This is a genomic window from Novosphingobium sp. IK01 (genome assembly GCF_033242265.1).
GTDB lineage: Bacteria > Pseudomonadota > Alphaproteobacteria > Sphingomonadales > Sphingomonadaceae > Novosphingobium > Novosphingobium pituita.
Genome location: NZ_BTFW01000001.1, coordinates 2,373,072 through 2,485,585, shown reverse-complemented (window position 1 = coordinate 2,485,585; position 112,514 = coordinate 2,373,072). Strand labels below are relative to the sequence as shown.

At 66.8% G+C, this 112,514-nt stretch carries 102 protein-coding genes and 1 tRNA gene (1 of these 103 only partly in view); 54 read left to right on the top strand and 49 right to left on the bottom strand.

Annotation, left to right across the window (positions count from 1 at the left end):
• Nucleotides 1-192 precede the first annotated feature (192 nt).
• On the top strand, nucleotides 193-789 hold the full coding sequence (locus SBI20_RS11440; RefSeq protein WP_317975155.1) for a cell wall hydrolase: 597 nt from the start codon (nucleotides 193-195) through the stop codon (nucleotides 787-789).
• Nucleotides 790-1,072: 283 nt separating this feature from the next.
• Here the strand turns inward: SBI20_RS11440 and SBI20_RS11435 are convergent, their stop codons facing one another.
• From SBI20_RS11435 to SBI20_RS11425, 3 genes are all read right to left on the bottom strand, one after another.
• Entirely contained in the window at nucleotides 1,073-3,973 is a 2,901-nt protein-coding gene (locus SBI20_RS11435) for a TonB-dependent receptor domain-containing protein (RefSeq protein WP_317975154.1), read from the bottom strand.
• 507 nt (nucleotides 3,974-4,480) lie between these two features.
• The gene (locus SBI20_RS11430) at nucleotides 4,481-7,330 is read right to left on the bottom strand and encodes a TonB-dependent receptor domain-containing protein (protein ID WP_317975153.1); all 2,850 of its coding nucleotides are present in this window, start codon (nucleotides 7,328-7,330) and stop codon (nucleotides 4,481-4,483) included.
• A 536-nt stretch (nucleotides 7,331-7,866) separates the two neighbouring features.
• A complete protein-coding gene (locus SBI20_RS11425; protein ID WP_317975152.1) occupies nucleotides 7,867-9,534 on the bottom strand; it encodes an NAD+ synthase in 1,668 nt (555 codons plus the stop codon).
• A gap of 206 nt (nucleotides 9,535-9,740) precedes the next feature.
• Here SBI20_RS11425 and SBI20_RS11420 point away from each other — a divergent pair, with 206 nt between their 5' ends.
• Nucleotides 9,741-10,676, top strand: coding sequence for a ribose-phosphate pyrophosphokinase (locus tag SBI20_RS11420; RefSeq protein WP_317975151.1), 936 nt, complete (start codon nucleotides 9,741-9,743; stop codon nucleotides 10,674-10,676).
• A gap of 72 nt (nucleotides 10,677-10,748) precedes the next feature.
• Here the strand turns inward: SBI20_RS11420 and SBI20_RS11415 are convergent, their stop codons facing one another.
• Nucleotides 10,749-11,591 (bottom strand): ATP-binding protein, encoded by an 843-nt coding sequence (locus SBI20_RS11415; protein WP_317975150.1) that lies wholly within the window; start codon nucleotides 11,589-11,591, stop codon nucleotides 10,749-10,751.
• A gap of 91 nt (nucleotides 11,592-11,682) precedes the next feature.
• Here SBI20_RS11415 and SBI20_RS11410 point away from each other — a divergent pair, with 91 nt between their 5' ends.
• Nucleotides 11,683-12,636: an L-threonylcarbamoyladenylate synthase gene (locus SBI20_RS11410; RefSeq protein WP_317975149.1), complete on the top strand. Its 954-nt coding sequence runs from the start codon at nucleotides 11,683-11,685 to the stop codon at nucleotides 12,634-12,636.
• Nucleotides 12,637-12,907: 271 nt separating this feature from the next.
• On the opposite strand, the gene SBI20_RS11405 is transcribed toward SBI20_RS11410, so the two are convergent.
• The 3 genes from SBI20_RS11405 to SBI20_RS11395 are packed head-to-tail and all read right to left on the bottom strand — an operon-like array spanning nucleotide 12,908 to nucleotide 16,398.
• Nucleotides 12,908-14,020 carry an acyltransferase family protein gene (locus SBI20_RS11405; RefSeq protein WP_317975148.1) on the bottom strand — a complete coding sequence of 371 codons (1,113 nt, stop codon included), beginning with the start codon at nucleotides 14,018-14,020 and terminating at the stop codon, nucleotides 12,908-12,910.
• Nucleotides 14,017-15,648: a 2-polyprenylphenol 6-hydroxylase gene (gene ubiB, locus SBI20_RS11400; protein ID WP_317975147.1), complete on the bottom strand. Its 1,632-nt coding sequence runs from the start codon at nucleotides 15,646-15,648 to the stop codon at nucleotides 14,017-14,019. The genes SBI20_RS11405 and ubiB overlap by 4 nt, the downstream gene beginning before the upstream one ends.
• Before the next feature lie 12 nt (nucleotides 15,649-15,660).
• On the bottom strand, nucleotides 15,661-16,398 hold the full coding sequence (locus tag SBI20_RS11395; protein WP_317975146.1) for a class I SAM-dependent methyltransferase: 738 nt from the start codon (nucleotides 16,396-16,398) through the stop codon (nucleotides 15,661-15,663).
• Between the two features lie 71 nt (nucleotides 16,399-16,469).
• Here SBI20_RS11395 and mutM point away from each other — a divergent pair, with 71 nt between their 5' ends.
• Together mutM and SBI20_RS11385 are read left to right on the top strand one after the other, a co-directional pair.
• Nucleotides 16,470-17,285, top strand: a complete 816-nt coding sequence (gene mutM, locus SBI20_RS11390) for a bifunctional DNA-formamidopyrimidine glycosylase/DNA-(apurinic or apyrimidinic site) lyase (RefSeq protein ID WP_317975145.1) — start codon at nucleotides 16,470-16,472, stop codon at nucleotides 17,283-17,285.
• Between the two features lie 109 nt (nucleotides 17,286-17,394).
• Nucleotides 17,395-19,197: a diguanylate cyclase gene (locus tag SBI20_RS11385; protein ID WP_317976117.1), complete on the top strand. Its 1,803-nt coding sequence runs from the start codon at nucleotides 17,395-17,397 to the stop codon at nucleotides 19,195-19,197.
• A gap of 79 nt (nucleotides 19,198-19,276) precedes the next feature.
• Here SBI20_RS11385 and SBI20_RS11380 read toward each other — a convergent pair.
• Nucleotides 19,277-19,353 (bottom strand) — tRNA-Arg (locus SBI20_RS11380).
• 99 nt (nucleotides 19,354-19,452) lie between these two features.
• Here SBI20_RS11380 and SBI20_RS11375 point away from each other — a divergent pair.
• On the top strand, nucleotides 19,453-19,974 hold the full coding sequence (locus SBI20_RS11375; RefSeq protein ID WP_317975144.1) for an MmcB family DNA repair protein: 522 nt from the start codon (nucleotides 19,453-19,455) through the stop codon (nucleotides 19,972-19,974).
• Between the two features lie 14 nt (nucleotides 19,975-19,988).
• On the opposite strand, the gene SBI20_RS11370 is transcribed toward SBI20_RS11375, so the two are convergent.
• Entirely contained in the window at nucleotides 19,989-21,335 is a 1,347-nt protein-coding gene (locus SBI20_RS11370; RefSeq protein WP_317975143.1) for a TldD/PmbA family protein, read from the bottom strand.
• Between the two features lie 99 nt (nucleotides 21,336-21,434).
• Nucleotides 21,435-21,842: a hypothetical protein gene (locus tag SBI20_RS11365; protein ID WP_317975142.1), complete on the bottom strand. Its 408-nt coding sequence runs from the start codon at nucleotides 21,840-21,842 to the stop codon at nucleotides 21,435-21,437.
• A 232-nt stretch (nucleotides 21,843-22,074) separates the two neighbouring features.
• On the opposite strand from SBI20_RS11365, the gene lptB reads away from it, so the two are divergent.
• From lptB to SBI20_RS11335, 6 genes are all read left to right on the top strand, one after another.
• Complete coding sequence (lptB, locus tag SBI20_RS11360; RefSeq protein WP_317975141.1) at nucleotides 22,075-22,860, top strand: LPS export ABC transporter ATP-binding protein; 786 nt, start codon at nucleotides 22,075-22,077, stop codon at nucleotides 22,858-22,860.
• A 50-nt stretch (nucleotides 22,861-22,910) separates the two neighbouring features.
• Nucleotides 22,911-24,557 (top strand): RNA polymerase factor sigma-54, encoded by a 1,647-nt coding sequence (gene rpoN / locus SBI20_RS11355; RefSeq protein ID WP_317975140.1) that lies wholly within the window; start codon nucleotides 22,911-22,913, stop codon nucleotides 24,555-24,557.
• Nucleotides 24,558-24,663: 106 nt separating this feature from the next.
• Complete coding sequence (locus SBI20_RS11350; RefSeq protein ID WP_317975139.1) at nucleotides 24,664-25,851, top strand: tetratricopeptide repeat protein; 1,188 nt, start codon at nucleotides 24,664-24,666, stop codon at nucleotides 25,849-25,851.
• Between the two features lie 391 nt (nucleotides 25,852-26,242).
• Entirely contained in the window at nucleotides 26,243-26,944 is a 702-nt protein-coding gene (ctrA, locus tag SBI20_RS11345) for a response regulator transcription factor CtrA (protein ID WP_317975138.1), read from the top strand.
• 125 nt (nucleotides 26,945-27,069) lie between these two features.
• The gene (gene trmB, locus SBI20_RS11340; protein ID WP_317975137.1) at nucleotides 27,070-27,786 is read left to right on the top strand and encodes a tRNA (guanine(46)-N(7))-methyltransferase TrmB; all 717 of its coding nucleotides are present in this window, start codon (nucleotides 27,070-27,072) and stop codon (nucleotides 27,784-27,786) included.
• A gap of 123 nt (nucleotides 27,787-27,909) precedes the next feature.
• A complete protein-coding gene (locus SBI20_RS11335; RefSeq protein WP_317975136.1) occupies nucleotides 27,910-28,440 on the top strand; it encodes a hypothetical protein in 531 nt (176 codons plus the stop codon).
• A 122-nt stretch (nucleotides 28,441-28,562) separates the two neighbouring features.
• On the opposite strand, the gene hmpA is transcribed toward SBI20_RS11335, so the two are convergent.
• On the bottom strand, nucleotides 28,563-29,714 hold the full coding sequence (gene hmpA, locus SBI20_RS11330) for an NO-inducible flavohemoprotein (protein WP_317975135.1): 1,152 nt from the start codon (nucleotides 29,712-29,714) through the stop codon (nucleotides 28,563-28,565).
• A 170-nt stretch (nucleotides 29,715-29,884) separates the two neighbouring features.
• Here hmpA and SBI20_RS11325 point away from each other — a divergent pair, with 170 nt between their 5' ends.
• Complete coding sequence (locus SBI20_RS11325) at nucleotides 29,885-30,304, top strand: RrF2 family transcriptional regulator (RefSeq protein WP_317975134.1); 420 nt, start codon at nucleotides 29,885-29,887, stop codon at nucleotides 30,302-30,304.
• A gap of 7 nt (nucleotides 30,305-30,311) precedes the next feature.
• Here the strand turns inward: SBI20_RS11325 and SBI20_RS11320 are convergent, their stop codons facing one another.
• Nucleotides 30,312-30,749: a hypothetical protein gene (locus tag SBI20_RS11320; protein ID WP_317975133.1), complete on the bottom strand. Its 438-nt coding sequence runs from the start codon at nucleotides 30,747-30,749 to the stop codon at nucleotides 30,312-30,314.
• A 164-nt stretch (nucleotides 30,750-30,913) separates the two neighbouring features.
• Between SBI20_RS11320 and coaBC the strand changes: the two genes are divergently transcribed.
• From coaBC to SBI20_RS11305, 3 genes are all read left to right on the top strand, one after another.
• Nucleotides 30,914-32,134, top strand: coding sequence for a bifunctional phosphopantothenoylcysteine decarboxylase/phosphopantothenate--cysteine ligase CoaBC (gene coaBC / locus SBI20_RS11315; protein ID WP_317975132.1), 1,221 nt, complete (start codon nucleotides 30,914-30,916; stop codon nucleotides 32,132-32,134).
• Nucleotides 32,131-32,604 carry a dUTP diphosphatase gene (dut, locus tag SBI20_RS11310; protein ID WP_317975131.1) on the top strand — a complete coding sequence of 158 codons (474 nt, stop codon included), beginning with the start codon at nucleotides 32,131-32,133 and terminating at the stop codon, nucleotides 32,602-32,604. The genes coaBC and dut overlap by 4 nt, the downstream gene beginning before the upstream one ends.
• Before the next feature lie 221 nt (nucleotides 32,605-32,825).
• Nucleotides 32,826-34,049 (top strand): MFS transporter, encoded by a 1,224-nt coding sequence (locus SBI20_RS11305; protein WP_317975130.1) that lies wholly within the window; start codon nucleotides 32,826-32,828, stop codon nucleotides 34,047-34,049.
• A gap of 99 nt (nucleotides 34,050-34,148) precedes the next feature.
• Here SBI20_RS11305 and rpsI read toward each other — a convergent pair whose 3' ends face one another.
• The 3 genes from rpsI to SBI20_RS11290 form a co-directional block, all read right to left on the bottom strand.
• Nucleotides 34,149-34,694: a 30S ribosomal protein S9 gene (gene rpsI / locus SBI20_RS11300; RefSeq protein WP_317975129.1), complete on the bottom strand. Its 546-nt coding sequence runs from the start codon at nucleotides 34,692-34,694 to the stop codon at nucleotides 34,149-34,151.
• Nucleotides 34,695-34,696: 2 nt separating this feature from the next.
• Nucleotides 34,697-35,176, bottom strand: coding sequence for a 50S ribosomal protein L13 (rplM, locus tag SBI20_RS11295; RefSeq protein WP_317975128.1), 480 nt, complete (start codon nucleotides 35,174-35,176; stop codon nucleotides 34,697-34,699).
• 179 nt (nucleotides 35,177-35,355) lie between these two features.
• The gene (locus tag SBI20_RS11290; protein ID WP_317975127.1) at nucleotides 35,356-36,420 is read right to left on the bottom strand and encodes a COX15/CtaA family protein; all 1,065 of its coding nucleotides are present in this window, start codon (nucleotides 36,418-36,420) and stop codon (nucleotides 35,356-35,358) included.
• A 137-nt stretch (nucleotides 36,421-36,557) separates the two neighbouring features.
• Between SBI20_RS11290 and SBI20_RS11285 the strand changes: the two genes are divergently transcribed.
• Nucleotides 36,558-36,950, top strand: coding sequence for a MerC domain-containing protein (locus SBI20_RS11285; protein ID WP_317975126.1), 393 nt, complete (start codon nucleotides 36,558-36,560; stop codon nucleotides 36,948-36,950).
• Between the two features lie 40 nt (nucleotides 36,951-36,990).
• A complete protein-coding gene (gene thiS / locus SBI20_RS11280) occupies nucleotides 36,991-38,016 on the top strand; it encodes a sulfur carrier protein ThiS (protein WP_317975125.1) in 1,026 nt (341 codons plus the stop codon).
• Between the two features lie 95 nt (nucleotides 38,017-38,111).
• On the opposite strand, the gene SBI20_RS11275 is transcribed toward thiS, so the two are convergent.
• Entirely contained in the window at nucleotides 38,112-39,749 is a 1,638-nt protein-coding gene (locus SBI20_RS11275) for a hypothetical protein (protein ID WP_317975124.1), read from the bottom strand.
• Nucleotides 39,750-39,901: 152 nt separating this feature from the next.
• Here SBI20_RS11275 and mutS point away from each other — a divergent pair, with 152 nt between their 5' ends.
• Nucleotides 39,902-42,508 carry a DNA mismatch repair protein MutS gene (mutS, locus tag SBI20_RS11270; RefSeq protein WP_459349870.1) on the top strand — a complete coding sequence of 869 codons (2,607 nt, stop codon included), beginning with the start codon at nucleotides 39,902-39,904 and terminating at the stop codon, nucleotides 42,506-42,508.
• 64 nt (nucleotides 42,509-42,572) lie between these two features.
• On the top strand, nucleotides 42,573-44,216 hold the full coding sequence (locus SBI20_RS11265; protein WP_317975123.1) for a M23 family metallopeptidase: 1,644 nt from the start codon (nucleotides 42,573-42,575) through the stop codon (nucleotides 44,214-44,216).
• Between the two features lie 197 nt (nucleotides 44,217-44,413).
• On the opposite strand, the gene SBI20_RS11260 is transcribed toward SBI20_RS11265, so the two are convergent.
• The 6 genes from SBI20_RS11260 to argB all read right to left on the bottom strand — a co-directional run bounded on the left by SBI20_RS11260 (nucleotide 44,414) and on the right by argB (nucleotide 49,076).
• On the bottom strand, nucleotides 44,414-45,034 hold the full coding sequence (locus SBI20_RS11260; RefSeq protein WP_317975122.1) for a MarC family protein: 621 nt from the start codon (nucleotides 45,032-45,034) through the stop codon (nucleotides 44,414-44,416).
• Nucleotides 45,035-45,039: 5 nt separating this feature from the next.
• Entirely contained in the window at nucleotides 45,040-45,867 is an 828-nt protein-coding gene (locus SBI20_RS11255; RefSeq protein WP_317975121.1) for a hypothetical protein, read from the bottom strand.
• Nucleotides 45,868-45,955: 88 nt separating this feature from the next.
• On the bottom strand, nucleotides 45,956-46,846 hold the full coding sequence (gene folD / locus SBI20_RS11250) for a bifunctional methylenetetrahydrofolate dehydrogenase/methenyltetrahydrofolate cyclohydrolase FolD (RefSeq protein ID WP_411911559.1): 891 nt from the start codon (nucleotides 46,844-46,846) through the stop codon (nucleotides 45,956-45,958).
• A gap of 44 nt (nucleotides 46,847-46,890) precedes the next feature.
• A complete protein-coding gene (locus SBI20_RS11245; protein ID WP_317975119.1) occupies nucleotides 46,891-47,190 on the bottom strand; it encodes a YggT family protein in 300 nt (99 codons plus the stop codon).
• Between the two features lie 349 nt (nucleotides 47,191-47,539).
• Nucleotides 47,540-48,133, bottom strand: coding sequence for a hypothetical protein (locus SBI20_RS11240; RefSeq protein WP_317975118.1), 594 nt, complete (start codon nucleotides 48,131-48,133; stop codon nucleotides 47,540-47,542).
• Between the two features lie 28 nt (nucleotides 48,134-48,161).
• Nucleotides 48,162-49,076, bottom strand: coding sequence for an acetylglutamate kinase (gene argB / locus SBI20_RS11235; protein WP_317975117.1), 915 nt, complete (start codon nucleotides 49,074-49,076; stop codon nucleotides 48,162-48,164).
• Between the two features lie 196 nt (nucleotides 49,077-49,272).
• Between argB and SBI20_RS11230 the strand changes: the two genes are divergently transcribed.
• Nucleotides 49,273-50,550, top strand: coding sequence for a NupC/NupG family nucleoside CNT transporter (locus SBI20_RS11230; protein WP_317975116.1), 1,278 nt, complete (start codon nucleotides 49,273-49,275; stop codon nucleotides 50,548-50,550).
• Nucleotides 50,551-50,708: 158 nt separating this feature from the next.
• Here SBI20_RS11230 and SBI20_RS11225 read toward each other — a convergent pair whose 3' ends face one another.
• Nucleotides 50,709-51,443 carry a sterol desaturase family protein gene (locus SBI20_RS11225; protein ID WP_317975115.1) on the bottom strand — a complete coding sequence of 245 codons (735 nt, stop codon included), beginning with the start codon at nucleotides 51,441-51,443 and terminating at the stop codon, nucleotides 50,709-50,711.
• A 192-nt stretch (nucleotides 51,444-51,635) separates the two neighbouring features.
• On the opposite strand from SBI20_RS11225, the gene SBI20_RS11220 reads away from it, so the two are divergent.
• The 13 genes from SBI20_RS11220 (at nucleotide 51,636) to SBI20_RS11160 (ending at nucleotide 64,469) form a co-directional block, all read left to right on the top strand.
• Nucleotides 51,636-52,127: an RrF2 family transcriptional regulator gene (locus SBI20_RS11220; protein WP_317975114.1), complete on the top strand. Its 492-nt coding sequence runs from the start codon at nucleotides 51,636-51,638 to the stop codon at nucleotides 52,125-52,127.
• A complete protein-coding gene (sufB, locus tag SBI20_RS11215) occupies nucleotides 52,124-53,632 on the top strand; it encodes a Fe-S cluster assembly protein SufB (protein WP_317975113.1) in 1,509 nt (502 codons plus the stop codon). Before SBI20_RS11220 ends, sufB begins: the two co-directional genes overlap by 4 nt.
• Nucleotides 53,633-53,728: 96 nt before the next feature.
• On the top strand, nucleotides 53,729-54,469 hold the full coding sequence (sufC, locus tag SBI20_RS11210) for a Fe-S cluster assembly ATPase SufC (protein ID WP_317975112.1): 741 nt from the start codon (nucleotides 53,729-53,731) through the stop codon (nucleotides 54,467-54,469).
• Nucleotides 54,466-55,203 carry a SufD family Fe-S cluster assembly protein gene (locus tag SBI20_RS11205; RefSeq protein WP_317975111.1) on the top strand — a complete coding sequence of 246 codons (738 nt, stop codon included), beginning with the start codon at nucleotides 54,466-54,468 and terminating at the stop codon, nucleotides 55,201-55,203. The genes sufC and SBI20_RS11205 overlap by 4 nt, the downstream gene beginning before the upstream one ends.
• Before the next feature lie 20 nt (nucleotides 55,204-55,223).
• Nucleotides 55,224-56,420, top strand: coding sequence for a cysteine desulfurase (locus SBI20_RS11200; RefSeq protein ID WP_317976115.1), 1,197 nt, complete (start codon nucleotides 55,224-55,226; stop codon nucleotides 56,418-56,420).
• Nucleotides 56,417-56,899 carry an SUF system Fe-S cluster assembly protein gene (locus tag SBI20_RS11195; RefSeq protein WP_317975110.1) on the top strand — a complete coding sequence of 161 codons (483 nt, stop codon included), beginning with the start codon at nucleotides 56,417-56,419 and terminating at the stop codon, nucleotides 56,897-56,899. The genes SBI20_RS11200 and SBI20_RS11195 overlap by 4 nt, the downstream gene beginning before the upstream one ends.
• 3 nt (nucleotides 56,900-56,902) lie before the next feature.
• The gene (locus tag SBI20_RS11190) at nucleotides 56,903-57,265 is read left to right on the top strand and encodes a HesB/IscA family protein (protein ID WP_317975109.1); all 363 of its coding nucleotides are present in this window, start codon (nucleotides 56,903-56,905) and stop codon (nucleotides 57,263-57,265) included.
• A gap of 116 nt (nucleotides 57,266-57,381) precedes the next feature.
• Nucleotides 57,382-58,275: an HpcH/HpaI aldolase/citrate lyase family protein gene (locus SBI20_RS11185; RefSeq protein ID WP_317975108.1), complete on the top strand. Its 894-nt coding sequence runs from the start codon at nucleotides 57,382-57,384 to the stop codon at nucleotides 58,273-58,275.
• A gap of 100 nt (nucleotides 58,276-58,375) precedes the next feature.
• Nucleotides 58,376-59,911, top strand: a complete 1,536-nt coding sequence (locus SBI20_RS11180; protein ID WP_317975107.1) for a PAS domain-containing protein — start codon at nucleotides 58,376-58,378, stop codon at nucleotides 59,909-59,911.
• Between the two features lie 175 nt (nucleotides 59,912-60,086).
• A complete protein-coding gene (locus tag SBI20_RS11175; RefSeq protein ID WP_317975106.1) occupies nucleotides 60,087-61,355 on the top strand; it encodes a DUF459 domain-containing protein in 1,269 nt (422 codons plus the stop codon).
• Entirely contained in the window at nucleotides 61,352-62,689 is a 1,338-nt protein-coding gene (locus SBI20_RS11170; RefSeq protein WP_317975105.1) for a GDSL-type esterase/lipase family protein, read from the top strand. Before SBI20_RS11175 ends, SBI20_RS11170 begins: the two co-directional genes overlap by 4 nt.
• An 11-nt stretch (nucleotides 62,690-62,700) precedes the next feature.
• Complete coding sequence (locus SBI20_RS11165) at nucleotides 62,701-64,134, top strand: MBOAT family O-acyltransferase (RefSeq protein WP_317975104.1); 1,434 nt, start codon at nucleotides 62,701-62,703, stop codon at nucleotides 64,132-64,134.
• Nucleotides 64,135-64,172: 38 nt separating this feature from the next.
• The gene (locus tag SBI20_RS11160) at nucleotides 64,173-64,469 is read left to right on the top strand and encodes a hypothetical protein (protein ID WP_317975103.1); all 297 of its coding nucleotides are present in this window, start codon (nucleotides 64,173-64,175) and stop codon (nucleotides 64,467-64,469) included.
• A gap of 41 nt (nucleotides 64,470-64,510) precedes the next feature.
• Here the strand turns inward: SBI20_RS11160 and SBI20_RS11155 are convergent, their stop codons facing one another.
• From SBI20_RS11155 to SBI20_RS11115, 9 genes are all read right to left on the bottom strand, one after another.
• Nucleotides 64,511-65,191, bottom strand: a complete 681-nt coding sequence (locus SBI20_RS11155) for a cell wall hydrolase (protein ID WP_317975102.1) — start codon at nucleotides 65,189-65,191, stop codon at nucleotides 64,511-64,513.
• Nucleotides 65,192-65,384: 193 nt separating this feature from the next.
• Complete coding sequence (locus tag SBI20_RS11150; protein WP_317976114.1) at nucleotides 65,385-65,744, bottom strand: DUF1491 family protein; 360 nt, start codon at nucleotides 65,742-65,744, stop codon at nucleotides 65,385-65,387.
• A 22-nt stretch (nucleotides 65,745-65,766) separates the two neighbouring features.
• Entirely contained in the window at nucleotides 65,767-66,228 is a 462-nt protein-coding gene (locus SBI20_RS11145; RefSeq protein ID WP_317975101.1) for a PTS sugar transporter subunit IIA, read from the bottom strand.
• Between the two features lie 149 nt (nucleotides 66,229-66,377).
• On the bottom strand, nucleotides 66,378-66,956 hold the full coding sequence (gene hpf / locus SBI20_RS11140; protein ID WP_317975100.1) for a ribosome hibernation-promoting factor, HPF/YfiA family: 579 nt from the start codon (nucleotides 66,954-66,956) through the stop codon (nucleotides 66,378-66,380).
• A gap of 77 nt (nucleotides 66,957-67,033) precedes the next feature.
• Nucleotides 67,034-67,759, bottom strand: a complete 726-nt coding sequence (gene dnaQ / locus SBI20_RS11135; protein ID WP_317975099.1) for a DNA polymerase III subunit epsilon — start codon at nucleotides 67,757-67,759, stop codon at nucleotides 67,034-67,036.
• A gap of 48 nt (nucleotides 67,760-67,807) precedes the next feature.
• The gene (coaE, locus tag SBI20_RS11130) at nucleotides 67,808-68,413 is read right to left on the bottom strand and encodes a dephospho-CoA kinase (RefSeq protein WP_317975098.1); all 606 of its coding nucleotides are present in this window, start codon (nucleotides 68,411-68,413) and stop codon (nucleotides 67,808-67,810) included.
• Between the two features lie 4 nt (nucleotides 68,414-68,417).
• Nucleotides 68,418-69,311 (bottom strand): shikimate dehydrogenase family protein, encoded by an 894-nt coding sequence (locus SBI20_RS11125; RefSeq protein ID WP_317975097.1) that lies wholly within the window; start codon nucleotides 69,309-69,311, stop codon nucleotides 68,418-68,420.
• A complete protein-coding gene (locus SBI20_RS11120; protein ID WP_317975096.1) occupies nucleotides 69,308-69,892 on the bottom strand; it encodes a Maf family protein in 585 nt (194 codons plus the stop codon). The genes SBI20_RS11125 and SBI20_RS11120 overlap by 4 nt, the downstream gene beginning before the upstream one ends.
• Nucleotides 69,889-70,731, bottom strand: a complete 843-nt coding sequence (locus SBI20_RS11115) for a pyruvate, water dikinase regulatory protein (RefSeq protein ID WP_317975095.1) — start codon at nucleotides 70,729-70,731, stop codon at nucleotides 69,889-69,891. The genes SBI20_RS11120 and SBI20_RS11115 overlap by 4 nt, the downstream gene beginning before the upstream one ends.
• 365 nt (nucleotides 70,732-71,096) lie before the next feature.
• Between SBI20_RS11115 and hemE the strand changes: the two genes are divergently transcribed.
• From hemE to rho, 4 genes are all read left to right on the top strand, one after another.
• Entirely contained in the window at nucleotides 71,097-72,125 is a 1,029-nt protein-coding gene (gene hemE / locus SBI20_RS11110) for a uroporphyrinogen decarboxylase (RefSeq protein WP_317975094.1), read from the top strand.
• A 147-nt stretch (nucleotides 72,126-72,272) separates the two neighbouring features.
• The gene (locus SBI20_RS11105) at nucleotides 72,273-74,390 is read left to right on the top strand and encodes an alpha/beta hydrolase family protein (protein WP_317975093.1); all 2,118 of its coding nucleotides are present in this window, start codon (nucleotides 72,273-72,275) and stop codon (nucleotides 74,388-74,390) included.
• Nucleotides 74,391-74,536: 146 nt separating this feature from the next.
• Nucleotides 74,537-74,980: a protoporphyrinogen oxidase HemJ gene (gene hemJ, locus SBI20_RS11100; RefSeq protein ID WP_317975092.1), complete on the top strand. Its 444-nt coding sequence runs from the start codon at nucleotides 74,537-74,539 to the stop codon at nucleotides 74,978-74,980.
• Between the two features lie 305 nt (nucleotides 74,981-75,285).
• Nucleotides 75,286-76,542, top strand: a complete 1,257-nt coding sequence (gene rho / locus SBI20_RS11095) for a transcription termination factor Rho (RefSeq protein WP_317975091.1) — start codon at nucleotides 75,286-75,288, stop codon at nucleotides 76,540-76,542.
• Between the two features lie 110 nt (nucleotides 76,543-76,652).
• Here rho and SBI20_RS11090 read toward each other — a convergent pair whose 3' ends face one another.
• Complete coding sequence (locus SBI20_RS11090) at nucleotides 76,653-77,039, bottom strand: nuclear transport factor 2 family protein (RefSeq protein WP_317975090.1); 387 nt, start codon at nucleotides 77,037-77,039, stop codon at nucleotides 76,653-76,655.
• Between the two features lie 280 nt (nucleotides 77,040-77,319).
• On the opposite strand from SBI20_RS11090, the gene SBI20_RS11085 reads away from it, so the two are divergent.
• The 6 genes from SBI20_RS11085 to SBI20_RS11060 all read left to right on the top strand — a co-directional run bounded on the left by SBI20_RS11085 (nucleotide 77,320) and on the right by SBI20_RS11060 (nucleotide 83,515).
• A complete protein-coding gene (locus SBI20_RS11085) occupies nucleotides 77,320-77,589 on the top strand; it encodes a DUF6489 family protein (protein WP_317975089.1) in 270 nt (89 codons plus the stop codon).
• Between the two features lie 69 nt (nucleotides 77,590-77,658).
• Nucleotides 77,659-78,963 carry a tRNA uridine-5-carboxymethylaminomethyl(34) synthesis GTPase MnmE gene (gene mnmE / locus SBI20_RS11080; RefSeq protein WP_317975088.1) on the top strand — a complete coding sequence of 435 codons (1,305 nt, stop codon included), beginning with the start codon at nucleotides 77,659-77,661 and terminating at the stop codon, nucleotides 78,961-78,963.
• 160 nt (nucleotides 78,964-79,123) lie between these two features.
• On the top strand, nucleotides 79,124-80,974 hold the full coding sequence (mnmG, locus tag SBI20_RS11075; protein WP_317975087.1) for a tRNA uridine-5-carboxymethylaminomethyl(34) synthesis enzyme MnmG: 1,851 nt from the start codon (nucleotides 79,124-79,126) through the stop codon (nucleotides 80,972-80,974).
• A gap of 38 nt (nucleotides 80,975-81,012) precedes the next feature.
• Nucleotides 81,013-81,723: a 16S rRNA (guanine(527)-N(7))-methyltransferase RsmG gene (gene rsmG, locus SBI20_RS11070; RefSeq protein ID WP_317976113.1), complete on the top strand. Its 711-nt coding sequence runs from the start codon at nucleotides 81,013-81,015 to the stop codon at nucleotides 81,721-81,723.
• On the top strand, nucleotides 81,720-82,496 hold the full coding sequence (locus SBI20_RS11065) for a ParA family protein (protein WP_317975086.1): 777 nt from the start codon (nucleotides 81,720-81,722) through the stop codon (nucleotides 82,494-82,496). Before rsmG ends, SBI20_RS11065 begins: the two co-directional genes overlap by 4 nt.
• Nucleotides 82,493-83,515, top strand: coding sequence for a ParB/RepB/Spo0J family partition protein (locus tag SBI20_RS11060; RefSeq protein ID WP_317975085.1), 1,023 nt, complete (start codon nucleotides 82,493-82,495; stop codon nucleotides 83,513-83,515). Before SBI20_RS11065 ends, SBI20_RS11060 begins: the two co-directional genes overlap by 4 nt.
• 61 nt (nucleotides 83,516-83,576) lie before the next feature.
• On the opposite strand, the gene SBI20_RS11055 is transcribed toward SBI20_RS11060, so the two are convergent.
• Nucleotides 83,577-84,056, bottom strand: coding sequence for a GAF domain-containing protein (locus SBI20_RS11055; protein WP_317975084.1), 480 nt, complete (start codon nucleotides 84,054-84,056; stop codon nucleotides 83,577-83,579).
• Nucleotides 84,057-84,395: 339 nt separating this feature from the next.
• Between SBI20_RS11055 and SBI20_RS11050 the strand changes: the two genes are divergently transcribed.
• Nucleotides 84,396-85,859, top strand: coding sequence for a PQQ-dependent sugar dehydrogenase (locus SBI20_RS11050; RefSeq protein ID WP_317975083.1), 1,464 nt, complete (start codon nucleotides 84,396-84,398; stop codon nucleotides 85,857-85,859).
• A gap of 115 nt (nucleotides 85,860-85,974) precedes the next feature.
• Here SBI20_RS11050 and purH read toward each other — a convergent pair whose 3' ends face one another.
• From purH to rpe, 3 genes are all read right to left on the bottom strand, one after another.
• Nucleotides 85,975-87,564, bottom strand: coding sequence for a bifunctional phosphoribosylaminoimidazolecarboxamide formyltransferase/IMP cyclohydrolase (gene purH, locus SBI20_RS11045; RefSeq protein ID WP_317975082.1), 1,590 nt, complete (start codon nucleotides 87,562-87,564; stop codon nucleotides 85,975-85,977).
• A gap of 11 nt (nucleotides 87,565-87,575) precedes the next feature.
• The gene (locus tag SBI20_RS11040; RefSeq protein WP_411911558.1) at nucleotides 87,576-89,417 is read right to left on the bottom strand and encodes a heparinase II/III family protein; all 1,842 of its coding nucleotides are present in this window, start codon (nucleotides 89,415-89,417) and stop codon (nucleotides 87,576-87,578) included.
• A gap of 160 nt (nucleotides 89,418-89,577) precedes the next feature.
• Entirely contained in the window at nucleotides 89,578-90,240 is a 663-nt protein-coding gene (gene rpe / locus SBI20_RS11035) for a ribulose-phosphate 3-epimerase (RefSeq protein ID WP_317975080.1), read from the bottom strand.
• A 368-nt stretch (nucleotides 90,241-90,608) separates the two neighbouring features.
• On the opposite strand from rpe, the gene SBI20_RS11030 reads away from it, so the two are divergent.
• The 3 genes from SBI20_RS11030 (at nucleotide 90,609) to SBI20_RS11020 (ending at nucleotide 93,067) form a co-directional block, all read left to right on the top strand.
• Nucleotides 90,609-91,112: a DUF2141 domain-containing protein gene (locus SBI20_RS11030; RefSeq protein WP_317975079.1), complete on the top strand. Its 504-nt coding sequence runs from the start codon at nucleotides 90,609-90,611 to the stop codon at nucleotides 91,110-91,112.
• Between the two features lie 228 nt (nucleotides 91,113-91,340).
• Nucleotides 91,341-92,291: a 2-hydroxyacid dehydrogenase gene (locus SBI20_RS11025; RefSeq protein ID WP_317975078.1), complete on the top strand. Its 951-nt coding sequence runs from the start codon at nucleotides 91,341-91,343 to the stop codon at nucleotides 92,289-92,291.
• 149 nt (nucleotides 92,292-92,440) lie between these two features.
• Nucleotides 92,441-93,067, top strand: a complete 627-nt coding sequence (locus tag SBI20_RS11020) for a class I SAM-dependent methyltransferase (RefSeq protein WP_317975077.1) — start codon at nucleotides 92,441-92,443, stop codon at nucleotides 93,065-93,067.
• A gap of 80 nt (nucleotides 93,068-93,147) precedes the next feature.
• Here SBI20_RS11020 and SBI20_RS11015 read toward each other — a convergent pair whose 3' ends face one another.
• A complete protein-coding gene (locus tag SBI20_RS11015; protein WP_317975076.1) occupies nucleotides 93,148-93,984 on the bottom strand; it encodes a hypothetical protein in 837 nt (278 codons plus the stop codon).
• A gap of 234 nt (nucleotides 93,985-94,218) precedes the next feature.
• On the opposite strand from SBI20_RS11015, the gene lipB reads away from it, so the two are divergent.
• Complete coding sequence (gene lipB, locus SBI20_RS11010; protein WP_317975075.1) at nucleotides 94,219-94,893, top strand: lipoyl(octanoyl) transferase LipB; 675 nt, start codon at nucleotides 94,219-94,221, stop codon at nucleotides 94,891-94,893.
• A complete protein-coding gene (locus SBI20_RS11005) occupies nucleotides 94,890-95,192 on the top strand; it encodes a hypothetical protein (RefSeq protein ID WP_317975074.1) in 303 nt (100 codons plus the stop codon). Before lipB ends, SBI20_RS11005 begins: the two co-directional genes overlap by 4 nt.
• 62 nt (nucleotides 95,193-95,254) lie before the next feature.
• On the opposite strand, the gene SBI20_RS11000 is transcribed toward SBI20_RS11005, so the two are convergent.
• The 4 genes from SBI20_RS11000 to SBI20_RS10985 all read right to left on the bottom strand — a co-directional run bounded on the left by SBI20_RS11000 (nucleotide 95,255) and on the right by SBI20_RS10985 (nucleotide 102,039).
• Nucleotides 95,255-96,421 carry an adenosine deaminase family protein gene (locus SBI20_RS11000; protein WP_317975073.1) on the bottom strand — a complete coding sequence of 389 codons (1,167 nt, stop codon included), beginning with the start codon at nucleotides 96,419-96,421 and terminating at the stop codon, nucleotides 95,255-95,257.
• 20 nt (nucleotides 96,422-96,441) lie between these two features.
• Nucleotides 96,442-97,815, bottom strand: a complete 1,374-nt coding sequence (locus SBI20_RS10995; protein WP_317975072.1) for an NCS2 family permease — start codon at nucleotides 97,813-97,815, stop codon at nucleotides 96,442-96,444.
• Nucleotides 97,812-98,960: a nucleoside hydrolase gene (locus SBI20_RS10990; RefSeq protein ID WP_317975071.1), complete on the bottom strand. Its 1,149-nt coding sequence runs from the start codon at nucleotides 98,958-98,960 to the stop codon at nucleotides 97,812-97,814. Before SBI20_RS10990 ends, SBI20_RS10995 begins: the two co-directional genes overlap by 4 nt.
• A gap of 91 nt (nucleotides 98,961-99,051) precedes the next feature.
• On the bottom strand, nucleotides 99,052-102,039 hold the full coding sequence (locus SBI20_RS10985; RefSeq protein ID WP_317975070.1) for a TonB-dependent receptor domain-containing protein: 2,988 nt from the start codon (nucleotides 102,037-102,039) through the stop codon (nucleotides 99,052-99,054).
• 251 nt (nucleotides 102,040-102,290) lie between these two features.
• Here SBI20_RS10985 and SBI20_RS10980 point away from each other — a divergent pair, with 251 nt between their 5' ends.
• Nucleotides 102,291-103,280, top strand: coding sequence for a LysR family transcriptional regulator (locus tag SBI20_RS10980; RefSeq protein WP_317975069.1), 990 nt, complete (start codon nucleotides 102,291-102,293; stop codon nucleotides 103,278-103,280).
• Between the two features lie 19 nt (nucleotides 103,281-103,299).
• On the opposite strand, the gene SBI20_RS10975 is transcribed toward SBI20_RS10980, so the two are convergent.
• The 7 genes from SBI20_RS10975 to SBI20_RS10945 form a co-directional block, all read right to left on the bottom strand.
• Nucleotides 103,300-103,692 carry a hypothetical protein gene (locus SBI20_RS10975; RefSeq protein ID WP_317975068.1) on the bottom strand — a complete coding sequence of 131 codons (393 nt, stop codon included), beginning with the start codon at nucleotides 103,690-103,692 and terminating at the stop codon, nucleotides 103,300-103,302.
• Between the two features lie 68 nt (nucleotides 103,693-103,760).
• Nucleotides 103,761-104,873, bottom strand: coding sequence for an alkene reductase (locus tag SBI20_RS10970; RefSeq protein ID WP_317975067.1), 1,113 nt, complete (start codon nucleotides 104,871-104,873; stop codon nucleotides 103,761-103,763).
• 190 nt (nucleotides 104,874-105,063) lie between these two features.
• Nucleotides 105,064-106,050 carry a quinolinate synthase NadA gene (gene nadA / locus SBI20_RS10965; RefSeq protein ID WP_317975066.1) on the bottom strand — a complete coding sequence of 329 codons (987 nt, stop codon included), beginning with the start codon at nucleotides 106,048-106,050 and terminating at the stop codon, nucleotides 105,064-105,066.
• 113 nt (nucleotides 106,051-106,163) lie between these two features.
• Nucleotides 106,164-106,838 carry a DUF4230 domain-containing protein gene (locus tag SBI20_RS10960; RefSeq protein ID WP_317975065.1) on the bottom strand — a complete coding sequence of 225 codons (675 nt, stop codon included), beginning with the start codon at nucleotides 106,836-106,838 and terminating at the stop codon, nucleotides 106,164-106,166.
• On the bottom strand, nucleotides 106,820-107,740 hold the full coding sequence (locus SBI20_RS10955) for an MBL fold metallo-hydrolase (RefSeq protein WP_317975064.1): 921 nt from the start codon (nucleotides 107,738-107,740) through the stop codon (nucleotides 106,820-106,822). The genes SBI20_RS10960 and SBI20_RS10955 overlap by 19 nt, the downstream gene beginning before the upstream one ends.
• A 50-nt stretch (nucleotides 107,741-107,790) precedes the next feature.
• Nucleotides 107,791-108,288, bottom strand: coding sequence for a DUF1465 family protein (locus SBI20_RS10950; RefSeq protein WP_317975063.1), 498 nt, complete (start codon nucleotides 108,286-108,288; stop codon nucleotides 107,791-107,793).
• Between the two features lie 175 nt (nucleotides 108,289-108,463).
• Nucleotides 108,464-108,661: a YdcH family protein gene (locus tag SBI20_RS10945; protein ID WP_317975062.1), complete on the bottom strand. Its 198-nt coding sequence runs from the start codon at nucleotides 108,659-108,661 to the stop codon at nucleotides 108,464-108,466.
• Between the two features lie 384 nt (nucleotides 108,662-109,045).
• On the opposite strand from SBI20_RS10945, the gene SBI20_RS10940 reads away from it, so the two are divergent.
• The 3 genes from SBI20_RS10940 to SBI20_RS10930 form a co-directional block, all read left to right on the top strand.
• On the top strand, nucleotides 109,046-109,234 hold the full coding sequence (locus SBI20_RS10940) for a YdcH family protein (RefSeq protein ID WP_317975061.1): 189 nt from the start codon (nucleotides 109,046-109,048) through the stop codon (nucleotides 109,232-109,234).
• A gap of 230 nt (nucleotides 109,235-109,464) precedes the next feature.
• Nucleotides 109,465-111,738, top strand: coding sequence for a phosphoenolpyruvate--protein phosphotransferase (ptsP, locus tag SBI20_RS10935; protein ID WP_317975060.1), 2,274 nt, complete (start codon nucleotides 109,465-109,467; stop codon nucleotides 111,736-111,738).
• A gap of 205 nt (nucleotides 111,739-111,943) precedes the next feature.
• Nucleotides 111,944-112,514 carry the 5' portion of a helix-turn-helix domain-containing protein gene (locus SBI20_RS10930; protein ID WP_317975059.1) on the top strand. Its footprint extends 467 nt past the window's final position, so the window shows 571 of its 1,038 coding nt (coding positions 1-571); its start codon is at nucleotides 111,944-111,946; its stop codon lies beyond the right edge, outside the window.

The window sequence follows — 112,514 nt, the reverse complement described above, 5'->3', positions numbered from 1 at the left end:
AATACGATTGACACATGGCGCCCCAGCGGCCACGGGAGGCCCTTCGTTTAGCCGTCCGCTCAGGAGGAGGGGCCATTTCGGGTCCGGGGCCTGCTCGGTGGCGAGACGTGGGGAAGCCCGCAGACGCCTTTTCGATTTTGTATTTTTAACGCGCGTCTGCACGGCGACCTTGCGCACTCGTGATGTCAAGGAATGTCCAAAACCACTTTTGGCAAGATTGTTTGTGCCCTTTCCGCAGCCGCCGTTCTGGCAGCGCTGCAATTTGCCGCTCCCGCCAGCGCGGCCATCGAACCCTTTATTGCCGGCCAGCCGGACTCCGTCCAGCAAGTCGCAAGCACCCTGCCCGCTCCCGTCCAACCGGCGGTCGATGCCCAGGCAGATTCGGATGACGCCAATGCCATGGCGCCCGAACCCGACACGTCCACGCCTGCCGCCGATCCGCGTCAGGTCGAATGCATGGCCAAGGTCATCATCCACGAAGCGGCCAACCAGCCCCGCCGTGGCCGCGCCGCCGTCGCGCAAGTGATCCACGCCCGCATGCACGATGCCCGCTTCGCCAAGAACGCCTGCGCGGTGGTCCGCCAGCGCGGCCAGTTCTTCGACGTCGACGCCTACAACCCGCGCCGCGACACCACGCAGTGGCAGGATGCCGTTGCCATCGCCACCCAGACCCTCAACGGTCAGGGCGAGGATCCGGTTCCCGGCGCGCTGTTCTTTCATGCCGTGGGCAGCCCGATGCGTGGCCACACTGCACTCGGCCGCATCGACGGCCACCTCTTCTATCGCTGATCCCCCGGCCCCGCAGGGCTGACGGAAAGGCACACAAAAAGGGCCCGGAGCACATGCTCCGGGCCCTTTTTGTGTGCCTCCGGGAGCCACCACAGGCACGCGGCACCGGGAAGGATGGCCCCGCGCGCGGCGAATGCCCGGCAGCACATGCACGCAGGCCATGCGCCGGGTCCCCGGCCCGGAAGGGATACGGGGATCAGCCAGAGGACACTGCCCTCCAAAAGGAAAGGGCCCGGTCTTGCGACCGGGCCCCGCCTTTGGCCTGGACGGATGTCCGAGCCGATCAGAAGTTCATCGATGCGCTCACGAAGAAGCGGCGACCCAGAACGTCGTAGAGGGTCGGGTAAGTATTGGTCTGTTCGCCGTTGCCCCCGTTCTGGGTGCTGGCCGCCAGCAGCGGCTTCTTGTTGAACAGGTTGGTCACACCCGCGCGGATGGTGAACACGTCCGACGCCTTGACCGAGCCCGAGAGGTCAAAATAGCTCACGCTGGTGAAGTGCTCGGTCGCATAGACAGCCTTGGGTTCATCATCGTCCGTCGGGCCGATGTAGCGCCACATGCCCGAGATCTCGAACTTGCGGGTCGCCAGGGTCGCGCGCAGCGAGTGACGCCATTGCGGGGTGGGAACGCCGCAATTCGCGCCAAAGGCGCCGGCACAATGATAGACCAGGTCAATACCGACCACCGGGGTGTAGTCGTACTTGAGCAGACGGGTGCCATCGAAGCCGAACACCAGCTTGGTGGCCGTGCCCAGGGCATTGCCGAGCGGCACGGTGTAGCTGGCCTTGAAGTCGATACCGGCGGTCTTCAGACCACCGCTGTTGACGTAGCCGTCGCGGAACGAGTCGATTTCACCGATGCCGTTGCGGGTGATCGCGTTGCAGTACTGCTGAACATTGCCCTCGAAGCACAGCTGGCCGATCGCCTGCGTGCCCACACCGCTGGTGATGTAGTTGTCGATCTTGATGTTGTAGTAATCGACCGTCGCCGAGAAGCGCGGCAGGAAGTGCGGCTGGAACACCGCACCGATGGTGTAGGTGTTGGCCGTTTCCTCGCGCAGGTTGGCATTGCCACCCAGACGACGCAGCGGGTTGACGTTGTTGGGATCCTGAATCGCCGGGCTGCCGATATTCGACAGCGGGGCGCCAGCAGCGTTGAACTGCGCGGTACAGATCGCATTGAGCGTGCTGCCCGCAACCGTCGCGGCAGTGGTGCCGCAGCGGTCGGCGTTACCGTCGAAGCTGACGGTGTTGCCCAGGAACAGTTCGTTGACGCTCGGGCCGCGCACGGCCTTCTGGTACTGGCCACGGAACGTGATGCCGGCGACCGGCGACAGCTCGGCGCCAGCGGCCCAGGTGAACACGTTGCCCGGCGCGTTCGAATAGTGCGAGGCACGAGCCGCGCCGTTCAGTTCGAGGCGATGGACAAAGTTGTCTTCGAGCAGCGGAACTCGGACTTCACCGAAGAATTCGCGAACCGAGTAGCTGCCCGAGGTTGCCTGACCGGGGTTGAAGCCGGCCACATTGCCCGAAGCCAGGTAGGTGTCGGGTTCGACCGAACCTTCTTCCTTGCGCCATTCGGCGCCGAAGGCGACACCGACACCGCCCGCACCCAGATCGAACAGCGAGGGGTTGGTGACCGCAAACGAGGCAACCTGCGTGGTGTAGGTTTCCACGTTGGTAGCCGTAACCGAGATGTAGTCCATCGCGGCCTGGCTCAGGTTGTTGACGCCAAAGATGTTGGCTGCAGCGCAACCACCGGCACGGGCCACTTCGCTGGCGCAGACCGTCTGGCCACCGATGGTGGTGGTCTTGGTCGCGTTCAGGAAGCGGTCGATCGCCACGTTGCCCAGCTGGCGCTGGGTGTTCTTGGTGTGGGCGTACATGTAGTAGCCATCGTAGCTGAAGCCAGCCGCGATATCGCCCTTCATGCCGACCACGAGGCGATAGGCGTTACGGTCGTCCTTGTTGATGCGCGGCCCGATCTGGGTCGTGCGGTACGACCAGCTGGGCGCAGTCACATAGCCGTTGCCGTCGGTGTCCAGCGACTGGAGCGCGCTGCGGAAGGCCGGCGTGAAGAACTGGGAGTTCACGTCGAGCTGAAGCGGCCCGGTCGTGCCATCGCCATAGGGCGTGCCCGAGCTGATCGGGGTGGCGGCCAGCTGGTTGTTGACGCGGTTGTTGACGAACTGGCCTTCCAGGTAGGGCTGGAAGTGATCGTTGATGTCGTAGTGCGCCATGGCCGAGACCATGAAGCGTTCCTGCGGCACCTGGAGATAGTTGGTTGGTGCGTAGTTATAGGCGTCAGCGGTGCCATTGTAGCAGGTATTGACCCCGCCCATGAAGTCCTGGTTGTTGCAGCCAAGACCCGTCGCGGCGCCCAGGCCGGGGATGTTCACGCGCCCCTGCGGAACCGAAGGCGAACCACCGAACGTGAAGCCGTCGGCGCCGTTGTCGATCAAAGCATTACGCGCAAAGCTACGCGCCGAGGCGAAGACGGCCTTACGCTTGGTGTAGCCCATGTAAAGGACGACGTTGCCCTTGTCGTCGGCGAAGTTGCCGCCCATGGTACCGTTGACGTCCCAGATGGCGCCATCGCCACGGCCGGTCACGTCATAGCTCGAATTGAGCTGGAAGCCCGAGAAATTCCGCTTGAGACGGAAGTTCACGACGCCAGCAATGGCGTCCGAACCATAGACCGCCGACTGGCCGCCGGTCACCACGTCCACGCTTTCGATCAGGGCGGAAGGGATGGTGTTGAGGTCGACCGTCTGGTTGACGTCGTACGACATGTAGCGACGACCATCGACGAGCACGAGCGTGCGCTGCGAGCCGAGGTTGCGCATGTTGACCGTGGCCACACCGCCGCCCGGATTGTTCGACGCCGAGGTCGCCGTCGGGGTGATCTGCGGAAGGTCGTTCAGCACGTTTTCGATGTTGGCCGAGCCGCCCTTGAGGGCGATGTCATCGGAGGTCACCACATTGAGCGGGCTCGTGCTGGTCAGATCACGACGCGCGATACGCGAGCCGGTGACGATGATCGGCGTGGCCGCTTCAGATGCCTCGGGCCCGGGGGTGGGGGTGGGGGCGGCGTCCTGGGCGAAAGCCGGAGCGGCCATCGAGGCGATCGCAAGCACGAAGCTTGCGGCACCGACGCGATAGGCGGTGGTCTTGGTCTTGGTCACGGTTCAGTCCCTTCTGATGGCAGCCGGCGAAAGCCAGCCCGCCAGGAGCGACAACCCCGACACTCCACTGCCCCCCTCGTGCCTGGCCAAGGTCATGCAAGGGCATGAAACCTGTCGGGCATAGCGATGCAGCGTTCCACGAGCGCCGGGATCGATATTCCCTTTTGTGAGATTTTTCATCGCATTTGAAAGCAGCTTCTGTCGGACATGCTCAAAACGTTTCACCAATGTTGCAGCATGGCAACATATAGAGAAACGACATGCAAACTCCGGGAAATTTTTGGGAAACGAAGCGGCTCGCAAGCCTCATTTCGTTTCATTCGTTTCAAATGTGTCTGAAAGCCGCAACCGACGCATCGTGCCGCAACAATCCCGCTCCCCGCGCAGGAAATAACGGCCCGGGCCACGAAACCGGGATTCCGGGCGCACGAAAAAAGCGGGCCCGGTCATCAGACCGGGCCCGCCCGCAAGGTTCGTCGCATTGCGCGCCGCAGCGCGCAAGGGCGATCAGAAGTCGGCGGTGATCCGCGCGAACAGGGTGCGACCCATCACGTCGTAGACGGTCGAGTAGGTGCTGCCCTGAACCGAGGTCGCCCCGCTGGTGTCACCCACGATCGGCGGCTTGGTGTTGAACATGTTGAGCACGCCGAACGAGAACGTGAACTTGTCGTTCACGCGGATATTCGCCGTTTCGTCGAAGTAGTGGTAGGCCGGGATGTGGCTCTTCTGGATGTCGGTGTATTCGTCTTCCTTCACCCCGCCAATCAGGCGCCAGCGGGTGGTCAGGTCGACGTTCTTGATGCCGAACGCGAAGGTGGCCACATGCTTCCACTTCGGCGTGGGCATGTCGCACTGCGCGCCGAACTTGCCAGCGCATTCGTAGGTCACCCCGTCGATCTGCTGGAAGTTCTTGAACACGTAGGTGCCGGCAAAGCCGAAGCTGTAGTGGAACCCGCTGAGCGAACCGCGGTGGTAGTTCAGACCGAAGTCCAGACCGCGCGTGCGCATCACCGCCACGTTGTCATAGAGCGTGTCCACACCCACCGTGGTGTCGCCCGAGAGCGAACCGTCGAGCGGATTGCGGTGGATCATCTGGCAGTAGGCGTTGGCCGGGTTGTTCGAGCCAAAGCACTGGTCGAGCACCGTGGTGGGCGAGTTGTAGACGATCGCGTTCGAGATCTTGATGTCGTAGTAGTCGACCGTCAGCGACAGACCGCGGATGCGGCGCGGTTCGAGAACCATGCCCACGGTGATCGTGTTCGACTTTTCAGGCTTGAGCGCCGTGTTGCCCCCGGTGAAGATGTTGATCTGGCCAGCGGTCGGCTGCGGCACGAGGCCACGGGCCAGTTCGTTCTGGGTCACGCCCTGGGCAAGGCACATCGTCGCGGTCGAACCCGTCACGCCAGCGCCGGCGCAGGGGTCAGACTGAAGGCTGCCGGTCGCGGCCGTGCGCGGCAGGTAGAGTTCATAGAGGTTGGGCGCACGCACCGAACGCTGGAAGTTGGCGCGGAACTTGAGCCCTTCGACCGGCGCGTAATCGCCGCCGACCTTGAACGCCGAAACGCCACCCGAGGTCGAATAGTGCGAGTAACGATAGCCGGCTTCGATGTCGAGGGCCTGGATCCAGGGCTTGTCCTGGACCAGCGGCATCTTGAATTCGCCGTAGATTTCCTTGACGTCGTAGCTCTTGTTCGGGATGTCGAAGCCCTGACCGTAATAGATCAGGTCGCCCGAGGCATAGTTGCCGCTCACGCGGGTGTCGGCGGTTTCACGGCGATAGTCCACACCGACCGAGAGCGCGGCCGGGGCCGAGGCAAACGGGCTCTGGAGGAACTTGAGGTCGCCCGAGAGGCTGCCTTCGACAACCAGCTGCGAGGTGCGGTTGTCCTGGGTGGCGTTCTGGGCCACATAGGACAGCGCCTGGCGGTTGATGCCATTGTACGCGAACAGGTTGATCGGCACGCAGCCGGCCGCGCGAGCGGTCGCCGAGCGGCACATCACGCCACCGCTGCCGTCCGAAACGGCGTCGAGCGCTTCGCTCAGCGCGTTATAGGAAAGGTCGTTCTGGAGCAGCGTGTGCTTGTGGACCTGCGCATACTGGAACGAGGTGTCGAACTTGAAGCCGGTGTTGAAGAAGTCACCACGGAAGCCGTTCAGAACCTGCCAGGTCGTGCTGGAGTGGTTCTCGATGCGGCCACCGATTTCGGTGATGCGGCGGCGAATGCCGATGGCCGAAGTGCCGTCGGCGTTGATCCGCAGATCGGGGTTGGCGGCCTGATCGAAGAACGCGGTGCGCTCGGAATCGGTCAGGTACGGGTTATCCTGGCTGATGTTGAAGCGGAAACCGGCGGTGGCCGTCGGGGCCAGCGTCTGCACCGTCTTGACGTGCTGGTACGAACCCCAGCCATACATCTCGACGTGGTCGCTGACTTCATAGTTCCACAGCGCCATGCCGCCATAACGCTCCATCGGCGTCTGGGCATAGTTGATGGGGTTGAAGTTGTAGCCCGCGACATTCGAGCTCAGCGTGCCGTCAGCCTGAATCTGCTGGCGACCGGCGCCGGGGATGTCGAAAGCGGTCGGCGTCGTGTTCGACGAGCCGCACATCTGGGTCAGGTCGTCCGAGCACAGCGTGCGGTTGGCGAAGCTGCGCGAGGCATACTTGACGCCTTCACGCTTCGAGTAGTTGCCCGCAACGACCAGGTGGCCACGGTCGCCCAGCTTGATGCCGCCGACCAGGTTGGCGTTGTACATCGCGCCATCGCCATAGCCGGTCACCTGGGTGCCCGCATCGAGCTTGAGGCCGGTGAACTTGTCGTCGAGCACGAAGTTGACCACGCCCGAGATCGCGTCCGAACCATAGACCGCCGACGCACCGCCGGTCAGGACCTGGACGTTCTTGATCAGGGCGGTGGGAACCTGGTTGACGTCGACCGAACCGCTCGCGTCATAGACGGGCAGGCGCTTGCCGTTGAGCAGCACCAGCGTACGCTTCGAACCCAGACCGCGCAGGTCGACCGTGGCCGAACCGTCGCCCGGGTTGTTGCTCGACGCGCCAAGGCCCGACGCGAACTGCGGGTTGACCTGCAAGATCTGCTCGACCGTCACGGTGTTGACGGTCTTCATCGTGTCGGCGCTGATCACCGAGACCGGGCTCGAAGCCGTCAGGTCGGGGCGTTCGATGCGCGAACCGGTCACGATGATCGGCGCGCCGCCATCGGCGCCCAAATCGGCGGAGGGGGCATCGGCCTGGGGAGCGGCTGGGGTCGCGTCCTGGGCGAGGGCCGGGGAGGCCATGCTCGCCAGGGCAAGCGCCATGCCGGCTGCACCCGCGTAGTAGGTGAAAGTCTTGGTCACGGTCGTTCTGTCCCTCATTGGGGGGCGGACGCACACCGTGCGGCCACCAGTAGCGGCAGCCCCGGCACTCCACGTCCGCGCCCGCACAAAGTGCGGGCGACAGGGGCCGTGTTCCACGAGTGCCGGGACCGATGGCGTGTGTTCTTGTGAGAAACCGGGCCGCTTGGAAGCACGTAGTGACGAGTGAAACCAAATCGACTTATTGGTGTGACACTGACACCACAGTATCGGCAAATATCTGAAAAATAGCGTGTTGTTTGCGAAATATTACGGACCTTTCTGCAACTGAAGCTTGCCGCTGAAACCATCCAAAGTTTCATTTGCAATCTCATTCCGGCCGTGCCGCGCAATTCCGCAAGCCATGAGGGCCTGTCGCGACATTTCCGTGCCCAAACAGCCCAAATCCCGGCCGGGCAGAACGTGCGCAGATTTGTGTCAGGGAAACAGCATTCGCGCAGGCCCGCGCAAGGGAGGCTGCGCCGGGCAAGGCACGGCGCAGCAGGACAGACAGAACGGGCCGGAACGGGAAGCGGGGCTCAGGCCGTGCGGAACCCCTGCGTGATCGGATAGCGGCGATCACGGCCAAAGTTGCGCATGCCCAGCTTCACCCCCGGCGGGGCCTGGCGGCGCTTGTATTCGGCCAGATGGAGCAGGCGCTCGATCCGCTCGACGGTGGCCCGCTCGAAGCCCTCGGCGGCGATCTGGTCGACGCTCTTCTCGTGTTCGACGAGGCCCAGCAGGATCGCGTCGAGCACGTCGTAGGGCGGCAGCGAATCCTCGTCCTTCTGGTCGGGGCGCAGTTCCGCGCTGGGCGGCTTGGCAATCACCCGCTCGGGCATGACCGGGCCATCGGGGCCAAGGCCGATCTTCGGGCGGTGTGCATTGCGCCAGCGCGAGATCGCGAAGACGGTGGTCTTGTAGGCGTCTTTCAGCGGGTTGTAGCCGCCGTTCATGTCGCCATAGATCGTGGCGTAGCCCACGCTCATCTCGCTCTTGTTGCCGGTCGTCACCAGCATCGGCCCGAACTTGTTCGACAGCGCCATCAGCGTGGTGCCGCGAATGCGCGACTGGAGGTTCTCCTCGGTCAGGTCTGGCGCGCGGCCCTCGAACAGGGGGGCGAGCATCTGGGTAAAGCCGTCGACCGCCGGGCTGATCGGCACAGTGTCGAGCCGCACGCCCAGCATCTGCGCGCACCCCGCGGCATCGTCGAGGCTTTCCTGACTGGTGTAGCGGCTGGGCAGCATCACGCACCACACCCGCTCCGCGCCCAGCGCATCGACCGCGATGGCCGCGCACAGCGCCGAATCGATCCCGCCCGAAAGCCCGAGCAGGACGCCGGGAAAGCGGTTCTTGTTCACATAGTCGCGCAGCGCCATGACCATGGCGGCGTAAATGTCTTCGGGATGCTCGGCCAGATCGGCGACATCGCCCGCCTCGCAGCGCCAGCGATGACCATGGCCAAACGGCACCTTGTTCCACACCGTGTCGACCACCGCCTCTTCCCAGTCGGGAAGCTGGACCCACAGCGCGCCTTCCGGGCCGACCACGAAGCTCGCGCCGTCGAACACGATTTCGTCCTGCCCGCCCACGCGGTTGACATAGGCGAGCGGAATGCCGGTATCGATCGCGCGGCGCTTGGCCACGCCGTCGATGCGCAGCACGTCCTTGTCGATCTCGTAGGGGCTGCCGTTGACGCACACGAAGATCTCGGCGCCCAGTTGCGCCAGATGGCGGCAGACATCGGGGTGCCAGATGTCCTCGCAGATCGGCAGGCCGAGGATGGCGCCGCGAAACGGCACCGGCTCGGGCAGGGGGCCGGGCAGGAACAGGCGTTTTTCGTCGAAGGTGCCGTAATTGGGCAGTTCATATTTGAAGCGGGTGGCCACGATGCGGCCCTGATCGAGCAGGGCGACGCCATTGTGAAGCGCCCCGTCGCGCACGAAGACCGAGCCGACGAGCATCGCCGGGCCGCCATCGGCGGTGACTTGCGCCATCTTTTCCAGCTCGACCGCCGCGCGCTCGATCAGCGCGGGCTTGAGGATCAGGTCCTCGGGCGGATAGCCGATCAGCTGCATCTCGGGAAAGACGATCAGGTCGCTGTGCATCGCCTTGCTGCGCGTGGCGAGCATGGCGGCGGCATTGGCGGCAAGATCGCCAACCTTCTGGTTGAGCTGTGCCAGCGTGATGATCAATTTATCAGCCATGACACGACTCTAGGCGGCAATGGCGCCTTGCGGCAAGAGCGGCTGTTGCAGGCCATGGGGTGCAAGGCAGCCTGCAAAAGAGCGCAAACAGCCCGAAATACGGCGCAATTGGGGCACAATCGGGGCTGGCGGGCGTTGCAAAATCGTCATCTTTGGCTAAGGGCGGCGCAGGATCAGGACCACCCAAAAGACTCGAGGGATTTCTCATGAAGATCATGTCCGGCAACGGCAACCTGCCGCTGGCCCGCGCCATCGCGGCCTATCTGGAAACGCCGTTGACCGACGCGGCCGTGCGCCGGTTCGCCGACGAGGAAGTCTTCGTGGAAATCCACGAGAACGTGCGCGGCGAAGACGTCTTCCTCGTCCAGTCGACCAGCTTCCCCACCAATGACAACCTGATGGAACTGCTGATCTGCATCGACGCGCTGCGTCGTGCCTCGGCCAAGCGCATCACGGCGGTCGTCCCCTACTTTGGCTATGCCCGTCAGGACCGCAAGCCCGGCCCGCGCACGCCGATCTCGGCCAAGCTGGTCGCCAACCTGATCACCACGGCAGGCGCCGACCGCGTGCTGGCGGTCGACCTCCACGCCGGGCAGATCCAGGGCTTCTTCGACATCCCGACCGACAACCTGTTTGCCGCCCCCGTCATGGCGGCTGACATCCAGACCCGCTACGGCGGCCAGGAACTGATGGTCGTCTCGCCCGACGTGGGCGGCGTGGTGCGCGCCCGCGCGCTGGCCAAGCGCCTCGACAACGCCCCGCTGGCGATCGTCGACAAGCGTCGCGACCGTCCCGGCCAGTCGGAAGTGATGAACATCATCGGCGACGTGCGTGGCCGCATGTGCATCCTGATCGACGACATCATCGATTCGGGCGGCACCCTGTGCAACGCGGCGCAGGCGCTGATGGACGAAGGCGCGGCGGGCGTTGCCGCCTACATTTCGCACGGCGTGCTTTCGGGCGCGGCGGTGGCCCGCGTGGGCAATTCGGCACTCAAGGAACTGGTGATCACCGACACCATCCTGCCCACCGAAGCGACCAAGGCCTGCGACCGCATCCGCATCCTGACCATCGCCCCGCTGATCGGCGAGGCCATGCGCCGCATCGCCGACGAGGCTTCTGTTTCGAGCCTGTTCGACTGATTGTGAAAGCCCTTGCGCGGGGAGCGATCTCCCCGCGCAAGGCTTCAGACAGCCCCAGTCAGACAGCCCCAGTCAGACAGCCTTACCCGCGCGGCCCGCGAGTTCGGCGATATATTGCCAGGCCACACGGCCCGAGCGGCCACCCCGGCGCTTCGACCATTCGAGCGCATCGCCCGCCTCGAACGGCAGGCCCAGCTCCCCGCAATAGCCCTCGATGATCGCCAGATAATCGTCCTGGTTGCAGGCGTGGAAGCCCAGCGAGAGGCCGAAACGGTCGGCCAGCGCCAGACGGTCGTCCACCGCGTCGCGCGGGTTGATCGGATCGTCCTGCTCGCTCATCGTCCGCTCGACGATGGCGCGGCGGTTTGACGTGACCGCCAGACGCACATTGGCCGGGCGCGCCTCGACCCCGCCTTCGAGCCACGAGCGCAAGAGCCGCGCCCCTTCGGTATCGGCGGCATCGAAGCCCAGATCGTCGAGAAAGACCAGAAAGCGCCGGTCCACCCCGCGCAACTGGCCAAACAGCAGCGGCAGCGTGGCATCGGGCATGGCCTGAACCAGCGCGATCTGCCCCGGATGCGCCACATCAGCGGCCTTGACCGCCGCGCGCAGAACGGCCGATTTGCCCATCCCGCGCGAGCCCCACAGCAGCATGTCGTGCGCGGCGGCCCCGCTGGCGAGGCGCTCCACATTGGCGACCACGGCGGCCTTCTGGGCGTCGATCCCGCGCATCAGACCCAGGGCCGGGGCTTCGAGATGATCGACCCCGCGTGCGCTCTGCCCGGTCCAGACATAGGCGGGCGCGGCCAGCCAGTCGACCGGCGGCGGGGCAGGGGGCGCCATCCGTTCGAGCGCATCGGCGATGCGGGCAAGCAAGCTGGTGGCGGTCTCGGAAGACAGGATCGGATCGGTCATCGGGGCAACTTTGCGAAAAGGGGAGACTTAAGAAACACGCTGGGAAATACGCTGGGCAAATGTGCTGCGCGCTGCGATAGCGAGCGGGATCATGACCACCAACCCCTTTTCCGCCCCCACGATCCTTCCTGCCGATGCCGACGGCGTGACCGCCGCCGCCGCCGTTCTCGAACGCGGAGGCACCGTCGCTGTGCCGACCGAGACGGTCTATGGGCTGGCCGCGCGGGCCGACCGGGCCGAGGCGGTGGCGGGGATCTATCGCGCCAAGGGGCGCCCCGATTTCAACCCGCTGATCGTCCATGTGCCCGATCTGGCCGCCGCCGAGAAGCTCGCCACGTTCGACGCGCGCGCCCATGCGCTGGCCGCCGCGTTCTGGCCGGGCGCGCTCACAATGGTCCTGCCCCGCCGGGACGATTGCGGGCTGGCGCAGGCGGTGAGCGCAGGGCTGCCCACGGTGGCGCTGCGATGCCCGGCCCACCCGGTCATGCAGGATGTCCTGCGGGTTTCGGGCCTGCCGCTGGCAGCGCCTTCGGCCAACCGCAGCGGGGCGATCAGCCCGACGCGCGCGGCCCATGTCGCCGCCTCGCTGGGCGCGCGGGTGGACCTGATTCTGGACGGGGGCGAGACGCGGCAGGGCATCGAATCGACCATCGTGGGCCTTCGCGCCAATGGCGGCTGGGCCCTGCTGCGCCCCGGCCCGATCACCCCCGAGGCTATCGCGCAGGTGCTGGGCGAGGGACCGGAGCAGGGCTCCACGCAAGGAATCGAGGCGCCCGGCCAGCTGGCCAGCCACTATGCGCCGGGCAAGCCGGTGCGATTGAATGCCACCGATGCAAAGGCCGATGAATTCCTGATCGGGCTGGGCGCGATTGCCGGTGATGTGAACCTGTCCCCCGGCGGCGATCTGGCCGAGGCGGCGGCCCGGCTCTATGCCTGCCTCCACGCGGGCGCCGATGCCCCCCAGCCCCGCATCGCCGTGGCCCCCGTGCCCGACGAGGGGATCGGCGCGGCCATCAACGACCGATTGCGCCGGGCGGCGGCCTAGACGGCCTGCACAATTCGTTGCACGCCGAGATTGCCAACGACAGTCTGGACGATGTTTGCCCCATCTCTCGTCATTCCCGCGCAGGCGGGAATCCAGATCCTGTGCCTTGTTTGCATGCGCAACCGCCGCAACTGGCGTCACAACTGGATCCCCGCCTGCGCGGGGATGACGAGTGAAGTTCAAGAAAACCCTTCTTTTATTTCAAACGTCAGGCCGCATATCAAAGATCGGATTTTGTCCACGCTGGCCAAGCGGCTTCAGCTCCTGCTTTTCAGGCCTGCTTTTTCGGGCTGGCCAGCCGGAGGATCGCCTTCTGGGCCGGGCGCTCGATCCAGCGGTGCGAGGCGAAGCCCGCGCCGACGCTGAGCACGAGGAAGAACAGCAGGAAGCCGGGCTGGCGCGCAATGTCGCGGCTGCCCAGCGTGGCATCGATCAGCAGCACGAGCGCCACCTGCAACGGAAAGTGCCACAAGTAGATGCCATAGGACGCATCGCCCAGCTTGCGCCCGATCGCCAGAAAATCACGTTTGTCGGCCAGATCGATGGCCAGCATCGCGAACAGCACCGCAAACGTGCCCGCCAGCGCCGTGGCATCGTAGCGATAATGGTGGGCGAGGGTGAACCACACCAGCCAGCCGCAGCCAAGGCTCGCCCCGATCAGCACCGGCTGGCGCAGCCATCCGCGCAGCGCCGCGCCATAGATCGCCGTGCCGAGGAAGAAATAGCCGATGCAGGTAAGCACCGGCCCATCGGGCCAGCCCTTGAAGAACAGCCGCAGCATGATCACGCCCACGGGCAGCGCCACGCTGAGCGGCGCGCGGCGCAGCGCGGGCAGCAGCACCCAGAACACCGCATAGGCCAGAATCTCGGTCGAGAGCGACCACGAGGGGCCATTGTACGACTGGTTGTTCTGCCAGCCCCAATATTGCGCGAGGGGGAGCGAGAGCAGGAAATGCTTCCAGTCCTGCTCGTGATAGATGAAGGCCGTGCCGTTGATGCGGGTATAGGCTGCCTGAAGCCCCGCGACGAGGACCAGCGTGAGCAGGTGCAGCGGCCACAGCCGCGCCACCCGCGCCAGCCAGAAACGCCGCATCGCGCTGCTGTCGGCCAGATAGACATGGGCAAAGACAAAGCCCGAGACCGCCCAGAAATACTGGACCGCGCTGTGTCCATAATCGAACAGCCAGCGCAGCGGGTGATAGAGCGGCAGCACCGCCGGGCGGTCGACCTGAAAGCCATAGTCGACCGGCGGCACGAAGAAATGCTGGTAATGCCAGAACAGCACCGCAAAGGCCGCCACCAGCCGCGAGAGGTCAAGCGCGTTGAAATGGCGCTTGGCTACTCGCAGGCCGGGCAGCAGGGCCGGACGCTGACTCGCGTTCACGGGGCCTGATACGCCATGGCGACGGGGTCATGATGGGGGGCGTCATGATGGGCATCATGATGCGAAAGGGCCTGAAACCCGAACGCGGCCGCAACGCCCAGCGCCGCCGCGAGGATCACGCGCGGCCAGCTGCTGGCGCGGTTCCTTTCCTCGCCCGTGTCGCGCTTGCGGCGGTCCCACATCAGCGGAACGTCGGGCAGGGGCGGGGCTTCGGGGGCAGCGCCCTTGGCCGGGAAGCGTTCCTCGATGCGGCGGATCAGCTCGGGCACGCGCATCAGCGTGGCGGTGTCCTCGCGCAGGCGCTCGGCAATCGCGGCCTCGGGGCCCAGTTCGTCGCGCAGCCAGTTGCGCACGAAGGGGGCGGCGGTGTCCCACATGTTGATGTCGGGATCGAGCTGCTGGGCAATGCCCTCGACCATGACCATCGTCTTTTGCAGTAGCAGCAGGTGCGGCTGGGTCTGCATGTCGAAGTCGCGGGTGATCGCGAACAGCCCGTCGAGCATCTGCCCGACCGACAGGTCCTTGACCGGGCGCCCGCGCATCGGCTCGCCCACCGCGCGCAGCGCCGTGGCGAATTCGTCGACCGAGTGATAGCTGGGCACGTATTGCGCCTCGAAATGGATTTCGGCCACGCGGCGATAGTTGCCGGTGGTCAGCCCATAGAGGATTTCGGCCAGCCAGAGCCGGGCGCGGCGGTCGATCCGGCCCATGATGCCAAAGTCGATGGCCGCAATCGTGCCATCGGGTTCGACGAAGAGGTTGCCCTGGTGCATGTCGGCATGGAAATAGCCGCCGCTGATCGCCTGCGTCAGGAAGGCGAGCACGAGGCGGCTGGCCATTTCCTTGCGGTCGTGCCCGGCAGCGTCAATGGCGGCCAGATCGCTGATCTTGACCCCGTCGATCCAGTCGAGCGTCATCACCTTGCCGTTGGTGCGGTCCCAGTCGATGCCCGGCACGCGATAGCCGGCAAAGGCATGCATCGAATCGGCCAGTTCCGAGGCGCTGGCCGCCTCGCGGCGCAAGTCCAGTTCGCGCAGGGTCCAGCGGCGGAAATTGGCGATGACCAGGCGCGGACGCAGGCGCCCGGCCTCGCCGCCCAGCGCTTCGAGGTGCGCGGCGGCCCATTCATAGGTCTCGATGTCGCGCGCGAACTTCTCGCGCACACCCGGCCTGAGCACCTTGACCGCCACCTTGCGCCCATCGAGCGTCCAGGCCTGATGGACCTGTGCGATCGAGGCGGCGCCCACCGGATCTTCGTCGAAGCGCGAAAACAGGCTTTCGAGCGGGCGCTCGAAGCTCGTCTCGATCTCGCGCCGGATCAGCGCGAAATCGACCGGGGGGAGCTTGTCCTGAAGCGCGAGCAGGTTGCGCGCGGCTTCCTCGCCCACGAGGTCGGGGCGGGTGGCGAGCGTCTGCCCGAGCTTGATCGCAGCCGGGCCGATGGCGCGGAACGCCCCGGCATAGTCGGGCACGACCGGCTGGCTGGTGCCGAAGCGGGCGAGACGGCACAGGCGGCGCACCGGGGCGGGCGTGTGCGGGCTCTCTTCGAGCAGGCGCAGCGCACCATGGCGCGCGAGCGTGCGGCCCCAGCCGAGCAGGCGGCGGATATGGGTGGCAGGACGGGTCAAGATGGGCTGCCCTTAAACCTTCCAGCCGGAATGGATCGCGACCAGCCCGCCCAGGATCGGTTCGACCTTGGTGTGGCGGAACCCTGCGTTTTTGATCATCTGCTCGAACTCACCCATCTTGGGGAAGCGGCGGATGGATTCGATCAGGTAGCGATAGGAATCGGCGTCGCCCGCGATGGCCTGGCCGATCTTGGGCACCAGCTTGTGCGAATAGACGTCGTAGATCTCGGCAAAACCGGGCCATTCCGTCGTCGAGAATTCGAGGCAGTAGAAGCGCCCGCCGAACTTGAGCACGCGATAGGCCTCGGCCAGGGCCTTGTCGATGTGGGTCACGTTGCGGATGCCGAAGGCGATCGTGTAGGCATCGAAGAAACGGTTGCCGAAGCTCAGTTCCTCGGCGTTCTGGCGCGACCAGACGAGGCCGTCGATGCCGCGCTTCATCGCCCGCTCGATGCCCACGTCGAGCATGTCCTGGTTGATGTCCGAAACGGTGATCGAGGCGCCTTGCGCGGCCATGCGAAACGCGATGTCGCCGGTGCCACCAGCCATGTCGAGGATCTGCTCGCCCTCGCGCGGCTTGACGCGCGCGACGAAGCGATCCTTCCACAGCCGGTGCATCCCCACCGACATGGCATCGTTCATCACGTCGTACTTCTTGGCGACGCTGGAAAACACCGCGCCCACACGGGCGACTTTTTCCTCGGGGGTGACGTCCTCGTAGCCGAAGGACACGCTTTCGGAGCTGGTCATGGGAAGGGCCTTTAATGAGGAATTGCCGCGGGCGCAAAGCATGATAACGGGGGAAATGGCTGGAATACACGATGCCCGAACTTCCCGAGGTTGAAACCACCGTTCGCGGTCTGGCGAGCGTTCTGGACGGCCAGACGATCACCCGCCTGACCTTGCGCCGCGAAGGCCTGCGCCGTCCGTTCCCGCAAGACCTCGCCCAGGCGATGATCGGCGCACGGGTCAGCGGCCTGTCGCGCCGGGCCAAATATGGCCTGATCCACACCGACCGGGGCCGCACGATGGTCTTCCATCTGGGCATGTCGGGGCGCTGGCGGATCGATCCCGAGGCGCTGGGCAAGCACGACCACCTGCTGATCGAAACCGGCCATGGCCATACCCTCGCGCTCAACGACGCGCGCCGGTTCGGCTCGGTCGATCTGGTGGAAACCGACGCGCTGGAACAGTGGGGCCCGTTCACCGCGCTGGGCCCCGAGCCGCTGGGCCCCGGCCTGACGCCGCGCCATCTGGCTGATGCCTTCAAGGGGCGCATTGCGGCGGTCAAGCTGCTGCTGCTCGATCAGGCCATCGTGGCCGGCCTTGGCAATATCTATGTCTGCGAGGCGCTCCACCGCGCGCGCATCGCCCCCACCCGCGAGGGGGGCGCGATCAGCCTGCCCGCGCTCAGGCGGCTGGTGCCCGAGATCCGCGCGGTTCTGGAAGAAGCCATCGCGGCGGGCGGCTCGACCTTGCACGACTATGCCCGGCCCGATGGCGAACTGGGCTATTTCGCCAAGGACTGGCGCGTCTATGGCCGCGAGGGGGAGCCTTGCGGATGCGGAACACCGGTCGCGCGGATCGTGCAGGGCGGCCGCTCCACATTCTTTTGTCCCAAATGCCAAAAACAGTGAGGGCCCGTTAAGGAATTTTGCGTATACTTTTCTTATCGCTACAGTCGGCGATCCTGCAAACGCCTGCCTGGAGCCCCCTTTGATCGGGTCGTTGTCCCATCGCATCCTCATGCTGTGTACCCTGCTGGGCATCCTGACGACAGGGCTGGCCGGGGCGCTGGTGGGCGTGACCATGGAAATGCACGACAGCCTGACCTGGGTTGACCATTCCTCGCAAGTCTTGCGCTCGGCCAACCGCGTGGTGAGCACCCTGCGCGAGGCGGAATCGGGCCAGCGCGGTTTCATCCTCACGCAGAACCCCGAATTTGCCGAGTCGGTCGAGCGGGCTCTGGGCTCGGCCCGCCGGGAAGCGGCAACGCTGGCCCGCCTGACCGCCGACAACCCCACGCAGAACACCCGCGCCCGCCAGATAGAGACCCTCGTGGGCGAGCGGATCGCGATTTTGCAAGCCTCGGCCCGGCTGACCGGCAACGGCAGTTTCGTCGCCGCGCGCGATTTCGTGGCGACCGGGCGCGGGCTCATGCTGATGCAGCTGGTCGATGGCAAGATCGGCGATCTCGTGCTCGATGAACGCGATCTGGCCGCCACGCGGATGGACAAGGTCGAACGCCTGCTCCGGGTGATCCTGTGGCTCGCGGCGGTGGGAACCCCGCTCACGCTGCTCTTCCTGGTCATGATGGCCCGCTCGCTGATCCGGCGCATCCGCCAGCCGGCAGGCGCGATGATCGAGGTCATGGGCCAACTGGGCGCGGGCGAGCGCAAGGCGCGCATCACCGGCGACATGGGATCGAGTGAATTCAGCCAGTTGGCCCAGGGCTACAACGCCATGGCCGACGAACTGGAGCTGGCCCTGGCCGATCAGGTCAAGGCGCACGACAACCTCGAAGCGGCCAACGACGCCCTGAGCCACAACGCGCAGACCTTGCGCGAACGCGGCGAAGTGATCGAAATTCTGGGCGGCATGGCCCATCGCATGCAGGCTGCCCGCACCGACGAGGAACTGGCCGCGATCATTCGCGTCTTCGTGCCGCGCGTCCTGCCCCATATTCCCGGCGCGTTGTACGTCCACAACAATTCGCGCAACCTGCTGGTGGCCACGGCCACCTGGGGCGGGCTCGAACTGGCCCAGGGCAATTTCGCGCCCGAGGAATGCTGGGCCCTGCGCCGCGGCCAAAGCCATTTCGTCGACGAACCCGGCTCGGACATCGTCTGTCCGCATGTCGGTTCCCAGACCGACCATTACCACTGCGAACCGCTGCTGGCCGGGGGCGAAGTGATCGGCGTGCTCTATCTCAAGGGCACGATCGACACTGAAAACCGCTTCCGCCTCGCGGTGTTGAGCGAAAACATCGCCTCGGCCCTGGTCAATCACCGGCTTCAGCGGGGCCTGCGCGAACAGACCATCCGCGATCCCCTCACCGGGCTGTTCAACCGCCGCTACCTGGAAGAGACGCTGTCGCTCGAAATCGCGCGCGCCTCGCGCTCGGGCGCGCCGCTCAGTCTGGTCATGTGCGATGTCGACCATTTCAAGCGCTTCAACGACGAATTCGGCCACGACGCAGGCGATCAGGTCTTGCAGACCGTGGCCGCCGAACTGCGCCGCCGCTTCCGCGATGGCGATGTGGTCTGCCGCTTTGGCGGGGAAGAATTCGTGATCATCGCCCCGGCCACGGATGCCACCGTATTGCAGGCGCGCGTGGAGGAAGTGCGCGAAGCGATCAGCCTGGTCACCGTGCGTCAGGGCGGGCGCACGCTGGGCTCGGTCACGATGTCGTTTGGCGTGGCCACCTGGTCCGACGGGATGGACCGCGAGGGCGCGATGCTGGTCAAGACCGCCGACGCGGCGCTCTATGCTGCCAAGCGCAATGGCCGCAACCGCGTGGTGGTGGACGCAACCGCGCTGGCCGCCTGATCTATGGCCGCCTGATTTCGGGATCTGACAGGAAGACTGGTGCCGGCCCGGCACACACAATTGCCAATTCCCTTGGAATTGGCGCACCCGACAGGATTCGAACCTGTGGCCTTTGCCTTCGGAGGGCAACGCTCTATCCAGCTGAGCTACGGGTGCCTGAAATGGCGCCCTAGCAGTGGTGGGCAGGGCTTGCCAGCGGTTTTTGCATGAGGCTGGATGCTTTACGCGTTCGCTCTATGTTCCTATTCTGGCGTCATGGACGATTCGCCGCTTTCTCCGCTCTCTCCTGCCGGGCCTGATTCCGGGCCCGGTGAAGACACCGTTTTCGCGCGCGAGGCGCTGGCCGTGGCGCGGGGGATCGGCAGGCTGTTTGCCCGCAACGGCATCTGGTGCCTGCCCGAAATGCCGTTGCGCAATGGCCGCCGGGCCGACCTGATGGGGGTCGACGCAAAGGGGCGGGTGGTAATCGTGGAGATCAAGGTCAGCCGCGCCGATCTGCTGGGCGACGCCAAGTGGACCGACTATCTCGATCATTGCGACCGGTTCTACTGGGGGCTGGCGCCCCATCTCGACCGCGCGGTGCTCGAAGACGCCGCCTTCCGGCCCGAGGCCTGCGGGATCATCGTGGCCGATGGCTATGACGCGGAAATCCTGCGGCCCGCGCCCAGCCTGCCGCTCGCGGCGGCGCGGCGCAAGGTCGAGGTGGAACGCCTTGCCCGTGCCGCGCTGCGCCGTCTTGTCGTGAACGGGGACCCGGCCTGTTCAGCCTGGGGCTGAAGAAGGCGGGCCGGTCAGTCGCCCGCCACGCTCATCCCGTCGACGCGCAAGGTGGGAACATCGATCCCGCGCTGGATTTCGAGGTCATCGGCGGCAACCATCGCCGCGAACATGTCGATCAGGTTGCCCGCCACGGTGAATTCGGCAATCGGCCCGGCCAGTTCGCCGTTGACGATGCGGAAGCCTGCCGCGCCCCGGCTGTAATCGCCGGTCACGCCATTGACGCCATTGCCGATCAGTTCGGTCACATAGACCCCGTCGACAATGTCGGCGAGCAGGGCCTCGCGGCTGACGCAGCCCGGTTCGAGGACGATATTGCCCGTCGTGACATGCGGCGCACCCGAGCCCCCGCGCGAGGCGTGGCCGGTAGGGGCCAGGCCAAGCTGGCGGGCCGAGGCCGATTCCATCAGCCAGCCGGTCAGCCGTCCACCCTCGACCAGCTTGCGCGGCGCGGTGGGCAGGCCTTCGCCATCGAACGGGCGCGAGCGCAACCCGCGCGGGCGCAGCGGATCATCGGAAATGGTGATCGATGAATCGAACAGTTGCGCGCCGTCGCGGTCGAGCAGGAAGCTCGCGCGGCGGGCAATCGCCGCCCCGGTGATCGCGCCCAGCAGGTGCCCGACCAGCGAACTGCCCACGCGCGGATCGAACACGACCGGCATGGCCCCGCTCTTCACCCGCCCCGGATTGACGCGGGCCACCGTGCGCAGGCCCGCCTCGCGGCCGATCAGGGCCGGATCGGGCAGGTCAGCGGCAAAGCGCGCGCTGCGCCACGCGTGGTCGCGCTGGAGCGCGCCGTCTTCCCCCGCAATCACGCTTGCCGAAATGCTGTGGCTGGTGGCGGCATAGGCCCCCGAAAAGCCATGGCTGGTGGCCAGCGCCACGACCCCGCGCCCGGACCCCGCGCCCGCGCCCTCGCTGTTGGTGACACCGGGCACCGCGCGGGCGGCATCCTCGGCCTCTTGCGCAAGGCGGCGCAGATCCTGCGGGCGCGGCTCGGCCGGATCGTCGAGATCGAGATCGGGGAACGGGGCATGGGCCAGCAGGGCGGCGTCGGCCAGCCCGGCAAAGCGGTCGACCGGCGCGGCACGGGCCATCGCCACGGCCCGCGCGGCCAGTTCGTCAAGCGCGGCATCGCCCATGTCGGTCGATCCGATCGAGGCCGAAGCCCCGCCGACGAAGACGCGCAGCCCGATATGCTCGGCTTCCGAACGCTCGACATCCTCCAGCGCGCCCAGCCGCACGCTCACGCTTTCCGAGGCATTGGCCAGATAGACCACGTCGCCCGCCTCGGCCCCGGCCCGCCGGGCACGGTCGATCAGGGCCTCGCAACGCTCCTGGGCTTGGGCGGGGGTCAACATCGGGGTACTCCACTTCGTCCCCGCCGGGGTGGCCGGGGTGCCACGGCGCTTAGCCGCTGTGTCCGGTTGGGGCAATCAAGTCGGGGCAGGTCGGGGGTATCAGGCAAAAGCGGCGATGGCCTTGATCAGCGCGGTGACCAGCAGCGGCAGGCCGATCGAGACGGTCCAGATTCCCGCAAGCGTGCGGCGCAAGACCGCCTCGAAATGGTCGGGTGTCTCGATCAGCAGGGGCGCGCGCGTTTCCCAGCGCTTTTCGAAACGGCGGTAGAGCGGGATGATCGCGGCCACCAGCACGACCAGCGCGAAGGTCGGCAGCATCGTGTCCTCTTCGGACTCGACCGCGTGCATCGTCATGAAGATCTGGAGCGCGGTATAGACGAGCAGGCCATAGGCCACCGCATCGCTGACACGCTTGTACCCGCGTTCGAGGCGAACATGACGCTCGGCCTCGGCCATGGAGCCATCCTTGTTCATGGCGCTGCTCACGGCCTCGTTCATGGTGCCCATGGCCCGTCTGCCCTTCATCAACCCGTCTCCCGGCCATAAGACCATGCATGCCCGGCAGGCGCAAGGCAAGGACGGCCCGCCCCAGGCGCCAGCATGGAAAGAACTGACGTTGAGAGAACCGGCGCTGAAAGAACCGGCGCTGAAAAGAACCGGCAGGGATCGCGCCAGATTCGCGCATATGGGCACGCACACGGGGTTTGCCCGAAGGCCCGACCGGGCTATGAACGCAGCCATGACTGGCTCTCCCTCCGTTCTTGCCGCCCATCCTGAAACAGGTGCGTCCCCTGCCATCCCCCAGGGCGGGCTGGAGGTGGTTTCCATCGCCAAGTCCTACGACAAGCGCGCGGTGCTGACCGACATCTCGCTTTCGGTCGGCAAGGGCGAGGTGCTTGGCCTGCTCGGCCCCAATGGCGCGGGCAAGACGACGTGCTTCTATTCGATCATGGGCCTGGTTCGTCCGGATTCGGGGCGCATCCTGCTCGATGGCGTCGATATCACCCGCCTGCCGATGTATCGCCGCGCGATCCTCGGGCTGGGCTACCTGCCACAGGAAACCTCGATTTTCCGCGGGATGACGGTCGAACAGAACATCGCCACCGTGCTCGAACTGGTCGAGCCCGACAAGGCCACCCGCGAGGAGGAACTCGACCGCCTGCTCGACGAATTCGGCCTCCAGCGCCTGCGCAACAGCCCGTCGATGGCGCTTTCGGGCGGGGAACGCCGCCGCTGCGAGATCGCCCGCGCGCTGGCCGCGCGGCCCTCGATCATCCTGCTCGACGAACCTTTCGCGGGGATCGACCCGCTCTCGATCAGCGATATCCGCGATCTGGTGAAAGACCTCAAAAAGCGCGGAATCGGCGTCCTGATCACCGACCACAACGTGCGCGAGACGCTCGACATCGTGGACCGCGCCTGCATCATCTATGGCGGGCAGGTGCTGTTCTCGGGCAGCCCCGAGGCGCTCGTGGCCGATCCCAATGTGCGCCGCCTCTATCTGGGTGAGGGTTTCACGCTGTGAGCAGCGCGCGCGCGCGTCCTTTCTTTACCATCGGCGGCTAGTCCCGGTTCATGGCACTGGGCCCCCGCCTCGACATCCGCCAGTCGCAATCGCTGGTGATGACCCCGCAGCTCCAGCAGGCGATCAAGCTGCTGGCGCTGTCCAACCTCGAGGTGGAAACCTTCATCGGCGAGGCGATCGAGGCCAACCCCCTGCTCGAAATCGCCGAGCGTGCGCCGTTCGAGGACACCCACGGCGAGGCCTTCGGGAACGGGGATGAGGGCACGCGCCGCACCCATCTCGAAACCAGCCCCGTCGACCAGCTTGTCGGCGAGGGCATGGCCGCGCAGGACCGCCCGCTCGACATCGACGTGTCGGCGCTCGACACCGACCGCGACACCGGGGATGGCCTGCATGCAGGAGCGCATGCAGCGGCCCATACCGCAACCCTGCCCGGTGATGCCGGCATCGATGGGCCCGGCGAAGAGGGCGCCTTCACCGATCCGGGGATCGGGGCGATGGGCAGCGCATCGGGCGCATCGGGCGAGGGGCCGGGGCTGGCCATCGACGAGCGCGGCGCCGGCAGCCCCAGCCTGGCCGAGCATCTCCACACCCAGATCGGCGCGACGACATCCGATTCCGGCGCGCTGTTCGTGGCACGCTGGCTGATCGACCAGCTCGACGAGGCGGGCTACTTGCGCATGCCGCTGGCCGAAGTGGCCGAGACGCTGGCCCTGCCACTGGCCGACGTGGAGCGGGCACTCGCACTCGTGCAGGCGCTCGATCCCACGGGCGTGGGCGCACGCACGCTGGGCGAGTGCCTCGCGCTTCAGGCGCGCGAGGCGGATCGCTACGACCCGCTGATGGCCCGCCTGCTCGACAATCTGGACCTGCTGGGCCGGGGCGAACTGGCCCGGCTCAAGCGGCTGTGCGGGGCCGACGACGAGGATTTTGCCGGAATGCTGGCCGAACTGCGCGGCTATGATCCCAAGCCCGGCCTGCGGTTTGGCGGCAGCCCGGTCGAAACGGTCACGCCCGACATCCTCGTCTATCCCGCCCCGCAAGAGGCCGACCGCGACGGCAAGGACGAAAGCGGCGAGAACGGGGGCGGCTGGACCATCGCGCTCAACCAGGCCACCTTGCCGCGCCTGCTGGTCAACCGCAGCTATTACACGCAGATGCGCCGCTCGTGCGGGGGCAAGGAGGCACGGGCCTGGCTGGGCGAGAAGCTGGCCGACGCCAACTGGCTGGTCAAGGCGCTCGACCAGCGACAGAAAACCATCCTCAAGGTCGCCGCGCAGATCGTGAAGCATCAGGACGGCTTCTTTCGCCACGGCGTCTCGCACTTGCGCCCGCTGACCTTGCGCACCGTGGCCGAGGCGGTCTCCATGCACGAGAGCACGATCAGCCGCGTCACCTCGAACAAGTACCTGCAATGCCAGCGCGGCACGTTCGAACTCAAATACTTCTTCACCTCGGGCGTGGCTTCGGCCGATGGCGACGGGGCCGTTTCGGCCGAAGCGGTCAAGGCATCGATCCGCCAGTTGATCGATGCCGAAGATCCGCGCGCGATCCTGTCCGACGATGCCCTGGTCGATCTGCTCAAGGCGCGCGGGTTCGATCTGGCGCGGCGCACGGTGGCCAAGTACCGCGAGGCAATCGGGCTGGGCAGTTCGGTCCAGCGGCGGCGGCAAAAGGCCCTGGCGCGGGTGAAATAGCCGAAGTGAACCTATCGGCAGGGTTCCGTTGACCACGTCGGGGCCCGCGCGATAATGCGCGCAGCGACACGCGAGCCTGGCCCCTTGGCCCGGCGCGAGGGAGCACATGATGAGCAAGGCCGACCAGACCCCCCAGAGCGCAACGCCCGCGCCGCAGATCTGGCGCAACGCGGCGATCGGGGTGGTGTCGGTGGCGGCGATCATCGGCGGGGGCATCGGCATCTATCGCGCCCAGCGCCCGGCCGAACTGGCCGCCGCCGTGGCCGAACCGCCGCGCCCGGAAATGACCCCGGTGGTCTTCGACAGCGCCCCTCCCATGGTCGATGCCAGCGCCAGCGCCGCCGCCGTGGTTCCCGCGGCGCCAGCCGGTACCAGTGCCGGGTCCGGGGCTAATGCCGGGGCAGGGGCCGCCCCCGATCCGACCCCCACGCCCGAGCCTTCGCCCGTGGTCGACGACACGATCACCCGCATGGAAGAGCGCCTCGCCGAAAAGAAGGACGACGTGCAGGGCTGGCGCATGCTGGGCTGGGCCTATTTCCAGAACGAGCGCTACAAGGACGCCGCGCGCGCGCTGCGCAAGGCCACCGCGCTCGACCCCGAACATGCCGAGACGTTCTCGTTCCTGGGCGAGGCGCTGGTCCTGGCCAACAACCACGAAGGCCAGATGCCGCGCGCGGCGCGGCTGGCCTTCGACAAGGCCCTTGCGCTCGATCCCAAGAACCCGCGCGCGCGCTATTTCAGGGCGCTCTCGCTCGATCTGGCGGGGCAGCATCGCCGCGCGCTGCGCGCCTGGTTCGCCCAGCTCAGCGAGACGCCGCCCGACGCGCCTTATGCCTCCGACATCCGCGCGGTGATCCGCAGCGTGGGCAAGCGCCATCATATCGAGGTCGAAAAGCGCCTCGCCATCGCCGATGCCGAAGCCCGCAGCCCCAAGGTCGCCAAGGAGGCCGCCCACACCAAGGCCGCCGAGCGCCGGAAAGGCGCGCTGCCCGGCCCGGCCAGCGCCGAACTCAAGACCGCCTCGGGCCCCCGCCAGAGCGGGGTGGCGAGCGCGGCCAGCGGCGCCAAGGATGCCATGGCGCGCGGCATGGTCGATGGCCTTGAAGCCCGCCTCGCGCGCAATCCGGCCAATGTCGATGGCTGGATCCTGCTGATTCGCAGCCGCGTTCACCAGAACGAACCAGCCCGTGCCCGCAAGGCGCTGGCCGAGGGCCTGGCCGCCTTCCGCACCCGCCCCGCCGAAGCCGCCAAGCTGCGCGATGCCGCCGCGCGGCTGGGCGTATCGGAGAACTGACGGACCACGCCGGGTCCATCGAACTGAATTGTAAAGCTTTGATAAAACGATGGGTGGCCCTGTGCGCTCAGGAGCGGGCGGGACACCCCTCGGTCCATGCGGATTTTCCCCATGCCCATGGTGCTCTCTGCATTAACCCTGCCCCCATAAGTTGGCGTCAGGCCATGCTTTCCAGCCAGAACTCTGGCGGATCCACAGGGAGGACAAGCATGCCTGTCGCATGTTCGGATCAGCGCGGCAGCTTGGGGGCTGCGGCTGCCGACACGGGGCCAGTGCTTACGTTAAATTAACCTTTTATGTTCACTGGTCCTATGGTTAATGACGGACAAGATCCTTGCGAAGCATCGTCCGCAGGGAAGAATGCCGGGAAATGGCAAGAAGGGGCAGATCCATGCGCGTGCTGCTGATCGAGGATGAGCCGGCCACGGCCAAGGCTATCGAACTCATGCTGACGGCCGAAGGCTTCAACGTCTATTCCACCGACCTGGGGGAAGAAGGCCTCGATCTCGGCAAGCTCTACGATTACGACATCATCCTTCTCGACCTCAACCTGCCCGACATGCACGGGTACGACGTGCTCAAGAAGCTGCGCGTCGCCAAGGTCCAGACCCCGGTGCTGATCCTCTCGGGCATTTCCGAGATGGACTCCAAGGTCCGCTCGTTCGGCTTCGGCGCCGACGACTACGTGACCAAGCCGTTCCACCGCGAGGAACTGATCGCCCGCATCCACGCCGTGGTGCGCCGTTCCAAGGGTCATTCGCAGTCGGTCATCCGCACCGGCAAGCTTTCGGTCAACCTCGACGCCAAGACGGTCGAGGTCGACAGCGCCCGCGTCCACCTGACGGGCAAGGAATATGCGATGCTCGAGCTGCTCTCGCTGCGCAAGGGCACCACGCTGACCAAGGAAATGTTCCTCAACCACCTCTATGGCGGCATGGACGAGCCCGAACTCAAGATCATCGACGTGTTCATCTGCAAGCTGCGCAAGAAGCTGGCCCATGCCTGCGGCGGCGAAAACTACATCGAGACCGTCTGGGGCCGCGGCTATGTGCTGCGCGATCCCGACGACATGACCGCCATCGAAGCGGCCTGAACCCTTTCTGCCCGGCAATCCCCGGACTGATCCCAAGATGGCCCGTTCCCACGACGGGCCGTTTTGCGTTATTGACCGCGCCCGCCGCCCCTGCCATCGCGCCCGGCGATGAGGGCTTACAGATCATGACTGCTTACAAATCCGGCGATCCGACCACGCTCAACCGTCTCTATGGCCGGGCCAAGGGCAAACCCCTGCGTCAGGGCCAGCAGGCGCTGGTCGACACCCTGCTGCCGCAGATCGCGGTGCCGGCCGAAGGGCCGGTCACGGCCCAGCGCCTGTTCGGGCGCGATTGCCCGCTCCATTTCGAGATCGGCTTTGGCGGGGGCGAGCACATGGCCTTCCGCGCCGACCTGCTGCCCGACCATGGCTATATCGGCGCCGAGCCGTTCCTCAATGGCGTGGCCCAGGCGCTCACCCATCTCGATGGCGACAACGGCGCGCGTCCGCCGATCCCCAATGTGCGGATCCAGCATGGCGATGCGCTCGAAGTGCTGGGTCGCGTACCCGACGGCGCGCTCTCGTTCCTCTACCTGCTCCATCCCGATCCCTGGCCCAAGGCCCGCCATGCCAAGCGCCGGATGATGAACGATGGCCCGCTCGAACTCTTCGCGCGCAAGCTCAAGCCGGGCGGCGAATTCCGCTTCGGGACCGACCATCCGATCTACCTTCGCCATGCGCTGATGGTCATGCGCCGCCATACCGATACCTTCCGCTGGCTGGCCGAAACCCCGCAGGATTTCCAGAAGCGTCCCGGCGGCTGGCCCGAAACGCGCTATGAGGCCAAGGCCCGCGCGCAGGGCCACGAAGTCTGGTATTTCCGTTACCGGCGCCTGGGTTGACCCCTCACCGGGGGCGGTCGCCATGGCCGGTTTAACCCGCTCCTAACTATCCGGGCCTAGCCTTGCTCCACACGGGGACCCACCTTGCCGCAACGGGCAAGGGGCCCCCGTTCGGAGTGCGCCATGACTCACAACCAGACCGCCACCCAACTGCTCAACGAACTGCGCGAGTTCGCGGCCTTTCCCGCCGCCACCCAGCGCTATATCCGACGCAGTCTGGATATTGGCCTGGGACGGCGCGACGCCTGTTCGATCTGGGCGCGCAACCCGGCCGAGGCCGCCGCCATCCGCACCCAGTACGAGGTCTACCAGGCCATCGCCCCGTTGCGCGCCATGCTGCCCGAAGGGCCTGCCGCCGATGGAACCGAATCGTTCATGGGCGCGCTGATCAAAATGAGCGCGTTCGATCTGGGACAGGAACGCCTCGAAGGCTTCTCGGCCTATCGCTTCCTCTACGAGCGCCTGCTGGGCGCAACCGTGCGCCCCTGGCTGCCAGCCGCCTTCTGTGGCGCCGCCGCGCTGCCCCAGATCCGCCCGCCGCGCCGCAAGGACCTGCTCCAGTCGATCAGCGAGGCGGCGGCCACCGCCCCGGCCTGGTCGACCCGCGCGCCCACTTTCTTCCCCGAATTCGTCCCGCTCGAAGAAACCGCCTGAACCGGTTGTCGCCAAACCCAACCTGGCCAGAAACACCGCCCTGTCCAAAGATAATGGGGTGCAGGGGGCCGTGCCCCCTGCATTCTCCCTTGTTCTTCAATGTTTTTTGAAAAAGCCCGGATTCAGCCAAGCGCCTCGAACGGGCCAAAGCATTCAAAATGGCGCCGCTCTACCGGAAGCCCGAGCGCGGCCAGCGCCTGATCAACGACAGCCATGAACGGCTTGGGACCAAGGAAATAGGCGTCGGCATCAGCCGGAACCCATCCGCGCAGCGCTTCGAGACTCGGACGCCCGGCTTCCGCCTCAAGGACGACATGGGCGGTAAAGCGCGGGTGGGCCTGCGCCCAGGCGGCCAGAGTCGGGCCAAAGGCCTGCACGGCGCCATTGCGGGCATAGTGGATGAAGATCACGTCGCGCGTGCCCTGCGCGAGCGCGGCCTCGGCCATGGCCAGCGTGGGGGTGATGCCCACGCCGCCGCTGATCAGGACCAGGGGCGCCGTGCCTTCGCGCAGGACGAACTCACCTGCGGGCGGGAAGACATCGAGCACATCGCCGGTCGCGACATGATCGTGCAGGTGGTTGGAGACCACGCCGCCCGGCTCGCGCTTGACGCTGATGCGCAAGGTCCGGCCATTGGCCGCCTGCGACAGCGAATAGTTGCGGCGGACTTCCTGCCCGTCAACCACCAGCTTCAGGCCCAGATACTGCCCCGGCTGGTGCGCGACGACCGCCCCGCCATCGACCGGTTCGAGGTGGAACGAGACGATCTCGTCGCTTTCCCTGACCTTGTCGGCCACACGGAACGGGCGGGCGCCGCGCCAGCCACCCGGCGCTGCGGCAAGGCGCTCGTATTCCGCCGCCTCGGCGCCGATCAGGATGTTGGCGAGTTGCCAGTACGCCTCGCCCCAGGCTTCGATGACGGCATCGGTGGCGATCTCTTCCCCCAGCACCTCGCGGATCGCGCGCAGCAGGCAGGTGCCGACGATGGGATAGTGTTCGGGCAGGATCTGGAGCGAGACGTGCTTCTGGATGATCTGGGCCGGAAGATCGCCCAGACCGCCCAGATCGTCGATATGCCGGGCATATTTCAGGACCGCATTGGCCAGCGCGCGCGGCTGGGTGCCATGGGCCTGGTGGGCCTGGTTGAACAGCGGGCGGACCTGCGCATATTCACCGAGCATGGTCTTGTAGAAATGCGTGGTCAGCGCCTCGCCTCCGGTTTCCAGCAGGGGAACGGTGGCCTTGATGATGGCGGTTTGATCGGCATTCAACATGCGAAACGTCCTTCAGAATGGCACGCGGGCCGGGATGGCGATGCTTCTGAACCTTGCCTTTTGCGCTGCCCTTGAGCGCTGTTTCCGACTCGAAATCATGCATCTGGAATGCTAGATATGAGGCGAACGATAATGATGCAATTAAAATGCATCTTTAAAGGTCCGGTCCGATGCGTCTCACCCGTTTTTCCGATTATGCCGTCCGCGTGATGCTCTATCTGGCTGCCCGGACCGACCGGCTGTGCTCGATCGGCGAGATCGCAAAAGCCTACGACATTTCGCAGAACCACCTGATGAAGGTGGCCAGCGATCTGGCGGCCAGCGGCTATGTGGAGGCGGTGCGGGGGCGCAACGGGGGCTTGCGGCTGGCCCGTCCGGCTGGCGAAATCAACGTGGGGCGCCTGATCCGCCATACCGAGGGGGCCATCGACCTCGTCGGTTGCGGGGATTGCAAGCTGCGGAGTGCCTGCGGGTTGCCCGATCCGCTGGCCGAGGCGCTGGAAGCCTTTTTCGCGGTGCTCGAACGCTATACGCTGGCCGACGTGCTCGACGACAAGGGCAAGCGCCTGCTCGCCACGCTGGGAAGCTGAGCGGGGATCAGGAGCCGCCGGAAACCGGCGTGGCGGCATCCCTCTGCCAGACCCGGCGCGCGCTGATCAGCAGCGCGATATGCGCGGTATCGAGCGCCATGGGCAGCAGCCATTCGGGGTAAGTCCCGAAGACGACAAAATTGATCAGCCGTTCGGCCAGCGCCCCGATGAAGATGAAAGTCGGTATCCACAGCAGGTCGCCGCTCTTGCGCAGGCCCCCCGCGATCATGAACAGCGCCGCCACGCTGACAAACGAGGTGCAATGCGCGCGGATGATCGACAGGCCATGGGCCGCCCGCGCCAGCCTCGCCCCATCATGCGGGGTGACCAGCCAGGACGCCACGATCACCAGATCGGCCAGCCCGGCCACCAGCACGAGAACCGCCAGCACCGAGCGGGCCGATACGGAATCGATTGCAATGAAACGGGACCGAATCGCATGCATCGATTCTCTCCAGCCATTATGCGTGGTGCGGCGAAAGTCTGACAAACTTTTGCCGGGCGCGCAAAGCATTTGCCCCAACGCCCGAAGCGCCCGGCAGGACGAGTCGCAAGGGCCCGTCGCACGCGCGCTTGCGCCGGGGGCCCCAAGGTTGCACAAGCCGGGCCATGAACGCTCCCCGCATTCTCCTGATCATCGGTGGCGGCATTGCCGCCTACAAGGCCTGCGAACTGATCCGCCTGATCCGCAAGGGCGGGGGCTCGGTCACGTGCGTGCTGACCGAGGGCGGCGCCCATTTCGTCACCGCGATGACACTGGCCGCACTCAGCGAAAATCCGGTCCACACCACGCTGTGGGATCTGAAGAACGAAGTTGAGATGGGCCACATCCAGCTCTCGCGGCAGGCCGACCTCGTGGTGGTCTGCCCGGCCACCGCCGACCTGATGGCGCGCATGGCCGCCGGGATTGCCGACGATCTGGCGACCACGCTGCTGCTGGCGACCGACAAGCCGGTACTGGCCGTCCCGGCGATGAACGTGCGGATGTGGGAACATGCCGCCACGCAGGCCAATGTCGCGCGGCTGCGCGCAAGGGGTGTGCAGGTGCTGGAACCCGATGTCGGCGCGATGGCCTGCGGCGAATTCGGCCCCGGACGCCTGCCCGAGCCGGAAGCGGTCTGGGCTGAAATCGGGCGCTGCCTCGCGCCGGCGGGTCAATGGACAGGTCCTTTGGTGGGGCGCCACGTCCTGATCACGGCGGGCCCCACCCACGAGCCGATCGACCCGGTGCGCTACATCGCCAACCGGTCGAGCGGAAAGCAGGGCTTCGCGCTGGCTGCCGCCGCCGCGAAGGCCGGGGCGCGGGTCACGCTGGTAAGCGGCCCGGTTACCCTGTCCACGCCCGCCGGAGTCGACCGGGTGGACGTGGAAACCGCCCGCGAAATGGCCGCCGCCGTCGAGGCGGCGCTGCCCGCCGACGTGGCGATCATGGTCGCCGCCGTTGCCGACTGGCGCGTGGCCGATGCCGCCGGGCAGAAGCTGAAGAAGGACGGCACCGGCGCCCCGCCGCCGCTGGCTCTGGTCGAAAACCCCGATATTCTGGCGGGCCTGTGCCGCTCGCCGCGCCGCCCCGCACTGGTCGTCGGCTTTGCCGCCGAGACCAACGACGTCATTCCCCACGCCCTTGCCAAGCGCCAGCGCAAGGGAGCCGACTGGATCGTCGCCAACGACGTTTCGGACGGGGTGATGGGGGGCGCGCGCAACACCGTCCACATCATCGACGCGGCCGGGGTCGACAGCCTGCCCGAAATGCCCAAGGAAGCCGTGGCCGAAGCGATCATCGCGCGCATCGCCACCACTCTTGCCCACACAGACGGAACCTCCGCATGACCACGCACCCCGCCCCCGTGCCGATCCTGTTCAAGCGCCTGCCCCACGGCGAAGGCCTGCCGCTGCCCGCTTATGCGACCGAAGGCGCCGCCGGCATGGACGTGGTGGCCGCCGAAGACGTGGACCTCGCCCCGGCCCAGCGCCACGCGGTGGCCACCGGCCTCGCGCTGGCGATCCCCCATGGCTATGAAATCCAGGTGCGCCCGCGTTCGGGCCTCGCGCTCAAGCATGGCATTTCCGCGCCCAATGCCCCCGGCACGATCGACAGCGACTATCGCGGCGAACTCAAGATCATCCTGATCAACCACGGTCAGGAAAGCTTCGCCATCCGCCGTGGCGACCGGATCGCGCAACTGGTGCTGGCCCCGGTCACGCGGGGAACCTGGCTCGAAGTGGACGATCTGGGCGAAACCGCGCGCGGCGAGGGCGGCTTCGGATCGACCGGCGGAGTCGTCGCACTAGGCAACTGAACCGGGGCCGGTTGCCACACCCAACCGAGCCCAAGGCACTGCCCTGTCCAAAGCTCATGGGGTGCAGGGGGCCCTGCCCCCTGCGGTATCCCTTGTTCTTCCTTGCCTTTCAAAATCAGCCCCCGTTTGCGCACCGCGCATTCGATTTCATGCAACTGGTACGCCGGACTTTGCACGGCAGGGCATTTGCCGGACAAAATCGACCGGCCTAGGAGGCGGGCATGTCCCACGCCTCCTCCGCGCCGGCGGCCCCTCATGCCGTCTCCCAAACTGCGACACCCAATCCCAACCGCGAAATCCTGCTCAGCGTCACCTGCACGGCGCTGGCTTATCTGGGTGTCGGCCTGCCGCTGGCGGTCCTGCCCGACTGGGTTCACCGCGACCTCGGCTTCAGCACCGTTCTGGCCGGTCTGGCCATCTCGATCCAGTATGTCGCCACGATCATCAGCCGGGGCCTCGTCGGGCCAATGGCCGATACTGCGGGCCCGCGCCTGTCGATCCTCGTCGGCTTTGCCTGCTGCCTGGCCAGCGGGATTGCCGCGCTGGGGGCCGCGCATCTGGCCTCGGCCAGCCCGTCCCTCGCGCTCGTCCCGCTGTTTCTCAGCCGCATCGCGCTCGGCTTTGGCGAAAGCATGATCGGCACCGGCGCGATTGCCTGGGGCATCGCGCGGACGCAACCGGCGCTGACTGCGCGGGTGATCTCGTGGAACGGCATGGCGACCTATGGCGCCATCGCCGCCGGGGCGCCGCTGGGGGCATGGCTGTTCGGCATCGGGGGCATCGGGGCCATTGGCCTGGCCCTCGCGCTTACCGGCATTGCCGGGTTTGCCTTTGCCTGGCCGCAGCCGACCACGCGCAGCATCGCCAGCCAGCGCATGCCGTTCCACCATGTGCTGCGCCGGGTCACGCCTTACGGGATCGCGCTGGCGCTGGGGGCCATCGGCTTCGGGGCGATCTCGGCCTTCATCGCGCTCGACTACAGCGCGCGCGGCTGGGCCGGGGCGCCGCTGGCGCTGTCGGCCTTCGGGCTTTCGTTCGTGGCCTCGCGCCTGCTGTTCGTGCGCCAGATCGAGCGTCTGGGCGGCCTGCGCGTGGCCCTGATCTTCCTTGCCATCGAAATCGTCGGCCTGCTGCTGGTCTGGCAGGCGCCGGTCGCATCCATCGCCGCGCTGGGTGCGGGGGCGACGGGCTTTGGCTTCGCTCTGATCTTCCCGGCGCTGGGGATGATCGTGGTCGATCTGGTTCCGCCGCAGAATCGCGGCTCGGCCATCGGGGCCTATTCGCTGTTCACCGATGTTGCCCTGTGCGCGACCGGCCCGGCGGCGGGCTATCTGGTGGGAACATCGGGCTATCAGGCGCCGTTCCTGCTGGGGGCCGTGTCCGCGCTGGCCGGGGCGGTGATGGTTGTCATGCTGATGCAGGCGGCGCGGCATCGTCGGACATGAAAAGGCCCAAGCATGAAACAAGGCTGGGCACGAAAAAAGGGCCACGCTTGCGCGTGGCCCTTTTTCTGTTCCGAACGGAAAGCTCCGTCCGAAGCGCGATCAGCGCTTCGAGAACTGGAAGCTGCGGCGAGCCTTGGCGCGACCGTACTTCTTGCGTTCCACCACGCGGCTGTCGCGGGTGAGGAAGCCGGCGGCCTTCACCGCGCCACGCAGGGCGGGTTCGAACTTCGAGAGAGCCTGGGCGATGCCGTGCTTCACGGCGCCAGCCTGGCCCGACAGACCGCCGCCCTTGACGGTGGCGATGATGTCGTACTGGCCTTCGCGACCGGCAACCTGGAACGGCTGGTTGATCACCAGACGCAGGGTCGGACGGGCGAAGTAGACTTCCTGATCGCGGCCATTGACCACGATCTTGCCGCTGCCGGGCTTGAGCCACACGCGGGCCACGGCGTCCTTGCGGCGGCCGGTCGCATACGAACGGCCGAACGCGTCGACTTCGCGGTCGCGCAGGGGAGCGGTGGGGGCGGCGGGCACGACCGGCGCTTCCACGTCGCCTTCGGCGGCGGGTTCAGCGGCGGCGGCGGGAGCGGCAGACGTCAGGTTCTTGAGGTCGGCCAGGCTCGAGACGGTGTCGTTGTCGGCCATGATTATGCGCCCACCTTGTTCTTGCGGTTCATCGAGGCGACGTCGAGCGCCACCGGCTGGGTGCCACCGTGCGGGTGTTCGGTGCCGGCATAGAGGTGCAGGGCACGCATCTGGTCACGACCGAGCGGACCGCGCGGGATCATGCGCTCGACAGCCTTTTCAAGCACGCGCTCGGGGAAACGACCACCCAGGACCTTGTCCGCGGTGACTTCCTTGATGCCGCCGGCATAGCCGGTGTGCTTGTAATAGGTCTTGGCCTTGAGCTTGTTGCCGGTCAGGCGGACCTTGTCGGCGTTGATCACGACAACGTGATCGCCGCAATCGACGTGGGGCGTGTAGCTGGGCTTGTGCTTGCCGCGCAGATGGTTGGCGATGATGACGGCCAGACGGCCGACCACCAGGCCTTCGGCATCGATCAGATGCCACTTCTTTTCCACCTCGGCCGGCTTGATCGACCGGGTGACCTTGCTGAGAGCCTTCATGGCTGGTTCGGTTCCCTGGATAATGGGGTACCCACGTCACGCACCAGAAGAATCCTGACACACACGGGGTGAAGGAGTGCGCCTTTGTTGCAAATGGCCCGGAGAGTCAAGCAAACCGGGGGTTTTGCGTGGAGGTAAAATAATACCTTCGCAATTTTGCCCCGTCTTGCCGGCGCGTTTTATCCGCGCCGGGCAGGGCGTCCCAGCGCATGGGCCGCCCACACCGTGCAGGCCAGCAGCACGGCGCCGCACAGCTGGTGAAGCACCGCCAGTCCGATCGCCACCCCGCTCCACACCGTCGCGATGCCCAGCACGACCTGCATGCCGAACGCGCAATGCAGCGCCACCGAAACCCGCCGCTGGCCGCTCCGCCGCAGCACCCGCGCGACGACCACCAGCACCGCCACGACCGCCCAGGCCCATGTGCGGTGGAAGAAATGGACGAGATAGGGATCGCTGGTCAGCGCATGGAACGCGCCTGCCGCCCAGTCCACGCCATCGGGCCAGATATTGCCCTGCATCAGCGGCCAGGCATCCCAAGAGAACCAGCCCGCCCCGGCCACCACGCCCGCGCGCAGGCCCGCCAGCAGCGCGCCATAGACCAGCTGCAAGGCCAGCATCGCGAGGGCCAGCGTGCCCAGCCCGGTCAGCCGGGACCGCGCCTCGCCCCGCGCCAGCGCCCGCAGGTCGAGCATCGTCCACACGATCCCGCCCAACGTGAACAGGGCTACCGCCAGATGGGTCGCGAGCCGGTAGTGGCTGACTTTCACGTCGTGGACGATCCCCGACTTGACCATCCACCAGCCCACCGCGCCCTGAAGCCCGCCCAGCGCCAGCAGCGCCAGAAGACGCGGCTTGTAGCCCGCCGGAATGCGCCCGCGCAGCCAGAACCACGCCAGCGGCACCGCAAAGACCATGCCGATGGTGCGCGCGAGCAGGCGGTGGACCCATTCCCAGAAGAAGATCGACTTGTAGGTGGCCAGCGTCATCCCCGCCGGGCCGTTGACGAGGATATATTGCGGGGTCTGGCGATAGGCGTCGAATTCGGCCTGCCATTGCGCCTGGGTCAGCGGGGGGAGGGTGCCCGACACGACGTTCCATTCGGTGATCGAGACACCCGACTCGGTCAATCGCGTGATCCCGCCGACGACCACGATGCCCACGATCATGATCGCCACGACCAGAAGCCAGCGCGCGAGTGACAGGGGGGAAAGTGACGAGGGAGAAGGGGAAGCAGAAGTCATGAACCGGCATGTGCGGCCAGCCACCGCGCCTGACAAGTGGACATTTGGAACCGGCCCAAGGAACCGAAATACAGGGAACAGATGGATCGCGCATCCAGCGCCTTGAATGATGATACAACGTTACATATATGGACCCCATGAACCAGGCCCTCCTCGCCTTGCGCAGCCGACTCGATCGCTTCGGGGTGATCCTCTCCGGGCTGTGCATGATCCACTGCCTTGCCGGGCTGTTCCTCGTGGGCGTGCTGGGGCTGGGCGGGGGCGTGCTGCTCAACCCGGAAATCCATCACATCGGCCTGATCCTCGCCATCGTGATCGGGGCGGCCACGATCGGCATGGGCGCGCTGCGCCATGGACACCGGTTGCCACTGGTGCTGGGCCTGTCCGGGCTGGCGCTGATGACGGCGGCGGTTCTGGTCGGCCACGGGAGCGCCGAATCCGTGCTGACCATTGCGGGCGTGCTGCTGGTGGCCTGCGCCCATATCGTCAACATGCGCCGGGGGTCCTGTTCGACGACCTGCGATTGTTGAACGGCTTGCGCCTGTTTTTCCCTGCGTTAAAGCACCAGCCATGGCCACGAACCCCGCACCGTCCGCCCTTTCGATCACCCTGAACGGCGAACCGCGCCGCGCCGCGCCCGGCTCGATCGCCGATCTCGTGCGCAGTCTCGACCTCGATCCCGCCAAAGTGGCGGTCGAACGCAATGGCGCCATCGTGCCCCGTTCGACCCTTGCCGACGTGGCGCTGGGCGAGGGCGACGTGCTCGAAATCGTCCATTTCGTGGGCGGCGGGCAGGACGATGCCCCGGCCAGCGATGACACGGCTTCCGGCGACACATGGACGGTGGCAGGCCGCACGTTCCGCTCGCGCCTGATCGTGGGCACCGGCAAGTACAAGGATTTTGCCCAGAACGCCGCCGCGCTGGCCGCTTCGGGCGCGGAAATCGTCACCGTGGCGGTGCGCCGGGTCAATGTCTCGGACCCCAAGGCGCCGATGCTGACCGACTATATCGACCCCAAAAAGGTCACCTACCTGCCCAACACCGCCGGGTGCTTCACCGCCGAAGACGCCATCCGCACGCTGCGCCTCGCGCGTGAGGCGGGCGGCTGGGATCTGGTCAAGCTGGAAGTCCTGGGCGAGGCGCGCACGCTCTACCCCGACATGCGCGAGACCCTGCGCGCGACCGAGACTTTGGCCAGGGAAGGCTTCCTGCCGATGGTCTATTGCGCCGACGACCCGATTGCCGCGCGCCAGCTCGAAGAAGCCGGTGCCGTCGCGATCATGCCGCTGGGCGCACCGATCGGCTCGGGCCTTGGCATCCAGAACAAGGTGATGATCCGCATGATCGTCGAAGGCGCCAAAGTGCCGGTGCTGGTCGATGCGGGCGTGGGCACGGCGAGCGATGCCGCCGTGGCGATGGAACTGGGCTGCGACGGCGTGCTGATGAACACCGCCATTGCCGAAGCGAAAGACCCGATCCGCATGGCCCGCGCGATGAAGGCCGCCGTCGAGGCCGGGCGCGACGCCTATCTGGCCGGGCGCATGGCCACGCGGCGTTATGCCGATCCCTCCAGCCCGCTGGCCGGGCTCATCTGATTCCAGAGGGTTCATCCCATACGGAAAGGGCGCCGGTGGCCAAAGCCACGGCGCCCTTTTTCATGAGCCCTTTTTTATGAGTCCTCGCCGCGCGATCAGTTATCGCGCGGGCGCCATGTCGGGAAGCCGAGCGGACGCACGGCGAAGAGCAGGCTGCGCCCTTCCTGCCAGACGAGGCGCAGGCGCGGATCGGGGTTGCGCGGCAGCCCGGTGTCGATCAGCCAGACATAGTCCACCCGCTCGATGGGGGCGTACCGCAGCGCCGAATCGACCGAACGCAGCCGCCCGCCCTGACACCCGCGCGACCACACGAATTCGGAAGGATCGGCAACGAAATTGCGCGCCGGGCGGAACCGGGGGACCACCATGTGCAGGCCCGGAATCGCCCAGTTGTCGTTCACCCAGGCCTGACGATAGACGCTCGCAAGGCTGGCGAGATGGTCGCGCCGGGTGTTGCGCCAGGATTCCTCGATGCATGAATGCTCGACAAAAGTGAGCACGCGGCTGCCCGGCTGGATATGTTCGAGCGCCGACAACTGCTGGCGGAAATCGTCGGCATAGTCGGCAAAGCTGGCGGCGGTGACGACCGTGCGCAGGCCCAGCAGGGCCAGCCCCGCCAGCGCAATGGCTTTCGCACGCCGGGCAGGCGCGCCGCTCCAGTCCTGAAGGCCGAGCAGCAGCATCATGGCCGGGGGCAGCAGGCGCACGTCGACAAAGGCGCTGCCGTTGATGTCGCTGGGAATGATCACATAGAGCACCGCGACGGCAAGGCCGGGCAGGCCCCGCTGCCAGTTCCAGCGCCCGCCCAGAAACGGCCCGACCAGCAGCAGCGCAAAAGTGGCAACCGTCGTCACCGCGTCGAGCCAGAACGACTGGTCGCGCAAGGTAAGCCACAGGAACTCGCCCTTCTGGTCCCAGCGCCAGGTGTTGAGGCTGCGCACCGGGGCAGGCGACAGCAGCTTCCACAAAATGATCGTGACCACCGTGGCCAGAAGCGGCCAGCACAGCACGACGAGGCGCCGCAAGGCCGCCTTCCAGTCGTGCGTGGAGAGAACCGTGCGCCACTGGCTGCGCCGCCACCAGCCCGCAGGCAGGCGGTCCATCTCGCGGCCCAAGGCGTTGGAGGCGATCAGAATGGCCAGCAAAAGCCCGCCAATGGCATGGCACAGCATCGCCAGCGGCTGGGCCACGACAAGCACGGCAGCGCGCAGGCGCGGGCGATCCTCAAGCCAGATCGCCGCCGCGAACATCGTGAGCGAAAGCCCGGTACCCAGAATATAGTTGAGGAAGCCGGTGAGCAGCGGGAAGCTGAACACGAACATCATCGCCCAGGGCGCGCCATGGCCGCCGCGCGGGTTGGCCATGCGGATCGTGGCCAGCGCCCCCCCGGCAAACAGCGCCGTGGCCAGAACCGTGCTCCACCAGCCCGCCGCCAGAATGCCGAACTGCGCGCCCAGCACCTTCATCAGCACGTCGCCGCCGATGTTGAGCGTGAAGACCCATTTCCAGCCCAGGTACTTGCCCAGCGGGCTGGCCGGACTGGCCGCCTCGATCGCGGCTGCACCCATGTGGCCCGGCACGTCGACCAGCGGGGGCACTTCGACCAGCACGAACGGCATGCAGATCAGCAAAGTGCCGAGGATCAGACCGGGAATCGACAGCCAGGGCAGCCCCCCGGCGCGCCAATCGAGATGAAACCGCCCGAACCGGGACCGGCCTTGTGGAACCTGCATAAGCCTCTTCGTGATGCCTTGGGTCGCGCCCATAGCACGAATGGCCCGCAAAAGGGAGCGGGCAGGAACGGCGCCAAAACTGCACGGGCGGATTGTTCATATCCGGGACGGATGATTTGAGAAACCGGGGCGTATGGGCTAGCCCCGCCTCCATGTCTGCTACTCCTGCTGCTCCCACGCCGATGATGGCGCAATATCTCGCGCTCAAGGATCAGGCCCCCGATTGCCTGCTGTTCTATCGCATGGGCGATTTCTTCGAACTGTTCTTCGACGATGCCCGGCAGGCCGCGCAGATCCTCGACATCGCGCTGACCAGCCGGGGCGAGCATAGCGGCGCGCCGATCCCGATGTGCGGGGTGCCGGTCCATTCGGCGGAAAGCTATCTGGCCCGCCTGATCCGCGCCGGGTGCCGGGTGGCGATTGCCGAACAGGTCGAAACGCCCGAGGAAGCCAAAAAGCGCGGCGGCTCCAAGGCGCTCGTCGCGCGCGACATCGTGCGCTTCGTGACGGCAGGCACGCTCACCGAGGAAGCCCTGCTCAACCCGCGCGAATCCAACGTGCTGGTGGCAATCTGCCCCTTGCGCGAAAGCCTGGGGCTGGCCGCCTGCGACATTTCGACCGGCACGATGGAACTGGAGGAATGCACCGCGCAGACGCTCGGCGCCGCGCTCGCCCGGCTTTCCCCGCGCGAAGTGGTCTGCCCGCAGGACTGGGACATGGCCCCGCCCGAGGCGGTCACTCGCGAGGGCCGCACCTTCGACAGCGCGGCGGGCGAAACGCGCCTGCGCGACATCCATGGCGTCGCCACGCTCGACGGCTTCGGCGCCTTTTCGCGCGCGATGCTGGCGGCGGCGGGCGGGCTGATCGCCTATCTCGACCATGTCGGGCGCGGGCGCCTGCCGTTCCTGCTGCCCCCGGTGGCGCGCGGGGGCCACGCGCACATGGCGATGGACGAGGCGACGCGGGCCAGCCTCGAAGTGCTGGTTTCAGCCAGCGGCACCCGCGCGGGCAGCCTGACCGACGCGGTCGACCGCTGCGTGACCGGGGCGGGCGCGCGTCTTCTGGCGCAAGACCTGTCGGCGCCGCTGCTCGATGTGGGGATGATCGGCGCGCGGCTGGCGCTGGTGCAATGGCTGGCCGAGGATTCGCTGCTGCGCGACGATTTGCGCGCCGCCTTGCGCGCGGTGCCCGATCTGGGCCGCGCGCTGGGCCGGGTCGTGGCCGGACGGGGTTCGCCGCGCGATCTCGGGCAATTGCGCGATGGCCTTGCCCAGGCGCAGGCGCTCCACGATGTGCTCGCCGCGCGCGACGATCGCCCCGATCTTGCCCGCGCGCTGCTGCCCCGTCTGACCGGGCATCAGGCGTTGGTCGACCTGTTCACCCGCGCGCTCGTGGCCACCCCGCCGACCGAACGCGGGCAGGGCGGCTTCATCGCCGAAGGCTATGACGCCGATCTCGACGCCTTGCGCGCGGCCTCGGGCAATTCGCGCCGCGCGATTGCCGCGCTCGAAGCGAAATACCGCGACGAAACCGGCGTTGCCGCGCTGAAAATCCGCCACAACGGCGTGCTGGGCTATTTCATCGAAGTGCCCGCGCGCCATGCCGACCGGCTGATGCAGCCCGACTCGGGCTTTACCCATCGCCAGACCATGGCCGGGGCCGTGCGCTTCAACGCGCTCGCCCTCCACGAGGAAGCCAGCCGCATCGCCGAGGCGGGCGGCCATGCCCTCGCCGCCGAGGAAGCCCATTTCGAAGACCTGATCGCGCAGGCCAGCGCCGCGCGCGAGGGTATCGCCGCCAGCGCCGCCGCGCTCGCCCGGCTCGATGTGGCCGCCAGCCATGCCCAGCGCGCGATCGAGGGCGGCTGGTGCCTGCCCCATGTCGTCGAGGAACCGGTGCTGGCCATTGCAGGCGGGCGCCATCCGGTGGTCGAGGCGGCGCTCGCCAAGGCGGGCGAACGCTTTGTCGCCAACGACTGCACATTGGCCGCGACCGACCGGCTGTGGCTGGTGGGCGGGCCCAACATGGGCGGCAAATCGACCTTCCTGCGCCAGAACGCGCTGATCGTGCTGCTGGCGCAAGCCGGGGCCTATGTGCCCGCGCAGAGCGCGCGCGTGGGCCTCGTCGACCGCCTGTTCAGCCGCGTGGGCGCGAGCGACAACCTCGCGCGCGGGCGCTCGACCTTCATGGTCGAGATGGTCGAGACCGCCGCCATCCTCCAGCAGGCGGGCGAACGCAGCTTCGTGATCCTCGACGAAGTGGGGCGCGGCACCTCGACCTATGATGGCCTCGCGCTGGCCTGGGCCGTGGCCGAGGCAGTCCACGAGGTGAACCGCTGCCGCTGCCTGTTTGCCACCCATTACCACGAGATGCAGCGTCTGGCCGAAACCTGCCCGGCGCTCTCGCTCCACCATGTCCGCGCGCGCGAGTGGAAGGGCGATCTCGTGCTGCTCCACGAACTGGCGCAGGGGCCTGCCGACAAGTCCTATGGCCTGGCCGTCGCCCGGCTGGCGGGCGTGCCCGATGCGGTGGTCAAGCGCGCGCGCGCCGTGCTCGACAAGCTGGAAAAGGGCCGCGCGGCCACCGGGGGCCTGGCCGCCGGCCTTGGCGACCTGCCGCTGTTCGCCGCCGCCATCGAGGCCGCCGAGGAGAAAGTCGACGCGCTGCGCGACAAGCTCAACGCGCTCGACATCGACGCGCTCTCCCCGCGCGCCGCGCTCGACCTGCTCTACGACCTGAAACGCGAGGCCAACAGTTGACCCCAATCCCGGCCTGATCCGCGATTTTACGGGGTCTTAACCCCCGATCCGGCAGGGACAGGCCATGAGTGCCCCTTTCAACAGGCCCGGTTCGGATTTTGGTACGCTGGCCAGCGGGGCTGGGGGCCCGCGCCCCGTCTTTGGCCGTGCTGTCTCCGGCACGCTTGGCCCCGGCGCACAGCATCGCAGCCGGAGGCTGGCCCCCGCCGCGCGTCCGGTTCACGCGCTCCCCCCGCCGCCAGCGCTATCGGCCCCATGGCGGCAATCGTCCCATCCGCTTGCCCGCCGCTGGCTGGCCCTGTGCCTGCGCATCGAGCGCGCCGCCGCCCGCACCTTGCGCTGCCACGACCTCGGGCAGGACATCGGCAGCCGCCATTGGTTTCATGGCGCGGCCACCTGCACCGTGCTGGCGGGCCTTGCCCTTGCCTTCTGGCCCAGCTTCACCCCGCTGCGCGCCGCGCCGCTGACCGCGCTCGACGAGCAGATCGCCGGTGAATTTGCCGCGCAAGGCATCCGCCCGCTCGCGCAAGGGGCGGTCAACGGGCGCCATTTCGCGGCAGGCCCCCGCGTGGTCCACCTCGCCGCCGCGCCCGAACGGGCCAGCATCACGATGACCGCCACGCTGGGCGAATCCGACAGCATCGCAGGCATGCTGCAACGCGCCGGGCTGACCCAGTCCGACGCGGGACGGACCGCGTCCCTGATCACGCAGGCGCTGCCGGACAGCCAGCCCAACAGTCATCTGGCCCCCGGAGCCCGTTTCCAGATGGTTCTGGGCCCGCACGCCGGGCCGCTCGATCCGCGCCCGCTCGAAAGCCTGAGCCTGCGCGCGCGCTTCGACCTCGCGCTCGACGTGCGCCGCGAAGGCGGCGCGCTGGTCCTCCACAAGCAGCCCATCCCCGTCAGCGTGGCGCCGCTGCGGCTGACCGGGATCGTGGGATCGAGCCTCTACCGCTCGGCCCGCGCCGCCGGGGTCAGCCCGAATATCGTGCAGGACTACTTGCGCACGATCGATTCCGCGCTCCCCTTCGAGGACATCGCCCCGACCGACGAATTCGACATCATCGTCTCCTATCGCCGCGCCGCCGACGGGCAGGGCGAGATGGGCGACCTGCTCTATGCCGGGATCAGCCGCGACGGGCACCCGCGCGCGCAATTGCTGCGCTGGGGCAACGATGGCGCCTTCTTCAGCCCCGAAACGATGAAGGGACAGGCCACCGACAGCAGCGACTCCGGGCTGCTGGTCGCGCCGGTCGCGGGCCATGTCACCTCGGGCTTCGGCTATCGCTTCCACCCGATTCTGGGCTTTACCCGCCTCCACGCCGGGATCGATATCGGCGCGCCCTGGGGCAGCCCGATCCACGCCGTCAGCGATGGCACCGTCAGCTTTGCCGGATGGCACGGCGGGCATGGCGAATATGTCCGCCTCGACCATGGCGGGGGCATCGGCACCGGCTATGGCCACATGAGCCGCATCGCCGTGGCGCCGGGCGCCCATGTCAGCCGGGGGCAGGTGATCGGCTATGTCGGCTCGACCGGCCTCTCGACCGGGCCGCACCTGCACTACGAACTCTATCGCGGCGGGCAGGCCGTCGATCCTTCGTCGGTCCGCATGATCGCCCGCACCCGCGCGGTCGATCCGGCGCAACTGGCGGCCTACCGCGCGCGGCTGCGCGGCCTGATGGCGCTGCGTCCGGGGGCGATCTGAACTGCGGGAAGAAGCACCAGGCTTGCCAATAAAGGCACTGTGCGCTGCTCCCTTTTTCGTCATCCCCGCGCAGGCGGGGATCCAGTTCCGACGGTTGCTCGTGCAAACAAGGCAAGACGCTGGATTCCCGCCTGCGCGGGAATGACGAAGGGGTATAGGGCAGCTTTGGTGGCTATGCCCGGTATGCCAGCGAGCGTTCAGAACTGCGTGCGCAGGCCGTCGATCACGAACTGGGCGGCCAGCGCCGCCAGCAGAACGCCGAGCAGGCGGGTGACCACGGCTTCCACCTGTTTGCCCAGCACGCGGATGATCGGCGTTGCCGCCACCAGCGCAATGAGGCTGAGCAGCATGACCACACCCAGCGCGGCGAGGACCACGGCGGTTTCCTCGGTGCCGTGGGCGCGGGCGGTCAGCAGCATGATCGAGGCGATCGAGCCGGGCCCGGCCAGCATCGGCATGGCCATCGGGAAGACCGACACGTCCTCGACATGGGGCTGGGCATTGCGCACCTTTTCGGCGCGCTCCTCGCGGCGGCCCGTGCGCTTTTCAAAGACCATTTCGAGCGCGATCAGGAACAGCATGATCCCCCCCGCAATGCGGAAGCTGGCCAGTTCGATGTGCAGCGCCCCCAGCAGGGCTTCGCCGAACAGCGCAAAGACGACGAGGATCAGCGTGGCGATGATGCAGGCACGCACGGCCATCTGGCGGGCCTGGGTGGGGCTGGCATCGGCGGTCAGCCCGGCATAGATCGGCGCGCAGCCGGGCGGGTCGATCACCAGAAACAGCGTGGTGAAGGCCGAAAGGAACAAGTGGAACATGAAGGTCAGCTTCCCACGGTAACATTGGGGGTGCCACTGCGCGGAGGCGCGGCATCGAGGTGGATGACTTCCTGCATCGCCCCGTCCTTCCACATCCACGCACGGAAGCGGCGGCCACCATCGGGCAGCACGGTCGCGCGCCAGGCCAGCGTGCCGTCATAGGACTGGCCCTGCGTGGTGTCGGCCCCGGCGGGGGTGGTTTCGGCCGGAAGCGCGGCGCGAAGCGGGCGCATCGGGGGCGGCGCGCCTTTTTTGGGCTTGGGCGGGCGCGGCGCGTCGAGATCGGCAAGCTGCTCGGCCTCGGTCCGCGGGCGGCGGACCGGGCAATCGGCGACGAGACCGGTCAGGAAATCGGGCGCGGGGAGCGCCTGCGCGGTCGGCGCCTCAAGGGTGAGGCTCCAGCGATAGAAGCCCTTTTTGAGGTTGCGCTGCCAGACGGTGGCATACCAGCCCCCCAGCCTTTCCTGCCCTTGCGCGTCCTTTGCGCTCCAGCGCCCGCGCGTGACGCCATAGGTGCCGTCGCAGCCGATCCAGGCGCCATCGGGCTGGCGCAAGTGGGGGGCTTCCCCATGCGGAAGATCGTGCAGGGCCGTTTCGGCCAGTGCGCGCGGGGGCGAAAGCACTTGCGCGTCCTTCGCCATCGTCTCGGCCAGACCCTCGCCCCAGCCCCTGCGCTCCATGGCATGGGTCGTGGCGATGTCGGCGGCGATCAGCGCGCTGGGGTTGGCGACAAAGCGGATCGCCTGCGCCTGCGCACAAGGGACCAGACCACCAAGGGACACCAGACCGGAAAGAAGGGTGAGCGCCAGCGCGCCGGAAACACGAAACTGCATGGCGCCCGTTCTATCGCATGGACCGGGCCGGGCAAGCGCGCTCTTGCCCGGCCCCGCAACGGGACCGGGCAAAAATTCAGCCCATCATTCAGATCGCGTCGGGCGCCAGTTCCAGCCCGGCATGACGGTAGGCAGCCACCAGCGCATTGCGCAGCAGGACCGCGATGGTCATCGGCCCCACGCCGCCCGGAACCGGGGTGATCGCCCCGGCGACATGACGGACGTCTTCATAGGCGACATCGCCGACCAGCCGCGTCTTGCCTTCCACGGCGCCCGGCACGCGGTTGATGCCCACGTCGATCACGGTCGCACCCGGCTTGATCCAGTCGGCCTTGACCATTTCCGGGCGGCCGACGGCGGCCACCACGATATCGGCGCGACGGACCACCTCGGGCAGGTTGCGCGTGCGGCTGTGCGCGACGGTAATCGTGCAGCTTTCGGCCAGCAGGAGCTGGGCCATCGGCTTGCCCACGATGTTCGAGCGCCCGATCACTACCGCTTCGAGGCCCGAAAGGCTGCCCAGCTTGTCCTTGAGCAGCATCAGGCAGCCCAGCGGCGTGCAGGGCACATAGCCGGGCTGGCCGACCGCAAGGCGCCCGGCATTGGTGACATGGAAGCCGTCGACATCCTTGTCGGGGCTGATCGTGGCGATCACCTTCTGCTCGTCGAGATGGGCGGGCAGGGGAAGCTGGACGAGGATGCCGTCGACCGCCGGATCGGCGTTGAGCTGCTCGACCAGCGCGAGCAGGGTGGCCTCGTCGGTATCTACGGGGAGCTTGTACTCGAAGCTGGCCATGCCCGCCTCGATCGTGCTCTTGCCCTTGGAGCGGACATAGACCTGGCTGGCCGGGTCTTCGCCCACCAGCACCACGGCAAGGCCCGCCTTGCGCCCGGCCTCCGCCTCGAACCGGGCTGCCAGCGTGGCGATGCGCCCGCGCAGGCCCGCAGCAAAGGCCTTGCCGTCGATCACATCGGCCAACTTCACGTCGGAATTCATCACATCTGCGCTCACATCAACTTGATTCACACCAGGGCCCCCATCGACTGTCCAAGCCCGATGAGCAGCATCTGCGCTGCCCAAAGGCCGAACAACAGCACCATCGGCGAAAGATCGAAGGGCCGCGTATCGGGCATGAAGCGACGGATGGGACGCAGGAACGGCTCGATGATCACGTTGAGCGCCCGCCAGATCGCCGCCACGAAATCGTTGTGCAGGTTGACCACGTTGAAGCTGATCAACAGCCCGAGAACGATCTGGATGATGATGACCATCTGGAAGATGTCCATCAGCCGTCCGATGATGACGATTAAAGCGTAGAGCACGTAAACCCGCCGTTTCTGCTGTGTTTCCTCCGTGCCTTACCCCAGGCCACCCCCGAAGGGCAATCGGGAGCATGCCTCCTGCCGCTTTCAGGTTCCGATCAGGTTTCGCCGATGGGCCGCCCTTAGCGTCTGATCCGAAACTGTCGTTTCGGATCGTTCGGCACCGGCCCGCTCCCCCACCCGGCCTCCCTACGATAGTACCCTATGGGAGGTCGGGTGGGGGAGCGGGCCGGTGCCGAACCGAAATTCGCCTCTTCGGCGAATTTCGAATCAGACTCCTAGGCGCTGCGCAGGGCGGGGGAAACCGGCGAAAGGCCGATTAGGAAATCTCATGTTCAAAAGGGAGGGTTCAAAAGGGAAAAGTGGTGCTCTCGATATGCCAGCGCATCTGCTCCGCACTTGCGCCAAGGCCATCGTTGGCCCGCCGCAGGACGATCTGCCCGCGATAGTGATGGGCGCCGTCGATGATCGTGACAGGCACGGTATCGTAGAGCGAACCTGCCGCGCCTTCCTGCTGCCCCGCCTCAAGGGTCACGCGGGGCTGGACAAGCTGCCCCCAGCGCGCGGCGAAGGCCTTTTGCGAAAGCCCGCTGCGCGTGCCGCCCTCGCCCCAGAAAGCGCGCACCAGCGCCCAGTCACGCTGTTCGACCGCATCGGCCCAGGCCCGTGCGACGACAGCCGGATCGCGGGAGGCCGAAGGAACAGGCGCGCTTGCCCTGGCTGCCGGGGCATCCTCGTGCGCGGCCAGCGAGGCGGGCGAGACCAGCCAGGGCGGCGGGGTCATCTCCGCCGCATCGGACGCAGAACGCGCCTCGGGCGAGGGGGAGGAGGGAGCTGGCGCGGCCTCGTGCCCCCCGCACCCCGACAGAGCGATAGTCTGGGCAATGGCCAGAATCGACAGGGCAGCGGAGCGCGGACGGGCATGGATCATGGTCTCTACCACGCGCCGCACCGCCTTTGGTTCCAGCCTCTCAGCGGTGGATCAGCGTGCCCGCACCGCGCGCGGTGAAGATTTCGAGCAGCATCGCATGGGGTACGCGCCCGTCGAGCACGACCGCCGCCTCGCACCCGGCCTCGACCGCGTGGACGCAGGTTTCCAGCTTGGGAATCATGCCGCCGCTGATCGTGCCATCGGCGGTGAGCCCGGCGATGTCTTCCGGGGTCAGGTCGGTCAGCAGGCGCTTGTTCTTGTCGAGCACGCCCGGCACGTCGGTCAGCAGGAACAGCCGCGAGGCGCCCAGCTTGGCCGCGATGGCACCCGCCATGGTATCGGCATTGATGTTGTAGGTGTGGCCGTCGCGGCCAACGCCGATGGGGGCGATCACGGGGATGATCCCCGCCGCGCTCACCGTGTGGATGATCGTCGGGTCGATTTCGGTCGGCTCGCCCACGAAGCCCAGGTCGACCGCGCGTTCGATATTGCTGCCCGGATCCTTGGTCGTGCGCTCGACCTTGGTGGCCGTGACCAGCCCGGCGTCCTTGCCCGAGATGCCGATGGCCTTGCCGCCCGCACCCGCGATCCAGCCGACCAGTTCCTTGTTGATCTTGCCCGAAAGGACCATCTCGGCGACTTCGGCGGTGGCCGCATCGGTCACGCGCAAGCCGTCGACGAAGCTCGATTCCACGCCCAGCTTCTTGAGCATGGCGCCGATCTGGGGGCCCCCGCCGTGAACGACCACCGGATTGATGCCCACCGCCTTGAGCAGCACGATGTCTTCGGCAAAATCGTGTGCGGCTTCGGGATCGCCCATGGCGTGGCCGCCATATTTGACCACGAAAGTCTTCCCCGCATAGCGCTGGAGATAGGGCAGCGCCTCGGTCAGCGTTTCCGCCTTGGCGAGCATGCTGGTGCGATAGGAGTCGGTCTGGTCGATATTGGTGGCCATGATGGACAAGCGCCTTAGCCCCCCTGACGTGAAATTGAAGTGAATAATGCGTCACGGGCCCCCTTGTGGGCTCCGGTTGCGTGCCCCGGTTGCAATTTTTTGCAGGAAACGGCGCATCCCCGCTTTTGTCCCGGCCCCAAACCCGGCTAGGAACGCATGTTCGGACCTTCAAAACAGCGGAGTTGGCCTTCCCGCCATGCATATCCTTTCCAGTCTGGGTGGCATGGCGCTGCTCTTTGCCCTGGCGTTCCTGCTCTCGTCCAATCGCCGCGCGATTCGCTTGCGGGTGGTCGTGCCCGCTTTTGCGCTCCAGGCCGGTTTTGCCGCCCTCGTGCTCAGCTTCCCGCCGGGCAAGGCCGCGCTTCAGGGGGCGGCCCATGCGGTCGAGACGCTGCTGTCCTATTCGCACGCCGGGGTCGAATTCGTGTTCGGCGATCTGGCCCGGCCCGACATGGGCGGCAAGAGCGTGGCCATCGCGGTGCTGCCGCCGATCATCTTCTTCGCGGCGCTGATCTCGATCCTCTATTATCTGGGCGTGATGCAACTGGTGATCCGCTGGATCGGCGGGGCACTGGAAAAGATCACCGGGATCAGCCGGGTGGAATCGCTGTGCGCGGCGGCCAACATCTTCGTCGGGCAGAGCGAATCGCCGCTGGTGATCCGGCCCTATCTGGCTTCGCTGACACCCTCGCAGGTCTTTGCAGTGATGAGCGTGGGCATGGCGGGCGTGGCGGGCACGATCCTGGCTGCCTATGCCGGGCTGGGCGTGCGGATCGACTATCTGGTGGCCGCCGCCTTCATGTCGGCGCCCGGCGGCGTGCTAATGGCCAAGCTGATCATGCCCGACATGCCCCATGTGATCGACCTGCCCGTGCTCGACCACAATGACCCGCACGCGCAGATCACCAACCCCCACGTAAAGCCCGAGCTGGAAGATACCCCCGAAGAACAGCGCCCGGCCAACCTGATCATGGCCGCCGCACAAGGGGCACAGACCGGGGTCAGGCTGGCGGTCGCGGTGGGGGCCATGCTGCTGGCCTTCGTCGCGCTGATCGCGCTGGCCAATGGCATTCTGGGCTGGATCGGGGGGCAGGTCGGCCATCCTGGGCTGACGTTCCAGCAGATCCTCGCGCCGGTCTTCGCCCCGCTATTCCTGCTGCTGGGCGCGCCCGACTGGAACGAGGCGCTGACCGCAGGCGGCCTGTTCGGCACCAAGATCGTGCTCAACGAATTCGTCGGCTTCATCGACCTCCAGCAGGCCAAGACGCTTTCGGCGCATACCGTGGCGCTGGTCACGTTCGCGCTATGCGGCTTTGCCAATTTCTCATCGATCGCGATCCAGATGGCGGTTGCCGGTGGCCTTGCCCCGAACCAGCGCCCGGTGATCGCCCGGCTGGGCCTGAAGGCCCTGTGCGCGGGCGCCCTCTCGAACCTGATGAGCGCGGCGCTGGCGGGCCTGTTCCTCTCGCTCTGATGACCTGATCCGAAACTGTCGTTTCGGATGGTTCGGCACCGGCCCGCTCCCCCACCCGGCCTCCCATAGGGTACTATCGTAGGGAGGCCGGGTGGGGGAGCGGGCCGGTGCCGAACCGAAATTCGCCTCTTTCGGCGCATTTCGCATCAAACGCCTTTTCAGAAATCGCGGGTCAGGCCCGCATCGGTGCCGCACCAGCGGTCCCAGTGGCGGAAATAGAGGCCATAGTTGCAGGCATAGCGGGCATGGTGAAGGTCGTGATGGCTGGCGGTGATCAGCCAGCGCCCCGCGCGGCCCTGCACCAGCGCGCGCGGGAAGATTTCCCAGCCCATGTGGTTGGTCACCCCCATGACCGTCATGATCACCAGCACGAGCGCCAGCATCCCCGCCTGAATCGGCACGATAAAGACGAGGGCCGGGATGAACAGCCCGACGATTGCCGCCTCGACCGGGTGAAAGCTCATCGCCGCCCAGGCCGTGGGCGGGCGGCTGGCATGGTGGATCGCATGGATCGCGCGGAACACGCGCGGGCGGTGCATCCAGCGGTGTGTCCAGTAGAACCAGGCATCGTGGAGCAGCAGATAGGCCAGCACAGAAACCGGCATCCACCACAGCGGCCAGTCATGGGGATCGTGGTAGATCCGCGTCCAGCCATGGGCCTGCCAGCCCCAGGCGATGATCCCGGCAGGAAGGCCATAGATCACGCTGGCGACCAGGCTCCACCCGATCTCGCGCCGAATCTGGCCGGACGGAATGCGCATGGCACGCGGTGCCCTGCGCGCGGTGAGCCAGGCAAAAATCCCGCTCGCGGCCAGATAGCGCACCGCGACGATGACCGTCATCGCGACAGCGGAAACCAGCGCGGAAACCATCGGGGCAGCCAGAGCGGACATGACAGGGGCTATGCCAAGCCTTGCCCGCGATGCACAGACATTTTGGCCAGCCCTTTTGGCCCGAAATCGGGAAAACGGCTTTCGAATCTGAGGCCAAAAGCGCGCCTTGCAAGTGCGAAGGCACGCGCCTAGATAACCGGAACGATTCGGTCTGATTTGACCGTTCCCTTGGTTCATGGCGCGAGCGGTGCGATGCGATTGTCGAGCATGGCAGACTATGCGGTGGTGATGATGTGCGCGGCGGCGCGCCATTGCGGCTGCCATCGCGCCGACCGTTCGCTGCTTTCGGCCCAGCAGCTCGCCCACGAAACCGGCCTTCCGGCCCCCACTGTCCAGAAGCTGGTCAGCAAGATGTCGGCCGCCGGGCTGCTCAAGTCGGTGCGCGGGGCGCGCGGCGGGCTCAAGCTCGCCCGGCCCGCCGCCGCGATCAGCCTCGCGGACATCATCGAAGCTGTGGAAGGCCCGATTGCCATGGCCGCATGCAGCGGGCAGGGGCGCGGCGATTGCACGCTTGAGGGTGCCTGTTCGGTCCGGCCACACTGGCCCGCGGTGGACGCTGCCTTGCGGGGCGCTCTGTCCGGGGTGTCGCTGGTCCAGCTTGCCCGCCCCACATCCTCTACCCCCGTCTCCTCTCCCGGGGCTGCCGCGATGGTCGCCCCCGTACCTGCCGAGTTGCCTGCATGACCGACGAAACGATCAACGAAACCCCCGTTCGGGAGGACACCGTCAAGGATCAGGCCGCGCGCGAGGCTGCTGCCCGCGTGGCCGAGTACGAGCACGGCTGGGTCTCCGACATCGAGCAGGAATATGGCCCCAAGGGCCTCTCGGAAGACACCGTGCGCTTCATCTCGGCCAAGAAGGACGAGCCGGAGTGGATGCTCGAATGGCGCCTGAAGGCCTATCGCCACTGGCTGACCCTGCCCATGCCCGACTGGGCCAAGCTGAACATCCCGCCGATCGACTATCAAAACGCCTATTACTGGGCCGCGCCCAAGAAGAAGGACGGCCCCAAGTCGCTCGACGAGGTCGATCCCGAAATCCTGCGCGTCTATGAAAAGCTGGGCATTCCGCTGGCTGAGCAGGCGGTGCTGGCCGGTGTCGAGGGCGCACGCAAGATCGCGGTCGATGCGGTGTTCGACAGCGTTTCGGTGGCCACCACCTTCCGCAAGGAACTGGAAGCCGCGGGCGTCATCTTCCGCTCGATCAGCGAAGCGATCCGCGAATATCCCGAACTGGTCCGGCGCTGGCTGGGCAAGGTCGTGCCGATGCACGACAACTTCTTTGCCGCGCTCAACTGCGCGGTCTTTTCCGACGGCACCTTCGTCTACATCCCCGAGGGCGTGCGCTGCCCGATGGAGCTGTCGACCTATTTCCGCATCAACGCGGAAAACACCGGCCAGTTCGAACGCACGCTGATCGTCGCCGACAAGGGCGCCTATGTGTCCTACCTCGAAGGCTGCACCGCGCCCCAGCGCGACGAAAACCAGCTTCACGCGGCGGTCGTCGAACTGGTCGCGCTCGACGACGCGGAGATCAAGTATTCGACCGTCCAGAACTGGTATCCGGGCGACGCGGAAGGCAAGGGCGGCATCTACAACTTCGTGACCAAGCGCGCGCTGTGCCAGGGCGCGCGGTCCAAGGTCTCGTGGACGCAGGTGGAAACCGGCTCGGCGGTCACGTGGAAGTATCCGAGCTGCGTCCTCAATGGCGAGGATTCGGTCGGCGAGTTCTATTCGGTGGCCGTCACCAACAATTTCCAGCAGGCCGACACCGGCACCAAGATGATCCACAACGGCAAGCGCAGCCGCTCGACCATCGTGTCGAAGGGGATCAGCGCGGGCCATTCGAACAACACCTATCGCGGCCTCGTGCGCGTGGCCCCGCAGGCCGAAGGCGTGCGCAACTTCACCCAGTGCGACAGCCTGCTGCTGGGCGGCGACTGCGGCGCGCACACGGTGCCCTATATCGAGGTGAAGAACCCCTCGGCGACCATCGAGCACGAAGCGACGACCAGCAAGATCAGCGACGACCAGCTGTTCTATGCGATGCAGCGCGGGCTCGATCAGGAACAGGCCGTGGCGCTGATCGTCAACGGCTTCGCCAAGGAAGTGCTCCAGCAGCTTCCGATGGAATTCGCGGTCGAGGCGCAAAAGCTGCTCGGCATCAGCCTCGAAGGGTCGGTCGGATGATTGTGCCGACACCCCCTGCTGCCACCCCATCCGGGCGCGCGCTTCACGGTGAAGACCGCGCCGCTTTTCTTGCCCCTTGCTCGACCGGGAACTGCCATGCTGACGATAAGTGACCTCTCCAACGAAATCGCCGGCAAGGCCATCCTCAAGGGTCTGTCGCTGACCATCAATCCGGGCGAGATCCACGCGATCATGGGCCCCAACGGCGCGGGCAAGTCGACGCTGGCCTATACGCTGGGCGGGCGCCCCGGCTATGACGTGACCGGCGGCTCTGTCGATTTCAACGGGCAGGACCTGCTCGCCATGGCCCCGCACGAACGCGCGGCAGCCGGGCTGTTCCTGGGCTTCCAGTACCCGGTCGAAATCCCCGGCGTGTCCAACGTCCAGTTCCTGCGCGAGGCGCTCAATGCCCAGCGCAAGCAGCGCGGGGAAGAGCCGCTCTCGGGCGGCGCCTTCCTCAAGCTCGCGCGCGAGAAGGCCGATCTGCTGCGCATGGACATGGACATGCTCAAGCGCCCGGTGAACGTGGGCTTTTCGGGCGGCGAGAAGAAGCGCGCCGAAATGGTCCAGATGGGCATCCTCGACCCCAAGCTGGCCATCCTCGACGAGACCGACTCGGGCCTCGACATCGACGCGCTGCGCATCTGCGGCGAAGGGATCAACGCGATCATGCGCCGCCCCGACAAGGCCGTGCTGCTGATCACCCACTACCAGCGCCTGCTCGACTACGTGAAGCCCGATTTCGTCCACGTTCTGGCCGGTGGCCGGATCGTCCGCTCGGGCGGGCCGGAACTCGCGCTCGAACTCGAACAGCATGGCTACGAGGCGGTCGCGTGACCACCGCGGCGCTCCTTCCCACACGCGCAGACGAGGCATTTCGCTATGCCGATCTGGCCGCGCTCGCCACGCTCTGGCCGCTGCCCACACAGACCGTGCGGGTGGCTGCGGGCCAGAGCGAGAGCCTCTCGGTCGTGCTGGCTGAACAGGGCCCGGCGGCGCGCGATCTGGTGATCGAACTGGAACCGGGCGCCAGCTTCGACTTGCGCCTGCTCAACGCCGGGCGCGCCTATGGCCGCATCGCGGTCAAGGTGCGGCTGGCCAGGGGCGCGCGCTTCCATCTGGGCGCCGCGCAACTGGCAGGCGGCGAACAGACCGCCGAGATCGTCACCGAAGTCGTCCATGCCGAACCGGACGCGGTGTCGAGCCAGGTCGTCCGCTCGGTCCTCGCCGGGCACGCCACGGGCACCTATCTGGGCCGCGTGGTCGTCGATCGCGGGGCCGTGGGCACCGATGGCGAACAGTCGATCCGCGCCATGCTGCTCGACCGCACGGCGACGGCCAATGCCCGGCCCGAGCTGGAAATCTATGCCGATGACGTCAAGTGCGCGCATGGCTGCGCGGTGGGCGAACTCGACGCGATGGGCCTGTTCTATCTCGAATCGCGCGGGCTGCCCCCGGCAGAAGCCAAGAAGCTGATGCTTCAGGCCTTCATCGCACAAGCCTTCGTCGATGCGCCCGAAGAGGACGTGCTGACCCAGGCGGCGCTTCAGGCGCTGGGGGACCTGCTGTGAGCGAAACCAGACTCGCCCCGCTGACCGCCGCTGCCGACTGGCCGGGGATCACCGGCGCGGACGGCACGCGCTGGCACTATCTCGACACCGGCGCCACCGCCCAGAAGCCGCAGGCGGTGATCGACGCGGTCACCCGCGCCATCGGGGTCGATTACGCCACCGTCCATCGCGGCGTCTACACCCGCTCGGCAGAGATGACGCTGGCCTTCGAGGCTGCGCGCCGCAAGGTCGCGGGCCTGATCGGCGCCAATGAGGGCGAAATCGTGTTCACGCGCGGCGCGACCGAGGCGATCAACCTCGTCGCGCAGACCTGGGGTCTGGCCAATCTCAAGGCCGGTGACCGCGTGCTGCTCTCGACCCTCGAACACCATTCGAACATCGTGCCCTGGCAATTGCTGCGCGAACGGACGGGCATCGAAATCGATGTCTGCCCGCTGACCGCCGATGGCCGGATCGACCTCGACGCAGCAGAGCGCATCCTGACCCCGGCGCACAAGCTGGTCGCCTTCGGCCATGTCTCGAACGTGCTCGGCTCGGTGCTCGATGCGCCCCGCGCGGTCGCGCTGGCCCATGGCGTGGGCGCGAAGATCCTGATCGACGGCTGTCAGGCAGTTCCCCGCCTCGCGCTCGACATGAAGGCGCTCGACGTCGATTTCTACGTGTTCTCGGGCCACAAGCTCTATGGGCCGACCGGCATCGGCGCGCTCTATGCCAAGGCCGACATCCTCGACGCGATGCCCCCGTGGCAGGGCGGCGGCGCGATGATCGACCGCGTGACGTTCGAGCGCACGACCTTCGCCCCCGCGCCCCAGCGGTTCGAGGCAGGCACCCCGGCCATTGTCGAGGCCATCGGCCTTGGCGTGGCGGTCGATTATGTGCAGGCCATTGGCTTGCCTGCGATCCATGCCCACGAAACCGCGCTCGTACGCACCACGCGCGAGGCGCTGCGGTCGTTCAACGCGGTGCGCCTGTTCGGGCCGGAAGATGCCGCAGGGATCGTCAGTTTCACCCTCGAAGGGGTCCACCCCCACGATCTGGGCACGATCCTGGACGAGGAAGGCGTGGCCATCCGCGCCGGGCACCACTGCGCCCAGCCCCTGATGGACCATCTGGGCGTGCCCGCCACGGCGCGCGCCAGCTTTGGCATCTACAGCGATGAAAGCGATGTCGCCGCCCTCGTGCGCGGCATCGAGCGAACCTTGAGGATCTTCGGATGACGGCCGATACCCCCCGCTTTACTGTCGAAGAAGTCGATGCGGTCGCAGCCCCCCGCCGCGCCCATGTCGACGACATTCCCGAGCCCAAGGATGAACCCGAAGCCCCGCGCCAGCGCGACTACCTCTCGGGCTTCCTCGCCGAAAAGCCGCAGGGGCAGGACCCCGGCGCGCCGGGCGGGGAAATCTACGAAGGCGTGATCGCCGCCCTGCGCGACATCTTCGACCCCGAAATCCCGGTCAATATCTACGACCTCGGGCTGATCTATGGCGTCGACGTGAGCGCGGACGGCCATGTCGCCGTGACGATGACGCTGACCACCCCGCATTGCCCGGTGGCCGAATCGATGCCGGGTGAAGTCGAACTGCGCGTGGGCGCGGTGCCCGGCGTGCGCGATGCCGAAGTCAGCCTCGTCTGGGATCCGCCGTGGGACCCGCAGAAGATGAGCGACGACGCCAAGCTCGAACTCGGGATGCTCTGAGCCATGACCGCAACCACCACCCGCACCCGCGCGCGCCCCGCCGCGGTGATCCTCACCCCCTCGGCGGAAAACCGCATCGCCACCCTGATGGCGAGCGCGCCCGAAGGGGCCATCGGGGTCAAGCTCTCGACCCCGCGCCGGGGCTGCTCGGGGCTGGCCTATTCGGTCGACTATGTCGATGCGGCCAACCCGATGGACGAGAAGATCGAGACGCCGGGCGGCACGTTCTTCATCGACGGGGCCTCGGTGCTCTACCTCGTGGGCAGCACGATGGACTGGGTGGAAGACGACTTCCAGGCCGGTTTCGTGTTCCAGAACCCCAATGCCAAGGGCAGCTGCGGCTGCGGCGAAAGCTTCACCGTCTGAAAACCGGGCGAGCCGGAATTGGTCATCGGCCGGAATGCATGCCGAAGGCCAATTCCGTCTCGCCGTCGGCCTGATCTTCCTCCAAACCGGCCCGCGCTGATGAGAGGAGACAGGACTTGATCGACGATTCGCGCCCGTTGCGCTCGGTGCTCTACATGCCGGCCAGCAATGCCCGCGCCCTGGCCAAGGCCCGCAGCCTCGATTGCGATGCCATCATCCTCGATCTCGAAGATGCCGTCGCCCCCGATCTCAAGGCACAGGCCCGCGCCGAACTGGCCGCCCAGATCCGCGCCGGCGGCTTTGGCCATCGCCGCCTGATCGCCCGGATCAATGGCATGGACACCCCCTGGGGCGAGGCCGATCTGGCCGCGCTGGCCGATAGCCTCCCGGAACAGGAACCGGAGGCCATTCTCGTCCCCAAGGTCAGCGATGCCGCCGATATTGCCGCGCTGTCGGGCACGATGGACCGGCTCGGCTATCGGCCGTCGGTCGGGCTCTGGGCGATGATCGAGACCCCGCGCGCCGTGCTCGGAATCGAGCGAATCGCCGACATGGCCGGTTCGACGCGCCTGTCGGGCTTCGTGCTCGGCCTCAACGATCTGGCCAAGGACACCGGCATGGCGCAGGAACCGGGCCGCGCCGCCTTCGTGCCGGTGCTGGTCGCCGCCGTGCTGGCCGCGCGCGCCAATGGCCTCGTCGTGATCGACGGCGTGTGCAACGTGATCGACGATTCGGCCCTGCTGGAGGCCGAATGCACACAGGCCCGCGCCTTCGGGTTCGACGGCAAGACCCTGATCCATCCGGCGCAACTGGCTGTCACCAATGCCGTTTTCGCGCCTTCGCCACAGGATGTGGCCCAGGCGCAGGCCATCGTGGCCGCCTTTGCCGATCCGGCCAATGCCGGGCAGGGCGCCTTGCGCGTGAACGGGCGGATGGTCGAACGGCTCCACCGCGACATGGCCGAGAAGACTCTGGCCAAGGCCCGCGCGATTGCCGAACGCGCCGCATAGCGCGAAAATCATGGGAGAATTCCAAAGGCGCGACTTAATGGCTTCTTCACCATGTTGCGCCAGAAGGAACCCTTGAGGCAGTGGCATCGAGGGACCGGCCATGGATGGCATGCGCGACTATGTCGGACAGGAAACGCGTGATCGCGACGCATTCGAAGCCGCTTACGGGGCCAGTCCGGGATTCGACGGCGACGATACGCCCCCGCCGGTTCTCGAAACCGACGAACGCCGCATGCAGGTGCGCGCCTACAATTTCTGGGCGAGCATGCTGGGGACAACCCCGTTCCCGCTGGTGAAGCCGCTGCTCGACGGCCATTGGCCCGCCTTTGCCGATCATTCGGTGCTGCTCCATTTCGATGCCGGGCTCGATGATCCGGCCATCGCCTATGTCGGCGAACACCTGCTCCACGATTGCGAAGCGCCGCACACGATCCTGCGCCTCAACCAGGTGCCGGGCCGCTCGATTCTCTCGCGGATCACCGATCACTATCTCCAGATCGTCGCCAACGAGGCCCCGATCGGCTTCGAGGCCGAATTCACCAACCAGCGCGACCGCACGATCCTCTATCGCGGCATCCTGCTGCCGTTTTCCTCCGACGGCACCCGGCTCGACTATATCTATGGCGTGATCAACTGGAAGGAACTGGCCGATCAGGCCACGACCGACGGGATCATGGCCGAAATCGGCCAGTTGCTGAGCGCCAAGAAGCCGCGCCGCAAGGAACCCCGCATCGATCCGGTCGAGGCAGGCCATCTGTCCGGCCCCCTGTCCAGCCATGTGCCGCCCGCGATGCCCAATCCGGTTTTCGCGGCCAATTCCAGTCTCCCACACTCCGGCCTTCCCCATTGGGCCGATGGCCCGGCACGCGGAAGGGACGCGCCCACGCTCGATCTCGACCCCAACCTTGCGATCCCCGAACTCGATCTGGCCGATCTGGATATCGAGATCCTGCCCGCGCTCGAAACGTTTGATGACACATCATTCGGGAATACCGGGTTTGGAAATACCGGCCTGACAGAAGGGCTGGCCGAACCCGAACCCGACAGTCTGGCCGACTGGCTGGCCTGCGCACGCGAAATGGCCGAACTGGCGCTGGGCAGCGAGGATCGCACCCGGCAGGCGCTCTATGCCGCGATTGGCCGGGCCTGGGATTTCGCCCTCGCCGCCGAGGCCGAGCCCGAGGACTTCGCCGAAATGCTCGCCGATGCCGGTTTGACCATGCAGGCGCGCGCGCCGCTGATCCCGGTGGTCAAGCTCGTCTTCGGGGCCAGCTACGACAAGACCCGGCTGACCGAATATGCCACGGCGCTGGCCCATGCCCACCGCATCGGCCTCTCGCGCGGGGAACTGGGCCAGTTTCTCGGCCAGACGCCGGGCGGGCTCAAGGGCGTGGTGGCCGCCGAGCGGCGCCTGCGCCGGGCCGAGGAAGGGACCGCGCGCACCGATCCGCGCGCCGCGCTCGAAGCCGGCTTGCGCACCCTGCCGATCCGCAGCCTCGACGATCTGCCCGAAACGGGCCGCGAATTCACGCTGGTCATGGTCCGCCGCCTGCCCGAAGGCGGGCTGGCCGTGCTGGGCGAAGTGCTCGACGACGAAACCCTGCTCGAACGGGCCGCACGCCGCCTGATTCCCTGACAATCCCCTGACTTTCATCACAAAACACACAGGCTATCCACAGCCTGTGCACCGCGCGCCAAGAGGGCCTCGTCCCCCCGCGCCGTGCCTTTGTCTGCCCTGCAACTGACCGCGAAGCCGTTGACGCCTCGGCCCCCCCTCCATAGGAGCCGAGGCTGAAAGGCGGGACAGGTTCTTGAGCAGGCGCAAGCTGAACGTATTGCTGGATCGTGGGGCCGTGCTGTTCATCGGCATTGCCGTGGGCACGGTGCTGGGTGTTTCCTTTGCGACCGGCGGCAAGCCCCTGTCGGTCTTGCCTTCGGTGCTGACAGGCGGCGATAGCGCGGCCCTGCCCGATGAAGGCGGCGATGAAGGTGGTGCGCCCATGCCGGCCCGTGCCGCAGGCAAGACGGGGGCGGACAAGACGGGGGCAGGGGCCAAGACCGTCCCGCTGCCCGGCCTCGTTCCGGGATGCAGCGGCAGCTTCCCCCATGGCGCGCGGATCGACGCGGCGATCGCGTCGGGGCGGCCCATTCACATCGGCGTGTTCGGGGATTCGTTTGGCGACGGGGTCTGGAGCGCGACCAACCAGGCCTTCCGCCACCATCCCGAAGTCAAGGTCCACCAGTTCAGCCACGAAGGCACCGGGTTCACCCGCTATCGCACGCAGAACCTGCTCGACGATGCGCGCGCGCGGCTGGCCGGGCAGCCTATCGACCTCGCGCTGATCAGCATCGGCGCCAACGACACGCAGGGCCTCTTCGTCGATGGCCATGCCGCCCCCTACATGAGCGAGGCGTGGAAAACCGTGATCGGCGAGCGCGCCCGCGCGCTGGTCCAGATGCTGCAACAGCGCGGGGTGGCCGTCGGCTGGGTCGGTCTGCCGCGCATGCGCGACGCGGACTACGACCGCGACATTCAGGCCATGAACCGCTTCTTCGCCAAAGTGACCTGTCCGCTGGGCGTGCCGTTCGCCAATTCGGTGCCGCGCACCGAAGATGGCCAGCATCGCTTCTCCCTGCGGCTGGTCGATCCGGCCACCGGCAAGGATTATCTGGCCCGCGCCAACGACGGCAAGCACATGACCTTCCATGGGTATGAGGTGATCACCGCGCCGCTGGTCCGCCCGGTCCTCGCCCTGCTGGAAGGCCCCAGGGCACCGGGACCGGCGCCCTTGCCCGCTTCTGTCCCCGTGCCCAAGCCGCCCGTGCCCAAGCCGGTCGAGCCGTCCCTTGTCCACAAGCCCCGCCCGCCCAGGCCGCATCCCGACGAAGCGCCGGACAATGGCCCCGCCAAGGACAAGCAAACACCCGAAAACAAGGCGGCAAAGCCGTCTCCACCGGTTGTCCTGCCTTCGTCCACAGCCTTGCCCACGGAAAAACCGACAGGTTTGTCCACAAGCCCGGCCCATACTCCCGCCGCATCCCACACCGAAATGCCCTCACGCGGAGGAAAAGGCCAATGACCGCCACCCGCCTGCTTGCTCCGGTTTTGGTCCCGCTTCTGGCGGCTCTGGCCCTGCTCGCCCCGCATGAACCGGCGGTGGCGCAGGATGCGCCCGCTGCCCCCCTGACTCTCGCCGCACCTTTGGTGCCGGTGCCCGCGCCGGTTCCGGGGCAATTGTCGAATGCGCGGGTTCTCGCGCCGTTTCTGGCGCAACTGGCCGCAGGCACCAAAGTGGCCGCACCCAAAGTGCTGTCCATCCTCCAGATCGGCGACAGCCACACGGCGGGCGACATGGTGAGCCAGGGCCTGCGTCAGGCGCTTCAGATCCGGCTGGGGCAGGGCGGGCGCGGGATGATGCCGGCCGGAAAACCCTATCAGGGTTACCTGAGCTGGGGCGTCACCGCGCGGCAGAGCCCGGAATGGCAGGGCAATGCCCTGTTCGGCCCCCAGCGCCACGCCGATGGCGCGCTGCTCGGCTTTTCGGGCTTCACCCAGACGACGAGCACGCCCGGCGCGACGATGAGCCTGACCGCCGACAGCCCGGCCACGCGCTTCACCCGTTTCACCTTGTGCGGGCTCACCGGCCCCAGCGCGGGCGGGGTCAGCGTGACGTTCGACGGCGTTCCGGCCGAGCCGATCCAGTTTGCCGCGCCCTCGGCAGGGGCGGCCTGTTTCGTGCGGGTTTCGCCCGTTCCGGTCGGTCAGGTCGTGCTGTCTACGCTCGACACCGGCACCGTCAGCCTGACCGCGTGGGAAACCCGTACGGGCGCAAACGGGGCCATCGTGGCCAATCTGGGCGTGGTCGGTGCGCGGGTCATGCATCTGGCGCGGGCCGACGATGCCGTCGCCGGGGCCGAGATCGCCGCCGCACGGCCCGATCTGGTCATTCTGGCCTTCGGCACGAACGAAGGCTTCGACCCCGCACTCAAGCTCGACGAGACCGAGGCGATGATGCGCAGCGCGGTGGCGCGGGTGCGCGCGATGGCCGGGCCTGCGGTGCCGATCCTGCTGATGGGCCCGCCTGACGCAGGCAGCAACCGCCCCGTCGTCGCCCAGCCCGAGCGCCCCGAAACGGTCGCCTGCGCGAATGGGTGGGCGATACCGGGCCATCTGGCGCAAGTGCGCAAGCTCGAACAGGGGCTGGCCACCACGCTGGGTCTGGCCTTCTGGGACTGGCAGGGCGCGATGGGCGGCCCCTGCACGACGATGGCCTGGACCGCCGCCGGGCTGCAACGGGGCGATCATGTCCACTTCACGCGCGAGGGCGGGCGGCTGATCGGGGAAAGCCTGGCGGCAGATCTGTTTGCCGCTGCTGATGCCAGTGCTGGCGCCCGCCCCGCTGCGGCGCACTGAAGGCCGGCACGGTGCTTTTTCCCACGCTTCCCTTCCACGTCTTCTTCCTGGTCGTCTTCGCGCTCAACCGGGCTCTGGCGCGCGTGCGCGGGGCCAATGGGCGCGAATGGCGGGCGATCATGCTGCTGGTCGCCTCGTGGCTGTTCTATGGCCTGTGGGAACCGCGCGCGGTGGCGCTGCTGATCGGCAGTTCGCTGGGCAACTGGTTCCTCGCCCGGCGCATTGCGACAAGCCTGAAGCACGAGCGGCGGGGAAGCGCCAAGGGCTGGCTGTGGCTGGCCATCGCGGGCAACCTCGCGCTGCTCGGCTGGTTCAAATATGCCAATTTCTTTGCCCAGCAGGCTGCCGCGCTGGCCGAGCATCTGGGCATGCCCGATGCGGTGCCCGCGCTCGACGTGATCCTGCCGGTGGGGATCTCGTTCTTCACGTTCCAGGGCATGAGCTATGTGATCGACGTGTTCAACGGCCGTACCCGGCCCGCGCGCCTGCTCGACCTGACCGTGCTGATGAGCTTTTTCCCGCATCTCGTGGCCGGGCCCATCGTGCGCCCGAGCCACCTGCTGCCCCAGTTGCGCCACGCGCCCCGGCTCGGCCGACAGGAAGCGGCGGCCTGCCTGCTCCTGATCCTGTGGGGCACGATCAAGAAGGCAGTGATCGCCAGTGATCTTTCGATCTATCTGGTCGATCCGGTCTTTTCCGATCCGTCCAGCCATTCGAGCCTCGACCTGCTGATCGCGGCCTATGGCTATGCAGTGCAGATCTATTGCGACTTTTCGGCCTATACCGACATGGCAATCGGGCTGGCCGGGCTGCTCGGCTTCCGGTTCCCGCGCAATTTCGACCAGCCCTATCGCGCGCCGAGCCTTCAGGACTTCTGGCGCCGCTGGCACATCAGCCTGTCGAGCTGGCTGCGCGACTATCTCTATATCGGCGCGTTTGGCGGCTCGCGTCAGGCGCTGTGGCGGACCTGCCTCGCGCTGCTGGGCACGATGGTTCTGGGCGGGCTGTGGCACGGGGCGAGCTGGAATTTCGTGATCTGGGGCGCGCTCCATGGCACGGTGCTGGTGGCCGAACGGCTGTGGCAGCAGGTGCGGCCCGAAGGCTGGCCCGTGCTGCCCCGCTGGCTGGGGGTGGTGATCACCTTCCACATCGTGGCGCTGGGCTGGATCTTCTTCCGCTGCACCGAGTTTTCGGGCGCGCTGGCCTATCTGCGCGGGATGGCGGCAATGACCGGAGGCACCACGCAGGCCACGCCCTGGCTGCTCGGCCTGATCGCCTTGGGCATGGCCTGCCATTTCGGGCCCCGGCTGGCGGTCCAGCATCTGGCGCGCCAGCTCGGGCGGCTGCCCGGCTGGACGGTGGGCCTGCTCGGCGCCTTCGTGCTGCTGGTGATCGAAGGCTTTCGCGGACAGGGCATGGCCCCGTTCATCTACTTCCAGTTCTGAGCTGAAGGGGGCACGTCTTGCGCAAAAAGAAACAGCCCATGGATGCCGACGGCCTCCCTTGGGGGGAATCTCCGATCGATCTGGCAGGCGAGGCCGATGCCACGCTCCAGACCGGCTGGCGCTGGACATGGGGCCTGCTGGGCGCCAGCAGCGTGGCGCTGGTCCTGTTCAATTCCCACGCGCTGGCCAACTGGGCCGATCAATTGCCGCCCAGCGCGCTGGTTGCCCCCATCGTCACGGCGGCGGATGCCTGGCACGAGCAAGCGGGCAGGCTCGGTCTCAACACCGTGGTCGATACCGTGGCCGACTGGGCCAAGGCGCTGCGGAAGCAGTGAGCGCGGCGGCAGGGCCATTGCGCCCCGCTGCCAAAGCATTTTCAGCGGTAGAAGACGTGCCCGCCAATGGCCGCAAGGCGGGTCTTGCCCCAGCGCGGCGAAACGCGCGCCGCGTGGAAGAACAGCGCACCTTCGACCGGGCTTTTCCAGCTTCCCTGATCGGCGATCTGGGCGATGCGGGCGGCGTTGGCCCAATAGCGGCTGGTGTGGCTGATCGCGGGCATCGTGTGGCCATGCACGAACGAGAACTGCGAAGGCTGGTAGACCACCCCGCAATAGGACGAAGGATAGCGGCCCGAATGGCTGCGCGCCACGATCACGCGGGCCACGGCCAGTTGCCCGGCGAGGCTTTCGCTCTTGGATTCAAAATAGACCGCGCCAGCCAGACATTCCAGTTCGGGCGAGAGCGAGGCGGGCAGGGGGGTCGCCTCGACAAGGTCGGCCAGCGAGGCCGGGGCGCCAGCGGGCGCTTGCGGTGCGAAAGCGGCAAGAGCAGCCGATTGCGGCGCAGAAGCCGAAATCGCCCCGTTGGCGGGGCCTTCGGGCACCGCCACCATCAGGTCCTGCGGGCCAGCCTTGCTGATGCCATTGCTGGCGATGACATGAACGGTATCCTCGGCCTGTACGGCGGAAACGCCGCACAACGCTGCAAACGCGATGATGCCATAGACCGCCTTGCGGACGGCACCGGACACGCGGGCAACGTGAAAAGGAACGATCATCTACCATCTTGCATTGGGCGGTGATCGGCCAGCCACGGCGTGCAGACCCCGAAATCCGGCATAAGCCGGACAAGGGCCGCAAGGGCCATGGCGGAAAACCCCCGTCTGCGTGCAGCGCCTCCAAACCCCATGCCAAGCGGCGCTGCCTGCGCATTTGCGATGGATTGCGGGATTATCCACAGGCCGGGGGGAGTCAATCGAGGGCCGGTCCGTTCCCGACGAAGTGTTTCTGGTTCGCGACAGTCAGTTCAAGCAGCCAGAGATCGGGGTCCCGCGCGGTTCGGCGGGCCAGATAATCCTCAAAATCCTGTTTATTTTCAGATACCTGTTTTTTCGTACAGGTCCACGGACGGCTGCCGTCGGGCTGGGGCAGGCGCTCCCACAGGCTGGCCAGATCCTCGCCAGGCTGCTGATTTTCGAGGAAAACGAGGGCAATGGTCCCCGCATCGGGATCGCCCTTGTGGACGACCATCGCAAAGCCACCTTCGGCCTGGGCCTGACGGATCAGCGCCGAAGCCTCAAGCCGGGCGGGAAGGCGGGGTTCGTCCGGAATGCGCGCCTCCGGGCCGAAAGGCTCAGGCCGCGTCGCGGTCGATGACGTTGACGAGCACACCGTAGAGCGCGTCGGCATCGGGCGCACTGCTGAGGCGCTGGTGCATGCGATCATCGCGCATCAGGCGGCTGATCGCGGCCAGCGCCTGAAGATGGACGGCACCGGCCTGTTCGGGCGAAAGCAGGCCGAACACGCAATCGACCGGCATGCCATCGGCAGCCTCGAAATCGACCGGCTCTTCAAGACGGAAAAACGCCGCCACCGGGCGGGCGAGATGTTCGAGGCGGGCGTGGGGGATGGCAACGCCACGGCCAAAGCCGGTGCTGCCCAGACTCTCGCGTTCCTCGATCCGCTCCTGCACATGATCGCGATCGAGCTGGTAGACGCTGGCAAAGCAATCAGCCAGCGCATCGAGAATCTGCGCTTTGGATTCGGCGCGGATCACCCGTACCGCCTGGGGATCAATGGTAAAAAGTGTGGTCATGAAAGGAAAATTGCCACAGCCAGTGCAGAGCTACACTCAAGATGCCGGCGCAATGCGCCCTATTCTCGTCCTATGCAAGCGCCGAATTGTATGACTTCCCATGCGGGGACACCCCTCCCCGCATGGGAAATCCTCAGATATGCACGCGATTATGCGCCAGCCGGTTCGACCCAGCCAATCGAGCCATCGCCACGGCGATAGACCATGTTGTGAACCCCCGTGCCCGCGTTCTTGAACAGCAGGGCATTGGTGTTGCGCAGATCAAGCATGATCACCGCATCCGAGACGGTGGCGGTGGGCACATCGACCCTCGTTTCGGCGATCACCAGCGGGGCGTCGGCGGCGGGTTCCTCGTGCTCCTCGACCGGTTCCTCGACGAGGAACACGGTATAGGCGGCCTCTTCGGAGCGGCGCGCGAAATCGGCCCCCTCGGAATGGGCCTTGATCCGGCGCTTGTAGCGGCGCAGCTGCTTGTCGATCTTTTCAGCCGACTGGTCGAGCGCCAGATGCGCATCCTGCGCCACGCCGCTGCCCTTGAGAATCAACCCCTGCGTCACATGGGTGACAATATCGCAGCGAAAGCCACCGTGGGGTGCCTTGCCCAAAGTGACCTGCGAGGAAAGCGCGCGGGAGAAGTACTTGTCGACGATACCCGAAAGCCGATCAGCCGCGTGGGCTTCGAAGGCGGCGCCGGTCTCGACCTGATGTCCCGAAACGCGAATGTCCATGGGTCTTCTCTCCTTCTTGTGCCCGCTCCCGTTCGCCGGCCCCCGTGGCGGCCCGACAGGAGGGGCCGCCGCGAAGGTCAGCGCGACCAGAGCGGGTTGGTAAAGCCCGCCATGAACTGGGCATGGCGAGCCAATTCCGCCTCGCTGGCCGCATGGGGCCGAGGCTCGCGGAAAACGCGGGTGATGCTGGCCTCCCTGGCCGAAGCCAGCGCCGCCCCATCACCCGAGGCACCGGCCACCACACCTGAAACAGCGGCAGCGGCATCCTGCCCCGCCAGTTCCAGGCCGATCTGCCGGCCCCCCATCAATTCGACATAGAGTTGCGCCAGAAGCTCAGCGTCAAGCAAGGCGCCATGCTTCGTGCGGTGGCTGCGGTCGATGCCATAGCGGCTGCACAGCGCATCGAGGCTGAGCTTGGCGCCCGGATGCTTGCGCCGCGCGATAGCCACCGTATCGACCATGCGGTCACGGCTGACCTCGGGCAACCCGCAACGGGTCAGTTCGGCATTGATGAAGCCGAAGTCGAACCCGGCATTGTGCGCAACCATCGGCGCATCGCCGATGAAGGCAAGGAACTCGGCCGCACCGGCGGCAAACTTGGGCTTGTCCGACAGGAACGCGGCAGACAGGCCATGAACCGCCTCGGCCTCGGCGGGCATATCCCGCTCGGGATCGAAATAGGCATGATAGGTAGCCCCGGTGGCGACCCGGTTGACCATCTCGACACAGCCGAGTTCAACCAGCCGATCACCGCCTTGCGGATCGAGTCCCGTCGTTTCGGTATCGAAGACGATCTCACGCATGCACTTTACTTGGACCTGCCCGAAGAGGCTGGCAAGAGGCCCGGGCCATCAAGTCCGGGGGTTTTTTTCGCGCAGACGCGCCACGAGGGCCTTAACCATGTTTCGCGTCTGTTCCAGCGTGCCGCCCGTATCGATCCAGTGATCGGCGCGGGCCCGTTTTTCCGCGTCAGGCATCTGGAGGGAAAGGATATTGGCAAACTTTTCAGGCGTCATGCCGGGGCGGGCGAGCACTCGCGCGCGCTGAACCTGCGCCGGAGCGGAAACGACCGCCACCGCATCGAGCGCGCGCTCGTGCCCTTTTTCAAAGAGCAGGGGGATGTCGAAAACGACCAGCGGCTGCGCGCCATGCTCGATCAGGAACGACTCGCGCGCACGCGTCAGGGCCGGGTGTACGATGCCCTCAAGCCGGGCGAGGGCCTGCGCATCGCCGAAGACCAGTTCGCCCAGCCGGGCCCGGTTCACCCCTTCGGGCCCGGTCGTGCCGGGAAAGGCCGCCTCGATCGCGGGCAGCAGCGCGCCGCCCGGCCCCTGAAGCGCGCGCACTTGTGCATCGGCATCACAGACCGGCACGCCTTCCTCGCGCAGCATTTCGGCCACGGTCGACTTGCCCATGCCGATCGACCCGGTCAGCCCCAGCAGAAACGGCCTGCTCATGCGCTCATGCCCCGATGCGCGCGCGCAAGGCCAGATCCGCCTCTCCACGCGGCGGAACGACCCCGAAGAAGTGGCGGAACGCATAATCGGCCTGGCCGATCAGCATCGAGAGGCCATCGATGGTCTCGAAGCCGGCAGCCTTCGCCTGCGCCAGCAGCGGCGTTTCGAGAGGGTGGGTGACGATGTCGTAGAACACCGCGCCGGGCGGCGTGTGGCTGAGGTCGTAGCGCAACGGAGGCTGCCCCGCCATGCCCAGCAGCGAGGCATTGACGATGAGGTCGAGGCAATCGGCGCGATCATCGAATTCGAAATCGGTCGGATCGGCGAAATGGGCAATATCGACCGCGTGATGATCGGTCCCGCGCGCCAGTTCATCGAGCAGGGCCTGTGCCTTGGCCGGATCGCGCCCGGCCAGGACCAGCACGAAACCCGCCTCCGACAGCGCCACCACGATGGCCCGCGCGGCGCCCCCGGTGCCCATGATCCGCGCCATGCGGAAATAGTGCTTTTGCGCAAGGCGGCCTTCGAGCGGTTCGAGAAAACCGGGAACGTCGGTGTTGTAGCCGACCAGTTGCCCGTCCTCGGGAACCACCGTGTTGACCGCGCCCACGCGCGCGGCGAGCGGATCGAGCCGGTCGACCAGCCGGGCAATCGCCTGCTTGTGCGGCATCGTCACGTTGCAGCCGCGCCAGGCCGGATCGGCGCGGCGCGCGGCCAGATAATCGGCCAGACCTTCGGCGGTGACATGGGCATGGCGATAGTCCGCCGCGATCTCCAGCTTTTCGAGCCAGAAATTGTGGATCGTGGGCGACTTGGACTGGATGATCGGATCGCCGATCACTTCGGCATAGGCCCCAGAGGGAAGGGATGTGGGGAGGGATACGGGAAGGGTGCTCATGCCGCCAGCTCCCCTTGCGCGCGCAGGGCCCCCAGCAGGGCCAGCAGCGGCATGCCCAGCACGGTGAAGTGGCTGCCCTCGATGGTCTCGAACAGTTGCACGCCCAGCGCCTCGATCCGGAACACCCCCACGCAGCCCGAAACGGCGGGCCACTCCCTGTCGAGATAGCTGTCGATAAAGCTGTCGGAAAGGCGGCGAACCTTGAGCGTTGCGGTCTCGGTGTGGCGCCACACGGCCATGCCATCGCGCATCAGCACGGCAGCGCTGTGGAGCAGCATGGTCTGGCCCGAGAAGAACCGCAGATGCGCGGCGGCCTCCTCGCGGCTGGCGGGCTTGTCGAACGAACGGCCACAGACCTCGACCAGCGAATCCCCGCCCAGCACCAGCCGTCCGGGCATCATCGCGCTGACCGCCAGCGCCTTGGCCTCGGCCAGGATCAGCACCACTTCGCCGCCCGGAATGCCGATCAGCTCGCGCTTGATCGCGCCTTCATCCACATCGGCGGCAAGCGCCTCGTAAGCGACGCCTGCCGCGTCGAGCATGGCCTTGCGCGAGGCACTTTGCGAAGCAAGAACAATCATAGAGCCTTCAATCCCGGATTCGACGAACCAGCAGCCTTGCGCTCGTTGTAGAGGTTGATGATGGCCGCAGCGGTCTCCTCGATGGATCGGCGCGAAACGTCAATCACCGGCCAGCCGTTGTCGGCGAACATGCGCCGGGCATATTGCACCTCGCGGGTGACATGGTCGTTGTCCACATAGGCAGTCTCGGGCGCCTGGTTGAGCGAAAGCAGGCGGTTGCGGCGTACCGCGATCAGCCGCTCGGGGCTGGTGGTCAGCCCCACCACCAGCGGCCGCCGTACGGTATAGAGCGAGGGGGGCGGCGGGCTTTCCACCACGATCGGGATGTTGGCGACCTTGTAGCCACGGTTGGCCAGATAGATCGAGGTCGGCGTCTTGGAGCTGCGCGAAACGCCCGCGAGCAGCATGTCAGCCTCTTCCCAGTTTTCCCAGCCCACCCCGTCGTCGTGGGCGATGGTGAACTGGATCGCGTCGACGCGCTGGAAATAGGCCTCGTCCATCATGTGCTGGCGTCCGGGGCGCCCGCGCGCCTCCTGCCCCAGCTGCTGTTCGAGCGCATTGGTCACCGCATCGAGCGCGGCCACGCAAGGCAGGCCGAGCGTGGCGCAGCGCTGTTCGAGCCGGTCGCGCGTCTCGGTGTTGACGAGGGTAAACAGCACCAGCCCCGGATTGGCCGAGATTTCCCCAAGGATCCGGTCGAGGTGCTGCTGCGAACGGACCATGGGCCAGAAATGGCGGACAACATCGGCGTCCTCGAACTGAGCGAGCGCCGCTTTGGCTATCATTTCAAGGGTTTCACCGGTCGAGTCGGAAAGCAGATGGAGATGCAGCCGTGCCATGGGGCCTCTTTTGTGCACTGCGGAAAATACGCCCTTTCCCGATGGACGGCGTAACCCTGTGGAAAGGGGGACGATAAACCACGGGACGAAACCGACGACAAGTTTGGAGGCCGGATTCACCCCCACAGCGAGTCCTTCCCACCGGGAGTCTCCCACATGGGGACAGAGATTCCCACAGGCTGTGGGAATCGAGGAGAAGTTTACCTTGCTCCCGGAGTCATCAGGATTCGACCCCCATGAATTTTGTGGAGCATTCGGGACAAATCGGGCAGAGCCTCGCAATCCCCGGTTTCCACAGCCCCAACATCACCTGAATCCATTTTAATAAGAATCTATTTTTTTGATTGGATTGGACAAACCTCGCGATGCCCGGCCCCATTCTCGAAACGCTCAAGGGCGTGAACCTTTCCCGTCGTCCAGTCTGGCTCATGCGTCAGGCCGGGCGCTATCTTCCCGAATATCGCGCCTTGCGGGCCGAAAAGGGCGGCTTCCTCGAACTCGTCTATGATTCCGAGGCGGCTGCCGAGATCACCATCCAGCCGATCCGGCGCTTTGGCTTCGATGGCGCGATCCTGTTCTCCGACATCCTGATCGTGCCTTATGCGATGGGTCAGGATCTGGCGTTTCTGGCTGGCGAGGGTCCGCGCCTCTCGCCCCGGCTCGTCGATACCGCGCTCAGTGCCCTCCAGGCCGTGCCAGAGCGCCTTGCGCCGATCTATGCCACCGTGGAGCGGGTGAAGGCCCGGATCGGCCCTGAGACGACCCTGCTGGGCTTTGCGGGCAGTCCGTGGACCGTGGCGACCTACATGGTCGCGGGCGAGGGCAGCCGCGACCATCACGAAACGCGCGCCTATGCCTATCGCGATCCGCAAGCGTTCCAGGCGATCATTGATGCCATCGTCGAGGTGACCATCGATTATCTGGCCGGGCAGGTCGAAGCCGGGGCCGAGGCGCTCCAGCTTTTCGACAGCTGGGCAGGCAGCCTCGCCCCGCGCGAATTCGAACGCTGGGTCATTGCTCCCAACCAGAAGATCGCCGCCGCGATTCAGGCGCGCTATCCCCATGTCCCGGTGATCGGCTTCCCCAAGGGCGCGGGCGAGAAACTGGCCGCCTATGCCCGCGAAACGGGCGTGAACGCGGTCGGCGTGGACGAGACCATCGACCCCGTGTGGGCCGCGCGCGAACTGCCCGAGGGCATGCCGGTTCAGGGCAATCTCGATCCGCTGCTGCTGCTTTCGGGCGGCGCGGAACTCGAAACCCAGACCCTGCGCGTGCTCGAAGCCTTCGCCGGGCGTCCGCATGTGTTCAATCTGGGCCATGGCATCGGCCAGTTCACCCCGATCGCCCATGTCGAACAGCTGCTCGCCACCGTGCGCGGCTGGAGCCGGGGCTGATCCTGTCGGGAAAGCAGGGCTGGGGAGGGCCCCGGATCATGTCCGGGGCTCTCCGCCACCACGCGGCGCGGCCCATTTCCCCCTGAGACACCCCTGAGACACCATGGTCCCTTTGCACGGAGCCCCAAGCCGGTTACCCGTGCAACCATGACCACGCTGAAGCTCACGCTCGCAGCGCTGGCGCTCACGGCGGCGCCGGCAGCTTTCGCCCAATCTTCCCGTCCCGCGATGACCGCGCAGGATCTCGTCACGCTCCCGCGCATGGGATCGGTCGCCGTTTCGCCCGATGGCCATCTGGCGGTCTATGCGCTGACCACAAGCAATCCACAGACTTATAAACGGTCGACGGCGCTGTGGCTGCTGCCGCTGGGGGGCAAAAATGCCCGTCCTGTCAGGCTCGACTGGAGCAGCGACGCCAGCGACCCGGCGTTTTCCCCCGATGGCCGCCTGTGGTTCCTGTCGGACAAGGGATCTTCCACCAGCCAGGTCTGGTCGGTTCTCCCCGGCGCCGATGGCAGCGCGGGCGGGCCCATTCAGGCCACCGGGTTTGCCGCCGAAGTAGCCGGCTTCAAGCTCTCGCCCGATGGGAAGAAACTGGCCGTCTGGGGCGAAGTGGCCCGCGCCTGCGCCACGTTCGGCGGCTGCGCCGATCTTCCCCATGGCGACGGCGACCAGAGCCTGCCGGGGCCTGGAACCGGACGCCATTACACCGACGGCGTGGGCTTCGTGCGCCACTGGGACACCTGGCAGACGCCGGGCGTCTACAGCCGCGTCTTTGCCTATGCCCTGCGCGGCGGTCAGGCCGATCCGGCCACGGGGCACGCGCTCGATGGCGATCCGGCCCACGGTGGTTTTACCGGCAACAGCCCGTCCAAGCCCTTCGGCGATGGCGGCGAACTGGCGTGGAGCGCGGATTCGAAGGCCGTGATCCTTGCCGCGCGGCAGGCCGACCGCCACGAGCCGACCTCGACCAACCTCGACTTGTGGTGGTCCCCCATCGATGGCAGCGCCCCGCGCAACCTGACGTCAGCCAACCACGCCACCGACACCAGCCCCGCGCTTTCGCCCGATGGCCGCTGGCTGGCCTGGGCGGCAATGGCCCGTCCCGGCTATGAAAGCGACCGGTTGGTTATCCAGTTGATGGACCTTGCGACCGGCACCGTGCGCCCGCTCACGCAAGACTGGGACCGCTCGGTCAGTTCGCTGGCCTTTACGCCCGACAGCAAGGCGCTGATCGCCACCGCCGAGGACGTGCTCGATGCGCCCGCCTTCCGTGTCGACCTCGCCAGCGGCAAGGCCACGCGCCTCGTCTTCCATCCGGGCCGTGAAGGGCATGTCAGCCAGATCATCCCGCTGGCGGGCGAACGCTTCCTGATCAAGCGCGACAGCCTCGATGCACCGGCCGAACTCTATCTGGGCAAGCCGGGCAGCCCGGCTGCCCGCCTGACCGACATCGCCACCACGACGATGGCGGGCAAGGCACCGGTCACCGTCGAGCGGTTTTCGTTCGCCGGGGCCAATGGCGACACCGTCTGGGGCCAGATCCTCAAGCCAGCCGGCACCACCGGCAAGCTGCCGACCGTGCTCATGGTCCATGGCGGGCCGCAGGGCTCGTTCAACGACAGCTGGTCGACCCGCTGGAACCCGCGCCTCTGGGCCTCGCAGGGCTATGCTGCCGTCACCATCGATTTCCACGGCTCGACCGGCTACGGTCAGGCCTTCGTCGATGCGATCAACAAGGACTGGGGCGGGAAGCCGCTCGAAGACCTGAAAAAGGGCATGGTCGCCGCCGCGGCCAAGGATTCGGCTGTCGATCCGTCCAACGCCTGCGCCGCCGGGGCCAGCTATGGCGGCTACATGATGAACTGGATCGAGGGCAACTGGCCCGACGGGTTCAAGTGCATCGTCCAGCACGACGGCGTGTTCGATGCCCGCGCCATGGCTTACGAGACCGAGGAACTCTGGTTCGACGAATGGGAACACGGCGGCCACGCCTACTACGAAGACCCCGAGGCCTTCGAGAAGTGGAACCCGGTCAACCATGTCGCCCAATGGCACACGCCGATGCTGGTGGTGACCAGCGAGAAGGACTTCCGCATCCCCTACACGCAGGGCATCGCGGCCTTCACCGCGCTCCAGCGCAAGGGCGTGCCTGCCGATCTGCTGGTCTTCCCGGATGAAAACCACTGGGTGCTCAAGCCGAAGAACTCGCTTCAGTGGCACAAGACGGTGTTCGACTGGATGGCCCGCTGGCTCAAGAAGTAAGGGGATAAAGCAGGGGGCAGCGCCCCCTGCACCCCATCAGCTTTGGCCAGGGCGGGCATGGCAACCAGCGCCAGTTCCCGGAATCTGGCGACGTTTCATCGAAAAGGGCGTTTCGGTCCTGTTTCTCCGGCGCTAGAACAAGGCTCATGTTGCAGGTGCTCTCTATGCTCTATCTCTGGCTCAAGGCCGGCCACGTCATTTTCGTGATCTTCTGGATGGCGGGGCTGTTCATGTTGCCGCGTCTGTTCGTTTATCATCAGGAAACGCCGGTCAATTCGCCCGAAAACGCGGTCTGGACCGACCGCGAGCGCAAGCTGATGAAGATCATCATGGCCCCTTCGGTGGCGGTCGTGTGGATTCTGGGGCTCGCCATGGCGGTCACGGGCGGCTGGTTCACGCAAGGCTGGCTCCACGCCAAGCTTCTGCTGGTCGTGGTCCTGACCGGCTATCACATCTGGCTGGCGCGCTATCACCGGGCTCTGGCGCGTGGCGAACGCGGCCTGAGCGGCAAGCAACTGCGCCTGCTCAACGAAGTTCCGGGCATTCTGGGCGTGCTGATCGTGATCCTGGTGATCCTCAAGCCGTTCTGATCGCAAAGGGCGGTTGAGGGCCCCGGCTCAAGGCCGGGGCGACGTGACATTTCCAGTCCTTCCGTCGCCCCGGACCTGATCCGGGGCCCTCCACAACGCCGAAAACCCCAAAAACACCGCCTTTTCGGCCCATCCGGGCGCAATCCCGACAATCCCCCGATTGACGCTGACCTCAAGCAGGCATAACGCATGGCCTGTCCGGCAAGAGGGTCGCAGACGATGCGACCGGGCCTGCTTTCTCCAAGCCCATCGGCCCGCCGGCCATTTCCCAACCCGGAAACGTCCGCATTCGGAACATACAGAAAATGCATCTCAAGGAACTCAAGAAGAAGACCCCCGCCGAGCTGGTCGGAATGGCCGAAGAGCTGGGCGTGGAAGGCGCGAGCACGATGCGCCGTCAGGACCTGATGTTCGCCATCCTCAAGGAAGTGGCGGACGATGGCGAGGAAATCCTCGGCATCGGCACGATCGAGGTTCTCCCCGACGGTTTCGGCTTCCTGCGCAGCCCCGAGGCCAACTATCTGGCCGGGCCCGACGACATCTATGTCTCGCCCAACCAGGTCCGCAAGTGGGGCCTGCGCACGGGTGACACCGTCGAAGGCGAAATCCGCGCGCCCAAGGATGGCGAACGCTATTTCGCGATCACCCGCCTGATCAAGGTGAACTTCGACGAGCCGGAGGCCGTGCGCCACCGCGTCAACTTCGATAACCTCACCCCGCTCTATCCCAACGAGCGCCTGAAGCTCGACACGCTCGACCCGACCGTCAAGGACAAGTCGGCTCGCGTGATCGATCTGGTCAGCCCGCAGGGCAAGGGCCAGCGCGCGCTGATCGTGGCGCCGCCGCGCACCGGCAAGACCGTGCTGCTCCAGAACATCGCCAAGGCGATCACCGACAACCACCCCGAAGTGTTCCTGCTCGTCCTGCTGGTCGACGAACGCCCGGAAGAAGTGACCGACATGCAGCGTTCGGTGAAGGGCGAGGTGATCTCCTCGACGTTCGACGAACCCGCCTCGCGTCACGTCCAGGTCGCCGAGATGGTGATCGAGAAGGCCAAGCGCCTCGTCGAGCACAAGCGCGACGTGGTCATCCTGCTCGACTCGATCACGCGTCTGGGCCGCGCCTACAACACCGTGGTGCCCTCGTCGGGCAAGGTGCTGACCGGCGGTGTCGACGCCAACGCGCTCCAGCGTCCCAAGCGTTTCTTCGGTGCGGCGCGCAACATCGAGGAAGGCGGTTCGCTCTCGATCATCGCCACCGCGCTGATCGACACCGGCAGCCGCATGGACGAAGTGATCTTTGAAGAATTCAAGGGCACCGGCAACTCGGAAATCGTGCTCGACCGCAAGGTGGCCGACAAGCGCATCTTCCCCGCGCTCGATGTGGGCAAGAGCGGCACCCGCAAGGAAGAACTGCTGGTTCCGCGCGACCAACTCAGCAAGATGTGGGTCCTGCGCCGCATCCTCATGCAGATGGGCACGGTCGACGCGATGGAATTCCTTCTCGACAAGATGAAGGATTCCAAGACCAACGAAGACTTCTTCGCGACCATGAACCAGTAAGGCATACCCGCAAGAACGCCCCACGGCGTTCATGCTGCGCAAAAAGAGCGGGGCCCGAAACCGGGCCCCGCTTTTTTTGTGCGCAGCATCGGGGGAGGGAAGCCCTCTCCTTATTCGTCCTGCAAGGCTTCGGCCATCTTGCGCCAGAGCCGGTCGGCGGCATCGAACGGACGCACCAGAACCGTGAAGTCGACGATGCGCCCTTCAAGGTTGAAGCGGATCAGGTGAACCCCGCTCATTTCCACGCCATCGATCTGCGCGGTGAATTCGAGCGCGGCCTCGGGCCCGTCGACCAGTTCGCGGACATACGTGAAACCGGTGGTGCCGATAGCCCGGCAGATCGCGCCGAGATGAAGCGCGACAGCCTCCTTGCCCTGCTGGGGCGTGTGCAGCACCGGCGAATGGAACACGGCTTCGTCGGCCAGAAGATCGATCAGGAGTTCGTCAGGGCACCCCGCGAGCATTGCCCGGTGCCAGGCGGCCAGTCCAAAACGCATGGGTTTGCCTTCCTTTGGTGCTTGGCGCTTTTGCCCCGGAGCCTGTTGAGCAAAAGCGCCGTGTTTCACGTGGAACACTCCGGAGCCTGTCGCATTGATCCGGCGCAACCCTGCCTGACGGGAATTCACCGGGGATGTTTATCGGCCGTTGGTCGGTTTCCGTCAGGCTTGCATCGAGTCCGGGCTTGAACCCCGGTCGTGGAGCCCAAACATGGACTTTGACAGCCAGACATGACACGCTCATGCACTTCGACAATATCATACGGGAGATAGGCTCGCCATGAAAGTGAATGTCGAAATCGAGTGCAGCCCGGAAGAGGCCCGCCGCTTCCTCGGATTGCCTGACGTCTCGAAGGCCAACGACGCCTATGTCGAGGCCATTGCCAAGGCCATGCAGGGGGGCCACAGCCTCGAACAGTTGCAGGGCTATGCCCGGCAGATCGCCCCGATGGGCGAGATGGGGCTCAAGCTGTTCCAGCAGTTCATGGAGCATGGGGCAGGGGCCGCCATGGCCGGTTTCAAGGCCGGGATGAACGGCGAGAAGAAGTAAGGGCCACCCACAGGTTGCGGGCCATTGTCCGGGACGACAGGAAAGGGCAGATCGGCTAGGGCGGGGTTCATGACCGCGCACACGATCTTTGCCCTCAGCTCGGGCGCCCCTCCGGCAGGCATTGCCGTGATCCGCATCAGCGGCCCCCACGCCGGGACCGCCCTTCGCCGTCTGACCGGGCGGCACCTGCCGCCGCCGCGCCGCGCCAGCTTTCGCCATTTGCACGACCCTGTCGATGGCAGCCTGCTCGATGCCACGATGGTCCTGTGGCTGCCCGGCCCGGCGACGGCCACGGGCGAGGACAGCGTCGAACTGCATCTTCATGGTGGCCGTGCCGTCGTCGCGGCGGTCGAGCGCGTGCTGGCCGGTCTTCCCGATTTGCGCCGGGCCGAGGCGGGCGAATTCACCCGCCGCGCTTTCGCCAATGGCCGGATCGACCTCAACGAGGCCGAAGGCCTGGCCGACCTGCTCAGCGCCGAAACCGAACTCCAGCGCCGCACCGCGCTGGCCATGGCCGATGGCGTGCTGTCGCGCGCGGTCGAGGGATGGCGTCAGGGTGTGCTGACGCTGTCTGCCGAACTGGAAGCCCTGCTCGATTTCTCGGACGAGGATGATGTGGAGGAGGGGGGCGAAACGCTGCCGCCCGGCTTTGCCGATACCGCGCGCAACCTGGCCCAGGACCTGGCCCACTGGCTCGACCGTCCCCGCGCCGAACCTCTGCGCGAGGGCTTCCGCGTGGTTCTCGCTGGCCCGCCCAACGCCGGCAAGTCGACCCTGTTCAATGCCCTCGTCGAACAGGAAGCCGCGATCACGGCTGCCGAACCGGGCACCACGCGCGACGTGCTCACCCGCAGCGTGGCCATTGAAGGCGTGCCATTCACCTTCGTCGATACCGCAGGCCTGCGCGATGAGGGCGCAGGCGAGATCGAGCGCATCGGCATCGCCCGCGCCCGCGCCGAAGCGGCCAGGGCCGACCTGATCTTCTGGCTTGGTCCCGAGGGGGAGGGGCCAGAGGGGACCCCGTTGTGGGAGCTTTCCGCCCGCAGCGACGACCCCGCCGCCCCGGCCAAGGCCAGCCCCCGCCACCGCCTCTCGGTCCATAGCGGGGAAGGTCTGGGAGCCCTGCGGACAGACCTCGTCGCCCATGCCCGTGCCAGCCTGCCCGTGCCGGGAGAGGCGGCCCTCAATGCCCGTCAGCACGGTCTGCTTGCGCAAGTGCGCGCGGCCTTGCTTGGCTCGTGTGCGGAACAAGACCCTCTTCTGGCGGCCGAGCAATTGCGCCTCGCCCGCCGCGCGCTCGATACATTGGTGGGCCGGGCCGGGACGGAAGACATGCTCGATGCGCTGTTCGGGCGCTTTTGCATCGGGAAGTAGCTCCCTACTTCGTCATTCCCGCGCAGGCGGGAATCCAGCAGGGGCCCGTCCTCTGGATTCCCGCCTGCGCGGGAATGACGAAGGGAAGGGTTTCCCCTTTGCGATGTTCCACGTGAAACACGCTTTGACCCCAGACGCCCATCGCGATAGGGCAGAGCCCATGCATTCCTTCGACATCATCGTGGTCGGCGGCGGTCATGCCGGCGTCGAGGCGGCTTGCGTTGCCGCCCGCATGGGCGCGCGCACCGCGCTGGTCAGCTTCGATCCCGCCAAGATCGGGGCGATGAGCTGCAACCCGGCCATTGGCGGCCTTGGAAAAGGGCACCTCGTGCGCGAGGTCGATGCCTTCGATGGTGTCATCGCGCAGGCGGCGGATGCCGGGGCGATCCACTACCGGATGCTCAATCGTTCCAAGGGCAGCGCGGTGCAGGGGCCCCGTGTTCAGGCCGACCGCAAGCGGTTCAAGGCGGCGGTCCAGGCCATCGTCGGCGCGCAGGACGGGCTGACCGTCATCGCCGGAGAGGCAGCGGCGCTGCGTCTGTCCGGGGGCCGGGTGGAAGGGGTGACCCTTGCCGATGGCACCGCACTGGCGGCGCAGGCGGTGGTGCTGTGTACCGGCACGTTTCTGGGCGCGCGGTTGTTCCGGGGCGAGGAGCGGATGGAAGGCGGACGCATCGGCGAGGATGCCGCCCACCGTCTGGCCGCCCAGTTGCGCGAGGCCGAGTTGCCGATGGCCCGGCTCAAGACCGGGACGCCGCCGCGCCTCGATGGCCGGACTATCGACTGGGCAAGGCTGGAAGAGCAGCACAGTGACGTCGAACCCTGGACGATGTCGCCGCTGACGTCATCGCGTCCGCTGCCCCAGATCTTCTGCGGGATCAGCCGGACCAATGCCCGCACCCACGACATCATCCGTGCCGGGCTGGATCGCTCGCCCCTGTTTTCGGGCGCGATCGGGGCGCGGGGGCCGCGCTACTGCCCGTCGATCGAGGACAAGATCTTCCGCTTCGCCGACCGCGACAGCCACCAGGTCTTCCTCGAACCCGAGGGGCTGGACGATCATCTGGTCTACCCCAATGGGCTTTCAACCTCGCTGCCCACCGATGTCCAGATCGGCATGATGCGTTCGATGGAAGGGCTGGAGCAGGTCGAGGTGGTCGTGCCCGGCTATGCCGTCGAATATGACCATATCGACCCGCGCGCGCTCAAGCCCAGTCTGGAGCTTCATGCCGTGCCGGGGCTCTATTGCGCGGGCCAGATCAACGGCACGACCGGCTACGAGGAAGCCGCGGCACAGGGGCTGGTGGCGGGCATGCATGCGGCCGCCGCCGTGCGCGGAACCGCGCCTGCCCCGCTCGACCGTGGGGCCAGCTACATGGCGGTGATGATCGACGATCTCACCCTCCACGGGGTGAGCGAGCCTTATCGCATGTTGACCGCACGGGCCGAATATCGCCTGCGCCTGCGGGCCAACAATGCCTCGACCCGGTTGACGCCACTGGCCATCGCGGCGGGCTGTGTCGGCCCTGAACGGCGCGCGTGGTTCGAGCAGCGGCTTGCGGCGCGCGCGCGTCTGGAGACGGCGCTGGCACAGGAAACCACCCCGAGCGAGATGGCGCGTGCCGGGCTCTCTGTCCGCGCGGATGGGGCACGGCGGAGCCTGATGGAATGGCTGCGCTTCCCCGAAGTGCGCTTGCCCGATCTCGCTCCATGGGTGGATGACGCCATGCCCGCCGATCCGCTGCTGGTCGAGGAGGTGGAGGAAGACGCCGCCTATGCCCCCTATCTGGCGCGGCAGGAGGCCGAGCTTCGCGATCTGCGTGCCAACGAGAGTGTCCCGCTCGGGGCCGATTTTCCCTATGATCAGGTGCCCGGTCTCTCCAATGAGATGGTCGAGCGGCTCAGTCAGGCCCGGCCCGAAACACTGGCGGCTGCCGGGCGTCTGGCGGGGATCACCCCGGCGGCGCTGGCCAGCCTGCTGGTCCATGCCAAGCGCCGGGTCGCGGCATGATGACGCCAGATATGCAGGGCAATTCGCAGGAGACCACGATGGTTCAGGCCCCCATCACCACCCCCATCACTACCGAGGCCGAGGCGCGGGACTGGTTGCGCCGGGTGCTTCATGTCGATGACATGACCATGGCGCGTCTGGCCCGCCTCGTCGATCTTCTGGTCGAGGAGAACGAGCGGCAGAACCTGATCGCCCGTGGGACGATCCCGATGGTCTGGCAGCGCCACATTGTCGACAGCGCCCAGCTTCTGGCTGTTCCACGTGAAACACTCCCCGAGGGCTCCTGGCTCGATCTGGGGACGGGGGCGGGCTTTCCGGGGCTGGTCATCGCCGCGCTTCAGCCCGAACGCCCGGTCACGCTGGTCGATTCGCGTCGTTTGCGGACCGAATGGCTGGCCCGCGCCGCACAGGAACTGGATCTTGCCCATGTGCAAGTCGTTCTGGCACGCGTCGAAGACCTGCCAGATCAACAGCATGCGGTGCTTTCGGCGCGCGCTTTTGCGCCGCTGGACAAGCTTCTTGCGATTTCTGCGCGTTTTTCCACATCGGAAACGGTGTGGTTGCTGCCAAAAGGGGCGAAGGCTGCGCAGGAATTGGCTATACTGCCCGAAACCTGGCGGCACCTGTTCCACGTGGAACAATCGCTGACCGATCCTGCCGCTGGTGTGATCGCCGGTCGCTTGCTGGGTGGCAATCCCCCGAAGCCTGCCCGACCGGGTGGGTCACTCCAACGAGGGTCCCGTCGATGATCACCATCGCCATTGCGAATCAAAAGGGCGGCGTGGGCAAGACCACCACCGCTATCAACATCGCGACTGCGCTTGCCGCCACGGGCTGGAAAGTTCTGCTGGTGGATCTCGATCCCCAGGGCAATGCCTCCACCGGCGTCGGCCTCAATGCGGCGGATCGCGACCGGTCCTCGTATGACATCCTGATCGATGGGGCAGGGGTGGCCGAATGCGCGGTGCCCACCCGCATTCCCGGTCTCGATCTGGTCCCAGCGACGGTCGACCTCTCGGGCGCCGAAGTCGAACTCGTCTCTGTCGAGGATCGCACGGGCCGCCTGCGCGCCGCGCTCGCGGGCGATACCACCCACGAGATCTGCCTGATCGATTGCCCGCCCTCGCTGGGCCTGCTGACCCTCAACGCCATGGCGGCGGCGGACAGCCTGCTGGTGCCGCTCCAGTGCGAATTCTTCGCGCTCGAAGGGTTGAGCCAGTTGCTCCAGACGGTCGAGCGCGTGCAGGAACGCTTCAACCCCGATCTGGGCATCCTCGGCATCGTCCTGACCATGTTCGACCGCCGCAATCGCCTGACCGATCAGGTGGCCGATGACGTGCGTTCGTGCCTGCGCGACCTCGTGTTCGAGGCGGTGATCCCGCGCAACGTGCGCCTGTCCGAGGCGCCGAGCCACGGGCTTCCCGCGCTGATCTATGACCACGCCTGCACCGGTTCGCAGGCCTACATGAAACTGGCGCGTGAACTGATCGCGCGCCTGCCCGAACAGAGGAAAGCGGCATGAGCGGTGAGGGCGGCAGTGGCGGTGCGGTAAAGGCACCCAAGCGCGCGGCACTGGGCCGGGGGCTGGGTGCGCTGCTCGGGGAAACCCGGCGCGAGGAAGCGCTGGTGCGTCCCGCGCCTGCTCCTGTGGCAGCCCCAGCTGCCGGTGGTGTGGCAACGATGGCGCCCGTGGCGTCTTCTGCTGTAGCGGCAGGGCCGACCGTCGTGGCGACGAGCGCCAGCACCGGCATTGCCATGCTGCCCGTGGCCGAGATCGAGCCGCACCCTGATCAGCCGCGTCGCCACTTCGATGAAGAAGCCCTCGACGAACTGGCGCAGTCGATCGCCGCGCGCGGGGTGATTCAGCCGGTGATCGTGCGTCCGCACGGACCGGGGCGTTATCAGCTTGTTGCTGGTGAACGTCGCTGGCGCGCGGCCCAGCGCGCGCGTATTCACGAGATCCCCGCCATCGTGCGTCAGCTCGACGAGCGCGAAGTGACCGCGCTGGCCCTGATCGAAAACCTCCAGCGCGAAGACCTCAACCCGGTGGAGGAGGCGCGCGCCTATCAGCGCCTGTCCGAGACCGAAGGGCTGACCCAGCAGGAAATCGCCCGCTTCGTCGACAAGTCGCGCAGCCATGTCGCCAACCTGATGCGCATGCTCGTCCTGCCCGAAGACGTACTCGACATGGTGCAGCGCGAGGAACTGAGCATGGGCCATGCCCGTGCGCTGGTCTCGGTGCCCGATCCGCTGCCTTTGGCGAAGGATATCGTGGGCAAGGGGCTCTCGGTGCGCGATGCCGAACGCATGGCCAAGCGCGCCACGCGGCCCGAAACGGCGCCGCGCCGCGCGCGGGCCGAGCGCGATCCGTCTGATTCAGCCGATATCGCGGCGGTGCAGGCCCATGTGGAAGAATTCCTGGGGCTCAAGGTCACGATCAGCGCCGATGCCGATCCGCGCACCGGCTCGGTGGTGATCCGCTACAAGACGCTCGATCAGCTGGACCTGATCTGCCAGCGACTGACGGGCGGGGCGATCTGATTTTTTCGCGGTGAGGGGAACCCTGCCTTGCGGTTTTCCCTCACCGCGTTGAGGCAAGGCTTCAGATCGCCTCGGCGATGACTGCCGCCAGCGCCTCGATTCCGCGCGCGTCTTCTTCATCGAAACGGCCCAGCGTCGGGCTGTCGAGATCGATCACCCCGATCACCGCACCATCGCGCAGGATCGGCACGACCAGTTCCGAGGCGCTCGCCGCGTCGCAGGCGATGTGGCCGGGGAACGCATGAACATCGCGCACCAGTTGCGTTTCGCCGCTGGCTGCCGCCGCGCCGCAGACACCCTGGCCCAGCGGAATGCGGATACAGGCCGGCTTGCCCGCAAAGGGACCGAGCACCAGCGTTTCCCCGACGAGGCGATAGAACCCCGTCCAGTTGCAATCGGGCAGGGCCAGCGCGAGCAGCGCGGCGAGGTTGGCCATGTTGGCCACGCCATCGCTTTCGCCATGGATCAGCCCGCGCGCGGCGGCGGCGAGGTCGGCATAGAGCGTGGGCTTGTCGGCGGGATCGAAGCGGAAATCGTACATGAGCGGGTCTTAGGCGGCGTGGCCACATTCCACAACGCCACGGTTGCCCTCCCAAAGGCCCCGGCGAGGCGCGAGGACGCGGGCAGAGTGGGCCTCTGTCAAGGACGAGTAACGCTGCCGGGGCCTTTGGGAGGGCAACCCCTTCGGGGCTGGACCAAAAACCGCCATTTCAGCGTCGGCTCGGCGCGCAATATTCCCGATATTACGCCGCCTCGCCTCCTTGAACTGGCGGTTTTTGCCTCCAGCCGTGGCGCTGTGGAATGTGTCCACGCCGCCTAGCGCAAAGCTGCAAGGCTGTCATTGCAGGGGAGCCCCGGCGCGCTTACCGTGCGCGCCATCATGAGCACCCTCAAGAAGTCCCTCATCGCCATTGGCCTGCTGGTGATCGCCGCTGTGGCGTTTCTGGCATGGTCATTCCGTGGTCCGGCCGGTGTCTATACCACCGACGAAACATCGGGCCCCCACCCCAAGCTGGCCGAGCCATCGGCCCAGACGATCCCCACCGTGGGCATTGCCAAGCCGGTTGGCTGGCAGCCGGGCGAGGCGCCGCAGGCCACGCAGGGCCTCGTCGTCACCCGCTTTGCCGAAGGGCTCGACCATCCGCGCACGATGACCGTCCTGCCCAATGGCGACGTGTTGACCGCCCAGACCAATGCGCCAGCCGGAGATCGCGCCGGGGGCGGGGTGGTCGGTTTCGTGGCCGGGCTGCTGTTCAACCAGGCCGGGGCAGGCGGGCCTTCGCCCAACACAATTGTGCTGCTGCGCGACGGTGTGGGCAAGGGCACGGCGACGCAGCGTTTCGTGATGGAAAATCCGGCGCTCGATTCGCCGTTCGGCATGGTCTGGCGCGCGGGGCGGCTCTATGTCGCCAACCACAACGGGGTCGTGTCGTGGCCGTTCGAGCCGGGCCAGACGAGCCTTCGCGGCACGCCGACCAAGCTGATGGACCTGCCGCCCGCAGGCATGCACTGGGCGCGCAATCTGGCGCTGAGCCCGGATGGAAACCGTCTCTACATTTCGGTCGGTTCGGCCTCCAACATCGCCGACGACGGCATCGAGGCCGAGCGCGATCGCGCCTCGATCTTCGAATATGACTTCGTGAAGCATTCGGTGCGCCAGTTCGCGGGCGGCATGCGCAACCCCAATGGCATGGACTTCAACCCCCATACCGGCGAACTGTGGGCCGTGGTCAACGAGCGCGACATGCTCGGGCCCGATCTGGTGCCTGATTACCTCTCCAACGTGCCGCTGGGCGCGCAATATGGCTGGCCCTGGGTCTACTGGAAGAAGAACATCGACTGGCGCGTGCAGGCGCCGATGCCCGAATACCTGATGGAATATGTGCGCAAGCCCGAATATGGGCTGGGCGCCCATGTCGCGCCGCTGGGCCTGGCCTTTGCGCGCGGGGGCAACATCATGGGGACGCGCTTTGCCGATGGCGCCTTCGTGGCGCGGCATGGTTCGTGGAATCGCCGTCCGCTGGCTGGTTATGATGTTGTTTTCGTTCGTTTTGACGATCATGGCAATGTTCTGCCCGCGCCGCCTGCGCCGGTTTTGACCGGATTTCTGACCAAGGATGGCAAGGCTCATGGGCGGCCGACCTGGGTGGCCTTTGCCAAGGATGGCGCGCTTCTGGTCAGCGATGACGTGGGCGGGGTGATCTGGCGGGTAACCGCACCGGGGGCCCAGCCTGCACCGGCGATTGTGCAGATTCCCGATCATGTGCCGCCGCCTCAGCCGCCGATGGGCAAGATGCGGATTCAGGAGAACCCGGATTCGGTCCTGAACAAGCCGAAGGGGTAAGGTCGGCGGCGCCCCGGCCTTGAGCCGGGGCCCTTTGCCAAGGGATGATCCTGACACAAAAAGGGGCGATGCACGGACCCGTGCATCGCCCCTTTTTTGTCCGGCAGGCCGGGTATCAGTGGCGGAAGTGGCGCATGCCGGTGAAGACCATGGCCAGGCCCGCTTCGTCGGCGGCCTTGATCACGTCTTCGTCGCGGATCGAGCCGCCGGGCTGGATCACCATCGTCGCGCCCGCTTCAACGGCGGCCATCAGGCCGTCGGCAAACGGGAAGAAGGCGTCCGAAGCGACTGCCGAGCCGACCGTGCGGGCTTCGCTCCAGCCGTGGGTCTGGGCCGCTTCCTGAGCCTTGGCGGCGGCAATGCGCGAGCTGTCGCGGCGGTTCATCTGGCCAGCGCCGATCCCGGCGGTCACGCCGTCCTTGGCATAGACGATGGCGTTCGACTTGACGTGCTTGGCGACCGTCCAGGCGAACAGGGCATCTTCGAGTTCCTGCTCGGTGGGCGCGCGCTTGGTCACGACCTTGAGGTCCTCGCGCGTGATCGCGCCGTTGTCGCGGTCCTGAACCAGCAGGCCCCCGGCGATCGGCACGGTGACGAGACCGGCGCGGTTGGCTTCCGGCAGGCTGTCGATCAGCAGCAGGCGCAGGTTCTTCTTGCGGGCGAAGGCTTCGCGGGCGGCATCATCGGCACCCGGCGCGACGACCACTTCGGTGAAGATTTCGCAGATCGCATTGGCGGTCGGGCCATCGAGCGGGCGGTTGACGGCCACGATGCCGCCAAAGGCCGAGACGCTGTCACAGGCGAGGGCATCCTGCCATGCCTGAAGCAGGGTGTCCGCGCTTGCCACGCCGCAGGGGTTGGCGTGCTTGACGATCACCACCGTCGGCTTCTCGCCGTCGAATTCGGCGATGAGTTCGAGCGCGGCGTTGGCATCGTTGTAGTTGTTGTACGAGAGTTCCTTGCCCTGGATCTGCTCGGCCTGGGGCAGGCCGCTGACCGTGCTGCGGCGCGGCACATAGAGCGCGGCGGACTGGTGCGGGTTCTCGCCATAGCGCAGCGTGGAAACCAGCGTGTGGGCGCTGGCGAGGGTCTGCGGGAAGTGCTGGCCCTGATCGACGGTGGCAAACCAGGTGGCGATCGCCGAGTCGTAGGCGGCGGTCGTCGCATAGGCCTTGGCCGCCATCGCGCGGCGGAAGGGCAGGGTGGTGGCGCCATCGGTCTGGTCGAGCTGCTCGGCCAGCGTGGCATAGTCGGCCGGATCGGTCAGGATCGTCACGAAATCGTGGTTCTTGGCCGCCGAACGGACCATCGAGGGGCCGCCGATGTCGATGTTTTCGATCACTTCGTCGCGCTCGGCGCCCTTGGCGACGGTCGCTTCGAACGGGTAGAGGTTGACGACGACGAGGTCGATCGCGCCGATTTCATGCTCGGCCATGCTGGCGGCGTGATCGGCATTGTCGCGCACGGCCAGAAGCCCGCCGTGGACCTTGGGGTGCAGCGTCTTGACGCGGCCATCCATCATTTCGGGGAAGCCGGTCAGCTCCGAAATGTCCTTCACGGCCAGGCCTGCTTCGCGCAGGGCCTTGGCGGTGCCGCCGGTCGAGACCAGCTCCACGTTGCGGGCAGCCAGCGCCTTGCCCAGATCGACCAGACCGGTCTTGTCGGACACCGAAAGCAGCGCCCGCCGGATCGTCACATCGCTCACGTTGAAAATTCCTATCTCATCTTCTTGAGCAGCCAGGAGAAGCTTTCTCCGCTGCGCGGAATGTTGGCCGTGATGACGAGCTGGCGCGTGCCCACCGGGCGCCCCTGCCCATCGGCCCAGAGCGACTCCTCGATCGTGACCGGTTCGCGACCCGAACGGAACTGCCAGAGGCTGCCGTCGGGGAGGGCGAGGGTAACGCCAAGGCCGTCCTGGCCCTGGGCCAGCTCGATATGCGGGCCGAGGTGGAAGCGCAAGGCAACACCGACCGTTCCGGGCTTGCCCTTCTTGCCCTGGGGCAACAGCAGGTCTTCGCCGCGCAGCTCGGTGCCGTCGTCGCGCAGGATCAGGATGCGCTGGTGGAGCAGGCCATAGCGGCTGACATAGCCGTTGTGGCTGGCCTCGATCCGGGTGGCGGTATGGTCGCGCACGACGCCGGTGCTGGCATAGCTGCCATCGGTTTGCAGGGTGCGGCGGTCGACCTCGACCTCGGAAACGCCACTGCCCAGCTTGCCGTTGGCAAGGACGGCGGTGGAGTTGCAATCGTCGATCGTCAGCGTCGAATGGGCGCCCGTCGCGCGCAGGCCCTGGGCCAGGCCGAGCGGGATCATCCCCCCGGCAAAGGCCGCGCCGCCGCAATTGACGATCAGCCGTTCGGCCCCGCAACTGAATTCGAAGGCCAGTGTCGAGGCGCAGCCATCGCGCGCGTGGCGGGCGACCGGGGGCGGGGCGGCATCGAGCAGGAGGAGCGACTTGCCCGCCTGAACCCGCTGGTAGCCCCATTGCCGGGCGTCGCGCAACGGGCGCGTGCGCACGCCGCTGGCCTTGATCAGCGTGGCGATGGAATCGGCATTGACCGCGCCCGCACCCTGCCAGCTCGACAGCGCGCCATCGCCGTGGAGCATCGCCAGCAGCGGGGGCACCAGCAGCGAGAGGATCGTCTCGATCTGGGGCGGGGGATCATTGCGCACGGCGGCATAGCAGGCCTTGAGCCGCACCAGCACGGCAATCGCCTCGATCTGGCAGAGCGGGCTGCGCGAGAGCACCCCGCCATCGTCGCCTACCAGATCGCCCAGCGCACGGATCAGCCCGGCCTCGCCGAACAGGCGGCGCGCGCGGCCATCGGTCATCAGCAGGCCCGCGGCGGTGATCGCCGACCAGCCGACCACTTCGGCCAGCTTGTCGTCGGCCCGGCCGATGTGACGGTCGAGCCAGCGCGCGGTCTCGGCCATGGTGTACAGCACGCGGCTGCGGAACTTCTTGTCGTTGCCCGAAAGCAGCAGCGGGGCATGGACCAGCCAGGCCATCAGGCGATGGCCGACATGGCCCACGGCCCAGGCCGGGCCCGAGGCGGGCTGGGGATTGGCGGCCAGCCACATGCCCATGATGCGTTCGGCCACGGGCACGCCCTGCGCGCGCGCGCCGCTCGCCTCAAGGTCGGGGAGCCAGGCAAAGCCGTGGATCATCCGTTCGAACGGCGGGGACAACGGCGCGCCCGAAAAGGCGGTGTCGGCAATCGCCGCCTTCATTCCGTGGACGAGGAAATGCCCTGCGCGCAAGGCCTTGCCAGCGGCGACCGTGCCGGGAATGGGGTTGGTGACGGTGGCCGTCAGGCGCGGGCGGGCGCGCTTGCGAAACGGCTGCATCGCGCCCGAGGGCAGGCCCAGCCGATAGGCAAAGCGCAGGAACCGTTCGCCCGTGCTGACCGCAGGGGGCGAGAAATCAGCCAGGGCCAGGGCCCGTCCGGGTTCGACCACTTCGGCGCGCAGTGGGATCAGGTCGTCGTCGGCGGCAGGGAGCGGGGGGATACCCACGAGTGCGTCTTCCCCTTGCGAGGGGCCGGGGCCCAGCGGCAGGGCCGGGCTTCTCTCGTCGGAGGAAGCCCCGGCCTTTCTGGCGCGGGCCCCAGCGGGTTTGCCTGAAGGTCTGGAAGTGGGGGAGGCTGCCGCGTTCCCGGCTTCTTCGGTGGCAGCGCCTTGGCCGCGTGCGAGGGGGAAGCCGGGTTCGCTCACGAGGTCAGTCTATCCTTTTGAGCGCCGCGATATTGGCGGCGTAGTGATCGGGGCCACCCTTGAAGGTGGCGGTTCCGGCAACCAGCACATCGGCACCGGCATCGACGCACAGGCGCGCGGTGTTCACATCCACGCCGCCATCGACTTCGAGGTGGATGTCCCGCCCGGTCTTGTCGATCATCTTGCGGATCGCCTCGATCTTGCGGAGCTGGCTGGAAATGAAGCTCTGCCCGCCAAAGCCGGGGTTGACGCTCATCACCAGCACGAGGTCGATGTCGTCGATCAGGTAGTCGAGCATCTTGGCCGGGGTGGCCGGGTTGAGCGAGACGCCCGCCTTCTTGCCCAGCGCCTTGATCGCCTGAACCGTGCGGTGGGCGTGGGGCCCGGCCTCGGGGTGGAAGGTGATGATATCGGCCCCGGCGGCGGCGAAAGCCTCCAGATAGGCGTCGACCGGCGAGATCATCAGGTGGACGTCGAACGGCTTGGCGGTGTGCGGGCGCAGGGCCTTCACCACCATCGGGCCGATCGTGATGTTGGGGACGAAGTGGCCGTCCATCACGTCGACATGGATCCAGTCGGCCCCGGCGGCGTCAATCGCGCGCACTTCCTCGCCCAGGCGGGCAAAATCGGCGGAGAGGATCGAAGGGGAAATCAGCGGCACAGACATGGACGGCAATCTCGGCAACAGGGCTTGGCCTGACAGCATGACTTGGAGCTCGGCCAAGCGGGCTGGGGCAAGGTCTCGAAAAACAGGATAGCCCGCGTCAGGCACTTCGCCAAGCGGGCGCGCCTTCAGGCGCTTACCGGCGGCAAATCGGCTCCACAAGCAAAGTTTTCGCCGTTCTCCACATGCATTGTCCGGTTTCGGCGCGGATTGGCCGGGCTTTGCTCCGAATGCGTTCAAACGGCGCAAAACCGGCGAAAATCGGCAGGAAACGGGGGACGGACCGGGTAATCCTGCAACACCGGCAGCGCATCGCCATGCCGGGGCGCCTGGCCTCTTGCGCTCAAGCCCATGTCTTGCCATCGAAATGGATGATGCGCTCGATCCGATCCCTGCTCCTGTTTCCGGCCCTCCTGCTGGCCCTTGGCGGCAGCGTTCCCGCGCTCGCCGCGGGCAGCGCCGTGCGGCAGCCCGCGACGGCCTGTGCCGGGCCGCCCAGCGATACCTGGCTCGACATCACGATCGACAAGGTGCGTTCGGATCAGGGCGTGATCGCGGTTACCGTCTATCCCGACGATCCGCACAAGTTCCTGATCGATGGCGGCTCGCTCTATGTCGCACGGGTTCCGGCGCGGGCGGACAAGACCCGGATGTGCCTGTTCCTGCCCCATACGGGGGTCTATGCGCTGGCCGTCTACCACGACGAGGACAATTCGGGCACGTGGAACCGCGTGGGGCCGATGGGGCTTCCGGCCGAGGGCTTCGGTTTTTCGGGCAACCCCGGTTCGATCGAGAGCCTGCTGGCGTTTCATTCGGTCCGCCTGTCGGTGCCGAAAACCGGCCTTTCGACCCATATCCGCCTGCGTTATCCCTGAGAGCCCGACCCAAAAGTCCTTCGGATCGGTTTGGCGGGTCTTTTGTGCCACCACGGCGTCGGCTGTTCGCCACGATGCTTCCAGCATCGCTGGGCTCTCAGCCTCCTTGTGATGACCCAAAATCCCTCGCCAAACCTCCGCCGCCCGACTTTTGGGTCGGGCTCTGACGGCCGGCGCCTCCGGTGAAAGGGGGCTGATTCCCGGCGAAAGCCGCTCTATGACAAGGGCATGAGCAAACCCGCGATCCTGGCCGCCGCGCCTTTTCCGCCCGTGACCATGGCCGCGCTTGAACAGGCGTTCACCGTCCACCGCCTGTGGGAAGGCTTTCCCGGCGCGGTGGCCGGATCGATCCGCGCGATGGCGACCAATGCGCTGTTCGGCACGCTGGACGCCGCGATGATGGACCGCCTGCCCGCGCTCGGCCTCATCGCCAATTTTGGCGTCGGCTATGATGCCATCGATGTGGCCGCCGCCGCCGCGCGCGGGATCGTGGTGAGCAATACCCCCGGTGTTCTCGACGAGGAAGTGGCCGACCTGACACTGGGGTTGCTGCTGGCGACGATCCGCCGCCTGCCCCAGGCCGAGCGGCACTTGCGCGCCGGACTCTGGGCAAAGGGCGAGGCATTCCCGCTCTCGCCCACATTGCGCGGGCGGCGTGTCGGCATTCTGGGGCTGGGCGCGATCGGCAAGGCGGTTGCGCGGCGGCTCGAAGGGTTCGGCGTTGAGATCGCCTATCATGGCCGCACCCGGCAGGAGGGCGTGGCCTATCCGTGGTATCCTTCGGCGCTGGCGCTGGCCGGGGCGGTCGACGTGCTGGTGGTGGTCGTGCCGGGCGGGGCGGCGACGGCGGGGCTGGTCGATGCCGACGTGCTGGCCGCGCTGGGCCCGCAGGGCGTGCTGGTCAACGTGGCGCGCGGCAGCGTGATCGACGAGGACGCGCTGGTGGCGGCGCTGGGCAATGGCACGATCCTGGCCGCCGGGCTCGATGTTTTTGCCCATGAACCGCATGTGCCGCCCGCCTTGCTGGACCTGGACAATGTGGTGCTCCTGCCGCACATCGGTTCGGGCTCGCAGGCCACGCGTCAGGCGATGGGCCAACTCATGATCGACAATCTTTCCAGCTGGTTTGCCACGGGCAAGGCGCTGACTCCGGTTCCCGAAACCCCGCAAGCAGGTTGAGATCAGGGCCCGAGCATCCCGGTAACAGCCGATGACGAGAGATAACGTTTCGTCTCGACACGGCGGAACGACGCGGCAAGGCTTGCATTCGGGCCGCGGATTTGCGACGTGCGCGGTTCACTTTCAGAAGATAGGGATGCCTGTCCACAATGAATTCGACCCAGGCGGCGCGTGCTCCTCTGCATCAGCGGGTTCGGCGCAAGGCGGAACGGATGTTCGGTCCCGCAGGCATTTTCTTCAAGGGATTCGTCAAGAACCCGGTCATGGTCGGGGCCATCGTGCCTTCGTCGCGCCGTACCATCGAGAAGGTGCTCTCGAAGGTCGACTGGGAGCATACCGACCTGTTCGTTGAATATGGGCCCGGCGTCGGCACGTTCTGCCAGCCCGTGCTCGACCGGCTGCGCCGCGATGCGCGCCTGCTGGTGATCGACACGAACCCCGATTTCATCGCCTACCTCTCGCGCACCATCGGTGACAGCCGCTTCATCGCGGTCAACGGGTCGGCGGCCGATGTCGAGGCGATCGTGCGCGAACATGGCTACGACCATGCCGACTACGTGCTTTCGGGCCTGCCGTTCAGCACCCTGCCCGAAGGCGTGGGGCCGGCGATCATGGCCGCCACCCACCGCGTGCTGCGTCCGGGCGGGGCCTTCCTCGTCTATCAGTACACGGCCCGCGCGCGCGCGCTGATGAGCCGGTATTTCCACCGCATCGACAAGGGGTTCGAGCCGGTCAACGTGCCGCCTTGCGTGATCTCGTGGGGCTGGAAGGACTGAGCTGCCGATCCAGCGCTCGCGCATGAAAAAAGGGGCCCGCAAGGCCCCTTTTTTGTGTCCGGCGGGATCAGCCGGCAGGATCAGGAGAACGGGCGGGGAAGGTCGCGCGTCAGCTGGCCGTGGATCGCGGCCAGCATGACCACGAAATAGGTGTAGCCCGCCGAATAGAGCAGGGCCGAGATCGCATCGCTGACCAGACGGGCAATGTCGCTCTGCGCGCCCAGCAGCATCTGCGCAGCGAGCCCGACGATCATCATCGTCAGCCCGTAGACGATGGCAAAGAGCACCCCGGCCAGCCCGAGAAACGCGAGGATGCGCCCCACATTGCCCCGCGTGAGCGCGATGCTGGCGCGGATCGCCATCAGCGGGTTGTGCGTGCGCCCCACGCCCAGCACCGGCCCGACCATGATCGTGCGCAGCATCGGATAGAGCATCGCCACCATCCCGGCCGCGGCGGCCACGATCATCGGCACATGCAGCGCCGCAAGCACGGCGGCCACCGCCATCATCAGCGTGAACGCGAAGAGCCCGACGAGGATCTGCGAGATGAAATAGGCCGGCACCCGCGCGGCGCAGTTGCGCAGCGCCTCGCCCACGGTCGGGCGGCGGCGGTCGAGAATGCCCACCAGCATCGTGATGAAGCCGGTGATTTGCATCAGCGAGATCGGCAGAAGGTAGGGCAGGTTGTGGGTGTAATAGTCCTGCAAGACCTGCGCGAGCTGTTGTTCGTCCATCTGCGCGGTAACCGACGGCGGCGCCACGAAGACCGACCAGGCCAGCATCGGCAGGAGAAAGAACACCCCGGCAATCGCGATCAGCACGTCGGCATTGGCCGCGACCAGACGGGTCACGTTTGCCCAGGCGGCGCTGCTGTCGAACGGTGGAATGACAGGCGGGGGAACCACGGGTCGAGTCACGGAAATTCCTTGAGGATCTTGGCTTTTTCAGGTGCTCTGGAGTGGGAAGGCGTTTCCACGAAACGCCTTCCCACTCCAGAACTTTGTGGTCACACGATTTTTGGACAAAAACCGGTTCCCGCTTTTTGTCATCGTGCCCTAGCAAATGCGGGCAGGCAACGCACCTGTCTCGCAGCCCCTTCTTGCGTTGAACCCTTGCGTTGAAGCGCGCGGAGGGCCAAATCGCAAGTCATCATGACCGCCACCCCCCAGATCGAGATCCGCCGCGAGACCGAGCCGGTGCCCTATCGCACCGCGCTCGATGCCATGGCGGAGCGCAATGCCGCCATTGCCGATGGCACCGCTTCCGAGATGCTCTGGCTGCTGGAGCATCCGCCCGTCTACACCGCCGGGACCAGCGCCGACCGGGCCGAACTGCTCGATCCGCGCTTCGAGGTGGTCGAGGCCGGGCGCGGCGGGCGCTATACCTACCATGGGCCGGGCCAGCGGATCGGCTATGTCCTGCTCGACTTGCGCAAGCGCGCGCGTGATGTGCGCGGCTTCGTCCATGCGGTCGAGGGCTGGGTGATCGACACGCTGGGCGATTTCGGCGTGGAAGCCTGGCGGGCCGAAGGGCGCATCGGCATCTGGTGTGCCGGGCCCGACGGGCGCGAGGCCAAGATCGGCGCCATCGGCGTGCGCATTCGCCGCTGGGTGACGATGCACGGCTTTTCGGTCAATCTCTCGCCCGATCTTTCGCATTTCGGGGGGATCGTGCCCTGCGGGATCGAGGAATTCGGCGTCACGAGCCTCGCCGCGCTGGGCAGGCAGGTGAGCAGCGCGGAGTGGGACGAGGCCTTGCTGGCGCGCTTCCCCGCGTTCCTTGCCAAGCTTGAGGTGGCCTGCCCGACGCCAGCGGGAGAGGCATGATGAAGATGGGACATCGCTGGCTGGTGGCAGGCGCGCTGGCGCTTCTGGCCGGGTGCCACGGACAGGAAAGCCCGGCGGACAAAGCCGGGGCCAAGGCCGCCGGGGGCGAAGTTCTCCCCGGCTCGGTCAGCGATGCGATGATCGACCTCGATGGTGCCACCGGCACGCCGCCGCTGCAACCGCCGCCCCCCGTCAAGGCGGACCAGGTCAAGGCGGAGCCGGTCAAGGACGGCACGGGCAGGGCCGAAGCCTCGGCACCGGCAGAGGCGCCCCCCGCGCAGGATCGGGCAGGGAACTGATCCCTTCAAAGCTCATGGGGTGCAGGGGGCCTTGCCCCCTGCGGTATCCCTTGTTCTTGAAATCAGAAATCGCGAAGCGACAGCCATGCCCCCGAAGCAAACCCTGCCTCGGCCGCGAGCGTGTCGAATTCGGCGGGCCACTGTGCCAGCCAGAGCGTCTTTTGCGCTTCGCTGGCCCATGCGCCGTCGATCCCGTTGAGCATCATCGTGCGCAAGTCGGTCAGGCCGAAGCCGAGGTGGCTGTACATCAGTTCCCATGCGCCAGCCGGGCTGACGTGGTGGAGCGTGGGGTCGTCGGTGTTGGGGTGCAGTTTCAGGCCCAGCTGCGCCATGCGGCGGATCGGGTGGTCGAGTGCCCAGCGCTCGGCATCGAGCGTGCGCAAGTAGTAGGAATTGGTCGGCACGATGGTGAACAGCAGGCCGCGCGCGGCATAGGCGCGGGCAAGTTCGGGGTTCTCGACGATGGTATAGCCATGGTCGACGCGGTCGACGCCGATCTGGTCGACCACCGTGGCCACGTTGGTCCACGGCATGCCGAATTCGCCCGCGTGGGCGGTCGTGCGCAGCCCGTGGCGGCGGGCGAGGGCATAGGCATCGGCAAACATCTCGGGCGGGCCGTCGGGCTCGCGATAGTCGATGCCGATTCCCGCCACGCGCGGATCGGGATGGGCGACGACGGCCTCGACCATGGTCATCGCGTCGGCTGCGGGGGCCTCGCGGTCGATGGCCGGGATCAGCAGCGAGGAGATGCCGAAATCGGCCTGTGCCGCGCGCATGCCTTGGAGGATTCCGGCCAGCGCGCGGTCATAGGGCAGCCCGGCATCGCGGATCGTGGCGGTGGGGTTCCAGAAGAATTCGGCGTGGCGGATCGACCCGGCGGCGGCATCTTCGAGATATTCGTAGGTGATCTGCCGCAGGTCGTCGGGTTCGAGCAGGAGATAGGCTTCGAGCGCGCGCAGTACGCGCAGTACGCCGATGGGGCGGGTGCCGCGGGTGTAGAAGCCGTCGATGTCCCCGGCGGTGAGCGGGGCGCCATGTTTGGCGGCCAGCGCCTGGAACGTCGCGCGGCGGACGGTACCGAGCAGGTGGCAGTGCAGCTCGACCTTGGGCAGGCGGGCGAAGAACGCGTGCTGGGCCTGGGTCAGCGGGCGCGCGATCGGGGAATCGGGGACGAATCCGATCTGGCTGTCGGCGGGGCCGACGGCGGAGGAGGATGTCTGGTCTTGCATGGAAATCCCGGAAAGACGGCTCAATGCGCGGTGGCGGCGCCGTAGAAATAATAGCCGAGCGGCAGGGTCAGGATGAACAGTCCGGGCGGGATCTCGCGCCAGCGCCCGGCGAGGAGCTGGACGAGGACATGGACGAGCAGTCCCCCGGCAATGCCGGTGCCGAAGCTGTTGGAGATGAGCGTGAGCAGCATCATTGCCATGGGCGCGAACATGTCGGTGATCCCGTCGGTTTCGCTGCTGCTGCGCGCTGCCGTGCGGATCGTGCCGAGCATGGCGATGCCGATCAGGATCAGCGCGGGCGCGGTCGCCTGACGCGGGATGGCCATGGCCAGCGGCATGGCCAGCAGCGCGAGCAGGAACAGCCCGGCGGCGGTCAGCGTGGTGAGGCCGGTGCGGCCCCCCGCTTCGACCCCGGCGGCCGATTCGACCAGCGCGGTGCCCCCCGGAACGCCGACCAGCGGGCCGAGCGTGGCGGCCAGCGAATCGATCAGGAACGGCTTTTCGATGCCCGGCAGGTTGCCGTCTTCGTCGGTCAGCCCGGCCTTGGCGCCGATGGCCAGCGTCGTGCCCAGCGTGGAGAAGAACTCCGCCGCGAAGAACGTGAACATGTAGGGCAGGGCGGCCAGTGTCAGCGCGCCGGCCAGATCGACCTTGCCCATGACCGGCAGCGGCGAGGCGGGCAGGAATGAGGCCGGTTGGGCAAGCGAACCCTTGAGGCTCGTCAGCCCGAGCGGAACCCCCGCGAGCGCGGCCACCACGATCCCGGCCAGGATCGCGCCGGGCACGCGGCGGGTCTGAAGCGCGATGGCCACGGCCAGCCCGATCAATGCGATCACCGGCCCCGGCTGGCTGAAATCGCCCAGCGCAAAGGCGTGGCGCTTGACATCGACCGCCACCATCCCCGCGTCGCGCAGGCCCAGCAGCGCGATGAACAGGCCGATCGAGGCGCCAAGCCCCAGCTTGATCTGGGGCGGGATGATCCGTACGACCATGCCTCGCGCGCCGGTGAGCGTGAGGACCACGAAGGCCACCCCCGAGAGCATCGCGATGCCAAGGCCGGTGGTCCATGGCACATGTTCGACTTGCGCGAGCGTGACCCCGAGGATCGCCGAGCCGCCAATACCCGGCCCGACGATGAACGGCAGGTTGGCATAGAGCGCCATGGCGATGCTGCCCGCCGCGATCAGCACGATCACCCCGACGGTGGCCGCGGCGCGGTCCATGCCGCCGCTCGCCAGCAGCGAGGGGATCACCACGATCAGGTAGGCGGCGGCCAGAAAGGTCGTCAGCCCGGCGATCATCTCGCGCGCGGGGGTGGTGCCGCGCGCGTGGAGGGCAAAGCGACGCTCGATGAGGCCAGCGAGGGCGCTGGCGGGGGAACCTGCGCCGCTCACTGGCGGGCCTGCCCGACAAAGCCGCTCAGGAAGCGGTCGGCGTCGATGGCGCGCACGAGGTGGACCTGCCGGACGCCGGTGCGCGGCGCGGTTTCTTCAGGCCAGACTTGCGGCTCGCCATAATGCATGCCGGGCATGGTATCGACATCCATGCGCACGGTGAGGTCCTGCGTGACGAGCGAGCGGTCGATGGCGAGAGCCACGGTGATCTCGTCCCACAGCGGCTGGCCGGTGCGGGCATAAGTCTTGAAATAGCGGGCGACCGGGCTTGGCGAGGCGGCGATTTTTGCGATTACTTCGGGGCTGGCCCTGACGCTCGAACTGACATTGCCGACCAGCGTGATTGCCTTCCACGGGGCGGTGAGCACGATGTGCGCGGCCTCGGGATCGAACAGGAAGTTGAAGTCGGTCGAATAGTCGGTGTTGGAGGTCGTGCGCGCGAAGGCGGTGTCCAGTTTGCCCGGCTCGATCACGATCTCCTTGGCCAGTTGCGCGATGTCCGGTGCGACCCGAAGAGCCAGCGCAATATTGGTGAGGGGGCCTGCCGCAACGATGGTGACCTGTCCGGGATGGGCGTGCACGGCGGCGACCAGCGCCTCGACCGCGCCCTCGTGGCGGGGCTTGATGGTGGGCGCGCCCTCGGGCAGCGGGGGGACCAGATCGGGCTCGTCGGGGTGATAGGTGCGGCCCGGACGCGGAGCATTCCACGCGCCCTTGAACGGAATGCGGCCAAAGCGCGCTTCCCAGTTGGCCATTTCGGCCTGGGTGCGCAGCAGCGGCATGGGCGATCCCTTGTAGACCGGCACGTCAGGGCGCCCGGCGATTTCGAGGAAGCGCAGCAGGTGCGCGGTTTCCTCGGTCATCCACGCATCGCCCGTCACCACGCCCACCCCCAGCAGGTTGACGCGGGGATCGCGCAGGAGCGGGATCATCGACTGGATATTGCTCTGGCCCGGCCCGAGGAAATCGTTGTCGAAGAAGATCATCACCCGGTTGTCGGCTGCTTTGCCAGAAGCCTTGGGGCCCACTTTCGCGGCGGCCTTGGGGGCTGGGCTGACGGCAGGGCTGGCGGCGGCAGCGGGATTGGCCGCTGCGACAAGAGCGGCCAGCGATGCGGCGAGCAGCAGGCGAAGCGGTCTGGTCATCGGCAAAAGTCCTGTGCCCGTGAAAGAGGGGGGAAGGGGGGCCTTCCGGGGCATCTTCGACGCGATGCCCCGGAAGGTTAACGACAGGCGATCACAGCCTGGCGGTAATGCTCGCGAAAAGATAGCGGCCGAGCGAATCGTACATGCCTGCGAAGAAGGCCCCGTTCGAGGTCTGGCCGCTGGTGCTCGCGGTGAGCGGGGGATCGCGGTCGAACAGGTTGTTGACGCCAAGGCGCAGCGTGTACGAGCGGGCCACGTCGAACGAGGCGGCCAGATCGAAGTAGTGCATGGCCTTCAGCCTAGCGTCATAGGGCTGGTAGCTGCCGGTCAGGAACGTGGCGCTGCTGGTGCGGTCGTTGCTGGTGCCGCCGATGAAGCGCCAGGTGGCCGCCAGACGCACCGCGCCGCTCGGCGCGACCCAGTCGAACGTGGCGCGGTGGCGCCAGGTGGGGATCGGCTGTCCGCAGGTCACGCCAAAGTAGCCGTCGCAGCGATAGGGCTGGGTGCCCGGCACGATCTGGACTTCGTACTTGTTGGTGAACGTGCCCGAGAAGCTGAAGCCCACGGTGCCCAGACGGCTGCCGAACAGGTCTTCGAGGCTCTGCCTGCCGCTGGCGGCAAAGTCGATGCCCGAGGTCTGGAGATAGCCCGCGTTGATATTGGTGGTCAGCACATAGCCGCTGTTAACGAGCGAGCCGGTGGCCGGGTTGCGCTCGATCTGGTCGCAGAAGGCGCCTGCCGTGATGCACTGGCTGAGCGTGATCGTCGCGGGAAGCGTGGTGATCAGCTGGTCGACCTTGATGTCGAAGTAGTCGACCGAGAGCGTCAGCCCGCGCAGGGAGGGCGGGGCAAGCTGGATGCCGAAGCTCTTGGTGTTCGACTTTTCCGGGCGCAAATTGGGGTTGCCGCCCACGAGCGCGCCCGAAAGCTGCCCGGCGGCCGGTTCGATCGCGCCATACTGGTCGGCGGTCACGCCCGAGCCCGCGCACTGGGCAAACGTCGCGGTCGGGTGGGCGCCTTCGCACGGGTCGGTCAGGCGCGCGGTGGTCACGCGCTGGGGGCCGAACAGTTCGACGAGGTTGGGCGCGCGCACGGCGTGCTGGAAGCTGCCGCGCAGGCGGATCGCGCTCGAGGGGGCCCATTCAGCCCCGGCCTTCCAGGCCAGCGTGTCGCCCGCGGTGCTGTAGTGCGAATAGCGGATGCCCGATTCGACCGCGAGGCTCTTGAGGAACGGATGGTCCTCGGCCAGCGGCACGCGGACTTCGCCATAGAGTTCCTTGACGTTGAACGCGCCCGAAATCGGATATTCCCCGCCCGAGTTGCCCGCCACGTCGCGGCTCGAATAGTGGCTGTCGGGGGTAAAGCCGATGCGCTCGTCGCGATATTCGGTGCCCAGCGCCACGCTGATCGGGTTGCTGGCCATCGGCAGGGTCAGGCCAAGGTCGCCGGTGACCGAGCCGCTGACGATGGTTTCCTCGGTGAAGCCGGTGCGGGTGAAGGTGCCCTGCACATAGTTGAGCGCTTCGGGGGTGACACCGGTGGTCGAGAAGATGTTGAGCGGCACGCAGGCGGTGTCGGTGCCGTTGAGCGCGCTTTCGCACACCGGCTGGCCATTGGGCCCGGCCACCGCGCGCAGCGAATTGGCAAAGCGGGCGAGCGAGATGTCGCCGGTCAGGCGCGAATCGTAGTTGGTCCGGCCATACTGGGCATAGACATCATAGTGCCAGCCGCGCGCGAACTGGCCGCGCACGCCGCCCACCACGCGATACGAGGTGTGGGTGGTGATGTCGTGGCGCGAACCGCCCGGCGCATTGCGCATCGAGACGTTGACCGTGGCGTTCTGGGCAGGGGTGAGGCCGACCGACGAACAGATCAGGTTCTGTTCCTGCGCCGAAAGGAACGGGTTCGAGCAGTTGATGCTCTCGGGCACGGTGAAGACGCCCGTGGGCGACAGGCGGATGTCCGACTTGTCGTGCATGAACATCATTTCGCCATAGATCTCGACCGCCGGGGAGACCTCGAAATGGGCCATCAGGTCGGCATTGATGCGCTCGTCGGGCGCCTGGAGATCGTAGGTATTGCCGTTGTTGAACCCGTCGGACGTGCGATAGGTGCGCAAGGTGTTGCCGGTCGAGCGGTCGAGCGTATAGCTGCCGCGCGTGGCGCCCGTGGCCGGGTTGGTCAGCTGGAACTGCGCCGGGTAGGTCGTCGAGGACAGCGAGCAGGCATAGCCCGAGGCGGTCGCGTTGAGGTTGCAGGTCGAGAAATCGCGTGAATTGGTGCCCACGCCCTCGATATGGCGATAGCCCACGAAAGCGGTCACATTGCCGCGGCCACCGGCAAAATTGTGTCCGGCGGTCAGCGAGATGCTCTGCTGGAGGCCGTCGAAGGTGCTGCCCTGCGCCGGGTGCTGCCCGGCGGCGGTGGCGACTGCGGCGATCGGATTGCCGTTGTCGTGCTGGTAGAGGCCGTTGCTCGCGTCGAGCTGGAGGCCCTGGAAGTTCTTCTTGAGCACGAAGTTGACGACACCGGCCAGTGCATCCGAGCCATAGACCGCCGAGGCGCCGCCGGTCACCACGTCGATCCGCTCGACAAGGGCGGCGGGCACGTTGTTGATGTCGGCAGCCTGGGCCGCCGAGCGGGCGGGATCGCCCTGCATCAGGCGGCGCCCGTTGATCAGCACGAGGGTGCGCTGGTTGCCAAGGTTGCGCAAGTTGATCGTCGCCGTGCCGCTCGCGCCCACGGTGCCGCCACGGTTGCCGCCGCCCTGGTCGGCATAGACCTGGGGCAGGGTGTTGAGCATGTCTTCAAGGCGGGTGACGCCGCGCTGCGCGAGGTCTGCTGCGCCCACGGTGGTGATCGGGCTGACGCTGGTGGCATTGGGAACGCGGATGCGCGACCCTGTCACGACGATACCAGCATCTGGACCGGCACCCGGATCAGCAGATGCAGGGGCTGGATTGTCCTGCGCGAAGACCACGCCGGGCACCATGGCCAGCAGCGAAACACCCAGCAGCGCACCCTTGCGCAAGACGCAGCCCGATGGGCCGCGCGACGGAACGTGAGCAGGTGACGGCATCGAAAAACCCCCCTTATGAATTTTGCTGCCCGCCAGCATCATCCGCCATCCCCGTCGTCCTGCTGTTCCGGTCGCCACGGTTTGCCCGCGTTGGTGCGCCGCAAGCCACCGGGGTTCGCCTCATACGACCCCGCTGGCAGGACGGGGCGACGCTATGGTGCGCCGCCTATCAAGGGAAACTGTTTATGTTTATCATTTCATAGATTGGATTTATAAACAGCACGTCCGCAACAGAAAGCCGTTCCTTGCCAATGCGCTCCCCCACCCGGCCCGATCCGGCCTTGCCCCGGTCCGGCCCGCTCGATTCGGCCTCTCCGCCGCTTCCCGCCGGGCGCATGCCGCTCTCGATCCGGCAGTTGCGTTTTTTCGTCGCGCTCAGCCAGACCGGCAATTTCAGCCGCGCGGCCGAGGCCATGGCGGTCTCGCAACCGGCCCTGAGCGCCGCCATCCGCCAGATCGAAACCCTGCTCGACACCCGCCTGTTCGACCGCACGACCCATTCGGTGGTGCCCACGCAAGCCGGGCGCGCGCTTCTGCCCCATGCCTGGCGTCTGCTGACCACCGCCGACAATGCCTTTGCCGACATGACCAGCGTGTTGCGCAACAGCCGCGCCACCGTGCGGATCGGGGCGATCCCTTCGGCCTTGCCCGCCACGGCGCAGATCGTCGCCCGGATCGACGAGGATGCGCAAGGCGTGAACCTCCATCTGGCCGATGGCACCAGCGACACCCTGATTGCCGAGTTGCGGCGCGGCGCGCTCGACATGGCGGTCTGCGTGGCGAGCCTGATCGACGAGGGGCTGGTTTCCACCCCCCTGATCGAGGATGACATGACCCTCGTGCTCTCGCGCAACCACCCGCTGGCAGGCGCGCCATCCTTGCACTGGAGCGCGCTGGCGGGGATGGAAGTGGTCCATTTCAACAGCGGCAGCATCGGCGAAATCAGCGCCTCGGCCATGCGCGAGAACAATATCGTCCACTCGCGCCGCTTCCGGGTGGATCACATGGAATCGCTGTTCGGTCTGGCGCGCAGCGGGCTGGCCGCCGGGGTCATGCCCCGGCTCTATGTGCGTGGCCACGATCCTGCGGCGCTGGCGGTGATCCCGCTGGTCGAACCTTCGATCCGCCGCAAGGTGGTGCTGCTGGCAGGCGCGCATCTGGCCGATGAACATCCCCCGGCAGCGGCCATTGCCGCCCATCTGGCGCAAGTGCTGCCCGGCGCGCTGGGCGCGGTGGTCTGAAGGGGCCTGTCAGCGCGCGTCAGGCGCTGGCGCGGTGATAGCGGTTTGGCGCGTCGGCGCCCTGCACGTCATAGGCGAACCAGGCCCCGGCGGCATGGTCGAAGACCTGCACCAGCCCGTCGCTGACGCGGGCCTCGTAAAAGGCATTGGCGGTGCGGTCGTAGGCGCGCAGCGAGTGGCCTTCGAGGGTGAGTGCGAGGAGCGGCTGGCCGTTCTGGTCGCGGATGTCGGGCAGGGTTCCGCCAAAGTGCAGGTCGCGGTCGCCATCGTGGGCCTGCACGGCCTGTCCGCGCCGCTGGGCGGCCAGGCGCCGGTCGCGCATGGCCGCGTGGTCGTGGAGCCCGGCCACGGTCTTGCCGGTGATGCTGGCAAAGCCGAGGGCGGCGATCAGGGCGCGGGTGTCGTCGGTCATGGCGGGGCTTTGCCATGGCGGCCCGGCGCAGGGCAAGCCTGCCTGCGCCGGGCCGCCGATGGTTTCCGTCAGGCGACTTCCTGCGCGAGCGTGGGATAGTCGGCATAGCCTTCGGGAACCGGGAAGTACCAGGTTTCCGGCGCGCCCTTGTTGGGGGCGAGCGGGGCGCCCTTGCGGATGCGCTCGACCAGATCGGGGTTGGAGATGAACGGACGCCCGAAGCTGATCGCATCGGCCCGGCCCGAGGCCACGTCGGCGGCGGCGGCCTGCGGGGTATAGTCGCTGTTGAGCACCAGCGGGCCCTTGTAGATCGAGCGGATCAGCGCGTCCTGCGGGGGAACGTCGGTCGATCCGAAAGTGCCGTCCGGCCCCGGCTGGCGCAGTTCGAGGAAGCCGATGCCCAGATCCTGAAGCGCCTGTGCGGCGACCGAGAACACTGCCGCCGGGTTGCTGTCGTCGACCCCCTGGCTGTCGCCATTGGGCGAGAGACGGACCGAGACGCGATCCGCGCCCCAGACTTCGATCAGCCGCTGGGTCACTTCGCGCAGCAGGCGCACGCGGTTTTCCGGGCTGCCGCCGTAATCGTCGTCGCGCAGGTTCGACGAATCGCGCAGGAACTGGTCGATCAGGTAGCCATTGGCGGCATGGAGCTGCACGCCGTCGAACCCGGCGAGCTTGGCGTTCTGCGCGGCGCGGGCATAGTCGTCGAGCAGGCGGGGCATCTCGTCGATGCGCAGCGGGCGGGCAACGACCGCGTCCTTGCGGCCTTCATAGGTATGGACATGGCCCGGAACGCGGGTGGCCGAGGCCGAGACCGGCGGCTGGCCATCGTTGAAATCGGAATGGACCACGCGGCCCATGTGCCAGAGCTGGGCGACCACGCGGCCCCCGGCCTTGTGGAGCGCCTCGGTCACCGGCTTCCACCCTTCGACCTGCTGTGCGGTCCACAGGCCCGGCGCATAAGGCCAGCCAAGGCCTTCGCGGCTGATGCCGGTGGCTTCGGAAATGATCAGCCCGGCGCTGGCGCGCTGGGCATAGTATTGGGCCATGATCGGCGTGGGCACGCCATCGCGCCCGGCGCGGCCACGGGTGAGGGGCGCCATCAGGATGCGGTTGGGGGCCGCGATGGCGCCAAGCGCGAGCGGCTGGAACAGGGGATCGAGTGCGGTCGTGTCTGCCATGATTGTCCTCGCTGGGAGCGTGCTGCGGAAGAGCGTTGCAAAATGCGTTGTCAATTGCAACTCAAATGGGCGCATGGCCCACGATCCGGCAAGCCCCCGGTGGGAAAGCTTTTGATGGCAGTCGAAAACAAAACATGAGGCTGCGTGGTGCAAGGTTCTCGCCTTGCGCCACGCAGCCTTGCAAAAAACCTCAGCGCGGGCCCAGATCGCCCAGGCCGACCGTGCCGCTGGCCATGGCCAGCATCGCGTCGAGGCTCTTCTTGGCTTGCAGCCGCAGGCCTTCCTCGATCTCGATGCGCGGGGTCAGGTCGCGCAGCGCGAGGTAGAGCTTTTCGAGCGTGTTGAGCGCCATGTAGGGGCAGATGTTGCAGTTGCAGTTGCCGTCGGCACCGGGCGCCCCGATGAAAGTCTTGCCCGGCATGGCCAGTTCCATCTGGTGGATGATGTGCGGCTCGGTCGCCACGATCAGCGTGTCGCCGCTCATCGCCTTGGCATAGTCGAGGATGCCGCTGGTCGAACCCACATAGTCGGCATGGTCGACGATATGGGCCGGGCATTCGGGGTGCGCAGCAATCGGCGCGCCGGGGTGCTGGGCCTTGAGCTTGAGCAGTTCGGTCTCGCTGAAGGCCTCGTGGACGATGCACACGCCCGGCCAGAGCAGCATGTCGCGGCCCATCTTGCGGTTGAGATAGCCGCCCAGATGGCGGTCGGGCCCGAAGATGATCTTCTGGTCGAGCGGGATGCCCGCGAGGATCTTTTCGGCGCTCGACGAGGTGACGATGACGTCGGACAGCGCCTTCACTTCGGTCGAGCAGTTGATGTAGGTGAGCGCGATATGATCGGGATGCGCCGCGCGGAAGGCCGCGAACTGGTCGGGCGGGCAGGAATCCTCAAGGCTGCACCCGGCGTCGAGATCGGGCAGGACCACGATCTTTTCCGGGCTCAGGATCTTGGCGGTCTCGGCCATGAACTTCACGCCGCAAAAGGCGATCACGTCGGCGTCGGTTGCCGCCGCCTTGCGCGAAAGTTCGAGCGAATCGCCCACGAAATCGGCCAGATCCTGAATTTCGGGACGCTGGTAATAGTGCGCGAGGATCACCGCATTGCGTTCCTTGCGCAGGCGGTCGATCTCGGCGCGCAGATCGAGACCGGCAAGATTGGTGGGCTGGGCCGTCATGGTTGCTCCTCCATCCCGGTGATCCACGAAAGGGCCCCGGTGTCCTGTTCACATGGCGCGCGACTTAGGGGCGCAGGGCCTGCGTGCCAAGTGCAATCGGGCGTTCTGGTCGCCTAGCCGGTGCTTTCGCCATCAATGGTAACGGTTACGGTCACCCCGCCAAAACCGGCCACCTGCATCGGGATCGCCAGGTTCTGGCGTACCGCGTCCTTCGCGGCATTGCGGGCAAGGCCCATCAGCACGGGATTGGCGGCCTGCTGGCCGGCCAGACGCTCGGCCATCAGGGTGTTCTCGCGGGTCAGCTTGTCCTGTGCCTCGCGCCCGATCCACATGCCCTCGCGCAAGTACTGCGCGCGGGCCTCGTCGAGGTTGGGGCGGCTCAGGCGCAGCGGGGGCAGGCGCACGGTCAGGGTTTTGGTCGCCGCATCCCAGCGCATGCGGTTGCGGTCCACCGCGGCCAGATCGACCGTGTAGTCGATCCGCGCGGGGATCACCGCGACCTGCTTGGCCTTGACCAGCCCGAACAAGCGGCTGTCGTCGCTCGACACCACCGGGGCCAGTTCGGCGCTGAACACGGTCAGGCTGTTCTGCCGCTCGAAGGCGACAAGGCTGGTCGCCAGCGGATCGCCCGCGTCCGCCGGTTGCCACAGCCGCCAGCCCAGGAATCCGGCCAGCGCGAGGGCCAGCGCGAAGAGGAACCACGGCAGCACGATCTGTCGCAGGCTGCTGCGGGCAGGGGAGGACGCCGAAGCTGGCGCGGGGGCGGGTGTCAGGACGGGATCGACCATTGTTCTTCCCAACGAACGACCCGCCCCTGTCGTTCCAGATCGATGAGGTGGGCGAGCACGGAGCGGCCAGCCGCGCCGTGCAGGTGCGGGTTCAGGCCCTTGTACATCTGTTCGACCATCGCGGGAATCGCCAGTTGCCCGGTTTCGAGCAGGCGCAGGATCTGGCGCTCGCGCTGGCGGCGATGGCCCATCATCCCGCGTACGAACTGGTGCGGATTGAAGATCGGGTCGCCATGGGCGGGATAATAGACCCGGTCCTGCGCCCGTTCATAGAGCTTCTGGAGCGAGGCCATGTAGGCGGCCATGTCGCCATCGGGGGGCGAGACGACACTGGTGGACCAGCCCATCACATGATCGCCGGTGAACAGCGCGCCGCTTTCGCGCAGGGCGAGGCACAAGTGGTTGCTGGTATGGCCCGGCGTGGCCACGGCTTCCAGTGTCCAGCCCTGGCCGCGCAGTGTCTCGCCATCGGCCAGCACGCGGTCGGGCTGATAGTCGGGGTCGAAGGCCGCGTCGGCGCGCGGGCCGCTGTCGTCGAGCGCGAGCGGCGCGCAACCGATGATCGGCGCCCCGGTCAGCGCGGCGAGCGGGCGCGAGGCCGGGCTGTGGTCGCGGTGGGTGTGGGTGCACACGATGGCCGCCACGCGCGCGCTTCCCACGGCCTGCATGATCGCCTCGACATGGCCTTGCGCGCTGGTGTCGGCATGGTTCGGGGCGCCTGTTCCGTCCGGGCCCGGATCGATCACCGCCACATCGGCGCCCGTCCCGACCAGATAGGTCTGCGTGCCGGTATAGGTATAGGGCGAGGCATTGGGGGCCAGCACGCGGCGCACGAGCGGTTCGAGCGACACGGCGATGCCGGTGTTCCACGTGGAACGGTCGGGAAGAGAGGAACTGGCCATTGCCAGCGCTCTATGGAGATTACCGGCGCCCGCTGCAATCTTCGCGCGGGTCAGCCCGCGCGGGCCATGGCCTGGACCAGCCGTTCGCGCAGGCGGGTGATGGTGGGGCTGGCGCCAGCCTGTTCGGGAGAGGGGCCGGGCCAGCGCTGCCAGGCTTCGTCGAGACGGCCGATGCGTTCGTAGAGGCGTTCGCTGGCATGGACGACCCGCTGGACGGCAGGCGAAAACTCGCTGACCGCAGCCGGATCGCTGGCGGGAAAATGCGCGATCAGGCGGCCATGGCGGCGCAATTGCTGCTCGGTCAGCTCGCCGGCGAACCAGGCCCGCCGATTGAGCAGCCAGGCCAGGCAATGCATGATCCGCGTGGTGGTGCGCAGCGCCTCGCACCGGGCCTTGACGCTGGCCAGATCCTCGTCGTCCTGACGGGCCTGTTGATCGGCCTGTTGCTGGCGCAACTGCCCGAAGCGCTCACGGGCATCATCGGCCAGGGCGAGGGCCTCGGCATAGAGCGATTCGACAATGCGGGGATTGGCGCTGGGTAAGGTCATCACCGGGGTACGACACGAGAGAGGAGCGGGCCCGCACAGGCAGGCTCGCCATCCCGGTTAAGCCTGACGCTACCGCCGCTCAAGTGAGCGGGGAGGCCGGGCATCCTGCCGCAAGGGGGCTGTCTCGTTACGGAACAGCCCCAAGGGGGAGGTGTTTCAAGACATCAATTTGATTTCAGGCGATAATATCGGGAATCAGATAGTCTTCCAGCATCGAGATCTGGTCCTTGAGCAGCAATTTGCGCTTCTTGAGCCGGGCCACCTGCAACTGGTCGGCCACCCCGTTGGCGCTGAGCGCTTCGATCGCGACATCGAGGTCGCGATGTTCGAGGCGCAGCCCCTCAAGACGCTTGCGCATTTCCTCTTCGGTCACTCAGATCAACTCCCCGACGAACTCATGGCCGGCCCATGACCCGAATGCTCGGGGCCGGTTCCAACGCATATGGTGCACATTTCATCACCGCTTCTTACACATGAACGCGGCGACGGAGCGATCCGGCGCTGTTCCTCTTGCAAGATACGTCCAATGTGGGACCATGACAACGCACCGCCTGCTGACGACTCGGAAAAGACCCGCTGCATCGGAGCATACGAGAGAGGCACGATCGCACGGCATCTGAAGGTGCCGGGACGTTAGACAACAAGCGCTTAACAAAACAGGGCGCGAACAGGTGGGGCCAACCGCGCGGGAATGTCTCCCGCACGGGTTTTGACCGGGCAGCGGCCGCAAGGCGCGCACCCCTCAGGAGGTCAACACATGGAAACCAGGCTTAACGGAAGCACGATTACTGGAACCACCCATATCTCGGCCTTGCAGAGCAAGCACGCGGGCCTTGAACGGCGGATTTCCGAGGAAATGTCCCGTCCTTCGCCCGATATGTCGCTGCTCACCCAGCTCAAGCGGCGCAAATTGCGCATCAAGGAAGAGCTCGCGCTGATCCACTGATTTCCCCCTGAATTCTGCACAGAATTTCACACAGGATTTCCACAGGTCGTCCACATGTGTGGAACCTTCGGTCCGAGGCTGGCTTCCCCACCGGGAGGCCAGCCTTTCTGGCGAACAACAGGGGACGGGATGTCCGAAACGTTTACGGTTTCGGGACATCGCATACGAATATTTCCAAAGAGGTATCCGGCGCCGTTTTCAAACGGTCGGGCCTGCGCTAGTCAAACGCCATGGTGTCTGCTGTTGCCTCTGCCCGCGCGATCCTGACCTCCCTGCACGAGGTCATGGCCTCGCGTTCTGGAGCCCAGGCCAAGCTCAACCGCATCGTCGACGTGATCGGCGAGAACCTCAACAGCGAGGTCTGCTCGATCTACCTCCTGCGCGAGGGGATGCTCGAACTCTTCGCCACGCGCGGGCTCGAACAGGCCGCCGTCCATGTCACGCGCATGGCCGTGGGCGAGGGCCTTGTCGGCACGATTGCCCAGCACAGCGAGACGCTCAATCTCGCCGAGGCTGCCGCCCATCCCGATTTCGCCTTCCGCCCGGAAACCGGTGAGGAACGCTTCCATTCGTTCGCGGGCGTGCCGATCGTGCGGCGCCAGCGTGCGGTGGGGGTGGTGGCGGTCCAGCATGTCGACCAGCGCCGCTATGAAGAGGTCGAGATCGAGGCCTTGCAGACCGTGGCGATGGTTCTGGCCGAACTGATCGCCAATGCCGAACTGATCGACGACGAGGACGTGCTGGGCGTGCCCGATCACCTGATCGGCCCCGACCGCCTGAGCGGGCAGACGCTGGTCAAGGGCCTCGCGGTCGGACAGGCGGTGTTCCATCAGCCGCGCGTGATGATCGAGCATGTCGTGGCCGAAGACACCGAGGCCGAGCGCCAGCGGGTCTATCGCGCCTTCGACCGCATGCGCGAACAGATCGACCGCATGGCCAGCCAGGCCGAATTCGGCGTCGGGGGCGAGCATGAGGAAGTGCTCGAAACCTACCGGATGTTCGCCTACGACGAAGGCTGGAGCCGCCGCATCAACGAGGCGATCGATTCCGGCCTCACCGCCGAGGCCGCCATCGAGCGCGTCCAGCAGCACACCCGCATGCGGATGCGCCAGATCGACGATCCGCTGCTCGCCGACCGCATGCACGACCTTGAAGACCTGTCGAACCGCCTGCTGCGGATCGTCTCGGGCCAGCTGGGCACGGCCGCGACGATGGGGCTCAAGGCCGACGCGATCCTGATCGCGCGCAATCTGGGCCCGGCCGAACTGCTCGAATACGACCGCCGCCGCCTCAAGGGGGTGATCCTCGAGGAAGGCTCGCTGACCGCCCATGTCGTGATCGTGGCGCGGGCGATGGGCATTCCGGTGGTGGGCCGCGTGCGGGCGCTGCGTGGCAAGGTGCGCGATGGCGATACGCTCCTGCTCGATGCCGATCAGGGCGTGATCGACGTGCGCCCGGCGCCCAGCCTGGTCGAGGCCTTCGAGGCGCGCTTTGCCAAGAACCGCGAACGGCAGGCGCACTATGCCAGGATGCGCGATGTCGTGCCCGTCACGCGCGATGGCCACCGCATCACGGTGATGATGAACGCGGGCCTGCGCGACGACATGCCGATGCTCCCGCTGACGGGGGCCGACGGCATCGGCCTGTTCCGCACCGAGTTCCAGTTCCTCGTTTCCGCCACGCTCCCCGCGCGCGAGCGGCAGACGCGGCTCTATCGCGACGTGCTCGAAGCCGCCGGAGACCGTCCGGTGGTGTTCCGCACGGTCGATATCGGTGGCGACAAGGTGCTGCCCTATCTGCGCCACAACGAGGGCGAGACCGAGGAAAATCCGGCGATGGGCTGGCGCGCGCTGCGCGTGGCGCTCGAACGCGATGGCCTGCTCAAGGTCCAGGCCCGCGCCCTGCTCGAAGCGGCGGGCGGGCGCACGCTGTCGGTCATGTTCCCGATGGTCACCGAACCGTGGGAGTTCGACGCGGCCAAGGCGGTCTTCGATGGCCAGCTGGCCTTCCTCAAGAAGCGCAAGAAGCTCCTGCCCGAGGCGATCCGCTATGGCGCCATGCTCGAAGTGCCCGCGCTGGCCGAATGCCTCGACCTGCTGGCGCCGCGTCTGGCGTTCCTGTCGATCGGCACCAACGACCTCACCCAGTTCCTGTTCGCGGCCGATCGCGCCCATCCCAAGCTGGCCGAACGCTATGACTGGCTGAGCCTGGCGATCCTGCGGTTCCTGGCACGGGTGGTCCGCACGATCGCGCCGTTCGACACCAAGCTGACGGTCTGTGGCGAAATGGGCGGACGGCGGATGGAGGCGCTGGCCCTGCTGGGCCTTGGCATCACCCGCCTGTCGATCACCCCGGCGGCGGTCGGGCCGATCAAGGAACTGATCCAGCAGGTCGATCTGGGCCAGATACGCGCGGCGATGGACGACTGGCTGGCCCATCCTCCGGCAGACATCCGGCAGGCCCTGGCCGACTGGGCCAGCGCGCATGGCATCGATTGCGACTGAGCCGGCCCGGCCTGCCGTTCAGGGGTCATGCCGCACCGCAAAATGGTTGACTTTCGCGCAATTGCAACGATCCCTTCCTAACGGACGTTCACCATGTCAAAAGCCATCCGGACAGTGGCTGGATTCATGGTTGGCCTGACATTCGGTTTGCAGGTTCGGTCGGTTTACGGGTCGCATGACAAGCACAGATAACGGGAGCCGCGCCTTGAGCGACTCGAACGGTAACGATTTCCATTCCACCTCGCCCGATACCGGGCGCGATTCGGCTGGCCCGGCTGGGGCGGGGGCCCTGGCAGGCAAGATGCGTGCGGGCGCCAGCCTGCGCGCCGCGCGCGAGGCGCAGGGGCTTTCGGTCAAGGACATTGCGGCCCGCACCCGGATCACCGCCCGCCATGTCGAGGCGCTTGAAGCCGGGGATTATGGCACGCTGCCCGGACGCCCCTATGCGCTGGGCTTTGCCCGCAGCTATGCCAAGGCGGTCGGGCTCGACGAGATCGCGATGGCCGAGACGGTCCGCGCCGAACTCGGCGCCCGCGGCCCGGCGCCCGAGCCGCGCGTGATCCACCAGTTCGAGGCCGGCGATCCGGCCAAGACGCCCACGCGCCTGGTCAGCTGGCTGGCCGGGTTGCTGGTCGTGGCGGTGATCGGGCTGGGGCTGGTGTTCTGGCGCAGCTACTACTGGCCCTCGGCCGAACTGCCCGCTCTGGTCTCTCCCGAGGAGCCCAAGCCGGCTGTTGCGGCCTCGCAGCCGGCCGCAGCGCCCACGGCGGCGCCAG

What these genes read in the sequence shown, in the direction of transcription:
- SBI20_RS11440 (WP_317975155.1), top strand. Translation starts at nt 193, where the DNA reads ATGTCCAAAACCACTTTTGGCAAGATTGTTTGTGCCCTTTCCGCAGCC.
- SBI20_RS11425 (WP_317975152.1), bottom strand. Translation starts at nt 9,534, where the DNA reads ATGGCTGATAAATTGATCATCACGCTGGCACAGCTCAACCAGAAGGTT.
- SBI20_RS11420 (WP_317975151.1), top strand. Translation starts at nt 9,741, where the DNA reads ATGAAGATCATGTCCGGCAACGGCAACCTGCCGCTGGCCCGCGCCATC.
- SBI20_RS11415 (WP_317975150.1), bottom strand. Translation starts at nt 11,591, where the DNA reads ATGACCGATCCGATCCTGTCTTCCGAGACCGCCACCAGCTTGCTTGCC.
- SBI20_RS11410 (WP_317975149.1), top strand. Translation starts at nt 11,683, where the DNA reads ATGACCACCAACCCCTTTTCCGCCCCCACGATCCTTCCTGCCGATGCC.
- SBI20_RS11395 (WP_317975146.1), bottom strand. Translation starts at nt 16,398, where the DNA reads ATGACCAGCTCCGAAAGCGTGTCCTTCGGCTACGAGGACGTCACCCCC.
- mutM (WP_317975145.1), top strand. Translation starts at nt 16,470, where the DNA reads ATGCCCGAACTTCCCGAGGTTGAAACCACCGTTCGCGGTCTGGCGAGC.
- SBI20_RS11385 (WP_317976117.1), top strand. Translation starts at nt 17,395, where the DNA reads ATGCTGTGTACCCTGCTGGGCATCCTGACGACAGGGCTGGCCGGGGCG.
- SBI20_RS11375 (WP_317975144.1), top strand. Translation starts at nt 19,453, where the DNA reads ATGGACGATTCGCCGCTTTCTCCGCTCTCTCCTGCCGGGCCTGATTCC.
- SBI20_RS11370 (WP_317975143.1), bottom strand. Translation starts at nt 21,335, where the DNA reads ATGTTGACCCCCGCCCAAGCCCAGGAGCGTTGCGAGGCCCTGATCGAC.
- SBI20_RS11365 (WP_317975142.1), bottom strand. Translation starts at nt 21,842, where the DNA reads ATGGGCACCATGAACGAGGCCGTGAGCAGCGCCATGAACAAGGATGGC.
- lptB (WP_317975141.1), top strand. Translation starts at nt 22,075, where the DNA reads ATGACTGGCTCTCCCTCCGTTCTTGCCGCCCATCCTGAAACAGGTGCG.
- rpoN (WP_317975140.1), top strand. Translation starts at nt 22,911, where the DNA reads ATGGCACTGGGCCCCCGCCTCGACATCCGCCAGTCGCAATCGCTGGTG.
- SBI20_RS11350 (WP_317975139.1), top strand. Translation starts at nt 24,664, where the DNA reads ATGATGAGCAAGGCCGACCAGACCCCCCAGAGCGCAACGCCCGCGCCG.
- ctrA (WP_317975138.1), top strand. Translation starts at nt 26,243, where the DNA reads ATGCGCGTGCTGCTGATCGAGGATGAGCCGGCCACGGCCAAGGCTATC.
- trmB (WP_317975137.1), top strand. Translation starts at nt 27,070, where the DNA reads ATGACTGCTTACAAATCCGGCGATCCGACCACGCTCAACCGTCTCTAT.
- SBI20_RS11335 (WP_317975136.1), top strand. Translation starts at nt 27,910, where the DNA reads ATGACTCACAACCAGACCGCCACCCAACTGCTCAACGAACTGCGCGAG.
- hmpA (WP_317975135.1), bottom strand. Translation starts at nt 29,714, where the DNA reads ATGTTGAATGCCGATCAAACCGCCATCATCAAGGCCACCGTTCCCCTG.
- SBI20_RS11325 (WP_317975134.1), top strand. Translation starts at nt 29,885, where the DNA reads ATGCGTCTCACCCGTTTTTCCGATTATGCCGTCCGCGTGATGCTCTAT.
- SBI20_RS11320 (WP_317975133.1), bottom strand. Translation starts at nt 30,749, where the DNA reads ATGCATGCGATTCGGTCCCGTTTCATTGCAATCGATTCCGTATCGGCC.
- coaBC (WP_317975132.1), top strand. Translation starts at nt 30,914, where the DNA reads ATGAACGCTCCCCGCATTCTCCTGATCATCGGTGGCGGCATTGCCGCC.
- dut (WP_317975131.1), top strand. Translation starts at nt 32,131, where the DNA reads ATGACCACGCACCCCGCCCCCGTGCCGATCCTGTTCAAGCGCCTGCCC.
- SBI20_RS11305 (WP_317975130.1), top strand. Translation starts at nt 32,826, where the DNA reads ATGTCCCACGCCTCCTCCGCGCCGGCGGCCCCTCATGCCGTCTCCCAA.
- rpsI (WP_317975129.1), bottom strand. Translation starts at nt 34,694, where the DNA reads ATGGCCGACAACGACACCGTCTCGAGCCTGGCCGACCTCAAGAACCTG.
- rplM (WP_317975128.1), bottom strand. Translation starts at nt 35,176, where the DNA reads ATGAAGGCTCTCAGCAAGGTCACCCGGTCGATCAAGCCGGCCGAGGTG.
- SBI20_RS11290 (WP_317975127.1), bottom strand. Translation starts at nt 36,420, where the DNA reads ATGACTTCTGCTTCCCCTTCTCCCTCGTCACTTTCCCCCCTGTCACTC.
- SBI20_RS11285 (WP_317975126.1), top strand. Translation starts at nt 36,558, where the DNA reads ATGAACCAGGCCCTCCTCGCCTTGCGCAGCCGACTCGATCGCTTCGGG.
- thiS (WP_317975125.1), top strand. Translation starts at nt 36,991, where the DNA reads ATGGCCACGAACCCCGCACCGTCCGCCCTTTCGATCACCCTGAACGGC.
- SBI20_RS11275 (WP_317975124.1), bottom strand. Translation starts at nt 39,749, where the DNA reads ATGCAGGTTCCACAAGGCCGGTCCCGGTTCGGGCGGTTTCATCTCGAT.
- mutS (WP_459349870.1), top strand. Translation starts at nt 39,902, where the DNA reads ATGTCTGCTACTCCTGCTGCTCCCACGCCGATGATGGCGCAATATCTC.
- SBI20_RS11265 (WP_317975123.1), top strand. Translation starts at nt 42,573, where the DNA reads ATGAGTGCCCCTTTCAACAGGCCCGGTTCGGATTTTGGTACGCTGGCC.
- SBI20_RS11260 (WP_317975122.1), bottom strand. Translation starts at nt 45,034, where the DNA reads ATGTTCCACTTGTTCCTTTCGGCCTTCACCACGCTGTTTCTGGTGATC.
- SBI20_RS11255 (WP_317975121.1), bottom strand. Translation starts at nt 45,867, where the DNA reads ATGCAGTTTCGTGTTTCCGGCGCGCTGGCGCTCACCCTTCTTTCCGGT.
- argB (WP_317975117.1), bottom strand. Translation starts at nt 49,076, where the DNA reads ATGGCCACCAATATCGACCAGACCGACTCCTATCGCACCAGCATGCTC.
- SBI20_RS11230 (WP_317975116.1), top strand. Translation starts at nt 49,273, where the DNA reads ATGCATATCCTTTCCAGTCTGGGTGGCATGGCGCTGCTCTTTGCCCTG.
- SBI20_RS11225 (WP_317975115.1), bottom strand. Translation starts at nt 51,443, where the DNA reads ATGTCCGCTCTGGCTGCCCCGATGGTTTCCGCGCTGGTTTCCGCTGTC.
- SBI20_RS11220 (WP_317975114.1), top strand. Translation starts at nt 51,636, where the DNA reads ATGCGATTGTCGAGCATGGCAGACTATGCGGTGGTGATGATGTGCGCG.
- sufB (WP_317975113.1), top strand. Translation starts at nt 52,124, where the DNA reads ATGACCGACGAAACGATCAACGAAACCCCCGTTCGGGAGGACACCGTC.
- sufC (WP_317975112.1), top strand. Translation starts at nt 53,729, where the DNA reads ATGCTGACGATAAGTGACCTCTCCAACGAAATCGCCGGCAAGGCCATC.
- SBI20_RS11195 (WP_317975110.1), top strand. Translation starts at nt 56,417, where the DNA reads ATGACGGCCGATACCCCCCGCTTTACTGTCGAAGAAGTCGATGCGGTC.
- SBI20_RS11190 (WP_317975109.1), top strand. Translation starts at nt 56,903, where the DNA reads ATGACCGCAACCACCACCCGCACCCGCGCGCGCCCCGCCGCGGTGATC.
- SBI20_RS11180 (WP_317975107.1), top strand. Translation starts at nt 58,376, where the DNA reads ATGGATGGCATGCGCGACTATGTCGGACAGGAAACGCGTGATCGCGAC.
- SBI20_RS11170 (WP_317975105.1), top strand. Translation starts at nt 61,352, where the DNA reads ATGACCGCCACCCGCCTGCTTGCTCCGGTTTTGGTCCCGCTTCTGGCG.
- SBI20_RS11160 (WP_317975103.1), top strand. Translation starts at nt 64,173, where the DNA reads ATGGATGCCGACGGCCTCCCTTGGGGGGAATCTCCGATCGATCTGGCA.
- SBI20_RS11155 (WP_317975102.1), bottom strand. Translation starts at nt 65,191, where the DNA reads ATGATCGTTCCTTTTCACGTTGCCCGCGTGTCCGGTGCCGTCCGCAAG.
- SBI20_RS11145 (WP_317975101.1), bottom strand. Translation starts at nt 66,228, where the DNA reads ATGACCACACTTTTTACCATTGATCCCCAGGCGGTACGGGTGATCCGC.
- hpf (WP_317975100.1), bottom strand. Translation starts at nt 66,956, where the DNA reads ATGGACATTCGCGTTTCGGGACATCAGGTCGAGACCGGCGCCGCCTTC.
- dnaQ (WP_317975099.1), bottom strand. Translation starts at nt 67,759, where the DNA reads ATGCGTGAGATCGTCTTCGATACCGAAACGACGGGACTCGATCCGCAA.
- coaE (WP_317975098.1), bottom strand. Translation starts at nt 68,413, where the DNA reads ATGAGCAGGCCGTTTCTGCTGGGGCTGACCGGGTCGATCGGCATGGGC.
- SBI20_RS11125 (WP_317975097.1), bottom strand. Translation starts at nt 69,311, where the DNA reads ATGAGCACCCTTCCCGTATCCCTCCCCACATCCCTTCCCTCTGGGGCC.
- SBI20_RS11120 (WP_317975096.1), bottom strand. Translation starts at nt 69,892, where the DNA reads ATGATTGTTCTTGCTTCGCAAAGTGCCTCGCGCAAGGCCATGCTCGAC.
- SBI20_RS11115 (WP_317975095.1), bottom strand. Translation starts at nt 70,731, where the DNA reads ATGGCACGGCTGCATCTCCATCTGCTTTCCGACTCGACCGGTGAAACC.
- hemE (WP_317975094.1), top strand. Translation starts at nt 71,097, where the DNA reads ATGCCCGGCCCCATTCTCGAAACGCTCAAGGGCGTGAACCTTTCCCGT.
- SBI20_RS11105 (WP_317975093.1), top strand. Translation starts at nt 72,273, where the DNA reads ATGACCACGCTGAAGCTCACGCTCGCAGCGCTGGCGCTCACGGCGGCG.
- hemJ (WP_317975092.1), top strand. Translation starts at nt 74,537, where the DNA reads ATGTTGCAGGTGCTCTCTATGCTCTATCTCTGGCTCAAGGCCGGCCAC.
- rho (WP_317975091.1), top strand. Translation starts at nt 75,286, where the DNA reads ATGCATCTCAAGGAACTCAAGAAGAAGACCCCCGCCGAGCTGGTCGGA.
- SBI20_RS11090 (WP_317975090.1), bottom strand. Translation starts at nt 77,039, where the DNA reads ATGCGTTTTGGACTGGCCGCCTGGCACCGGGCAATGCTCGCGGGGTGC.
- SBI20_RS11085 (WP_317975089.1), top strand. Translation starts at nt 77,320, where the DNA reads ATGAAAGTGAATGTCGAAATCGAGTGCAGCCCGGAAGAGGCCCGCCGC.
- mnmE (WP_317975088.1), top strand. Translation starts at nt 77,659, where the DNA reads ATGACCGCGCACACGATCTTTGCCCTCAGCTCGGGCGCCCCTCCGGCA.
- mnmG (WP_317975087.1), top strand. Translation starts at nt 79,124, where the DNA reads ATGCATTCCTTCGACATCATCGTGGTCGGCGGCGGTCATGCCGGCGTC.
- rsmG (WP_317976113.1), top strand. Translation starts at nt 81,013, where the DNA reads ATGGTTCAGGCCCCCATCACCACCCCCATCACTACCGAGGCCGAGGCG.
- SBI20_RS11065 (WP_317975086.1), top strand. Translation starts at nt 81,720, where the DNA reads ATGATCACCATCGCCATTGCGAATCAAAAGGGCGGCGTGGGCAAGACC.
- SBI20_RS11060 (WP_317975085.1), top strand. Translation starts at nt 82,493, where the DNA reads ATGAGCGGTGAGGGCGGCAGTGGCGGTGCGGTAAAGGCACCCAAGCGC.
- SBI20_RS11055 (WP_317975084.1), bottom strand. Translation starts at nt 84,056, where the DNA reads ATGTACGATTTCCGCTTCGATCCCGCCGACAAGCCCACGCTCTATGCC.
- SBI20_RS11050 (WP_317975083.1), top strand. Translation starts at nt 84,396, where the DNA reads ATGAGCACCCTCAAGAAGTCCCTCATCGCCATTGGCCTGCTGGTGATC.
- rpe (WP_317975080.1), bottom strand. Translation starts at nt 90,240, where the DNA reads ATGTCTGTGCCGCTGATTTCCCCTTCGATCCTCTCCGCCGATTTTGCC.
- SBI20_RS11030 (WP_317975079.1), top strand. Translation starts at nt 90,609, where the DNA reads ATGATGCGCTCGATCCGATCCCTGCTCCTGTTTCCGGCCCTCCTGCTG.
- SBI20_RS11025 (WP_317975078.1), top strand. Translation starts at nt 91,341, where the DNA reads ATGAGCAAACCCGCGATCCTGGCCGCCGCGCCTTTTCCGCCCGTGACC.
- SBI20_RS11020 (WP_317975077.1), top strand. Translation starts at nt 92,441, where the DNA reads ATGAATTCGACCCAGGCGGCGCGTGCTCCTCTGCATCAGCGGGTTCGG.
- lipB (WP_317975075.1), top strand. Translation starts at nt 94,219, where the DNA reads ATGACCGCCACCCCCCAGATCGAGATCCGCCGCGAGACCGAGCCGGTG.
- SBI20_RS11005 (WP_317975074.1), top strand. Translation starts at nt 94,890, where the DNA reads ATGATGAAGATGGGACATCGCTGGCTGGTGGCAGGCGCGCTGGCGCTT.
- SBI20_RS11000 (WP_317975073.1), bottom strand. Translation starts at nt 96,421, where the DNA reads ATGCAAGACCAGACATCCTCCTCCGCCGTCGGCCCCGCCGACAGCCAG.
- SBI20_RS10990 (WP_317975071.1), bottom strand. Translation starts at nt 98,960, where the DNA reads ATGACCAGACCGCTTCGCCTGCTGCTCGCCGCATCGCTGGCCGCTCTT.
- SBI20_RS10985 (WP_317975070.1), bottom strand. Translation starts at nt 102,039, where the DNA reads ATGCCGTCACCTGCTCACGTTCCGTCGCGCGGCCCATCGGGCTGCGTC.
- SBI20_RS10980 (WP_317975069.1), top strand. Translation starts at nt 102,291, where the DNA reads ATGCGCTCCCCCACCCGGCCCGATCCGGCCTTGCCCCGGTCCGGCCCG.
- SBI20_RS10975 (WP_317975068.1), bottom strand. Translation starts at nt 103,692, where the DNA reads ATGACCGACGACACCCGCGCCCTGATCGCCGCCCTCGGCTTTGCCAGC.
- SBI20_RS10970 (WP_317975067.1), bottom strand. Translation starts at nt 104,873, where the DNA reads ATGGCAGACACGACCGCACTCGATCCCCTGTTCCAGCCGCTCGCGCTT.
- nadA (WP_317975066.1), bottom strand. Translation starts at nt 106,050, where the DNA reads ATGACGGCCCAGCCCACCAATCTTGCCGGTCTCGATCTGCGCGCCGAG.
- SBI20_RS10960 (WP_317975065.1), bottom strand. Translation starts at nt 106,838, where the DNA reads ATGGTCGATCCCGTCCTGACACCCGCCCCCGCGCCAGCTTCGGCGTCC.
- SBI20_RS10955 (WP_317975064.1), bottom strand. Translation starts at nt 107,740, where the DNA reads ATGGCCAGTTCCTCTCTTCCCGACCGTTCCACGTGGAACACCGGCATC.
- SBI20_RS10950 (WP_317975063.1), bottom strand. Translation starts at nt 108,288, where the DNA reads ATGACCTTACCCAGCGCCAATCCCCGCATTGTCGAATCGCTCTATGCC.
- SBI20_RS10940 (WP_317975061.1), top strand. Translation starts at nt 109,046, where the DNA reads ATGGAAACCAGGCTTAACGGAAGCACGATTACTGGAACCACCCATATC.
- ptsP (WP_317975060.1), top strand. Translation starts at nt 109,465, where the DNA reads ATGGTGTCTGCTGTTGCCTCTGCCCGCGCGATCCTGACCTCCCTGCAC.